The 109,077-nt window shown below is 72.0% G+C and carries 104 protein-coding genes, 2 tRNA genes and 4 riboswitches (1 of these 110 cut by a window edge); of the genes, 40 read left to right on the top strand and 66 right to left on the bottom strand.

Annotated features, from left to right (window positions below; translation table 11 throughout):
* Positions 1–342 carry the 5' end (the start) of a peptide chain release factor 2 gene (prfB, locus tag Q1K33_RS00380; RefSeq protein ID WP_300399693.1) on the bottom strand. It extends 777 nt beyond the left edge of the window, so 342 of the gene's 1,119 nt are visible here — the first part of the coding sequence; it begins with the start codon at positions 340–342; its stop codon lies beyond the left edge, outside the window.
* Positions 343–491: 149 nt separating this feature from the next.
* Between prfB and Q1K33_RS00385 the strand changes: the two genes are divergently transcribed.
* Complete coding sequence (locus tag Q1K33_RS00385) at positions 492–1,301, top strand: transporter substrate-binding domain-containing protein (protein ID WP_300399694.1); 810 nt, start codon at positions 492–494, stop codon at positions 1,299–1,301.
* Between the two features lie 5 nt (positions 1,302–1,306).
* On the opposite strand, the gene Q1K33_RS00390 is transcribed toward Q1K33_RS00385, so the two are convergent.
* From Q1K33_RS00390 to Q1K33_RS00405, 4 genes are all read right to left on the bottom strand, one after another.
* Complete coding sequence (locus tag Q1K33_RS00390; protein WP_300399695.1) at positions 1,307–1,783, bottom strand: hotdog fold domain-containing protein; 477 nt, start codon at positions 1,781–1,783, stop codon at positions 1,307–1,309.
* Positions 1,784–1,829: 46 nt separating this feature from the next.
* Positions 1,830–2,093 (bottom strand): metal-sensitive transcriptional regulator, encoded by a 264-nt coding sequence (locus Q1K33_RS00395; protein ID WP_300399696.1) that lies wholly within the window; start codon positions 2,091–2,093, stop codon positions 1,830–1,832.
* A 159-nt stretch (positions 2,094–2,252) separates the two neighbouring features.
* Entirely contained in the window at positions 2,253–2,501 is a 249-nt protein-coding gene (locus Q1K33_RS00400; protein WP_300399697.1) for a hypothetical protein, read from the bottom strand.
* Entirely contained in the window at positions 2,498–3,328 is an 831-nt protein-coding gene (locus tag Q1K33_RS00405; RefSeq protein WP_300399698.1) for a trans-aconitate 2-methyltransferase, read from the bottom strand. The genes Q1K33_RS00400 and Q1K33_RS00405 overlap by 4 nt, the downstream gene beginning before the upstream one ends.
* Before the next feature lie 93 nt (positions 3,329–3,421).
* Between Q1K33_RS00405 and Q1K33_RS00410 the strand changes: the two genes are divergently transcribed.
* Positions 3,422–3,925, top strand: coding sequence for a MarR family transcriptional regulator (locus tag Q1K33_RS00410; RefSeq protein WP_300399699.1), 504 nt, complete (start codon positions 3,422–3,424; stop codon positions 3,923–3,925).
* A gap of 53 nt (positions 3,926–3,978) precedes the next feature.
* On the opposite strand, the gene Q1K33_RS00415 is transcribed toward Q1K33_RS00410, so the two are convergent.
* The 7 genes from Q1K33_RS00415 to rsmI form a co-directional block, all read right to left on the bottom strand.
* Positions 3,979–5,832, bottom strand: coding sequence for an ABC-F family ATP-binding cassette domain-containing protein (locus tag Q1K33_RS00415; protein ID WP_300399700.1), 1,854 nt, complete (start codon positions 5,830–5,832; stop codon positions 3,979–3,981).
* Positions 5,832–6,821, bottom strand: coding sequence for a 4-(cytidine 5'-diphospho)-2-C-methyl-D-erythritol kinase (locus Q1K33_RS00420; protein WP_300399701.1), 990 nt, complete (start codon positions 6,819–6,821; stop codon positions 5,832–5,834). The genes Q1K33_RS00415 and Q1K33_RS00420 overlap by 1 nt, the downstream gene beginning before the upstream one ends.
* Positions 6,818–7,675, bottom strand: a complete 858-nt coding sequence (gene rsmA / locus Q1K33_RS00425) for a 16S rRNA (adenine(1518)-N(6)/adenine(1519)-N(6))-dimethyltransferase RsmA (protein WP_300399702.1) — start codon at positions 7,673–7,675, stop codon at positions 6,818–6,820. Before rsmA ends, Q1K33_RS00420 begins: the two co-directional genes overlap by 4 nt.
* Before the next feature lie 129 nt (positions 7,676–7,804).
* On the bottom strand, positions 7,805–9,028 hold the full coding sequence (locus Q1K33_RS00430; RefSeq protein ID WP_300399703.1) for a resuscitation-promoting factor: 1,224 nt from the start codon (positions 9,026–9,028) through the stop codon (positions 7,805–7,807).
* A gap of 253 nt (positions 9,029–9,281) precedes the next feature.
* Positions 9,282–10,133 (bottom strand): TatD family hydrolase, encoded by an 852-nt coding sequence (locus Q1K33_RS00435; RefSeq protein WP_300399704.1) that lies wholly within the window; start codon positions 10,131–10,133, stop codon positions 9,282–9,284.
* Positions 10,130–11,008 carry an alpha/beta fold hydrolase gene (locus Q1K33_RS00440; protein ID WP_300399705.1) on the bottom strand — a complete coding sequence of 293 codons (879 nt, stop codon included), beginning with the start codon at positions 11,006–11,008 and terminating at the stop codon, positions 10,130–10,132. Before Q1K33_RS00440 ends, Q1K33_RS00435 begins: the two co-directional genes overlap by 4 nt.
* Positions 11,005–11,886 carry a 16S rRNA (cytidine(1402)-2'-O)-methyltransferase gene (gene rsmI / locus Q1K33_RS00445; protein WP_300399706.1) on the bottom strand — a complete coding sequence of 294 codons (882 nt, stop codon included), beginning with the start codon at positions 11,884–11,886 and terminating at the stop codon, positions 11,005–11,007. Before rsmI ends, Q1K33_RS00440 begins: the two co-directional genes overlap by 4 nt.
* A gap of 30 nt (positions 11,887–11,916) precedes the next feature.
* Between rsmI and Q1K33_RS00450 the strand changes: the two genes are divergently transcribed.
* Together Q1K33_RS00450 and Q1K33_RS00455 are read left to right on the top strand one after the other, a co-directional pair.
* Positions 11,917–13,662, top strand: coding sequence for a phospholipid carrier-dependent glycosyltransferase (locus Q1K33_RS00450; protein WP_300399707.1), 1,746 nt, complete (start codon positions 11,917–11,919; stop codon positions 13,660–13,662).
* A gap of 134 nt (positions 13,663–13,796) precedes the next feature.
* Positions 13,797–14,234 carry a PPOX class F420-dependent oxidoreductase gene (locus tag Q1K33_RS00455; protein ID WP_300399708.1) on the top strand — a complete coding sequence of 146 codons (438 nt, stop codon included), beginning with the start codon at positions 13,797–13,799 and terminating at the stop codon, positions 14,232–14,234.
* 15 nt (positions 14,235–14,249) lie between these two features.
* Here the strand turns inward: Q1K33_RS00455 and Q1K33_RS00460 are convergent, their stop codons facing one another.
* Complete coding sequence (locus Q1K33_RS00460; protein ID WP_300399709.1) at positions 14,250–15,023, bottom strand: hypothetical protein; 774 nt, start codon at positions 15,021–15,023, stop codon at positions 14,250–14,252.
* A gap of 204 nt (positions 15,024–15,227) precedes the next feature.
* Between Q1K33_RS00460 and Q1K33_RS00465 the strand changes: the two genes are divergently transcribed.
* Positions 15,228–17,633, top strand: a complete 2,406-nt coding sequence (locus tag Q1K33_RS00465) for a PEP/pyruvate-binding domain-containing protein (RefSeq protein WP_300399710.1) — start codon at positions 15,228–15,230, stop codon at positions 17,631–17,633.
* 13 nt (positions 17,634–17,646) lie between these two features.
* On the opposite strand, the gene Q1K33_RS00470 is transcribed toward Q1K33_RS00465, so the two are convergent.
* A complete protein-coding gene (locus Q1K33_RS00470; RefSeq protein WP_300399711.1) occupies positions 17,647–19,386 on the bottom strand; it encodes a family 16 glycoside hydrolase in 1,740 nt (579 codons plus the stop codon).
* A gap of 235 nt (positions 19,387–19,621) precedes the next feature.
* Here Q1K33_RS00470 and Q1K33_RS00475 point away from each other — a divergent pair, with 235 nt between their 5' ends.
* The 4 genes from Q1K33_RS00475 (at position 19,622) to Q1K33_RS00490 (ending at position 23,393) form a co-directional block, all read left to right on the top strand.
* Positions 19,622–20,032: a low molecular weight phosphatase family protein gene (locus Q1K33_RS00475; protein WP_300399712.1), complete on the top strand. Its 411-nt coding sequence runs from the start codon at positions 19,622–19,624 to the stop codon at positions 20,030–20,032.
* Between the two features lie 45 nt (positions 20,033–20,077).
* A riboswitch (cobalamin riboswitch) is annotated at positions 20,078–20,276 on the top strand.
* Positions 20,277–20,404: 128 nt separating this feature from the next.
* A complete protein-coding gene (locus Q1K33_RS00480) occupies positions 20,405–21,199 on the top strand; it encodes a nitrite reductase (protein WP_300399713.1) in 795 nt (264 codons plus the stop codon).
* Positions 21,196–21,879, top strand: a complete 684-nt coding sequence (locus Q1K33_RS00485) for a precorrin-8X methylmutase (RefSeq protein WP_300399714.1) — start codon at positions 21,196–21,198, stop codon at positions 21,877–21,879. Before Q1K33_RS00480 ends, Q1K33_RS00485 begins: the two co-directional genes overlap by 4 nt.
* Positions 21,879–23,393, top strand: a complete 1,515-nt coding sequence (locus tag Q1K33_RS00490; protein ID WP_300399715.1) for a precorrin-2 C(20)-methyltransferase — start codon at positions 21,879–21,881, stop codon at positions 23,391–23,393. The genes Q1K33_RS00485 and Q1K33_RS00490 overlap by 1 nt, the downstream gene beginning before the upstream one ends.
* Here the strand turns inward: Q1K33_RS00490 and Q1K33_RS00495 are convergent.
* The 3 genes from Q1K33_RS00495 to cbiE are packed head-to-tail and all read right to left on the bottom strand — an operon-like array spanning position 23,386 to position 26,227.
* Positions 23,386–23,799, bottom strand: coding sequence for a tetratricopeptide repeat protein (locus tag Q1K33_RS00495; RefSeq protein ID WP_300399716.1), 414 nt, complete (start codon positions 23,797–23,799; stop codon positions 23,386–23,388). The two genes, Q1K33_RS00490 and Q1K33_RS00495, sit on opposite strands and share 8 nt — an antisense overlap.
* Positions 23,800–23,822: 23 nt before the next feature.
* A complete protein-coding gene (locus Q1K33_RS00500) occupies positions 23,823–24,608 on the bottom strand; it encodes an SAM-dependent methyltransferase (protein ID WP_300399717.1) in 786 nt (261 codons plus the stop codon).
* A complete protein-coding gene (gene cbiE, locus Q1K33_RS00505; RefSeq protein ID WP_363319608.1) occupies positions 24,605–26,227 on the bottom strand; it encodes a precorrin-6y C5,15-methyltransferase (decarboxylating) subunit CbiE in 1,623 nt (540 codons plus the stop codon). Before cbiE ends, Q1K33_RS00500 begins: the two co-directional genes overlap by 4 nt.
* Before the next feature lie 14 nt (positions 26,228–26,241).
* A riboswitch (cobalamin riboswitch) is annotated at positions 26,242–26,399 on the top strand.
* A 24-nt stretch (positions 26,400–26,423) separates the two neighbouring features.
* On the opposite strand from cbiE, the gene Q1K33_RS00515 reads away from it, so the two are divergent.
* The 9 genes from Q1K33_RS00515 to Q1K33_RS00555 all read left to right on the top strand — a co-directional run bounded on the left by Q1K33_RS00515 (position 26,424) and on the right by Q1K33_RS00555 (position 35,288).
* A complete protein-coding gene (locus tag Q1K33_RS00515; protein WP_300399718.1) occupies positions 26,424–28,469 on the top strand; it encodes a VWA domain-containing protein in 2,046 nt (681 codons plus the stop codon).
* Complete coding sequence (gene cobO / locus Q1K33_RS00520; protein ID WP_300399719.1) at positions 28,469–29,083, top strand: cob(I)yrinic acid a,c-diamide adenosyltransferase; 615 nt, start codon at positions 28,469–28,471, stop codon at positions 29,081–29,083. Before Q1K33_RS00515 ends, cobO begins: the two co-directional genes overlap by 1 nt.
* Positions 29,080–30,432: a cobyrinate a,c-diamide synthase gene (locus Q1K33_RS00525; RefSeq protein ID WP_300399720.1), complete on the top strand. Its 1,353-nt coding sequence runs from the start codon at positions 29,080–29,082 to the stop codon at positions 30,430–30,432. The genes cobO and Q1K33_RS00525 overlap by 4 nt, the downstream gene beginning before the upstream one ends.
* A gap of 19 nt (positions 30,433–30,451) precedes the next feature.
* On the top strand, positions 30,452–31,462 hold the full coding sequence (gene cobC / locus Q1K33_RS00530) for an Rv2231c family pyridoxal phosphate-dependent protein CobC (RefSeq protein WP_300399721.1): 1,011 nt from the start codon (positions 30,452–30,454) through the stop codon (positions 31,460–31,462).
* 59 nt (positions 31,463–31,521) lie between these two features.
* Positions 31,522–32,106 (top strand): (2Fe-2S)-binding protein, encoded by a 585-nt coding sequence (locus Q1K33_RS00535; RefSeq protein WP_300399722.1) that lies wholly within the window; start codon positions 31,522–31,524, stop codon positions 32,104–32,106.
* A gap of 69 nt (positions 32,107–32,175) precedes the next feature.
* A riboswitch (cobalamin riboswitch) is annotated at positions 32,176–32,241 on the top strand.
* Between the two features lie 60 nt (positions 32,242–32,301).
* Complete coding sequence (locus Q1K33_RS00540; RefSeq protein ID WP_300399723.1) at positions 32,302–32,517, top strand: CbtB domain-containing protein; 216 nt, start codon at positions 32,302–32,304, stop codon at positions 32,515–32,517.
* Positions 32,518–32,535: 18 nt separating this feature from the next.
* A complete protein-coding gene (locus tag Q1K33_RS00545) occupies positions 32,536–33,348 on the top strand; it encodes a CbtA family protein (RefSeq protein WP_300399724.1) in 813 nt (270 codons plus the stop codon).
* The gene (gene cobT / locus Q1K33_RS00550; RefSeq protein ID WP_300399725.1) at positions 33,345–34,355 is read left to right on the top strand and encodes a nicotinate-nucleotide--dimethylbenzimidazole phosphoribosyltransferase; all 1,011 of its coding nucleotides are present in this window, start codon (positions 33,345–33,347) and stop codon (positions 34,353–34,355) included. The genes Q1K33_RS00545 and cobT overlap by 4 nt, the downstream gene beginning before the upstream one ends.
* A 15-nt stretch (positions 34,356–34,370) precedes the next feature.
* Positions 34,371–35,288, top strand: coding sequence for a cobalamin biosynthesis protein (locus Q1K33_RS00555; protein WP_300399726.1), 918 nt, complete (start codon positions 34,371–34,373; stop codon positions 35,286–35,288).
* Here the strand turns inward: Q1K33_RS00555 and Q1K33_RS00560 are convergent.
* From Q1K33_RS00560 to cobN, 4 genes are read right to left on the bottom strand one after another with little or no spacing between them, the layout of a single operon-like run.
* On the bottom strand, positions 35,236–35,940 hold the full coding sequence (locus tag Q1K33_RS00560; protein WP_300399727.1) for a cobalt-precorrin-6A reductase: 705 nt from the start codon (positions 35,938–35,940) through the stop codon (positions 35,236–35,238). The two genes, Q1K33_RS00555 and Q1K33_RS00560, sit on opposite strands and share 53 nt — an antisense overlap.
* On the bottom strand, positions 35,937–37,343 hold the full coding sequence (locus tag Q1K33_RS00565) for a cobyric acid synthase (RefSeq protein WP_300399728.1): 1,407 nt from the start codon (positions 37,341–37,343) through the stop codon (positions 35,937–35,939). Before Q1K33_RS00565 ends, Q1K33_RS00560 begins: the two co-directional genes overlap by 4 nt.
* Complete coding sequence (gene cobF / locus Q1K33_RS00570; protein ID WP_300399729.1) at positions 37,340–38,161, bottom strand: precorrin-6A synthase (deacetylating); 822 nt, start codon at positions 38,159–38,161, stop codon at positions 37,340–37,342. The genes Q1K33_RS00565 and cobF overlap by 4 nt, the downstream gene beginning before the upstream one ends.
* Entirely contained in the window at positions 38,154–41,765 is a 3,612-nt protein-coding gene (gene cobN / locus Q1K33_RS00575; protein WP_300399730.1) for a cobaltochelatase subunit CobN, read from the bottom strand. The genes cobF and cobN overlap by 8 nt, the downstream gene beginning before the upstream one ends.
* Positions 41,766–41,793: 28 nt before the next feature.
* A riboswitch (cobalamin riboswitch) is annotated at positions 41,794–41,963 on the bottom strand.
* A 114-nt stretch (positions 41,964–42,077) separates the two neighbouring features.
* Here cobN and Q1K33_RS00580 point away from each other — a divergent pair.
* Genes Q1K33_RS00580 through Q1K33_RS00590 form a run of 3 tightly spaced genes read left to right on the top strand, consistent with a single transcriptional unit; the run spans position 42,078 to position 46,146 of the window.
* Positions 42,078–44,081 carry a fatty acid desaturase gene (locus Q1K33_RS00580; RefSeq protein ID WP_300399731.1) on the top strand — a complete coding sequence of 668 codons (2,004 nt, stop codon included), beginning with the start codon at positions 42,078–42,080 and terminating at the stop codon, positions 44,079–44,081.
* A gap of 35 nt (positions 44,082–44,116) precedes the next feature.
* Entirely contained in the window at positions 44,117–45,400 is a 1,284-nt protein-coding gene (locus tag Q1K33_RS00585; RefSeq protein WP_300399732.1) for a glutaminase, read from the top strand.
* Positions 45,401–45,444: 44 nt separating this feature from the next.
* Positions 45,445–46,146 carry a hypothetical protein gene (locus tag Q1K33_RS00590; protein ID WP_300399733.1) on the top strand — a complete coding sequence of 234 codons (702 nt, stop codon included), beginning with the start codon at positions 45,445–45,447 and terminating at the stop codon, positions 46,144–46,146.
* 42 nt (positions 46,147–46,188) lie between these two features.
* Here Q1K33_RS00590 and Q1K33_RS00595 read toward each other — a convergent pair whose 3' ends face one another.
* From Q1K33_RS00595 to Q1K33_RS00630, 8 genes are all read right to left on the bottom strand, one after another.
* Positions 46,189–46,449: a hypothetical protein gene (locus Q1K33_RS00595; protein ID WP_300399734.1), complete on the bottom strand. Its 261-nt coding sequence runs from the start codon at positions 46,447–46,449 to the stop codon at positions 46,189–46,191.
* A 219-nt stretch (positions 46,450–46,668) separates the two neighbouring features.
* Positions 46,669–46,744, bottom strand: a tRNA-Ala gene (locus Q1K33_RS00600).
* Between the two features lie 154 nt (positions 46,745–46,898).
* Positions 46,899–47,801, bottom strand: coding sequence for a hypothetical protein (locus tag Q1K33_RS00605; protein ID WP_300399735.1), 903 nt, complete (start codon positions 47,799–47,801; stop codon positions 46,899–46,901).
* Between the two features lie 103 nt (positions 47,802–47,904).
* Positions 47,905–48,609 (bottom strand): GNAT family protein, encoded by a 705-nt coding sequence (locus Q1K33_RS00610; RefSeq protein ID WP_300399736.1) that lies wholly within the window; start codon positions 48,607–48,609, stop codon positions 47,905–47,907.
* Positions 48,610–48,635: 26 nt separating this feature from the next.
* A complete protein-coding gene (locus tag Q1K33_RS00615) occupies positions 48,636–49,121 on the bottom strand; it encodes a MogA/MoaB family molybdenum cofactor biosynthesis protein (protein WP_300399737.1) in 486 nt (161 codons plus the stop codon).
* Positions 49,114–49,623: a cyclic pyranopterin monophosphate synthase MoaC gene (moaC, locus tag Q1K33_RS00620; RefSeq protein WP_300399738.1), complete on the bottom strand. Its 510-nt coding sequence runs from the start codon at positions 49,621–49,623 to the stop codon at positions 49,114–49,116. Before moaC ends, Q1K33_RS00615 begins: the two co-directional genes overlap by 8 nt.
* Positions 49,624–49,628: 5 nt before the next feature.
* On the bottom strand, positions 49,629–50,894 hold the full coding sequence (glp, locus tag Q1K33_RS00625; RefSeq protein WP_300399739.1) for a gephyrin-like molybdotransferase Glp: 1,266 nt from the start codon (positions 50,892–50,894) through the stop codon (positions 49,629–49,631).
* 7 nt (positions 50,895–50,901) lie between these two features.
* Positions 50,902–52,290 carry a UTP--glucose-1-phosphate uridylyltransferase gene (locus Q1K33_RS00630; RefSeq protein WP_300399740.1) on the bottom strand — a complete coding sequence of 463 codons (1,389 nt, stop codon included), beginning with the start codon at positions 52,288–52,290 and terminating at the stop codon, positions 50,902–50,904.
* Between the two features lie 23 nt (positions 52,291–52,313).
* Between Q1K33_RS00630 and Q1K33_RS00635 the strand changes: the two genes are divergently transcribed.
* Complete coding sequence (locus tag Q1K33_RS00635) at positions 52,314–52,943, top strand: 5-formyltetrahydrofolate cyclo-ligase (RefSeq protein ID WP_300399741.1); 630 nt, start codon at positions 52,314–52,316, stop codon at positions 52,941–52,943.
* 23 nt (positions 52,944–52,966) lie between these two features.
* On the opposite strand, the gene Q1K33_RS00640 is transcribed toward Q1K33_RS00635, so the two are convergent.
* Positions 52,967–55,726: a penicillin acylase family protein gene (locus tag Q1K33_RS00640; RefSeq protein WP_300399742.1), complete on the bottom strand. Its 2,760-nt coding sequence runs from the start codon at positions 55,724–55,726 to the stop codon at positions 52,967–52,969.
* A 99-nt stretch (positions 55,727–55,825) separates the two neighbouring features.
* Here Q1K33_RS00640 and Q1K33_RS00645 point away from each other — a divergent pair, with 99 nt between their 5' ends.
* From Q1K33_RS00645 to Q1K33_RS00655, 3 genes are all read left to right on the top strand, one after another.
* On the top strand, positions 55,826–56,221 hold the full coding sequence (locus Q1K33_RS00645; RefSeq protein ID WP_300399743.1) for an FmdB family zinc ribbon protein: 396 nt from the start codon (positions 55,826–55,828) through the stop codon (positions 56,219–56,221).
* Between the two features lie 66 nt (positions 56,222–56,287).
* Entirely contained in the window at positions 56,288–56,986 is a 699-nt protein-coding gene (cpaB, locus tag Q1K33_RS00650) for a Flp pilus assembly protein CpaB (RefSeq protein ID WP_300399744.1), read from the top strand.
* Between the two features lie 64 nt (positions 56,987–57,050).
* Positions 57,051–57,398 (top strand): MscL family protein, encoded by a 348-nt coding sequence (locus tag Q1K33_RS00655; RefSeq protein WP_300399745.1) that lies wholly within the window; start codon positions 57,051–57,053, stop codon positions 57,396–57,398.
* 305 nt (positions 57,399–57,703) lie between these two features.
* Here Q1K33_RS00655 and Q1K33_RS00660 read toward each other — a convergent pair whose 3' ends face one another.
* The gene (locus Q1K33_RS00660; protein WP_300399746.1) at positions 57,704–58,876 is read right to left on the bottom strand and encodes an LCP family protein; all 1,173 of its coding nucleotides are present in this window, start codon (positions 58,874–58,876) and stop codon (positions 57,704–57,706) included.
* 263 nt (positions 58,877–59,139) lie between these two features.
* On the opposite strand from Q1K33_RS00660, the gene Q1K33_RS00665 reads away from it, so the two are divergent.
* Positions 59,140–59,212 (top strand) — tRNA-Arg (locus tag Q1K33_RS00665).
* A gap of 37 nt (positions 59,213–59,249) precedes the next feature.
* Here the strand turns inward: Q1K33_RS00665 and Q1K33_RS00670 are convergent.
* The gene (locus Q1K33_RS00670; protein ID WP_300399747.1) at positions 59,250–60,443 is read right to left on the bottom strand and encodes a saccharopine dehydrogenase NADP-binding domain-containing protein; all 1,194 of its coding nucleotides are present in this window, start codon (positions 60,441–60,443) and stop codon (positions 59,250–59,252) included.
* A 141-nt stretch (positions 60,444–60,584) separates the two neighbouring features.
* Here Q1K33_RS00670 and Q1K33_RS00675 point away from each other — a divergent pair, with 141 nt between their 5' ends.
* From Q1K33_RS00675 to Q1K33_RS00690, 4 genes are all read left to right on the top strand, one after another.
* Positions 60,585–61,181, top strand: a complete 597-nt coding sequence (locus tag Q1K33_RS00675; protein ID WP_300399748.1) for a SigE family RNA polymerase sigma factor — start codon at positions 60,585–60,587, stop codon at positions 61,179–61,181.
* Positions 61,178–63,295, top strand: coding sequence for a beta-propeller domain-containing protein (locus Q1K33_RS00680; protein ID WP_300399749.1), 2,118 nt, complete (start codon positions 61,178–61,180; stop codon positions 63,293–63,295). The genes Q1K33_RS00675 and Q1K33_RS00680 overlap by 4 nt, the downstream gene beginning before the upstream one ends.
* 92 nt (positions 63,296–63,387) lie before the next feature.
* A complete protein-coding gene (locus tag Q1K33_RS00685; RefSeq protein ID WP_300399750.1) occupies positions 63,388–63,657 on the top strand; it encodes a DUF2277 domain-containing protein in 270 nt (89 codons plus the stop codon).
* Complete coding sequence (locus Q1K33_RS00690; RefSeq protein ID WP_300399751.1) at positions 63,654–64,529, top strand: Sir2 family NAD-dependent protein deacetylase; 876 nt, start codon at positions 63,654–63,656, stop codon at positions 64,527–64,529. The genes Q1K33_RS00685 and Q1K33_RS00690 overlap by 4 nt, the downstream gene beginning before the upstream one ends.
* Before the next feature lie 116 nt (positions 64,530–64,645).
* Here the strand turns inward: Q1K33_RS00690 and Q1K33_RS00695 are convergent, their stop codons facing one another.
* A complete protein-coding gene (locus Q1K33_RS00695) occupies positions 64,646–65,332 on the bottom strand; it encodes a metal-dependent transcriptional regulator (protein ID WP_300399752.1) in 687 nt (228 codons plus the stop codon).
* A 70-nt stretch (positions 65,333–65,402) separates the two neighbouring features.
* On the opposite strand from Q1K33_RS00695, the gene Q1K33_RS00700 reads away from it, so the two are divergent.
* The 3 genes from Q1K33_RS00700 to Q1K33_RS00710 all read left to right on the top strand — a co-directional run bounded on the left by Q1K33_RS00700 (position 65,403) and on the right by Q1K33_RS00710 (position 69,167).
* A complete protein-coding gene (locus Q1K33_RS00700) occupies positions 65,403–66,746 on the top strand; it encodes a deoxyribodipyrimidine photo-lyase (RefSeq protein ID WP_300399753.1) in 1,344 nt (447 codons plus the stop codon).
* A 64-nt stretch (positions 66,747–66,810) separates the two neighbouring features.
* A complete protein-coding gene (locus tag Q1K33_RS00705; protein ID WP_300399754.1) occupies positions 66,811–67,539 on the top strand; it encodes a hypothetical protein in 729 nt (242 codons plus the stop codon).
* On the top strand, positions 67,539–69,167 hold the full coding sequence (locus Q1K33_RS00710; RefSeq protein ID WP_300399755.1) for an alpha-amylase family glycosyl hydrolase: 1,629 nt from the start codon (positions 67,539–67,541) through the stop codon (positions 69,165–69,167). The genes Q1K33_RS00705 and Q1K33_RS00710 overlap by 1 nt, the downstream gene beginning before the upstream one ends.
* Positions 69,168–69,198: 31 nt before the next feature.
* On the opposite strand, the gene Q1K33_RS00715 is transcribed toward Q1K33_RS00710, so the two are convergent.
* Together Q1K33_RS00715 and Q1K33_RS00720 are read right to left on the bottom strand one after the other, a co-directional pair.
* Positions 69,199–69,636, bottom strand: a complete 438-nt coding sequence (locus Q1K33_RS00715) for a MarR family transcriptional regulator (protein WP_300399756.1) — start codon at positions 69,634–69,636, stop codon at positions 69,199–69,201.
* Between the two features lie 34 nt (positions 69,637–69,670).
* Positions 69,671–71,350: an MDR family MFS transporter gene (locus tag Q1K33_RS00720; protein ID WP_300399757.1), complete on the bottom strand. Its 1,680-nt coding sequence runs from the start codon at positions 71,348–71,350 to the stop codon at positions 69,671–69,673.
* A 382-nt stretch (positions 71,351–71,732) separates the two neighbouring features.
* Between Q1K33_RS00720 and Q1K33_RS00725 the strand changes: the two genes are divergently transcribed.
* The gene (locus Q1K33_RS00725) at positions 71,733–72,581 is read left to right on the top strand and encodes a crotonase/enoyl-CoA hydratase family protein (protein ID WP_300399758.1); all 849 of its coding nucleotides are present in this window, start codon (positions 71,733–71,735) and stop codon (positions 72,579–72,581) included.
* 45 nt (positions 72,582–72,626) lie between these two features.
* On the opposite strand, the gene Q1K33_RS00730 is transcribed toward Q1K33_RS00725, so the two are convergent.
* The 5 genes from Q1K33_RS00730 to Q1K33_RS00750 are packed head-to-tail and all read right to left on the bottom strand — an operon-like array spanning position 72,627 to position 79,158.
* Positions 72,627–74,600: an ABC transporter ATP-binding protein gene (locus Q1K33_RS00730; RefSeq protein WP_300399759.1), complete on the bottom strand. Its 1,974-nt coding sequence runs from the start codon at positions 74,598–74,600 to the stop codon at positions 72,627–72,629.
* The gene (locus tag Q1K33_RS00735) at positions 74,597–76,336 is read right to left on the bottom strand and encodes an ABC transporter ATP-binding protein (protein WP_300399760.1); all 1,740 of its coding nucleotides are present in this window, start codon (positions 76,334–76,336) and stop codon (positions 74,597–74,599) included. The genes Q1K33_RS00730 and Q1K33_RS00735 overlap by 4 nt, the downstream gene beginning before the upstream one ends.
* A 2-nt stretch (positions 76,337–76,338) precedes the next feature.
* Entirely contained in the window at positions 76,339–76,929 is a 591-nt protein-coding gene (locus Q1K33_RS00740; protein WP_300399761.1) for a TetR/AcrR family transcriptional regulator, read from the bottom strand.
* 55 nt (positions 76,930–76,984) lie between these two features.
* Complete coding sequence (gene eutC / locus Q1K33_RS00745) at positions 76,985–77,752, bottom strand: ethanolamine ammonia-lyase subunit EutC (protein ID WP_300399762.1); 768 nt, start codon at positions 77,750–77,752, stop codon at positions 76,985–76,987.
* Positions 77,749–79,158, bottom strand: a complete 1,410-nt coding sequence (locus tag Q1K33_RS00750) for an ethanolamine ammonia-lyase subunit EutB (RefSeq protein WP_300399763.1) — start codon at positions 79,156–79,158, stop codon at positions 77,749–77,751. Before Q1K33_RS00750 ends, eutC begins: the two co-directional genes overlap by 4 nt.
* 68 nt (positions 79,159–79,226) lie before the next feature.
* Between Q1K33_RS00750 and Q1K33_RS00755 the strand changes: the two genes are divergently transcribed.
* Together Q1K33_RS00755 and Q1K33_RS00760 are read left to right on the top strand one after the other, a co-directional pair.
* Positions 79,227–79,724: a thioesterase family protein gene (locus tag Q1K33_RS00755; RefSeq protein ID WP_300399764.1), complete on the top strand. Its 498-nt coding sequence runs from the start codon at positions 79,227–79,229 to the stop codon at positions 79,722–79,724.
* A gap of 63 nt (positions 79,725–79,787) precedes the next feature.
* Entirely contained in the window at positions 79,788–80,459 is a 672-nt protein-coding gene (locus Q1K33_RS00760) for a Type 1 glutamine amidotransferase-like domain-containing protein (RefSeq protein ID WP_300399765.1), read from the top strand.
* Between the two features lie 13 nt (positions 80,460–80,472).
* Here Q1K33_RS00760 and mraY read toward each other — a convergent pair whose 3' ends face one another.
* The 18 genes from mraY to Q1K33_RS00850 all read right to left on the bottom strand — a co-directional run bounded on the left by mraY (position 80,473) and on the right by Q1K33_RS00850 (position 97,526).
* Positions 80,473–81,558: a phospho-N-acetylmuramoyl-pentapeptide-transferase gene (gene mraY / locus Q1K33_RS00765; RefSeq protein ID WP_300399766.1), complete on the bottom strand. Its 1,086-nt coding sequence runs from the start codon at positions 81,556–81,558 to the stop codon at positions 80,473–80,475.
* A gap of 88 nt (positions 81,559–81,646) precedes the next feature.
* Positions 81,647–82,483, bottom strand: coding sequence for a hypothetical protein (locus Q1K33_RS00770; RefSeq protein ID WP_300399767.1), 837 nt, complete (start codon positions 82,481–82,483; stop codon positions 81,647–81,649).
* A gap of 82 nt (positions 82,484–82,565) precedes the next feature.
* Positions 82,566–83,234 carry an XRE family transcriptional regulator gene (locus Q1K33_RS00775; protein WP_300399768.1) on the bottom strand — a complete coding sequence of 223 codons (669 nt, stop codon included), beginning with the start codon at positions 83,232–83,234 and terminating at the stop codon, positions 82,566–82,568.
* A 30-nt stretch (positions 83,235–83,264) separates the two neighbouring features.
* A complete protein-coding gene (locus Q1K33_RS00780) occupies positions 83,265–84,467 on the bottom strand; it encodes an FAD-binding oxidoreductase (protein ID WP_300399769.1) in 1,203 nt (400 codons plus the stop codon).
* The gene (locus tag Q1K33_RS00785) at positions 84,457–85,821 is read right to left on the bottom strand and encodes an FMN-binding glutamate synthase family protein (protein WP_300399770.1); all 1,365 of its coding nucleotides are present in this window, start codon (positions 85,819–85,821) and stop codon (positions 84,457–84,459) included. The genes Q1K33_RS00780 and Q1K33_RS00785 overlap by 11 nt, the downstream gene beginning before the upstream one ends.
* 35 nt (positions 85,822–85,856) lie before the next feature.
* Complete coding sequence (locus tag Q1K33_RS00790) at positions 85,857–86,573, bottom strand: hypothetical protein (protein WP_300399771.1); 717 nt, start codon at positions 86,571–86,573, stop codon at positions 85,857–85,859.
* Entirely contained in the window at positions 86,561–87,487 is a 927-nt protein-coding gene (locus tag Q1K33_RS00795; protein ID WP_300399772.1) for a hypothetical protein, read from the bottom strand. Before Q1K33_RS00795 ends, Q1K33_RS00790 begins: the two co-directional genes overlap by 13 nt.
* A 28-nt stretch (positions 87,488–87,515) precedes the next feature.
* The gene (gene glnT, locus Q1K33_RS00800) at positions 87,516–88,883 is read right to left on the bottom strand and encodes a type III glutamate--ammonia ligase (RefSeq protein WP_300399773.1); all 1,368 of its coding nucleotides are present in this window, start codon (positions 88,881–88,883) and stop codon (positions 87,516–87,518) included.
* A gap of 164 nt (positions 88,884–89,047) precedes the next feature.
* Positions 89,048–89,266, bottom strand: coding sequence for a hypothetical protein (locus tag Q1K33_RS00805; protein WP_300399774.1), 219 nt, complete (start codon positions 89,264–89,266; stop codon positions 89,048–89,050).
* Positions 89,263–90,594: a hypothetical protein gene (locus tag Q1K33_RS00810; protein ID WP_300399775.1), complete on the bottom strand. Its 1,332-nt coding sequence runs from the start codon at positions 90,592–90,594 to the stop codon at positions 89,263–89,265. The genes Q1K33_RS00805 and Q1K33_RS00810 overlap by 4 nt, the downstream gene beginning before the upstream one ends.
* Positions 90,595–91,242: 648 nt before the next feature.
* A complete protein-coding gene (locus tag Q1K33_RS00815; RefSeq protein WP_300399776.1) occupies positions 91,243–92,280 on the bottom strand; it encodes a DUF3445 domain-containing protein in 1,038 nt (345 codons plus the stop codon).
* The gene (locus Q1K33_RS00820; RefSeq protein ID WP_300399777.1) at positions 92,277–93,257 is read right to left on the bottom strand and encodes a PDR/VanB family oxidoreductase; all 981 of its coding nucleotides are present in this window, start codon (positions 93,255–93,257) and stop codon (positions 92,277–92,279) included. The genes Q1K33_RS00815 and Q1K33_RS00820 overlap by 4 nt, the downstream gene beginning before the upstream one ends.
* Positions 93,257–93,808: a dimethylamine monooxygenase subunit DmmA family protein gene (locus Q1K33_RS00825; RefSeq protein WP_300399778.1), complete on the bottom strand. Its 552-nt coding sequence runs from the start codon at positions 93,806–93,808 to the stop codon at positions 93,257–93,259. The genes Q1K33_RS00820 and Q1K33_RS00825 overlap by 1 nt, the downstream gene beginning before the upstream one ends.
* Complete coding sequence (locus Q1K33_RS00830) at positions 93,805–94,818, bottom strand: DUF3445 domain-containing protein (protein ID WP_300399779.1); 1,014 nt, start codon at positions 94,816–94,818, stop codon at positions 93,805–93,807. The genes Q1K33_RS00825 and Q1K33_RS00830 overlap by 4 nt, the downstream gene beginning before the upstream one ends.
* Positions 94,815–95,843 (bottom strand): PDR/VanB family oxidoreductase, encoded by a 1,029-nt coding sequence (locus Q1K33_RS00835; RefSeq protein WP_300399780.1) that lies wholly within the window; start codon positions 95,841–95,843, stop codon positions 94,815–94,817. Before Q1K33_RS00835 ends, Q1K33_RS00830 begins: the two co-directional genes overlap by 4 nt.
* Positions 95,840–96,376, bottom strand: coding sequence for a dimethylamine monooxygenase subunit DmmA family protein (locus Q1K33_RS00840; RefSeq protein WP_300399781.1), 537 nt, complete (start codon positions 96,374–96,376; stop codon positions 95,840–95,842). Before Q1K33_RS00840 ends, Q1K33_RS00835 begins: the two co-directional genes overlap by 4 nt.
* 15 nt (positions 96,377–96,391) lie before the next feature.
* Positions 96,392–96,766: a hypothetical protein gene (locus Q1K33_RS00845; protein WP_300399782.1), complete on the bottom strand. Its 375-nt coding sequence runs from the start codon at positions 96,764–96,766 to the stop codon at positions 96,392–96,394.
* Positions 96,767–96,908: 142 nt separating this feature from the next.
* On the bottom strand, positions 96,909–97,526 hold the full coding sequence (locus Q1K33_RS00850) for a hypothetical protein (protein WP_300399783.1): 618 nt from the start codon (positions 97,524–97,526) through the stop codon (positions 96,909–96,911).
* A 162-nt stretch (positions 97,527–97,688) separates the two neighbouring features.
* Here Q1K33_RS00850 and Q1K33_RS00855 point away from each other — a divergent pair, with 162 nt between their 5' ends.
* Positions 97,689–98,147, top strand: coding sequence for a hypothetical protein (locus Q1K33_RS00855; protein WP_300399784.1), 459 nt, complete (start codon positions 97,689–97,691; stop codon positions 98,145–98,147).
* On the top strand, positions 98,147–99,424 hold the full coding sequence (locus tag Q1K33_RS00860) for a hypothetical protein (RefSeq protein WP_300399785.1): 1,278 nt from the start codon (positions 98,147–98,149) through the stop codon (positions 99,422–99,424). Before Q1K33_RS00855 ends, Q1K33_RS00860 begins: the two co-directional genes overlap by 1 nt.
* A 27-nt stretch (positions 99,425–99,451) precedes the next feature.
* On the opposite strand, the gene Q1K33_RS00865 is transcribed toward Q1K33_RS00860, so the two are convergent.
* The 3 genes from Q1K33_RS00865 to pdxH are packed head-to-tail and all read right to left on the bottom strand — an operon-like array spanning position 99,452 to position 101,665.
* Complete coding sequence (locus Q1K33_RS00865; protein WP_300399786.1) at positions 99,452–100,186, bottom strand: SDR family oxidoreductase; 735 nt, start codon at positions 100,184–100,186, stop codon at positions 99,452–99,454.
* A 1-nt stretch (position 100,187) separates the two neighbouring features.
* Positions 100,188–100,997 carry a 2OG-Fe(II) oxygenase gene (locus Q1K33_RS00870; protein WP_300399787.1) on the bottom strand — a complete coding sequence of 270 codons (810 nt, stop codon included), beginning with the start codon at positions 100,995–100,997 and terminating at the stop codon, positions 100,188–100,190.
* Positions 100,994–101,665 carry a pyridoxamine 5'-phosphate oxidase gene (pdxH, locus tag Q1K33_RS00875; protein WP_300399788.1) on the bottom strand — a complete coding sequence of 224 codons (672 nt, stop codon included), beginning with the start codon at positions 101,663–101,665 and terminating at the stop codon, positions 100,994–100,996. The genes Q1K33_RS00870 and pdxH overlap by 4 nt, the downstream gene beginning before the upstream one ends.
* A gap of 209 nt (positions 101,666–101,874) precedes the next feature.
* On the opposite strand from pdxH, the gene Q1K33_RS00880 reads away from it, so the two are divergent.
* The gene (locus Q1K33_RS00880; protein WP_300399789.1) at positions 101,875–102,975 is read left to right on the top strand and encodes a citrate synthase 2; all 1,101 of its coding nucleotides are present in this window, start codon (positions 101,875–101,877) and stop codon (positions 102,973–102,975) included.
* A gap of 78 nt (positions 102,976–103,053) precedes the next feature.
* Here Q1K33_RS00880 and Q1K33_RS00885 read toward each other — a convergent pair whose 3' ends face one another.
* Positions 103,054–103,470, bottom strand: coding sequence for a nuclear transport factor 2 family protein (locus Q1K33_RS00885; RefSeq protein WP_300399790.1), 417 nt, complete (start codon positions 103,468–103,470; stop codon positions 103,054–103,056).
* 17 nt (positions 103,471–103,487) lie between these two features.
* Positions 103,488–104,087 (bottom strand): GNAT family N-acetyltransferase, encoded by a 600-nt coding sequence (locus Q1K33_RS00890; RefSeq protein WP_300399791.1) that lies wholly within the window; start codon positions 104,085–104,087, stop codon positions 103,488–103,490.
* A gap of 159 nt (positions 104,088–104,246) precedes the next feature.
* Between Q1K33_RS00890 and serC the strand changes: the two genes are divergently transcribed.
* Positions 104,247–105,380: a phosphoserine transaminase gene (serC, locus tag Q1K33_RS00895; protein ID WP_300399792.1), complete on the top strand. Its 1,134-nt coding sequence runs from the start codon at positions 104,247–104,249 to the stop codon at positions 105,378–105,380.
* Positions 105,381–105,471: 91 nt separating this feature from the next.
* Here the strand turns inward: serC and Q1K33_RS00900 are convergent, their stop codons facing one another.
* Genes Q1K33_RS00900 through Q1K33_RS00910 form a run of 3 tightly spaced genes read right to left on the bottom strand, consistent with a single transcriptional unit; the run spans position 105,472 to position 108,806 of the window.
* Entirely contained in the window at positions 105,472–106,506 is a 1,035-nt protein-coding gene (locus Q1K33_RS00900) for a DNA topoisomerase IB (RefSeq protein WP_300399793.1), read from the bottom strand.
* A 36-nt stretch (positions 106,507–106,542) separates the two neighbouring features.
* Positions 106,543–107,583: a hypothetical protein gene (locus Q1K33_RS00905; RefSeq protein WP_300399794.1), complete on the bottom strand. Its 1,041-nt coding sequence runs from the start codon at positions 107,581–107,583 to the stop codon at positions 106,543–106,545.
* Positions 107,583–108,806, bottom strand: a complete 1,224-nt coding sequence (locus Q1K33_RS00910) for an SAM-dependent methyltransferase (protein WP_300399795.1) — start codon at positions 108,804–108,806, stop codon at positions 107,583–107,585. Before Q1K33_RS00910 ends, Q1K33_RS00905 begins: the two co-directional genes overlap by 1 nt.
* Positions 108,807–109,077: the final 271 nt, after the last annotated feature.

Raw genomic sequence — 109,077 nt, forward strand, 5'->3', positions numbered from 1 at the left:
GACCTCGAGACCCTCGACGGCCTTGGTCACCTTGCCGAGCTCGCGCTCGGCCTCGGCGATCGAGTCCTCGTCGCCCTCCTCCTGGCCGAGCTCGATGAGGACCCCGACGTCCTCGATCCGGCCCTCCAGCTCGAGGAAGCGGTCGAGGGTGCCCTGGAGGAAGGAGAGCTTGCCGGTCACGCGTGTGGCGTTGTCCTGGTCGTCCCAGAGGTCGGGAGCAGCGACCTGGTCGCCGAGGTCCTTGATCTCCTCGCGCATGCCGTCGAGGTCCAGGACCTGACCGATGGTGTGCATCGTCGCCTGGAGCTGCTTGATCTGGGTCTCGAAATCTGGGCCTGCCACACGCGCAGGCTACTCGGGGAGCCTGGCAGCACGACAAACGAGAGCTGCTACCGAGTGCCTGCGCGGGCCCGGCCACCGTCCTACACTCGACGGGCGGCGGGCCCCAGACGCAGCCTCGCCCGCCGGACCCGACTCCTGGAGCACCCCACATGCACCTGAACCGCCTGCTCGCAGGTGTGACCGCCCTGCTGAGCCTCGCGCTCGCGGGCTGCACGGACGACGCCGTGTCCGCAGGGCCTCAGCGCAGCCTCACGATCGGGATCGACGCGGACGCGCCGGGCTTAGCCGAGCTGGAGGGCGACCAGCTGGTGGGCTTCGACATCGACGTCGCCCGCTACGTCGCCACCGCGCTGGGGTGGACCGAGCAGGAGATCGAGTTCGTGCCGGTCGCGCCGGCGGATCGGGAGGAGAGCCTGCAGAACGGCGACGTGGACCTGGTGGTGGGCACCTACCGGATGACCCCCGAGCGCAGCCGGCTCGTGGACTTCGCCGGGCCCTACGTCACCGCGAAGCAGGACCTGCTGGTCACCTTCGACAACGCCGGGATCACGGGGCCGCACAGTCTCGACGGGCGTCGCCTGTGCTCGGTGCGGGGCTCCGAGGACAGCGCCGTGCTCACCTCGGACCGCTTCTCCCCCGGCGCCCGCGTCGTCACCCGCGCATCGTTGCGCGAGTGCGTCGACGCGGTGCGCGACGGCGACGCCGGGGCGGTCAGCGCCGAGGACGTCGTCCTGAGCGGTTTCGTCGCGGAGGAGCCCCAGGAGCTGAAGGTCGTCGAGTCGCCGTTCGCCGTGCATCGCTTCGGCATCGGCCTGCCCAAGGGCTCGCCCGACGTCGCGGTGGTCAACGACCTGCTCGCCGAGTGGATCTCGTCGGGCAACTGGCGAGCCAGCTACGTGACGCACCTCGGGGACGGCGGTCTGCCGCTTCCCCGGCCGCCGTCACCGGGAATCGGCTGACAGCGCTACTTCTTCGGGGTCACGTAGAGCTTGATGACACCCTCGATGACCACGGTGCCGTCGTCGCGCACGCCACGCACCCGCACCGGCAGCTGCGGGTCGTCGCCGGTCCACTGCTCGGCGTCGGTCTCGGCGATGCAGGTGATGTCACTGGTCGCCTTCGCCGTGTAGGTGACGTCCATCCCCTGCGGGATCCAGCGCTTGTCCTGCGGGATCGAGGCCTCGGCCAGGGCGCCCATGGCCGCCTCGAGGCCGTTGCACAACGCGATCGCGTGCACGGTGCCGATGTGGTTGTGCACCCCGCGCCGCTTCGGGATGACCAGCTCGGCGTAGTTGGCCCGCAGCTCCACGAAGCGTGGGCGGATGGTGGAGAAGTACGGCGCCTTCTGGCTGAAGGCGATCGAGAACGCCTTCTTGCCCCACGTCGTCCCGACCACGGGAAGGCTGCTGGCGGTGCGCCACAGCGAGAGGACCTGACTCATGCCACCGCATATTACCCGCTGGTAACCAGGTGGGTCCGGCCGGCCGTCATCCCAGGGACAGGAAGAGCTTCTCCAGGTGCTCGAGCTGCTCCTCGGTCACGGCCCCGCCGTCGTCGACACTGCCGCGCCACTCCGCGGCCACCATCGCGAAGCCGGCCCGGTCCAGGGCGCTGGTGACCGCCTTGAGCTGGTTGAGGACGGCGGAGAGCTCGCGCTCCTCCTCCATCATCCGCAGCACTCCGGCGAGCTGCCCCTGAGCGCGCTTGATGCGATTGAGCACCGCCGTACGGTCGCTACCAGATGGCGACATGGCCCCACACCCCTTTGTCTGTCCGGCAAATCTCGGCCCCACGCCGAGACGCCCCCCATTGCGGGAACCTCGATGGCTTCCCTTGCGGACGATCACTGGAACCGTCGGGCCCCGAGAGGCCCGGCGAGTCGCAGTTACAACGCCCCATTGAACCAGGGGTTACGCCGGGGTGGGTATCTCATGGACTGGCCCGCCGGCCTCAGCTCCGCCGTCGGCAGCGGCCAGCAGCTCCACCCGGTCGCCGTGGGTGTCGAAGGTGTGCGGCCGCTCGAAGCCGGCGAACGTGTGCCGTTGGCTCTCGTCGACCTCGCAACCCATCCTCCGCAGCCGTGCGGCCTCGGCGTCGAGGTCGCACGCCGGCGGCTCACCCCCCTGGGGGCAGGCGACCTGGACGTGGTGGAGTCTCATCGGGCACCTCGCGAGACCCGCGCCACGACGAAGACGCGCCGGAAAGGCAGGAGGACCCGGCCCCGGTCCGAGGGCGGGTACGCCGTACGCAGCCGCGCCTTGAGCTCCTCCTCGAACTCCCCTCGGAGTCCGGCGGACTCGGCTTCCAGCGCTTGCAGGGTCGGCCGCGCCCCGGTGCCACTCACCCAGGTGAAGACGGGGTCGGGGTCGGCGCGCGTCGACAGCACGTGCAGGTAGGTCGTCTCCCACGCGTCCACGGCGCAGCCGAGCGCGGCGAGCGCCTCCAGGTAGACCGTCGGGTCGTGGCTCGCCGGCGTGGCCAGGCCGCGGGTGTGGGCGACGTACGGCGCCTCGTCGGCGAGCACGCGTCGGATCTCGTGGCTCGGCTCGGCGAAGTTGCCGGGCACCTGGAACGCCAGCCAGCCTCCAGGCGCGACCGCTTCCACGAGGCGGGGCAGGAGGTCGAGATGACCGCCGACCCACTGCAGGGTCGCGTTGGAGACCAGGACGTCGACGGGGGCGTCCGGTCGCCACTCACGCAGGTCGGCGACCCCGAACGAGAGCGACCCGTCGCCATCGGGGCGTACGACGTCGCGGCGGGCGGCAGCGATCATCTCGGGGCTGGAGTCGAGGCCCGTCACCTGCGCCTGCGGCCAGCGCTCGGCGAGCAGACGGGTGAGGTTGCCGGGGCCGCACCCGAGGTCGACCACGGCGGCCGGTGCCGGTGCACCGATCCGGGAGATCAGGTCGACGAACGGTCGGCCTCGCTCATCGGCGAAGGTGAGGTAGCGCTCGGGGTCCCACGAGTGTGGCTGCGTCCCGGCCATCGGAGGCCTTTCTTCTTGACGTCAAGATACTTCAGGATGCGCCGGGTTTATCTCGATGTCAAGATTCTTGAAGGGGGGCGTAGAGTGCGCGGCATGCGTGACGAGGTGGACGACCTGATGGAGGCCTGGGCGCGCGAGCGCGCCGACCTCGACCTCGAGCCCGTCGCCGTGTTCAGTCGGATCTCGCGCCTGGCCCGCCACGTGGACCTGGCCCGCCGTACGGCGTTCAGCGACCACGGCATCGAGTCGTGGGAGTTCGACGTCCTCGCCGCCCTGCGCCGCGCTGGCGCGCCGTACGAGCTCTCGCCGGGACGCCTGCTGCGCGAGACGCTGGTCACCAGCGGCACGATGACCAACCGGGTCGACCGGCTGGCCGGGCGCGGCTTCGTCGAGCGCTCCCCCGACCCCGGCGACCGTCGCGGAGTGATCGTCCGACTGACCCCCGAGGGCAAGACTGCCGTCGACGGCGCCTTCGAAGCCCTCCTCGACGCCGAGCGCGCCCTGCTCGCCGACTTCCCGGTCGACGACCAGACCCGCCTGGCCGGCCTCCTGCGGTTGCTGTTGTCGCCGTTCGGGTCGCCGCCGGTTGCTGGGTAGTCCCGTCACGCGCGTCGGGCCGGTGCGCCATTCATGCGTCACCCCACCCGCCGCTACTCAACGACCTCCGAGGCCTCGAGCCACTCCATCTCGAGGTCGTCCTTCTCGGCCAGGAGCTGCTGCAGCTCGGCGCCGAGCGCGGCCAGGCGCTCGTAGTCGTCGGTGCTCTGCTCGAGCTCCTTGTTGAGCTCGATCTCGCGGAGCAGCACCCGCTTGAGCTGCTTCTCGATCCGGGAGATCGCCTTGCGGGCGGCGCGTTCCTCGGCGGAGCCGGGCTTCGCCTTCGTCGGTACGACGCTGTCCCCGGTGCTGCCGTTCGTCTCGCCGGGTTTCGTCTCGCTCGCACGACCTCGTGCCTCGGTCGTGTCGCTCGCTCTACCTTCGCTCCCGACAACCGCGGGCTCGTTCCTCGCCCCCGCTTGTCTCCGCTCCAGGTACTCGTCCACCCCGCGCGGCAGCATCGACAGCTGACCGTCACCCAGCAGCGCCCAGACCGAGTCGGTGACGCGCTCGAGGAAGTACCGGTCGTGGGAGACGACCACGAGGGTGCCCGGCCAGGCGTCGAGGAAGTCCTCGAGCACGTTGAGGGTCTCGATGTCGAGGTCGTTGGTGGGCTCGTCGAGCAGGAGCACGTTGGGCTCGGTGAGCAGCAGCTTGAGCAGCTGGAAGCGGCGTCGCTCGCCACCGGAGAGGTCGCCCAGCCGAGCCGTGAGCCGGTCGCCGGTGAAGCCGAAGCGCTCGAGCAAGGACGTGGCGGTGATCTCGCCGGTCGCCGTGGTCGTGACCCGCCGGATCCCCTCGACGGTGGGCAGCACCCGTCCGTCTGGGTCGACGTCGTCGAGCGCCTGGGTGAGGTGCTGCAGCGCGACCGTACGGCCGAGCTTCATCGTGCCCGCCCGCGGTGCGAGGGTGCCGGAGAGCAGCGAGAGCACCGACGTCTTGCCGGCGCCGTTGACTCCCACGATGCCAACGCGGTCACCGGCGCCGAGCCGCCACGTGGCGCCCGACAGCAGCTGACGATCGCCCCGGAAGAGGTCGACGTCCTCGACGTCGATGACGTCCTTGCCGAGCCGCTGGGTGGCGAACTTCTGCAGCTCGAGGCGGTCGCGCGGCGGCGGCTCGTCCTCGATCAGCTGGTTGGCGGCGTCGATGCGGAACTTCGGCTTCGACGTGCGGGCGGGAGCACCGCGGCGCAGCCAGGCGAGCTCCTTCTTCATCAGGTTCTGCCGGCGCGCCTCTGACGAAGAGGCCTGCCGCGCACGCTCGGCCTTGGCGAGCACGAACGCGGCGTACCCGCCCTCGTAGACGTCGACCTGGCCGTCGTGGACCTCCCAGGTCCACTGGCACACCTCGTCGAGGAACCACCGGTCGTGGGTGACCACCACCAGCGCAGACGTACGGCGGCGCAGGTGCCCGGCCAGCCAGGCCACCGCCTCCACGTCGAGGTGGTTGGTCGGCTCGTCGAGCACGATCAGCTCGTGGTCGCCCAGCAGCAGGGCCGCGAGCGCGCAGCGACGTCGCTCGCCACCGGAGAGCCCGAGCACCGCGCGGTCCAGCTCGACGCCGGCGAGGAGCTCGGTGACGATCTCGCGCAGCGTGGAGTCGGCCGCCCACTCGTGGTCGGAGCGACCGCCGAGCACGGCTTCGCGCACGGTGTGGCTGTCGACCAGCTCGTCGCCCTGGTGCAGGTAGCCGATGAGGAGTCCGCGCTGCTGGGAGACCCGGCCGCCGTCCGGCTCCTCGATCCCGCTCATCACCTCGAGCAGGGTGGTCTTGCCGTCCCCGTTGCGTCCGACGATGCCGATCCGGTCACCCGCGCCGACGCCGAGGGAGACCTCGGCCAGCAGGGGGCGGATGCCGTAGGACTTGACGACCTTCTCCAGGTTGAGGAGGTTCTGCTGGGCCATCAGGCATGGTCCTTGACGAGATGGGCGCCGGCGACGGCACCGTTGGCGACGAGCACGTTGTCGTGCCCCGAGCGGATGAGAGCGCCGGCGAGGTCGCGGGCGTGGTCGGCGGACTCGCACAGGAAGACGCACGTGGGTCCGGACCCGGACACCAGCCCGCGCAGGGCCCCCTCGCTCTCACCGCGACTGATCAGCCCACCGAGCTCGGGGCGCAGGTCGATGGCGGCCTCCTGGAGGTCGTTGTGCAGGGTGCGGGCCAGGCTGACGGCCTGACCGGTGCGCAGCGCCCCGAGGAGCAGGTCGGCCTCCGGCGGCTGCGCCGGCGCGTCCGGGAAGAGCTTGTCGAAGTGCCGGTAGACCTCCGGGGTCGAGAGTCCGGCCCGGTCGGGCACGAGCACCCACCACCAGGTCCCGACGTCGGCCACCGACTCGACGAGCTCGCCGCGGCCGGTGCCGAGCGCCGTACCGCCGATCAGGGCGAACGGCACGTCGCTGCCCAGCTCGGCAGCGATGCGGAGCAGGTCGTCGTCGCTGGTGTCGAGGTCGAAGGCCCGGTCCAGGGCCACCAGTGCGGCGGCGGCATCGGCCGAGCCGCCCGCCAACCCACCGGCCACCGGGATCGCCTTCTCGATGTCGAGGCGACCCTCGAGCTCGCGCCCGTGCAGGCGTCCCAGCGCGATCGCGGCGGCGTGGGCGAGGTTGCGCTCATCCGTGGGTACGGCGTCCAGGTCGATCCAGTCGCTGCCGCCCACGACGACCCGCAGACCCCCGCCGCTGTCGCTGCCGCTGTCGCTGTCGGCATCGCCATGGCGGGTGGCGGTGACGTCGTCGCACAGCCCGATCGCCTGGTAGACGGTCGTCAGGGGGTGGAAGCCGTCCTCGCGCGGGGCTCCCACGCCGAGGTGGAGGTTGATCTTCGCGGCGGCGCGCACGGTCACCGGGAGGGACCGGCCGATCCGCGACGTCGAGCCGGTGGGTGGCGGTGTCATCTCAGTCCTTCGGCGAGCACGGCGAACTGCTCGATCGTGAGCGCCTCCCCGCGGGTGAGCGGGTCCACGCCCGCGTGGTCCAGGGCGGCCTCGACTGCCTCGGCGGAGCCGAAGAGCTCGCGCAGCACCCCGCGCAGGGCCTTGCGGCGGTGGGCGAAGGCGGCGTCGACCACGGCGAAGACCTCGTCACGGGAAGCAGTGGTGGGCGGTGGCTCGCGGCGGGCCCAGGCGACCAGCCCCGAGTCGACGTTGGGCGCCGGCCAGAAGACGTTGCGCCCGATAGCGCCGGCGCGTCGTACGTCGGCGTACCAGGCCGCCTTGAGGGAGGGGACGCCGTACGCCTTGGTGCCGGGGCGGGCCGCAAGCCGGTCGGCGACCTCGGCCTGGACCATGACCAGGCCTCGTTCGAGTGACGGCAGCAGCGCGAGCAGGTGCAGCAGCACCGGCACCGACACGTTGTAGGGCAGGTTGGCGACCAGCGCGGTGGGCGCGGGCCCCGGCAGGTCGGTGATCCGCAACGCGTCGGCGTGGACGAGCGTGAAGGCATCGGCCTGCGCGGGTGCGTACTCCGCGATCGTCGTCTCCAGCAGGCCGGCGAGCTTGTCGTCGATCTCGACGGCCGTCACGTGCCGGGCCACGTCGAGCAGGGCGAGGGTCAGCGACCCGAGGCCGGGACCGACCTCGATGACCACGTCGGCGTCGGTGATGGCGGACTCGCGCACGATCCGGCGGCAGGTGTTGGCGTCGATCACGAAGTTCTGGCCACGCTGCTTGGTGGGACGCAGGTCCAGCTCCCCGGCGAGACGACGGACGTCCGCCGGCCCGAGATACCTCGGACCGGCGGACGACGTCATGGGTTGAAGGCTATGGCTCACGGCCGTGACTGTCCGCACCAGGTCTCGACACGCCCGGTCGCGGCTTCGTTCCTCAGCCGGCGCGGGCTGCTCGACCACCAACGATGTGATCCGCTGGCGCGTCTCACATCACCTCGGCAGGCCGAGCTTGGCCGCGCAGCCGGGCCACGCGCCGTACCCGCCCCGAGCGGCGCGCAGCCGCTCGGCCACGGCGATCTGGGTGGCACGCGAGTTGTTGCTCGGCAGTCCGGTGCCGCCGTAGGCCTGCCACGTGCCGAGGTTGAACTGCAGCCCGCCGTAGTAGCCGTTGCCGGTGTTGATCGCCCAGTTGCCGCCCGACTCGCACTGCGCGAGCCGGTCCCAGACGGTGCCGCCGCCGGCGAAGTTCGGTGCCGCAGCGGGGGGCGGGGTCGGCTTGGGCTTGGTCCCGACGCGCACGATCGCGTCGACCGGGTCGCGGGTGACCTTGGCCTTGAGGACCTTGCGCTTGCTGAGCTCGCCGTTGACGTAGACCAGGCGGTACTTCACGTTGCGCAGGCCGGGCGTGCCGGAGCGTTCGGTCGTGGTGGTGCCGACGGTCAGCGTGGAGTCGTCCTTCCTCTGCGTGCTGAAGTCGATCTCCTCGCCGGCGACGGACTTCTTCCTCCAGCGCACGTCGGTGAAGACGATCGTGTCGCCGTCGGTGACCTCGGCGCCCAGCGCGGGCTTGGTGCGGTCGCGCTTGCCGACCTCGACGCCCATCTGCTCCAGGGCTCCCTCGACGGTCATCGCCGGGACCTTGCGGACCTTCTTCTTGCCGGCGACCTTGAAGGTCAGCTTCTTGGGCGTCACGACCTCCAGCTCGAGGCCGCCACGGTCGATGCCGGCGCCGCGGCTGCTCGAGAGCCGCGAGTCGTCGTACGTCGCGCCGATCTCGCCGAGTGCCGAGTCCACGTCGGTGGAGGTCACCCAGTGCGTGGTGGTCTCGCCGTCCACGGTCAGCTCGACCGGACGCCCGAGGCGCACGTTGATCAGCGCACCGTCCTCGACAGGCTCGTCGAGCGCCGGGGCGACCAGGTCGTGCTCGCCGATCTCGATGCCCTCGTCGGCCAGCACGTCGGCCACGGTGGCGCCACGCGAGGTGATCTCACGCGCCTCGCCGTCGACCGAGACCGTGAGCTCCGTGCCGAGGGCTGCGTAGCCGTACGTCGTGCCCGCCACCGCGAGCAGCGCCGTCGCGATCAGCGAGGCCAGGACGGCCTTGCTGCGCACGAGCCCGCTCAAGCGGCCGCGCTCGGTGCCGCCGGCTGCGGCGGGCGCCGTGGCTGCGGTGGCCCCGGTTGTCTGAGGGTCGAGGTCGTCGTGGATCGGCACAGTGCTCCGAACGTCGTACTACCCGGGCCTCGGGAGGCCGGCGCCGAACCACGCGCTCGCGGTGCGGTGCCGAACGGAACGTCCCCGATCCCGGCCAACAGCGCCCCACGAGACCAGCGCCCGCAAGGGAAGTGCAAACTCAGCCGGCACCCTGCCACGGGGCAACGTGGCCAGGATCACGTAAGAGGCTTCTCTACTTCACACGATCCTCACGACCCGGTCTCCGGAGGACTCACGGCGTACCGCCGGCTTCTCACCAGGCGCCACCGAACGCCGTGAACGTGTTCGCCTCCACCGCCCGGCACAGCTCCTCGAGATCGTCGCCGCGGGTCTCGGCCATCGAGCGCATCGTGAGCGGGACCAGGTAGGAGGCGTTGGGTCGACCCCGGTAGGGCGTGGGTGTGAGGTAGGGGGCGTCGGTCTCGACGAGCACCCGGTCGCGTGGCGCCACGACGAGGGCGTCGCGCAGGGGCTGGGCGTTCTTGAAGGTGACGGTGCCGGAGAAGGAGAGAAAAGCGCCCCGGTCCAGGCAACGCCGAGCGACGTCGGCGTCACCGGAGAAGCAGTGCATCACCCAGCGCTCGGGCGCGCCCTCCTCGTCGATCACGGCGAGCACCTCCTCGTGGGCGTCGCGGTCGTGGATCACCAGGGTCTTGTCGAGCCGCTTGGCGAGGTCGATGTGGCGCCGGAACGACGCGACCTGCGCCGCGCGCCCCTCCTCGCCCGTACGGAAGTGGTCGAGCCCGGTCTCCCCCACCGCGCGAACGCGGTCGTGGGCCTGCGCCAACGCCTCGATCTCGACCAGCGCCGCCTCGAGGGTCCCCTCCGCGTCGAGTCGTGGCGCTTCGTTGGGGTGCAGCGCGACGCCGGCGACCAGGGCGTCGTACGACGTCGCAGCCGTCACGGCCCAGCGGGCGCCGGGCAGGTCGCACCCGATCTGGACGATCCTCGAGACGCCCACGGCCGCGGCCGCGGCGATCGCCTCCGCGACCGCGGTCTCACCGGGACTCTCGTGGGCGATGTCGAGGTGGCAGTGGTTGTCGACGACCGGGTGGGGCAGGGGCTCGGGGGCCGGAGGCGCCTCCCCCTCGCGGCGCGGACTCACGAGACGGAGGCGCGACGCTCGAGGATCGCCCTCGCGAGGGCCTCTGCCGCCTGGGTGGGGATCCAGTGTGAGACGCCGCTGAGCTCCACGAACTCGTAGGGACCGGTCACGTGGGGCGGGGTCAGCTCGGTGCCACGACGCCCCAGGGCGGCGTCCTCGTCGCTCCACACCAGGGTGGTGGGGACGGTGACGTCGGTGCCGCGCGCGGCCGAGCCCATCAGCGGGAGGGCGCGGTACCAGGCCAGCCCGCCCGGGAGGGCGCCGTACTCGAGGATCTCGTGGCGACAGCGCGCCACCTCGGCCGACGTCATCCCGATCTGCTTCAGCGACGACAGGAAGACCTGGGGCGCGAAGCGGCCCACGAGATCGACCAGCAACGGGATCTGGAAGAGCAGCATGTACCAGGACTTGAGGCCCTGGCTGCTCGTGGCGACGGCCTTGAGGAAGGCCATCGGGTGCGGCACCGAGACCGCGGTCCAGGACCGCACCAGGTCCGGGCGCCTGGCCGCGACGCTCCAGCCCACGATGGCGCCCCAGTCGTGACCGACCAGGTCGACCGGCTGCCCGATCTCCTCGATCAGCGCGATGGCGTCGTCACCCAGCGCCCCGATCCGGTAGTTCCAGCGCCCGAAGGGCCGCGCGCGCGGTGAGTAGCCGCGCTGGTCCGGGGCGTAGGTGCGCACGCCCTCGGCGTGCAGCAGCGGCGCGACGTCGCGCCAGCAGGTGGACCGCTCGGGGAAGCCGTGCAGCAGCACGGCCGGGGTGCCCTCGAGCGGCCCGTCGTCCAGGACGTCGAAGGTCAGGCCGTTGCGCTGGTAGGACGTGATCCGCGATGGACCGGTGCCGGGGACGGTGCCGGGGACGGGGGCGCTCATCGGACGTGCACCGCCTGGTAGACCTCACGCTTGGGCAGGCCCGCGAGGCGGGCTACGTCGAGGATGGCGTCCTTGCGAGTCATGCCCTGATCCTCTCGCGCCTGGACCTCGGCGCGCAGGGAGGCTTCGTCCGTCGAGATGGCCGCGGCCGGTGAGGCCCCGGCGACCACGATCGTGACCTCGCCGCGCACCCCCTCGGCAGCCCACGCCACCAGCTCGCCGAGCCGACCACGGCGTACCTCCTCGTGGGTCTTGGTGAGCTCGCGGCACACCGCCGCCGGGCGGTCCTCGCCCCAGGCCTCGGCCATCGCGGCGAGTGCGGCCTCGGTGCGGTGCGGCGCCTCGAAGAAGACCAGGGTGCGCTGCTCGGCGGCCAGGTCGGCCAGGCGTCGCGAGCGCTCCCCCGCCTTGCGGGGCAGGAACCCCTCGAAGCAGAACCGGTCGACGGGCAGGCCCGAGACCGCCAGCGCCGTCAGCACCGCGGAGGGGCCGGGCACGGCGGTGACCCGCACCCCGGCCTCGACCGCGGCGGCGACCAGGCGGTAGCCCGGGTCGGAGACGCTGGGCATGCCCGCGTCGGTGACGAGCAGGACCCGGTTGCCCGCCAGCAGGTCGTCGACGAGACCCGGCGTACGGCGTTGCTCGTTGCCCTCGAAGTAGGAGACGACGCGCCCGGTGATCGTCACACCCAGGTCGGTGGTCAGCCGCTTGAGCCGGCGGGTGTCCTCGGCCGCGACCACGTCGGCCGTCGAGAGCTCCTCGGCCAGTCGCGCCGGCGCGTCGCCCGGCTGCCCGATCGGGGTCCCGGCCAGGACGAGCACGCCCGCCTCGTCGGTCGCGCCGGCCACGTCCGCCCGTGTGTCCTCGTCCTCAGCCACCCCTCGATCATGTCAGTACAGTTTCGCTCCGTGACCGCGCTCGACGACCAGCCCGCCGAGGGTCTGTCGTCGACGGCCGACGGCCGCGCCGTGCCGACGGCGTGGGAGCGGGTCCGACGCCGTGCCGCAGCGCTGGAGGACCGGCGCGCCGGGTGGCTGGCGGCGGTCGCGGTGACGCTGTTGGCCTTCGGCATGCGGGTGTGGGACCTCGGCACGCCGCGTCGCTTCGCCTTCGACGAGACGTACTACGCCAAGGACGCCTGGTCGATGGCCAACCACGGCTTCGTGCGCAACTACCTCGACAAGGTCGGAGACCTCAAGATCGACCAGGCGATCCTGGACGGCAGCACCCAGGGGATCTGGGACGACGGCCCGTCGATGATCGTGCACCCCGAGGTCGGCAAGTGGCTCATCGCGCTGGGCGAGAAGGCCTTCGGGATGGATCCGTTCGGCTGGCGGATCGCCTCGGCGGTGATCGGGTCCCTGATGGTCCTGGTGCTCATCCGACTCACCCGGCGCCTGACCGGGTCGACGCTGCTCGGGCTGGTGGCCGGGCTGCTGCTGGCTTTCGACGCGCTGCACTTCGTGCTCTCCCGCCTGGCGCTGCTCGACATCTTCCTGGCCTTCTTCCTCCTGTGTGGCGTCTCCTGCCTCGTCAACGACCGCGACTGGCACCGCGCCCGGCTGGCCAGGTTGCTCGATCCTGCCGCCCCTCCGGGTCGGGGCCAGTGGGGACCGGTGCGAGGTGTGCTCTGGCGACCGTGGTTGCTGCTCGGCGGGATCAGCTTCGGGCTGGCGCTCGGCACCAAGTGGACGGCCGCCTACCCGTTGGCGGCGTTCGGGATCCTGGTGTGGGTCTGGAGCGCCGGGGCCCGGCGCTCCTTCGGGGTGCGCTGGTCACTGCTGCGCGGCGCGGTGGCCGACGGCCTGCCGGCGTTCCTCCAGCTGGTCGTGGTCGCCTTCCTCGTCTACGTGGCCACCTGGACCGGGTGGCTGATCCACGCCGACGAGTACGAGCAGGATCTCTCGAGCACGCAGTACACCGGCTTCCTCGAGGAGCGTCCGTGCACCGGCTCGGGCGAGGACCGCGAGACCGACAACCTGAGCGACGACGACGCCCGATGGTCCACGGCCACCGAGCCGGATGCCAGCGGCCTGGGCGAGGTCTGGCAGTCGCTGCGCTCCCTGGCGAGCTACCACCACGACGTCTACATCTTCCACACCCACTACCTCAACTGCAGCAACCATCCCTATCAGTCGGCGCCGTCCGGCTGGCTGCTCGACAACCGCCCCGTCGGCGTGGCCACCGAGCTCGACGTGCAACCCGGCGAGCAGGGCTGCACGGCCGCCGAGGGCTCGGTCTGCTACCGCCAGGTCCTGCTCATCGGGACGCCGATCCTGTGGTGGGGAGCCTGCCTGGCCCTGATCGCCGCAGCCGTCCTGTGGGTCGGCACCCGCGACTGGCGCTTCGGGGTCGCCGTCGTCGGGACCCTCTCGACCTGGCTGCCCTGGCTGCTGTACGACGAACGGCCGATCTTCCTCTTCTACGCGATCGCGTGCCTGCCCTTCATGGTCGTGGCGATCGCCCTGGTGATGGGCAAGCTGATCGGGCCCTCCCGGCTGCCCTCGACACGGCGCACGGTCGGCGTCGTCGTCGCCGGGTCGTTCTTCGTCCTGGTCCTGCTCAACTTCGCCTATTTCTACCCGATCCTGTCCTTCGACGTGATCCCGCGAGCCTCCTGGCTCAACCGGATGTGGTTCAACCGCTGGATCTGACGCCGACCCGTCACACATGGCCGACGGGTCGACCCGATCGACGCCGACCCGTCACACATGGCCGACGGGTCGACCTGATCGACGCCGACCCGTCACACATGGCTGACGGGTCGACGCGGCTATACGGTGAGGCGATGACCTCGTGGACCCCGGGCTGGGGCTCGTTCCCTGCGCCGCTGCTGGACTTCTGGACCGAGCGCCACCTCTGCACGCTCACCACGCTGCGCCCCGACGGGCGCCCGCACGTCGTACCGGTCGGGGTGGCGCTGGACCACGAGCAGGAGTGCGCCTGGGTGATCACCTCCGGGTCGTCCCGCAAGGTGCGCAACCTGCTGGCCGCCGGGTCCGACGGCTCCCCGGTGGCCGCGTGCGCGGTCGACGGTGCGCGCTGGTCGACCCTCGAGGGCGTCGCGACCGTCCTGCACGATCCGGCCTCGGTCGCTCGCGCGTGTGAGAGGTACGCCGCGCGCTACCGCGTGCCGCGGGACAACCCGGCCCGCGTGGCGATCCGGATCTCGGCGAGCCGCTTCACCGGGTCGGCCTCGCTCCTGGAGCCGGCCACCGGCGGCTGAGCGCCGAAGGAACGATCAGTCGGAGGCGCTGTCCCCGGCCGGCCCGGTCTCGCACGAGTTGGCGAAGGCCAGCAGGTCGGCGGAGTCGAAGTGCGAGGGATCCTCGTGGATACCGCTGGCGGGGAAGTAGGAGACGTCCACCCCGCGAGCGTCGAGCTGGGAGACCAGGGCGCCGCCGTTCTCGTCGATCGGCACCCACGGGTCGTCGGGCGAGGCGACCACGCGGTAGCGCACCTCCGCTGGCAGGTCGGCCACGTTGCGCACCGGGTTGCGGTCCTCCGGCACGACCGGGCCGTAGGCCAGCTGGATGAACTTGGTCGCCGTCGGCACCTCGTCCATCCGGTTCAGCGAGATCGCCGGCTTCACGCCGTACCAGCAGGTCGGCGGGGTGGCACCGTGGAGCATCGCGTTGAGCGAGGTCGCGCCGCCCATGGAGCCGGAGACCCAGAGCGAGACCGGCATCCCGACCCGCTCCTCGGCCCACTCCGTCAGTCGCACGGTGTCGTCGGTGGTTTCGTCGTTGCCCCAGGCCTGCAGGTGGAACTCCGAGGAGGCGATGGCGTAGCCCTCTCGGGTCAGGGTGCGCAGGAAAGGGCCGTCGATCTTGTCGTTGACGCCGCCGCCCTGACCGTGGAACCAGATCACCAGGCCCTTGGGCTGCCCCGAGCCCGTCGGCAGGGTCAGCCTGACGTCCTCGCCGTTCAGGTTGTCGCGCACCACCGAACCGGCCGTCTCGCCGCTGGCTCCGGCGGTCAGGATGGTGACCAGCACGGCAAGAGCTGCCACCACGGCCACCCGCATGTGCCGTCTCCCCCGGTCGTTGGGCGCCCTGGGCGCCGATGTACGCGACGCTGCGAAGTGTAGGCGGTGGCGTCCGCGACACGCGATTCGCACGGGTCGCAGGGGATGTCACCGTTGACACGGTGTGAGCAAATTCATACGGTCTCTTAGGTGTCGCGGTCGGCGACCTCGAGCGGCATGAGTGGAGTAGACGTGACCCAGCAGAATGTCGCCGAGGCCGGCGGCGTGATCCTCTCGCTCGACCAGGTCCGCGACGCCTCCGTCGGCGGCAAGGCCTACGGCCTGGCGAGACTGGTCGGCATGGGACTCGCCGTCCCCCCGGCGTTCGTGATCCGTGACGCTCGGAGGGGCGCCTACCCCGAGGACCTGGACGAGCACCACCGTGCCCTGGGCAACACCACGGTCGCGGTGCGGTCCTCCGCCCAGGGGGAGGACGGCGCGGAGGCCTCCTTCGCCGGGCAGTACGAGACCGTGCTCGGCGTCGCCGACGGCCACGAGCTGCGCGACGCCATCGACCTCTGCGTGGCCTCCGCGGCGACGGAGCGGGCGAGGAGCTACCAGGCAGACACGCTGGAGGGCGGGTCGGTGAACATGAACGTCGTCGTGCAGCGCATGGTCGACGCGGCGGCCGCCGGAGTCGTCTTCACCGCCGACCCGGTCAGCGCCCGACGCGACCTGCTCGTCATCGACGCCGTCGCCGGCCTCGGTGAGGCGCTGGTCAGCGGCGAGGCCACCCCCGACCACTACGGAGTCACCCTGGACGGTCGGATCGTCGGACGCGAGCTGGTCGGTGACGCGGCGCTCCTGAGCGACGAGCAGATCATGGAGATCGCCCAGCAGGCCCGCGCCGCGGCCGCGCACGAGGACCGCCCGCTGGACCTGGAGTGGGCCATCGACCAGTCAGGGGCGTTGTTCTGGCTGCAGGCCAGGCCGATCACGACACTTCCGGCCGACCTCAACGAGTTCGACTCGGTCCTTCCCCGCCCCGACGACGTGCTCACCATCAGCAACGTGAGCGAGATGATGCCGGGGGCGGTGTGTCCCCTGACGATGTCCTTCACCGGATGGGGCATCGACTACGGCCTCCAGCACATGCAGGTCAGTGTCGGAGCGCGTCACGAGATCGACCCGACCTGGCAGGTGACCGCCTCGGCGTACGGACACCTCTTCCTCAACCTCAGCGGCAACGTGGTCATGTCCGCCGCCATCCTCGGCTCCAACGCCGACCAGACCGCGCAGACGATCTGTGGTCGGCTCGTCCCCGAGCTGACCGACCCACCACCGCTCCCCCTCGCTCGACGGGTGCTCAACACGGCGAAGCTGCTGCGCTACTGCCTCAGCGCCCCTCGTGTCGTGGAGGCGTTCGGCCGCGACCTCGCGGAGTTCTCGATCCGCCCCGGCCGAGACGCTGCGGAGTCGTGGAGCGAGATCTCGGGCAAGCAGCACTTCTTCGACCGCTGCATGGCCGTGCACATCCAGTCCTCGGCGCTGTCGGGCTTCTTGTGCTCGATCGTCGAGAACATGGTCTCGGGCTCCTCCAACGCCAGCACGGTCGCCGAGCAGGCCGAGGCCGTGCGCCTGCTCGCCGGCGCGAGCGGTGTCGAGAGCGCGGTGATGCTCGACGAGCTCGACGAACTGCTCGACTCCGTGGCCGCCCATCCCCAGGCACTGGTCGAGTTCGTCGACCCGAGCGTCGAGTCAGCACTCGCCTGGCTGCGCGCCGACCCCGCCCTGGCCCGCGACCTGGAGCTGTTCCTGGAGCGCCACGGTCATCGCGGCTACCGCGAGCTGTGCGTGCGCGACCCCGCGTGGCGCGAGGACCTCTCACCCCTGGTGCAGAGCATGCAGGCCGGCGTCCACGCCAGGTTGCTCACCGGTGGCCGGCGCGAGATCAGCACGGAGGTCGTGGACCCCGCGACGCTGAGCCGAGGCCTGCGCCGGATCCTGCCCAAGGCCCACAACGCGATCCGCCGGCGCGAGCACACCAAGTCCCAGCTGGTCGAGGTCGCCCACCGCTTCCAGCTGGCCTTCCGCCACCTCGGGGAGCAGCTCGCTGCCGAAGCGACCCTCCCGGACGCGGACCTCGTCCACTTCTTCACCACCGACGAGCTGACGCCGTTCATCGCGAGCCCGACGCACGCCGCCGTGCAGCAGGCGCAGGCGCGTCGCGCCGCGCTGGAGCACCAGCAACGCTTCGAGTTCCCCGAGATCTCGGTCGGGCTGCCGCACCCGCTGGAGCCCCAGCTGCTCGACGTCAGCGACGGGGTGCTCCAGGGGCGTCCCGCCTCCCGCGGAGTGGTCGAAGGGGTCGTCCGGGTGGCGCACACGCTCAACGAGGCTGCCCGGCTGTCCCCGGGCGAGATCCTGGTGACCCCCATCACCGACATCGGGTGGACGCCGTACTTCTCCCTCATCGGTGGTCTCGTGACCGACCTGGGCAGCTCGGTCTCGCACGGGGCGGTCATCGCCCGCGAGTACGGGCTCCCGTGCGTCGTCAACGCGCGACAGGCGACCCGGTTCCTGCACACCGGCGACCGGGTGCGCCTCGACGGAGACGTGGGAAGCGTGACGCTGCTCGAGGCCGCCGGCCAGCCGTGATCCCGGAGGCGGGCTACCTCCGCCTCTTCTTCGCCTTCTTCACCGCGATCCTCTCGGCCACCGTGACGGACTCGCTGAGGGCGTCGCCGAGGTAGGTGACCGTGGCGCGGGCGGCCCCGGCCTTCCTGAACCGCTGGAGCTTGATGATCGCTCTGCCGTTCTCCAGGGTGGCGACGTAGCGCTTCTTGCCGATGTTCTTGGCGATCCGCACCCGCACCTTGCCGGTCGGGGAGACGATCCCGTCCTTGACGGCGATCATCAGCCTGGCCTTGGTCTTCTTGGCCACGACCTTGCGCGGTCGGACCTTGACCCTCAGAGCGGGCGTCGCCTTGACCACCTGGATGCTCGACGCCGGGCTCGTGCTGGGCCTGGTCGTGTCGTCCCCGAGGTAGCGGGCCTCGAGCGAGACAGCTCCGACGACGTCGAAGGGTCCGACGAGCGCCGTGGCGACACCGTCGACCAGCGGCACGGTGGTGGCCGGGGCATCACCGAGAGCCAGCTCGACGTCACCGGTCGGCGTCTCGCCCGCCGACGTGACCTCCACCGAGACCGACACGGAGTCGTGCTTGACCGTCGCGGTGGCCGGCGCCGCGACCACGGACGTCGTCGAGTCCAGCAGGTCGGGCTCCACGCCCGCCTTCACCTGGATGTCCCGGAAGTCCACCTCGTCGATGAAGCTGCGGTTCTGCAGTCCGACGAAGCCGCTGTCGACGTCGCCCGCCTGTGTCTCCAGCGCGTTGATCGACGTCCCGTTGAGGAACACCTCCACGGACGAGTCCGTCAGCTCGACGGTGAAGGTGTTCCACTCCCCGAGCGGTCGTACGGCGGCCGCGACCGCGCTCGCGTCAGCGGGCTGAGCGCTGCTCCCCGTCGGCTCGATCGCCCCGGTGTCGGCACCGATCGCGATGCCGAGGCCGCCCACGGGGTTGGCGCCGCTGCGACTGCTGGAGGCCAGGAAGACCTTCGAGTCGTCGTTCGCCCCGTCACGGCGCCAGTCCAGCTCCAACGTGTAGGGCCCTGTCTGCGCCTCGGTGAGCCACTGGGCCCCGGGGCCTCGGAAGCTGCGGATGGAGCAGTCGGTCTGGCGTCCGAAGCCGCCGGTGCCGGCCTTGCGCCAGGAGTCGAACGACGCGAACGTGCCGTCGAACAGGCCCACGTAGCCGGGCTTCACAGGCGTGGCCACGCACGGGTCCGGGGCGGTCCCACCCACTTGGATCGCGTCGAAGTTGAGCCGGCAGAAGTCGACGCCGCGGTCGCACTGGATCGCGAGCGTGTTGGCACCCTGGTCGAGCTGGACGTCGTACTGCACGAAGCGCCAGGCCTCCCAGTTCTCGAAGCTGGTCATCGGGAAGCTCATCTGCTGGCGGGCACCGCCGTTGGTCAGCAACCCCATCGACCGCGTGACGTTCTCGTCGGGGCCCAGCGGGCCGGCGGCGTAGCGCACGTAGACGGGGTAGGTGCCCGCGGCCGGGACGTCCACGCTCATCGTGGACGTCATCCCGGTCTCGCGGAACGTGTAGGACCCGGTGCCGGAGAAGTTGCTGTGGTCCCCCGAGTTGAAGGCCGGCGGGCCTGCCGCGCCTCCACTGATCTCACCGTCCTCGACCTCCACCCAGGCGACGACCTCGTCGCCCACGGCCGCCGGGGAGGCGGTCGCGCTCCCCTGCCCGAGGAGCGGCAGGGTGAGTCCCCAGGCGAGCGACAGGACCAGCACACCACCCAGCGCCGCCGATCTGGGTCGGGCAGTCGGCATCGATGACCGTCCCGCGGCGCCTCGTCGGACGGACCTGTGCAGTACGGACATGGGACTCCTTGGCTCGGTGACGGTCCGTCGGGACCTCGCGAGTCCGTCCGGCCGGTCGAACGTATGACGCCGATCACACATAGTCAAGAATCTCGTCCATCATCTTGATCATTTGGAGCGGCTAGTTCACATAGGCGAACCCTTGCGACATCGGCTGTTCACCCGGGGCGCCTACCGTGAGCTCATGCCCGACAAGCCCAAGGTCCTGTTCGTGTGCGTCAAGAACGGTGGGAAGTCGCAGATGGCTGCCGGCCTGATGCGCCACCTCGTCGGGGACCTCGTCGAGGTCGAGTCCGCCGGGACCCGACCCGGCCCCGGGCTCAACCAGCAGTCGGTGGAGGCGCTGCTGGAGGTGGGCGTCGACATCAGCGCCGAGACCACCCAGCCCGCCACCGCCTCGCTGCTCATGGCGGCCGACGTGGTCGTGACCCTGGGTCGCGAGGCGCGCGTCGACGTGCCGACCGGCACCCATGTCGAGAACTGGGACACCGACGAACCCTCCGACCGCGGCATCGAGGGCGCGGAGCGCATGCGGTTGGTCCGCGACGACATCGCGGCGCGAGTGCGGGTGCTGGCGACCGAGCTGACGCCCTAGCGGCGGCGGCCGGCGCGGCACCCCCGGCAGCCCGGCCCCATGGGTTGGTAGCCTCGCCGTGCCAGTCATGAGGGAACCCGGTGCGAGTCCGGGACTGACGCGCAGCGGTGTGGGTGACGGGCGGAGCAGAGCGGGCACATCGGCACCACCGTGTCCGGCAGTCACTGGGTCGAGTCGGCCCGGGAAGGCGCTCCGTGCCGGAAGATCTCGAGTCCGAAGACCTGCTGGCCCTTGCGGAGGACCCCGCGAGGCGAACGAGGGCGACGCGTACCAGCCCGAGCCGCCGAGGACGTCGTGCTTCCCGATCCAGTCACCTCCCCCAGGTCCCACCCCACTCGCCCCAGGTCGCGCCGTGACCTCTGCCCCGGAGTCGTGCGCCCCTGGCTCGCCGATGACGGTGCCCTCGTCCGGGTCCGGCTGATCGGCGGTCGGCTCGCGGCCGACTCGCTCGCCGCGCTCTCCAGCGTCGCGCAGCAGCACGGCGACGGCGACGTGCACCTCACCGGCCGCGCCAACCTGCAGCTGCGCGGGCTCCCCCACGAGGCAGGGCGGCTCCCGGAGCACGTGGTGGCCGCGATCGAGTCGACCGGCCTCCTCCCGAGCCGCAGCCACGAGCTGGCCCGCAACGTGATGGTCTCGCCCTCGACCGGGCTCGTCGGAGGTAGGACCGACCTGCGACCGGTCGCCGCAGAGCTCGACCGGCTGATCTGCGCGACGCCCCGTCTGGCGGCTCTTCCTGGCCGGTTCCTCTTCGTGCTCGACGACGGTCGCGGCGACCTCATTGACCGAGCACCCGATCTCGGGCTGGTCGTCGTGGACGCCGGCAGCGCCCAGGTCCGCCTCGGCGGCAGCGGTTGGGGCGAGGTCGTGCCGCTGCGTGCCGCGGCGGACGTCCTCGTCGTCCTCGCCTCGAGATTCCTCGACCTCCGGGGGGAGAGCGCGTCTGCCGCCTGGCACGTCGACGAGGTCGGCATCCCCCTCGCAGCGCCGCAAGCCCGCGACCCGCGCGCCGAGGTCCACCAGGCACCTCTGCCGTACGGACCCGACCACGTCGCGGCACCCGACGGCGTCCTCGCTCCGGACCTCGTCGCCCGCCTGACGGCCCCTGGCCACGACCTCGTCGTCACACCGTGGCGTGGCGTCCTGATCACCGGAGGAGCCCGATGACCGACCCGACCCCTCCCTCCGTCCTCGCACCGCCCCGGCGTCGCTTCGACTACGTCGCCGACGGCCCGGCGATCTACGCCGACTCGTTCGCGACCATCCGCCGCGAGAGCGACCTGCGCGGCGTCCCCGCCGACGCCGAGAAGATCGCCGTACGGATGATCCACGGCAGTGGTCAGGTCGACCTCGTCGAGGACCTCGTGATCCACCCCCGACTCGCGTCCGTCGGCCGCGCGGCTCTGGCTGCCGGAGCGCCCATCCTCACCGACGCCCGGATGGTCGCGATGGGCATCACCGCCGGGCGCCTCCCCGCCGACAACGAGGTGCGCTGCCTCCTGACCGACGAGCGGGTCCCGGCGCTCGCCCAGGCCTGGGGCACGACGCGCACCGCGGCTGCCGTCTCCTTGTGGGAGCCGCACCTCGAGGGCGCGGTCGTGACGATCGGCAACGCCCCGACGGCGTTGTTCCACCTGATGGAGATGCTCGCGGACGGCGCTCCGCGACCGGCGGCCATCGTGGGCTGCCCGGTCGGCTTCATCGGTGCGGCAGAGTCGAAGCAGGCACTCGCGTCCTTGGCGGGCACGCACGGCATCGACGTCCCGTTCGTCACCGTGCGTGGCAGGCGCGGCGGGTCGGCGATGGCCTCGTCCGCGGTCAACGCCCTGGCCTCGGAGGTGGAGTGATGACCGGCCGCTTCACGTGCGTGGGCCTGGGTCCCGGCGACCCCGAGCTGATCACGATCAAGGCCGCCCGGATCATCGGCGAGGCCGACGTCGTCGCCTACCACGCAGGCGTCCGCAAGCAGTCGCACGCGCGCCGCATCGCCGCCGACCTGCTGCCCGACGGGGTCCTCGAGGAGGAGCTGCGCTACCCGGTGACCACCGGATCCACCGACCACCCGGGCGGGTACGCCGGCGCGATCACCGCCTTCTACGAGGCGTCCGCGGCGCGACTGGCCGTACACCTGGAGGCGGGCCGGCACGTCGTCCTGCTGGCCGAGGGCGACCCGCTCTTCTACGGGTCCTCGATGTACATGCACGACCGGCTGGCCGACCGGTTCCCCACCGAGGTCGTGCCAGGGGTGCCGTCGTTCTCGGCAGCGACCGCGTCGGCGGCGCTGCCGCTCGTGCGCCAGACCGACGTCCTCACCGTGCTTCCCGGCACCCTGCCCGAGCCCGAGCTCGCACGACGCCTGGCCGACACCGACGGGGCGATCATCATGAAGCTTGGCCGCACCTTCCCTGCCGTGCGCGGCGCGTTGGCCGCGGCCGGCCGCCTGGACGACGCGGTCTACGTCGAACGTGCCTCGCATCCCGACGAGCGCCGGCTGCCCGTCGCCGAGGTCGACCCGGCGTCGGTGCCGTACTTCTCGCTGATCGTGGTCTCGGGAGACTCCCGGCGCCCCTCGTCGCGACCCGCACCCCTGCCGGCGACCCTGCTGGCGACCCTGCCGGCGACCGAGCCCGAGCCGGCCGGCGAGGTCCTGGTCGTCGGGCTCGGCCCGGGGCCGGACCGCTGGCTCACGACCGAGGTCACCGACGCGTTGGCGGAGGTCGACCACGTGGTCGGCTACGCGCCGTACGTCGATCGCGTGCCGCAGCGCGCCGGCCTGACCCGGCACTCCTCGGGCAACACCGTCGAGCTCGACCGCGCCCGCCACGCGCTCGAGCTCGCCGCTCGGGGCGAGCGCGTGGCCGTGGTCTCGGGAGGCGACGCCGGGGTGTTCGGCATGGCCACCGCCGTCCTCGAGGTCGCCGACGAGTTCCCGCAGGTCCGGGTCCGGGTGCTGCCCGGCATCAGCGCCGTGCAGGCCGTGGCCGCCCGCGCCGGTGCACCGATCGGCGGCGACTTCGCCGTCGTGAGCCTCTCGGATCGCCTCAAGCCCTGGGCCGTGATCGAGCAGCGGCTCCGCGCGATCGCCTCCGCCGACCTCGTCCTGGCGATCTACAACCCGGCCTCACGGTCGCGACGCGAGCAGGTGGTCGCGGCCCAGAAGCTGCTGCTCGAGGAGCTGCCCGCCGATCGACTGGTCGTGGTGGGCCGCGACGTCGGCCGCGCCGAGGAGTCGCTGACCGTCACGACCCTCGGCGCGCTCGACGCCGACAGCATCGACATGAAGTGCCTGGTCCTGGTCGGCTCGTCGGCGACGTCGCGCACCGCGGCGGGCCAGGTGTGGACGGCCCGATCCGTCAGGTGAGCGGCTCCATCAGGAGCCGCTCGACCCGCAGCACCGCCACCTCGTGCTCGACGTCGCCGCTCATCGCGGCGGCCAGCCGGTAGTGCGGCAGCGCGTCGGCAAGCCGCGACTGCCGCTCCAGGGCACGCCCCAGGGCGTAGCGAGCCCAGGTGTCACCCGGGTCGTCCTCGACGAGCCCACGCAGCTCGGCCTCCGCCTTCTGCAGCTGCACGCGGATCAGGTAGGCCCAGGCGCGCAGGCTGCGCAGCCCGCGGTCGCTCGGGTCCGCGGCGATGGCGGGGTCCAGCAGCTCGAGCGCCTCGCGCGGAGCGCGCGAGGCGAGCAGTCCGTGGGCCGTGCGGTACGTCGACGTCTCGGCGCCGAAGCCCGGGCTGAAGGTGACCGACGGGGCGGTGAAGTCGCTCATGCGGTCTCAACAACGCGTCTGCCTCAGGGCTTCCCACCTGGGTCCTGCACCGTCCGTGGAGCTCGTCGGTCCCGGTCGGTCGAGTAGAGGAACGACTCCCCCGCCGCTGCGTCGTCGCGGTGCAGGGCGCGGCCGACGAGGATGACCGCCGCCTGGCGCAGCCCGGCGTCCTCGACCTGCTCGGCGATGTCACCGACGGTGCCGCGGAGCACGAGCTCCCCGGGCTGGCTGGCGCGGTAGACCACGACGACGGGACAGCCGTCGCCGTACTCGGGAGCCAGCTCCGCCATCACCTCCCGCACCCGCGCGATCGCCAGGTGCAGCGCGAGGGTGGCGCGGGTCGCGGCGAAGGCCGCGAGCGACTCGGTCTCGGGCATCCTGGTCGAGCGGGCCTGCGCACGGGTGAGCACCACCGACTGCGCGACCAGCGGCACCGTGAGCTCGCTGCCGACCAGGGCCGCGGCCGCGGCGTAGGCGGCGACGCCCGGTGTGACGTCCCAGGGCACGGCGGCGGAGTCCAGGCGGCGGGTCTGCTCGGCGAGCGCGGAGTAGACCGACGGGTCACCCGAGGTGAGGCGTACGACGTCCTGGCCGCCGCGGTGGGCCTCGACCATCACCGCGACCATCGCGTCGAGGTCGAGGTCCTGGGTGTCGACCAGTCGGGCGCCGGCGCGCGCGTGGTCGAGCACCTCTGCGTCGAGGTAGGTGCCGGGGTAGAGCACGACGTCGGCGGCACCGAGCAGGGCTGCTGCGCGCAAGGTGAGCAGGTCTGCGGCACCGGGGCCGGCCCCGACGAAGTGGACGGTCATGGCCGGCTCCTGGCACAGGTCCAGCTCCACTGCACGACCGGCCGAGCCGGCTTCCATCCTCGGAAGCTGCCGATCGCATCCGCATGGTCGACGGACAGTCGCGTCAGCTCGCCGCCGAGATCCCCGTGCAGCTGCGCGAGCAGGACCTCGGTCTCCAGGGTCACGCCGTGCACGACGAGTCGACCTCCGGGACGGAGCCGGTCGCGGCACAGGACGAGCAGTCCCGGGGTGGTGGCTCCTCCGCCGACGAAGATCGCATCGGGGTCGGGCAGGTCGTCGAGCCCGTCGGGCGCTCGAGCAGTGAGCACCCGGAGGTCGGGCACGCCCAGGGCCGCGGCGTTGCGGGCGATCCGACTCGCGCGATCGTCGTCCGACTCCACCGCGATCGTGCGACACGTCGGGTGGGCCCGCATCCACTCGATCCCCACGGAGCCGGCCCCGGCGCCGACGTCCCAGAGCAGCTGTCCGGGTTGCGGCGCGAGCCGGGCCAGCGCCGAGGCTCGCACGTCGCGCTTGGTGAGCTGGCCGTCGTGCTCGTAGGCCTCGTCCGGCAGGCCGGCGCTCCAGGGTCCGACCACGGAACCGCGGCAGTCGAGGGCGACGACGCTCAGCGCGGGCGACGTCGCCTGCCAGGTCTCGGCGGTCGCCTCGGCGCGCGACTCGTCAGCGGATCCGAGATCGCCCAGCACGGTCATCGTCGACTCCCCGAAGCCGGCTCCGCTCAGCAGCCCCGCGATCACCGCAGGGCTGGTGGAGTCGCTGGACAGCACGAGCACCCGGCGCCCCGGCGCGAGCTCGCGGAGCACCGTCTCGTGACGGCGTCCGACCACGGTCACGACGGCGGTCTCCTCGGCGCTCCACCCCATCCTGGCCCTGGCGAGCGCGACCGACGACACCGCCGGGACCACGTCCACCCGGGCGGCGCCGAAGCGACGCACCAACGTGGTCGCGACGCCGGAGACGAGGGGATCCCCGCTCGCCAGCACCAGCACCGGCCGCCCGGGGAAGTCATCGACGACCTCGACGCCGAACGGCGAGGGCCACGCGCGCCGTACCTGGTGATCGACGGGCGGGAGCAGGTCGAGGGTGCGCTCGGCCCCGACGACGACCGGGGCCTCGGCGACGCGACGCCGTACGACGCCCGGCAGGCCCGCCCAGCCGTCGGCGCCGATCCCGACGACGGTGATCGGTGAGAGCGCGGGCAGGACGTGGTCGCGCAGCAACGGCGCGATCGGCGCCCCGAACCCGTCGAGGTCGGCGGGGTCGAGCCAGCGCAGCTCCTCGATCTCGCCGGACACGTGGGGCTCCCCGGCCAGCGGCGCGGTGAACACGGTCGAGTCGACGAGGTGGCCGGGCTCGTTGGCGGCGTCGGCGACGAAGTGGCCGAGCGGGCGGACCTCGTCGAGGTCGAGGCCGACCTCCTCCGCCGTCTCGCGCAGGGCTGCTTGCGCGGGTGTCTCCCCGGGCTCGATCTTGCCGCCGACCAGCATGAACGACTCCGTCCCGCGCTTGCGCACGGTCAGCACCCGCCCGCTGGAGTCGCGCAGGCAGACCGCGGCGACGACGAAGGTCGGAGGCGTCGCGTCACGCGATGGCTGCGGGGCCGGCGGGGAGGGCACGAGCCGTGACGCTATCGTCGTCGACGCCACGAGGTGCCCCGAGGGTCGACAGCCCGACGGGAGAATCTGGGAAGCCGGTGAGAGTCCGGCACAGGCCCGCTGCGGTGACCCGGACGTCGTCACGACGTCGATCCGGGAAGTCCGAAGACCGGCCTCGTGGCTCATCCATCCGATGGCGGACGAGCGGGAGCCTCACATGCCAGCGTCACCGAACCACCCGACCACTTTTCCCAGCGCGACCCTGCCCTTCTCGGCGGTCGTCGAGGCCGGGGACATGTCCTTGGCCCTGGTGCTGACGACGATCTCGCCCGCCATCGGCGGCGTCCTGGTGCGCGGCGAGAAGGGCACCGCCAAGTCGACGATCGTGCGCGCGCTGGCGGGCGTCCTGCCACCGATCGAGGTAGCCGCCGGTGACGCGTTCAATCGCCAACCCAGCGAGGTCGACGGCGCGGCGGGCGAGGAGCGTGCCGTGCGACTCGTCGAGCTGCCGGTCGGGGCCACGGAGGACCGGGTGCTCGGATCGCTGCACCTCGAGCGGGCCCTGTCGGCCGGCGAGACGCACTACGAGCCGGGCCTGCTCGCGAAGGCGCACCGCGGGATCCTGTACGTCGACGAGGTCAACCTGCTGCACGACCACCTCGTCGACCTGCTGCTCGACGCGGCGGCGATGGGCCGCTCCACGGTCGAGCGCGACGGGGTCTCGGTCTCCCACGCGGCGCGCTTCGTCCTCGTCGGGACGATGAACCCCGAGGAGGGCGAGCTGCGACCGCAGCTGCTCGACCGGTTCGGGTTGACCGTCGAGGTCGCCGCGCCACGCGACCCCACGCTGCGGGTCGAGGTCGTCCGACGCCGGATGGCCTTCGACGCCGACCCGGTCGCCTTCAGTGCCGCCTACGCTTCGCAGGAGGCCGAGCTCACCGAGCGGATCCAGGCCGCGCAGTCGCGGGTCGGTCAGGTCGTGCTCGGTGACGAGATGCTGATGCGGATCGCCCAGCTGTGCGCCGCCTTCGACGTCGACGGAATGCGCGCCGACATCGTCACCGCCCGCACCGCCGTGGCCCACGCCGCATGGCACGACCGCACGGAGGTCACCCTCGACGACGTCCGCGCCGCGGCTCGGCTGGCCCTGCCCCACCGGCGTCGGCGCAACCCCTTCGACGCTCCCGGGCTCGACGAGGACCTCCTGGACGAGGTGCTGGGCGACGACGACCCGGACCCCGATCCCGACGGCGGCCCGGACGGGCACGGCGACCCGGTCGAGGACCCGTCGGACGCGTCGGGCACCGGGGAGTCCGGCAGCGCCGACGCGAGCCCCGCTCCCCCGCCGCCCGGCGGGGGGTCGGATGGAGCGCAGCCCGAGCGCGGGACCAGCGGCAACGACGACGACGACCGCACCGTCGCCGCCGCAGGCACGCCGTACCGTGCCCGGCTGTTCACCGTCGCCGGCACCGGCGCCGGGGAGGCGGGTCGGCGCAGCCGCGCGCTGACGGAGTCCGGGCGCCGGATCGGTGCCGCCCCGGGCAGCGGGGGTGCGATCCACCTGCTGGAGACGCTCCGCGCCGCCGCGCCGTACCAGCGGTCGCGCGGTCGCACCGAGGGACCGCTGCGGTTCCGCGGCGGCGACCTGCGCGTCGCGACGCGCGAGGGACAGGAGTCCAACCTGGTGCTGTTCTGCGTGGACGCCTCCGGCTCGATGGCGGCGCGCCGGCGGATGGAACAGGTCAAGACCGCGATCCTGAGCCTGCTCCTCGACGCCTACCAGCGCCGCGACAAGGTCGGTCTGGTCACCTTCCGCGGCTCCGCTGCCGACCTCGTGCTGCCGCCCACACACTCCGTCGACATCGCCGCGCGACGGCTCGACGACCTGCCTGCGGGTGGGCGGACCCCCCTGGCCGAGGGACTGCTGGAGGCGGGGCGGGTGCTCGGCCTCGAGCGGATCCGCGACCCGCGCAGGCGCCCGCTGCTGGTGGTGGTCACCGACGGCCGCGCCACCAGCGGCCCCGACGCCGTACGGCGTTCGCAGCAGGCGGCCGGTCTGCTCGCGGCCGCGCACGTGTCCTCGCTCGTCGTCGACTGCGAGGCCGGAGCGATGCGGCTCGGTCTCGCCGCCATGCTCGCCCAGCACCTCGGCGCGGAGCACGTGCCGGTCGGTCAGGTCAGCGCCGGCGACCTGACCAGCGCGGTCGCCTCGGCCACCGCCGCCACCAGCTCGAGGGCGTCGACGGACGGGCGGGTGGCCTGATGCCGCAGGGCAAGCCGGACGCGGTGCCGGACGACGGCCTGACGACCGCGCAGCGCCGCAGCCTGCCGCTGCTGATGGTCAACACCGGCGACGGCAAGGGGAAGTCGACGGCCGCCTTCGGGCTGGCGATCCGCGCGTGGAACCAGGGCTGGGACGTCGGGGTCTTCCAGTTCGTGAAGTCGGCCAAGTGGCGGATCGGCGAGCAGACGGTGCTCGAGCGGCTCGGCGAGCTGCACCGGAAGTCCGGTGAGGGCGGGCCCGTCGAGTGGCACAAGATGGGCGCGGGCTGGTCGTGGTCGCGCAAGGCCGGCGAGGAGGCCGACCACGCCCGCGACGCGGCCGAGGGCTGGGCCGAGGTCAAGCGCCGGATCGCCGAGGAGCGCCACGACCTCTACGTGCTCGACGAGTTCACCTACCCGATGGAGTGGGGCTGGGTCGACGTCGACGACGTCGTCGCGACCCTGCGGGACCGGCCCGGACGCCAGTACGTCGTCGTCACCGGTCGTCGCGCGCACCCCGCCCTGGTCGAGGCCGCCGACCTGGTGACCGAGATGACCAAGGTCAAGCACCAGATGGACCGCGGCCAGAAGGGCCAGCGAGGCATCGAGTGGTGAGCGCCCTTGCCCGGCTGGTGATCGCGGCTCCGGCGACCGGCCAGGGCAAGACCACGGTGGCCACGGGGCTGATGGCAGCGCTCACCCGTCGCGGACTCGAGGTCAGCGGCCACAAGGTCGGTCCCGACTACATCGATCCCGGCTACCACGCACTGGCGTGCGGCCGACCCGGACGCAACCTCGACCCGCACCTCGTCGGTGAGGAGCGCGTCGTACCCCTGCTCCTGCACGGCGCGGCCGGGGCGCACGTCGCGATCGTCGAGGGCGTGATGGGCCTGTACGACGGCAGGGTCGGCGGCGCGGGCTTCTCCTCGACCGCCCACGTGGCCGCCCTGACCCGCACGCCCGTGGTCCTCGTGGTCGACATCGCCCGCTCCTCGCGCTCCATCGGAGCGGTCGTGCACGGCATGGCGACCTGGGACCCGACGGTCGAGGTGGTGGGCGTGATCCTCAACCAGGCCGGGTCAGTGAGACATGCCGACGAGGTGCGCTCCTCCATCTCCCTGCCCGTGCTCGGTGCGATCCCCCGTGACGAGCAGATCTCAGCGCCGTCGCGCCACCTCGGGCTGGTGCCGGCCGCCGAGCGGGGTCTCTCGGCCGCTGCCCTCGACCGGCTCGCCGACCAGGTGAGCACCCACGTCGACCTGGACGCCGTCCTCGCCCTGGCGGCGACGGCGCCCGACCTCGACGAGCAGGCCTGGGACCCGGCGGCCGAGGTCGCCCCCGTCTCGGGGCGGCCGGTGGTCGCGATGGCCGGCGGGCGCGCGTTCACGTTCCGCTACACCGAGACCGAGGAGCTGCTGCGTGCGGCCGGGTGCGAGGTCGTGGCCTTCGATCCGCTCAACGACGGGGCTCTGCCCGCCGGCGCCACCGGGCTCTACCTCGGCGGCGGGTTCCCCGAGGTGCACGCGGCCGCGCTCACCGACAACGAGCCGCTGCGCCGCGAGCTCGCCAGAGCGGTCGGCGACGGCCTACCGACCGTGGCGGAGTGCGCCGGCCTGCTCTACCTGTGCGACACCCTCGACGACGCTCCGATGCTCGGCGCGCTGCCGGTCACCGCAGCGGCCGCGATGAGCGAGGGGCTGACCCTGCGCTACCCCGAGGCCGAGGCGCTCGTCGACTCGGTGATCACCCGCGCCGGCGAACGGGTCACCGGACACGAGTTCCACCGCACCCGCGTGGCCCCGGAGGCGGGGCCGTCACCCGCCTGGCTCATCGACGGCACCGAGATCGGCTTCGCCTCACCCACCCTGCACGCCTCCTACCTGCACACCCACTGGGCCGGCCATCCGCAGCTGGCGCAGCGGTTCGCCGATGCGTGCGCTGATCGCGGTGCGGCCCGTGGTTGAGGTGAGTCCGGTGGAGCGCGTGGCCGATCCCCTCCTGCACCACGGCGACGTCGAGGTCGGCGACGGCCTGCTCGACCTCGCCGTCAACGTGTACGCCGGTCCACGGCCGCCGTGGCTGGAGACCGCCCTGCTGGCCGGGCTCGACGCGTCCGGCGCCTACCCGTCGGCAACCCCCGCCGAGGTGGCGATCGCCCGCCACCACCGCCGCGAGCCGGACCAGGTGCTCGCCACCGCAGGAGCGGCCGAGGCGTTCTCGTTGATCGCTCGTTCGCAGCCCTGGCGACGGCCGGTCGTGGTGCACCCGCAGTTCACCGAGCCGCACGCCGCGCTGCGCCAGGCGGGGCACGCGGTGCACGAGCTCGTGCTGGAGCACCCGTTCCGCCTCGACCCCGCGCTGGTCCCGGAGGGCAGCGACCTGGTGATGGTCGGCAACCCGACCAACCCGACCGGCGTCCTGCACCCGGCTGCGGCGATCCGCTCGCTGCTCCGACCAGGACGCACGGTGGTCGTCGACGAGGCCTTCATGGACGCCGTACCCGAGGAGACCGAGACTCTGGCCGGCGAGGACCTGCCCGGTCTCGTCGTGATCCGCAGTCTCACCAAGCACTGGTCGATCCCCGGCATCCGGGCGGGCTACGTGCTGGGCGAACCCCCCATCCTGCGGGGCTTGCGCGCGCTCCAGGTCCCGTGGTCGGTCTCGTCGCCGGCGGTGGCCGCGATGCTCGCCTGCTCCACCGAGGAAGCTCGCGCGGAGTCGCGTCGGCGCGCACTGCAGCTCGCGTCCTGGCGGGCCGAGCTGGAGAGAGGCCTGCGCGGCCTGGGCATCGAGGTCGTGCCCTCGACCACGTCGTTCGTGCTGGCCCGCGTGGGTGTCGGCGTCCACCGGGCCCTGCGCGAGGCCGGGATCGCCGTACGGCGGGCCGACACGTTCCCCGGCCTCGGGCCGCGGTGGGTGCGCATCGCCGTGCGACCTCCCGAGGTCACTGCCCGGCTGGTGTCGGCCCTGGGCGACGTCCTGGCAGGCGCCTGATGGAGCGCGCCGCGCCCGGTCAGGTGGTCGATGCTCTGACGCGAAGCGCCGTGTGGCCCGTGGACCTCGCGCCCGGTGCCGGGTTCGTGCCCCTGGCCGACCTGGTGGCGGGCGGTCTGGCCGAGCGCATCTGCACCCGTCTCGGTGAGCCACCCCGACGTGTCGGCGAGTCCGCGGTGGTGATGGGCGTCGCCTCCCGACTGTGGTCAGTGACGGTCGTCAGCGCCGCCCGCGACGGTGTGCTCGTCGATGTCGAGGCCCTGGTCGGTGACGACGACGAAGGGGCCCTGGTGCTCGGACTGGCTCAGCCACGGGGGTTCCTGGACCCGACAGTCGAAGAGGTCGACGCTGCGATCCAACGGGTGCTGCAGCCCCTGGTCGAGAGCTTCGACCTCTCCCCGCACCTCCTGTGGGGCAACGTCGCGGCCAGCCTGCACGCCGTACCGCGCGTGCACGACCTGCCCGCGGCCGAGCCGCTCGTCGCCGACCTGCTCACCCGTGCGCCGTACGCCGGGCAGCTCGACGCGTCCCTGGCAGGGCCGGTGGCGGGGCGCGCGCGGCGTCGTACCTGCTGCTTGTTCTACCTCGTGCCGGGCGCCGGCGTGTGTGGCGACTGCGTCTTCGACGTGGCTCCTCGTCGGTGACGGCCCGAGAGGCTGAGACCCCCGTCGCGGCAGACGATCCATGCCCTAGGCTGCCATCTGCGGGCACGAGGAAGCCGGTGTGATTCCGGCACAGTCGCGCTACTGTGACATCGCCTCCAGGCGGTGAAGTCAGACCCGAAGGTCCGTCATCCACCCCATTCACAACAGGGACGCATTCATCCCTGAGGAGGACACATGTCTCAGTCGACCGCTGCACCCGTCTCCGAGGTCGCGATCCCGACCATCCCGCTGCGCGAGCTCGCCCCGTGGGCGCTCTTCTTCGGCCTGCTCGGCCTGGTTGTGATCTTCTTCGTCACCACCGACCAGGGCGCGGTCTCGCTCCCGGCGGGCACCGCCGTCCACGAGTGGGTCCACGACGGACGCCACCTCCTCGGCTTCCCCTGCCACTGAGTCGCGGGGACACGCGAGATGAACGCACGCGCGTTCCTGGTCCGCGGGCTGCTCGTCGGACTCCTGGCCGGCATCGCCGCCTTCGCCGTCGCCTACGCGGTCGGTGAGCCTCACGTCGAGCGGGCCATCGCCCTCGAGGAGGCCGGCGGCGTGGCCGCGACATCCGACGAGGAGACGGCCGACCACCCCCACGAGGCCGGCACCCCGGCCCACAGCCACGGCGGTGGTGGTGACGGGGGCGCGTCGGTCTCCCGGCCCACCCAGCGGACCTGGGGTCTGGCGACCGGCACCCTCGCCATCGGCGTCGCGCTCGGCGGCCTGGTCGCCCTGGTCGCCGCCGGGACCCTCGGGCGTCTCGGCCGGCTCACCCCGCGCCAGTCGACGGCCGCCGTCGCCCTGGTCGGCTTCACGGCGTTCGCACTGGTGCCGTTCCTGAAGTACCCCGCCACCCCTCCGGCCGTCGGCAGCGGCGACACGATCGGCGAGCGCACCGGCTACTACTTCCTCTTCCTGCTGATCTCGCTCGCCGTGGGGATCGGGGCCGTCGTCGTGGCGACCCGGCTGTGGCAGCGGCGCGGCGCCTTCGAGGCCGTGGCGATCGCGGCCACCGGCTACGTGGCGGTGATGATCGTCGCCGGCGAGCTGATGCCGACCGTCAACGAGGTCGGTGACTTCCCGGCCGACGAGCTGTGGTTCTTCCGCCGCGCGTCGCTCTACACCCTGGCGATGATGTGGGCCGTGATCGGCGTCGGCCTCACGGCACTCGTCGGGCGGCTCCACGAGCAGGCGGCGAGCGTGGCGGCGCGCCGCGAGCTGGCCGCGAGCCTGTGAGGGCGCCCGACGCGGTGACCCGCCGATCGGCGGAGGAACGGCTCGCCGGCCTTGCCGTGCCGCCAGGGTCCCTGGGGCGGCTGGGCGAGCTGGGAGTGTGGCTCGCCTCGTGCCAGGGCGTCGTCCCACCGACTGCCCCGGCCAACGTCCGACTGGCGATCTTCGCCGGGGACCACGGTGTGGCGGCGTACGGCGTCAGCGCGTTCCCGCCCGCGATCACCGGTGCGATGGTCGGCACCTTCCGCGCCGGCCGGGCCGGGGTCAGCGCCCTGGCCCGCGCCCACGACGTGGCCGTGCGGGTGATCGACGTGGCGGTCGACGACGAGACCGTCGGAGACCTGAAGGTACGACGGGGCTCGGGGCCTATCCACCTCGAGGACGCGCTGAGCGCCGCCGAGACCCAGCACGCCCTCGCGGTCGGCGAGCGGGTCGCGCACGAGGAGATCGCTGCCGGCGCCGACCTGCTCATCAGCGGCGACATGGGCATCGGCAACACCACGGTCGCAGCGGCGTTGATCGCCGCCGGGCTCGGGCTTCCCGCCGGCGTGGTCGTCGGGCGCGGCACCGGCATCGACGAGTCCGCGCTGGCCGGCAAGACCGCGGTCGTCGACCAGGCCCTGCGCCGGGCCGGCGACCGGGTCGCCCACCCGGTCGAGACCCTGACCGCGCTCGGCAGCGCCGACCTCGCCGCCGCGACGTCCTACCTGCTGACGGCCGCACGGGCCGGCGTACCGGTGCTGCTCGACGGTCTGATGGCCGTGGCGTGCGCCCTGACGGCCGAGCGGATCGAGCCCGGCGCGGCCGCCTGGTTCGCAGCAGGGCATCGCTCCACCGAGCCGGCCCAGACGCTGGCGCTGGCCAGGCTCGGCCTCGAGCCGCTGCTCGACCTCGGGCTGCGACTGGGCGAGGGCTCCGGCGCGGTGGCGGCGGTGCCGCTCGTCCGGGCGTCGGCGGCGTTGCTGAGCGACGTCGCGCTCCTGGCGGAGCTGTTGCCGCCCGATGCCTGACGTCCGGGCGCCTGGGTGAGCAGGTCCCTCGGCCTGGCGCTGGGCTTCGCCGCGGACCGACTCGTGGGCGACCCCGCCCGCCTCCACCCGGTGGCCGGCTTCGGGCGCACCGCCGCCTGGCTCGAGCAGCGGACGTACGCCGACACGCGTCTCGCGGGTGCCGCCCACGTGGCGACGCTGGTCGGCGCGACGGTCCTGCTCGGTCGGGGCGGGCGCGGCACCGCGGCGACCGCGCTGGCGACCTGGGCGGTGCTCGGGGGCACCTCCCTGGACCGGGAGGCGGCCGCCGTGGAGACGCTGCTCGGGCGCGGCGACCTCCCCGGCGCGCGGCGCAGGCTGACCCACCTGGTGGGGCGGGTGACCGACGACCTGGACGAGACCGGCGTCGCCCGAGCCACGATCGAGTCGGTCGCGGAGAACACCTCCGACGCGGTGGTCGCCCCGCTCGTGTGGGGCGCGCTGGCCGGCGTACCGGGACTGGTCGGCTACCGCGCTGCGAACACCCTCGACGCGATGATCGGGCACCACACCGAGCGCTACGAGCGGTTCGGTTGGGCGGCCGCTCGCCTCGACGACTTGCTCAACCTCCCGGGGTCGCGGCTCGCGGCCCTGCTCGTGGTGACGCTCGGTGCGGACCGGCGATCCGCTGTGCGGGCATGGCGACGGGACGCGCGCGCCCACCCCAGCCCCAACGCCGGACCGGTCGAGGCGTCGTTCGCCGGAGCCCTCGGGCTGCGTCTCGGTGGTGAGACCGTCTACGCCCACCGGGTGGAGCGGCGCCCGGTGCTGGGCGACGGCGACAGTCCCGTCGCGGCGGACATCCGTCGGGCTCGCGCGCTCGCCGGGCGTGTCCAGGTCGGGGCGGTCGTGGTCGCCGTGGTCAGTGCGCTCGGACCCACGCTCGGGCGGCGTCGACGGTCTCGACCACGGTGAGTCCCTCGGGCAGCCGCGGGCGTCGTACGACGACGACCGGCACGCCCAGCCGGGCGGCCGCGTCGAGCTTGGGCGCCGTGTGCTCACCCCCGGAGTCCTTGGTGACCAGCACGTCGACCCGGTGCTCGCGCATCAGCGTCAGCTCGCCGTCGAGCCGGTAGGGCCCGCGGCTGAGCAGCAGGGTCCACGCGGGCGGCACCTCGATCGGCTCGACCGTCCGGACCAGGGCGGGGCGGTCCCCGAGCAGGGGCTCGAACCGCGCCAGCTCCTGACGCCCCACGGTCAGGAAGGGACGCCGACCCAGCGCACCCGCCTGCTCCGCGGCGTCCTCGTGGGAGTCGACCCACACGTGGTCGCCGCTCCACCCGGGTCGTTGCAGGCGCACCAGGGGCCGCTCGGTGCAGGCCTGGACCGCGTTGCCGGTGATCCGCGCGGCGAACGGGTGCGTGGCGTCGACGACGACGTCGTAGGCCGACACGTGGTCGCGCAGCCCCGCCACTCCCCCGAACCCACCGACGCGCACGGCACCGACCGGGAGTCGCGGGTCGGTGACCCGGCCGGCCAGGCTGGTGGTCACCTCGTCGCCGTCGGCGACGAGGACGCCGGCGAGCGCTCGGGCCTCGGTCGTCCCACCCAGCACCAGCACCTTCACGGCGTCCCCGGTGTGCTCGCGAGGGCCAGGTCGAGCAGCGCGTCGACGTCGAGGTGCTCCTCGACGAGGGCACCGAGGAGGTCGAGGCGGCGCTCGCGGGCCGCCGGGAAGGACGCCGCCGACGTCACGCCCAACGTCTCCCGGAGGTACGACGCGCGCGCGCCGTCGTCCTCGAACGAGCCGTGCACCATCGTCCCGGTGACCGCCCCGCTGCTCCGCGCGCCGTGCACCTGTCCGTGGTGGATCTCGTAGCCGGCGGGCCCGACGACGCGAAGGACCTTCGCGCCACCGAACTGCGTGCTCAGGTCCAGCAGGCCGAGCCCGCGGACCGTCGCGGGCGCACCCTCGACGCCCGCAGGGTCCGCGATCTCGCCCCCCAGCATCTGACACCCGCCGCAGATGCCCAGGACCGGCCGGCCGGCCGTGGCGTGATCGAGGATCGCCCGGTCCAGGCCGCGCTCGCGCAGCCAGGCGAGGTCGCTGATGGTCGCGCGCGTGCCGGGCAGGACGACCAGGTCGGCGTCGGCCACCGCGCGTGGGCTGGAGGCGAAGTACACGTCGAGGTCGGGCTCGAGACCGAGCGCGTCGACGTCGGTGAAGTTGGAGATCCGCGGCAGCCGCACCACGGCGACTCGCGCGCGGCCCGCCCCGGAGCGACGGCCCTCTCCCTCGGCCAGGTCGAGGGCGTCCTCGCTGTCGAGCCACAGGTCGGGGTGCCAGGGCAGCACGCCGTACACGCGTCGACCGGTGCGCTCCTCGAGCATGTCGAGCCCGGGCCGGAGCAGGCCGAGGTCGCCGCGAAACTTGTTGACCACGAAGCCTGCGACGAGGCGCGCATCCGCCTCGTCCAGCAGGGCGACGGTGCCGACGAAGGCCGCGAAGACGCCGCCGCGGTCGATGTCGCCGACCACGACGGTCGGCAGGTCGGCGTGCCGGGCCAGGCCCATGTTGACGTAGTCGCTGCGGCGCAGGTTGATCTCGGCCGGGCTGCCCGCACCCTCGGCGACCACGACGTCGTACCGCGCCGCGAGGTCGTCGTAGGCCGCGTGCGCCACGGCGGCCAGGTGACGACGACCCTCGACGAAGTCGGTCGCGGCGACCTCACCGCAGGGTCGTCCCATCAGCACGACGTGGCTGCGCTGGTCGCTGCCCGGCTTGAGCAGGACCGGGTTCATCGCCACCTCGGGCTGCGCCCGGGCCGCGATCGCCTGCACCCACTGGGCTCTGCCGATCTCGGCACCCTCACCGTCGGCTCCCGCCACGACCATCGAGTTGTTGCTCATGTTCTGTGCCTTGTACGGCGCCACGCGCACCCCCCGGTCGGCCAGCGCGCGACAGAGCCCCGTGGTGACGATCGACTTGCCGGCGTCCGAGGTGGTGCCGGCGACGAGCAGACCGCTCACGCCTCGACCGCGGCCGGTGCGTCGGGCGCGCGGAGCAGGTAGATGTCCATCACCCATCCGGCCGCAACGCGAGCACGCGCGCGGGCCGCCTCGATCTCCGGCATGACGTCGGCCACCCGACCGGCGACGAGCTCCTCGGAGGGGTTCCCGAGATTGCCACCCCACCAGATCTGCCAGTCGTCGAGGCCGGGCAGGTCGATGACGCGGTTGAGCATCACCACGATGTTGTCCTGGCCCTGCGCCACGGCCTCCCGCAGGCGGCGGCCGGTCGTCACGTGCAGCGGCTGGCCGACCTCGTGCAGGACGATCCGGTGCCGAGCCGCGAGCAGCTGCACGCTCGAGATCCCCGCGATGACGTCGATCTTCAGCTCGAGCGACCCGCGCCGTGCGACCCGTTCGAGAATCCGGATGGTGGAGTCGTAGAAGGCGGGATCGCCCCACACCAGGAAGCCCGCGTCGCCCTCGTAGGCGAGCAAAGCCTCCTCGTAGGCCATCGAGCGCGCCTCGTGCCACGCCTCGACGGCCGCCTCGTACTCCGCCTGCGTGCCGGTGCGCTCGGGACGTCGCTCGCGGGCGGGGTCCTCGATCCGGGCCACCGCCGGCTCGTGGCCCAGGTGCACGTCGAGCAGCCGGCCGCGGGCAGCGACCAGAGGGTCGGGCATCCCGCCGCGGGGGGACTTGTCGGAGACCACGAAGAACTCGACGCTGCGCATCGCCTCGAGGGCCTCGACCGTCACCATCGACGGATCTCCGGGACCGACGCCGATGACCCGCACCCGCTTGGTTCTCGAGGCTCGCTCCGCTCGCACCTCAACCACCGAGACGGTCCTCGAGGTCGCCTTCGAGGTCCAGGTAGACCTGCTGCATCGCGGCCACGACCTCAGGGTCGGGCTCGGCCCACAGGCCCCGGTCGGCGGCCTCGTGGAGCTTCTCGACGATCCCGCGCAACGCCCAGGGGTTCGACTTCTTCATGAACTCCTGGTTGGTCTCGTCGAGGACGTACTCCTTGGCCAACGACTCGTACATCCAGTCGTGGACCACTCCCGCCGTGGCGTCGAAGCCGAAGAGGTAGTCGACGGTGGCGGCGAGCTCGAAGGCGCCCTTGTAGCCGTGTCGCTGCATCGCGGTGATCCACCGCGGGTTGACGACGCGGGAGCGGAAGACGCGGTTGGTCTCCTCCTGCAGCGTGCGGGTGCGCACGGCGTCCGGGGTGGTCGAGTCGCCGACGTAGGCCTGCGGGTCCGCGCCGGTGAGCGCACGTACGGTCGCGATCATCCCGCCGTGGTACTGGAAGTAGTCGTCGCTGTCGGCGATGTCGTGCTCGCGGGTGTCGACGTTCTTGGCCGCGACCTTGATCCGTCGGTAGTTGGCCCGCATGTCCTCCGCGGCCGGAGCACCGTCCAGCCCCCGTCCGTAGGCGAAGCCGCCCCAGGCGGTGTAGACCTCGGCGAGGTCCGCATCGTCGCGCCACGACCCGGACTCGACCACCTGCAGGATCCCCGCGCCGTACGAGCCGGGCTTGGAGCCGAAGATGCGCGTGGTCGCCCGCCGCCGGTCCCCGTGCTCGGCCAGGTCGCGCAGCGCGTGGGCGCGCACGTAGTTGGCCTCCGGCGGCTCGTCGAGGTCCGCGACGAGCCGTACGGCGTCGTCCAGCATCGCCACCACGTGCGGGAAGGCATCGCGGAAGAAGCCGGAGATCCGCACGGTGACGTCGATCCGTGGCCGGCCCAGCTCGTCGAGGGGTACGACGTGCAGGTCGCTGACCCGGCGCGATGCCTCGTCCCACTCGGGTCGTACGCCGAGCAGCGCCAGCACCTCCGCGATGTCGTCGCCGCTGGTGCGCATCGCCGAGGTCCCCCAGACCGACAGCCCGACGGACTCGGGGTAGGTGCCGGTGTCGTCGAGATAGCGCTGGAGCAGGGAGTCGGCCATCGCGACACCGGTCTGCCAGGCGAGGCGCGAGGGGATCGCGCGCGGGTCGACGGTGTAGAAGTTGCGTCCCGTCGGGAGCACGTTGACCAGGCCGCGCAGCGGCGAGCCGGACGGGCCGGCGGGGATGAACCCACCGTCGAGCGCGTGGAGCACGGCGTCGAGCTCGTCGGTGGTGTGCGCCAGCCGGGGCACGACCTGGGTGGCGGCGAACTCCAGGACCCGCACCACCTCCGGGTCGTCGTGCATCCGCGCCGCAGCGGAGACGTCCCAGTGCGCGTCGTCCATCCGCTGCACGAGGTCGCGGGCGACCCGCTCGATCTCGTCGACGGCACCGGCCGACTCGTGGTTCTCCTTCAGCCCCAGTGCCGCCCGCAGACCGGGCACCGCCGCCTGCTGACCGCCGAAGACCTGGGCCGCGCGCAGGATCGCCAGCACCAGGTTGACCCGCGCCTCCCCGTCGGGGGCTGCCCCGAGGACGTGCAGGCCGTCGCGGATCTGGGCGTCCTTGATCTCGCAGAGCCATCCGTCGACGTGCAGGATGAAGTCGTCGAAGGCCTCGTCGTCCGGCTGCTCGTCCAGGCCTCGATCTCCCAGGCCCAGGTCGCGGTGCATCTCGGCGGCATGCATCAGCTGCCAGATGTCACCACGGATCGCCGGCAGCTTGGCCGGGTCCATCGCCGCGATGTTGGCGTACTCGTCGAGCAGCTTCTCGAGGCGCGCGATGTCGCCGTACGACTCGGCCCGAGCCATGGGAGGGATCAGATGGTCGACGATCGTGGCGTGCGCGCGGCGCTTGGCCTGCGCACCCTCGCCGGGGTCGTTGACGAGGAACGGGTAGATCAGCGGCAGGTTGCCGATGGCGGCGTCGGTCGCGCAGGAGGCCGACAACGCGGCGTTCTTGCCGGGCAGCCACTCCATCGACCCGTGCTTGCCCAGGTGCACGACGGCGTGGGCGCCGAAGCCGTGCTCCACCCAGCGATAGGCCGCGAGGTAGTGGTGGGACGGCGCCAGGTCCGGGTCGTGGTAGATCGCGATCGGGTTCTCCCCGAAGCCGCGGGGCGGCTGGATCAGCAGGACCACGTTGCCCGCCTGGATCGTGGCGAGCACGATCTCGCCCGCCTCGTTGACGAACAGCCCCCCAGGAGACTCGCCCCAGGCCTCCACCAGGTCGCCGCGCAGGTCCTCGGGAAGGTCGGCGGTCCACCCGTCGTACTCGTCCTTCGAGATCCGCACGTGGGCGTCGGTGAGCTGGGCGCTGGTCAGCCACTCCTCGTCCTGCCCGCCCGCGTCGATCAGCGCGTGGATCAGCGCATCGCCCGCCTCGGTGTCGTCCTCGAGCTCGAGTCCGGGGATCGCCCCCGGGGCGCCGAGGTCGTAGCCCGCCCCCCGCATCCGACGCAGCAGCCGGACCGTGGAGACCGGGGTGTCGAGGCCGACGGCGTTGCCCACCCGGGAGTGCTTGGTGGGGTACGCCGAGAGCATCAGCGCGACCTTGCGCTCTGCGGGGGGTACGACGCGCAGACGCGCGTGGTTGACGGCGATCCTCGCTACTCGGGAGCACCGCTCGGGGTCGGCGACGTAGCGGGGCAGCCCGTCCTCGTCGATCTCCTTGAACGAGAACGGGGCCGTGATGATCCGCCCGTCGAACTCCGGGATCGCGATCTGGCTCGCGGAGTCGAGCGGGGTGACACCGTCGTCGGAGGCCTCCCACTCGGCGCGGCTGCTGGTGAGGCAGAGCCCCTGCAGGACGGGGATGTCGAGGTCCGCCATCCGTTCGACGTCCCAGGCCTCGTCCTCTCCCCCGGCGCTCGAGGCGGCCGGGGTGCTCCCGCCGGCGGCGAGCACCGTGACGATCAGGGCGTCGAGGGTGCCCAGGGCTGCGAAGAGGTCGTCGGGGGCCGAGCGCAACGAGCCGGCGAAGATCGGCACCCCGATCGCCTGGTCCGTCTCGTCGATGGCGTCGACCAGGGCGTGGACGAAGGCAGTGTTGCCGCTGGCCTCGTGGGCCCGGTAGTAGAGGACACCGACTCTCGGGGTGCCGTCGATGAAGGGGCGCTCGGCCATCCCCCACGCCGGGATCTCGATCGGGGCGTCGAAGCCCTCCCCCGTGAGCAGGACGGTGTCGGACAGGAAGGCGTGCAGCTGGGCGAGGTTCTCCGGGCCGCCCTCGGCGAGGTAGCGGTGCGCCTCGGCCGCGACCCCCATCGGGACCGACGACAGCTCCATCAGCTCGGCGCTGGGCTGCTGCTCACCGCCGAGGACCACGACGGGCATCCCGGTCTCGCGGATCCGCTCGAAGCCGGAGCACAGGTCCTGGGGCGAGCCGAGGATCCGGCCGACCACGAGGTCACACCCCTCGATGGTCTCGGCCATGGACTGGTGTCCGGGACGGGACGGGTTGGCATGGACGTAGTCGACGCCCGCCTGCTGCTGCGCGGCGCGGGCCGAGAGCAGGTCGGTGTCGGAGGTCGAGAGCAGCGCGATCTTCACGGGTTTCTCCTCGGGGTTCTCGCCCCTGGGTGGTCGGAGGTCCCGTGGCCAGTGTCTGGCTGACCATCACGCGCGGTGACGGCTCACAGTGGCGGAACCGCCCCGGACTTCGACATCACTGTCGGCACCGGGTTCCTGCTCCACGAGACGTGTCGCCTCAGCCTACGCAGCCCGGGCACCGCGGCAGCATCAGGTCTCCACCGGCACGGCGATGGATTCGCCGAGGGAGCTGACCCATGGCCCGGCCCTTGACATATCGCCTTGATATGTAAAGCATGGCGGAGAGCCGCGCCACCGACGACAGGAACACCGATGTCCCCGACCAGTCCCCTTCCTGCGAGCGCGCAGGAGTCACCGCAGCAGGTCCTCGGCCTGCCGGACCCCGGGGAGCGGGTCCCGCCGGTCGCGTGGCCGACGATGGGGCTCTACGTCGGCACCCTGGCCCTGTTCGCCCTGGAGATGTACGGCGTCCTGGCTGCCGACTGGTCTCCGCTGGCCACCGTGCCGATGGGCGCAGCGGTGACGTTCCTGATGTTCAGCGTGCTGCACGAGGCCGTGCACCATGCCGTGAGCACCGACAGCCGCCTCAACGACCTGATGGGTCATCTCTCGGTGCCGTTCGTCGCGCCGTACGCCGGCTACGCGATGTTCCGCTTCATCCACATCGAGCACCACCGCAACACCAACGAGCCGAAGTCGGTCGACCCCGATGCCTGGACCAGCGAGGGTCCCTGGTGGCAGCTGCCGCTGCGATGGATGAGCATCGACCTCTGGTACACCGTCTTCTACGTGCGTCGGATCCGCGAGCGCCCGCGCGGCGAGGTCGCCGGGACCGTCGCGTTCGCCACGGTGACGCTCGGCGCCTTCGCGGCTCTGGTCGTGGCCGGGCACGGCCTCACCCTGGCAGTGGCGTTCCTCATCCCCCAGCGCCTCGGCCTGGGGGTCCTCGCCTGGTGGTTCGACTACCTCCCGCACCACGGGCTGCCCTTCACCGGGCGCCAGGACAAGTACCGCGCCACGCGGATCCGGGTGGGCGGCGAGGGGTGGATGACGCCGCTGTTCGTCTACCAGAACTACCACCTGGTGCACCACCTGCACCCGAGCGTGCCGTTCTACCGCTACCTGCGCGCGTGGCGGCGCAACGAGCAGACCTACCTCGACCGCAACGCCGCGATCTCGACGGTCTTCGGGCGCTCCCTGACGCCCTCGGAGTACCGCACCTGGCGTCGCCTGACCGACGACCTCGAGAGCGCCGCGCCGCAGCGAGGCCCGGCGGCAGGCAGCCGTCCGGCCTTCCACCCGCTGCGCGTCGCCGCCGTGGAGCCGCTGACGGCCGAGAGCGTGACGGTGACCCTCACGGTGCCGGCCGACCTGGCCCGCGACTACGAGCACCGTCCCGGCCAGCACGTCACCTTGCGCGCCATGGTCGACGGGCACGACGTGCGACGCTCGTACTCGCTGCTCCCGCCGCTGAGCGACGGCACCCTGCGCGTCGCGGTCAAGCGGATCGACGGTGGCGTGTTCTCGACCTACGTCCACGAGTCGCTCGCCACCGACGACATCCTCGACGTGATGACGCCCGCGGGCCGCTTCGGGCACCACCTCGACGCTGCTCGGGGCTCGGGGGCATCGGGCTCGTACGCCGCGGTCGCCGCCGGCTCCGGGATCACCCCGGTGCTCTCCATCGTCGCCGCCGTCCTCGAGCACGAGCCCGCGAGCACGATCACTCTCGTCTACGGCAACCGCACGACCGACTCGACCATGCTCCGCGACGACCTGGCTGCCCTGACCGAGCGCTTCGGCGAGCGGCTGTCGGTGCACCACGTGCTGTCGCGTGAGAGCGGCGCAGCTCTGGCCGGCCGGGTGACCCCGGGCCTCCTCGAGCGCCTCGTGCCCGGCCGCACGGACGCCTGGTTCCTCTGCGGGCCCGAGCAGCTGGTCGACGATCTCCGCTCGACCCTGGAACCCCGCGGCGAGCGCGTGCTCTCGGAGGTCTTCCACACCGAGGACACCGCCTCCGCGGTCGCCCTGGACGTCGAGAGCCAGGTGACGGTCAGCCTCGGTGGTCGCGAGACCACCTTCGCGCTGCGCTCGACCGGCGACACCGTGCTCGACGCCGCGCTGAGGCAGGGCGTCGACGCGCCGTACTCCTGCGCTGGTGGCGCCTGCGGCACGTGTCGCGCCAAGGTCCTGCTGGGTTCGGCGGTGATGGACCAGGACCACGCCCTCGACGACGACGAGCGAGCCGCGGGCTACGTCCTCACCTGCCAGGCACACCCGCTCAGCGAGGAGCTGCGCGTCGACTACGACGCCTGAGGGGTCCGGGCCACGCCTCCCTCTAGGCTCACCGCATGCGCTCGCCGATCCCCGACTACCTGCTCGAGGTCCTCGATGCCTGCGGCGCAGACGCAGGCGCCGTGGCCGACTACATCCCCGAGCTGGCTGCCGCGAACCCGGACCGGTTCGGCATCTGTGTGGCGACGGTGGACGGAGCCGTCTACGCGGCCGGGGACGCCGACGTGGGGTTCACCATCCAGTCCATGTCGAAGCCCTTCACCTACGCACTGGCCCTCGCCGATCGTGGCATCCCCGACATGGACGAGCGGGTGGGGGTCGAGCCGTCCGGCGAGGCCTTCAACGAGATCTCTCTGGACCGGGAGTCGGGCCGGCCGAGGAACGCGATGATCAACGCCGGGGCCATCCTCACCCACTCCCTGGTCGACGGCCAGGACGGAGCCGCCCGCTCCGAACGGGTCCGGCAGGGGTTCAGCCGCTTCGCGGGACGCGACCTGGTGGTCGACGAGAGCGCCTCCTCCTCGGAGTTCGCCTCGGCCCACCGCAACCTCGGCATGGCCCACCTCCTCAAGGCGTCCGGCGTCCTCGAGTGCGACCCCGTCGACGTGGTCGAGGGCTACACGCGCCAGTGCTCGATCACGGTGTCGTGCCGAGACCTGGCGATGATGGCCGCCACCCTGGCCAACGCGGGGACGCACCCACTGACGCAGGAACGGCTGTTGAGCCGTCCGGTGGTGCGGCAGGTGATGAGCGTGATGATGACCTGCGGCATGTACGACGCCGCCGGGGACTGGATGACCGACGTCGGGATCCCCGCCAAGAGCGGCGTGTCCGGCGGGGTGATCGGTGCACTGCCGGGCCAGGTCGGCGTGGCCGTCTTCTCGCCCCGTCTCGACACCCACGGGAGCAGCGTGCGCGGCATCCGCGTCTTCGAGCGTCTCTCCAGCGACATGGGCATGCACCTGATGGACGTGGCCCAGGAGGGGCGCTCGGCGTTGCGCGGGTCCTACGTGTCCGAGGGCGAGGACGCGGTCACCGTCTACGAGATGCAGGGCGACCTGCGCTTCGCCGGTGCGGAGACCGTCGTACGAGCGATCGCCGCAGCCGACCACACGACCAAGCGGGTGGCCCTCGACCTCACCCGCGTCTACCGCCTGCACGACGTCGGCCGCCGGATGCTGCTCGAGTGCGTCCGGCGACTCGAGCTCGACGGACGCGACGTGCTCGTCATCGACCCCGAGCGCACCCTGTCCGGCACCGCACGGACCGGGAAGGACCCCCTCGAGGTCGTCGACTCCCTCGACGCGGTCCTCAGCAGGCCGACCCACCGGCTCGAGTGACCCACGAGACGACGGAACCATCGGCAGCGTGGGACCGTCCAAGCGTGATGCATCCGACCGAGCCGCCTCGCTCCACCCCTGGAGACCCGCGTCGATCGGGTCATGGGCCCGCCCGACTGGCGGCCCTCTCGCTGGGCACGGTCCCGGTTGCCCTGGCGCTCCTGGGACTGCCCGCTTGCGGAGTGGTGGGCTCGGGCCCCTCGACTGCCGAGGAGCCACGGATACACTCCGGCGAGCTCGAGGCTGCCTCGGGTCGGCCGTGCCCCGACGAACTGCCCATCGGCGAGGATCCCTCCGGCCACGGCTTCGGCATCGACGAGGCCGCGGACGAGCTGCCCAGCCTGCTCGACCCCCGGCGCGCGTGGGTGTGCCGCTACGACAGCGTCGACATCGCCTCGACCACGAGCGGAGGCACCGAGTACGGCTGGCGTCTCGAGGGACGCCCGGCCCCGGTCGACGACGGCCTTCTGGACGGCCTGCAGGACGCGCTCGCCGACCTGTCGGTGCCAGACGACCGCGACCGAGCCTGCCCCACCGACCTGGGGCCCCGGTGGATGGTCGTCCACGACCACGACGGTGACCTCACCGCGGCCATCGTGGACGACTACGGCTGCCGCAGCGTACGCCTGACCGACGACCCCCACAGCACGCCGCCCGCAGCCGACGACCAGGAAGGGACCGTCGCCGGCGTCCTCGACGGAGGGCAGGCGATCCTCGACGCTCTCGGCGTCGGCCGTGCGAGCTGATCCGACCCGCTCGACCGGACCGGCGGGGTGCCCGTGCCTGGCCTAGGCCCCGCCCTCGTCCTCCGGTGCACCCTCCACCGCGGGCCGGCCGACCTCGACCGCACCGGGCGCCCACCGCTCGAGAATGCGTTCAGCAGCGTCCCGCTGGGACGCCAGCATCCCCACCACGAACCGGCGGTCGTCCTCGTCGTGGAGCTCGGCCTCGATGCCTGAGCTCGTGAGCATCACGACGGCCAGGCGTGCGTCGAAGGGATCGGCGACGTCGTAGACGCGCCTCTCCCCGTAGTCGTTCGGGGGCAGCACAGGACAGCTCGATCCGGTGAGGGGGGTGATGCATCGGGCAGATGTCGAGGGCCGCATACCGACGCTGCCCTCGACATCTCAACGAGCCGTCACGCCCGGAGTTGGGCACCCCGTCGGGGATGACCACTCGTGCCACCGACGTCCGCCGGGACAAGCCCGGGACCGGCAGCCCACCCTGACCCACCAGACGGTGAGCCGGCGGGTCGGCCTGGTTGGTGTTGGTGGAGCTGAGGGGATTCGAACCCCTGACCTTCTCATTGCGAACGAGACGCGCTACCAACTGCGCCACAGCCCCAGTGCGCCGTCCGAGTGTCCGGGTGGCGCGGGCGAAACGTTAGCACCAGCCCGGCAGCCCGTCCGAATCGGACGGTCGTGTGTCCGAGCACGGTGCGGGGACCGTCGTCAGGCACACGACCCGGTCGCGCCGGGTGGACCGAGGTGCGAGGCGGTCAGGAGCCCGACGCACGCCGACGCTCGGCCTCAGCGGCCCGCGTCTTGGCGCTGCGCTCGGCCTCGTCGGCCTCGCGGGCGAGCTCGGAGTCGGAGGCGAGGGGGCCGGAGGTCCATACACCGGTGGAGTCCAGGTCGATGGTGCGCACGGTGCGCTTGGCGGCCGGCTCCTTGGCGACGTACGTCGGGAGGGTGACGGGCACCGGGTCCCAGTCGCCGGGGCGCTTGCTCGGCGCCTCGCTGGAGGACGGCTCCGGTTCGGCGGCGACAGCACCTGCTCCCGTCGGCACCACGAGGTCGGCCTCGACGTGGACGACGGCGATCTCCTCGGTGAGAGGGTCTTCGTCGTCGGCCTCCGCCGCGTCCCCGGAGAGCGGCGCGGCAGGTCGACGCACGAGGTCGTCCGAGGCACGCTCGGAGCGCACCATCAGGCGGCAAGCGACCAGCCAGGCGACCAGTAGCCCGACCGGGATGAAGGTGAACGCAGGGCGCACGTAGCCCAGGGCTGCGAGGGCGCCGACCACGGCGATTCCCAGCAGGATCGTGCAGACCACGCGCAGACGCCGCTGCGCGGCCCTTGCCGCCGCCGCTCGGCGGGCGCGGACCTGGCCGGGCGTCCACCTCGCAGCGGGCTCGGCCGGAGCCACCGACGTCTTCTCGACCGAGACCGAGACCGACACGGCGCTGTCGTCGGCAGACTCCGCGGTCTTGGCGCCGTTGACGACGAGCCGCGCGGTCGTGGAGTCGACAGGCTCGCGCCGGGCGAGCACCCGCAGCCGGTCCGAGAAGCCGTCGATCGAACGGCTGGCGGCGCTGTCCTCGTGCTGCTTGAGCGCCTTCGGGATCAGGTAGACGGCCCAGGCCACTGCCAGGGCGACGAAGATCAGAGCACTCAGGTCCACGGATGTGAGCGTAGGAGGGGTAGCGCAGGGTGAGTCGGATGTCTACCCGTGTGTCGCAAATTGCTGGTGTGATTGATGGGGTTCGCGGTGTGCGACGCGGGGGTCAGGTCGCGGGGTCTCGAGGCTCATCGCTGGCGCTCCTCGCACCTCGACCACCGTCCGGGCTTCGTCGACGGCCTCGTTCCTCGGCCTGCTCAGCCTCCGGTCGACCGCCGGCCGGACTGACGAGGGACTCCTCGTATCGCTTGAGCAGCCCGAACGGCACGTCCTCCTTGGTGATCGCATAGAGGCGGTGGTCGCGCCAGTCGCCGTCGATGTGCAGGAAGCGCGGCGCGTAGCCGACCTCGGGGATCTCGAGCTTCTCCACGACGCGCAGCGAGTTGGAGTTCTCGGGACGGATGGCGATCTCGATGCGGTGCAGCCCGACGGCGAGGAAGCAGTGGTCGATGGCGAGGGCCACCGCGCGCGGCATCACGCCGTGGCCGGCGTACTCCCGGTCGAGCCAGTAGCCCACCGAGGCGAACTGGGCCGAGCCGCGCACGATGTTGTTCACGGTCAGCTGGCCGGCGAACGCGCCGTTGACCTCGACTGCGAACGGCAGTGTCGTGCCGGCCTTGGCGCTCCTGCTCAGACGACGGATCAGGGTCCGGAAGGTCACCGGCTTGGCGTCGGCGCCGGGAGGTGCGGTGGCGTCCCAGCGCGAGAGCCAGCCGGCGTTGCGGCGTCGTGCGTCACGCCAGGCGTCGACGTCGGAGGCTTTGAGGGGCCGCAGGGTCACCTTCGGCGCGGTGCCCGACGAGAGCACCACCGGCCATCCCCTGGCCCGGCCCGCACTCAGTGGTCACTCCCCACGATCTGCTCCACGGCGTGCACGAGGAGCGGTCGCAGGACCGACAGACCGTCCTTCACCCCGCCCCGCGAGCCGGGGAGGTTGACGACCAGGCACGAGCCGGCGACGCCGGCCAGCCCGCGCGAGAGGGCAGCGGTCGGGATCCCGGCCACGACGCCGGCGGCCCGGATGGCCTCGGCGATCCCGGGCACCTCGCGCTCGAGCAGCGGTCGGGTCTGCTCGGGGGTCTGGTCGGTGGGCGTGAGGCCCGTGCCGCCCGTCGTCAGCACCACGCGCGCACCGCCCTCGACAGCGGCGGCGATGGCCGCGCCCACCGGAGGGCCGTCGGGCACGACGGACGGAGCGCCCACCGTGAAGCCGAGGTCGCGCAGCGCCTCGACGATCAGCGGACCGGTCTCGTCGGCGTACACGCCCGCCGCAGCCCGGTTGGAGGCGACGACGACCTCGGCGCGACCGTGCGACTCAGTCATCCGCCACTCCGGCGCCCGGTCGCACGAAGTCCCCGGACTTGCCACCCGTCTTGGTCTCCACGCGGATGTCGGTGATCACCGCGGCCTTGTCGACCGCCTTGACCATGTCGACGACCGTGAGCGCTGCGATCGAGACGGCGGTCAAGGCCTCCATCTCGACGCCCGTGCGGTCGGTGGTGCGGACCTGGGCGGTGATCGCGACCGACGAGTCCTCGACGACGAGGTCCACCGAGACCGCGGACAGGGAGAGCGGGTGGCACAGCGGGATCAGCGAAGGCGTCTGCTTGGCGCCCATGATCCCGGCCAGGCGCGCGACGGCGAGGGTGTCGCCCTTCGGCACGCCGGCACCGCGCAAGAGGTCGACGACGGCCGCGGAGACGTGCACCCGCCCCGAGGCAGTCGCGGTGCGCGCGGTCACGGACTTGGCCGAGACGTCGACCATGTGTGCCGCGCCCCGCTCGTCGACGTGGGTCAGCCTCGATTGCTCGACAGGTTCGCTCATGGGTCTCAGTCCTGGTCCAGGCGGATCACGGTGACCCGCTCGCCGGCGGCGATCTCGGTCACGTCCTCCGGTACGACGATCAACGCGTCGGAGGCAGCCAGGTCACCCACGAGGTGCGAGCCCGACCCTCCGACCGGCTCGACCTCGGCAACGCTGGCCCCGTCGGAGTCCAGGGTGAGCACCCCACGCAGGAACTGGCGCCGGCCACGAGGCGACCCCACGCGATGGGTGAGTCGCGCGGTCACCGGTTGCCGGGACTCGGGCGTGATGCCCATCATCCGACGCAGCGCAGGACGCACGAAGGTCTCGAAGGAGAGGTAGGCCGAGACCGGGTTGCCCGGCAGCGCGAAGAACGGCACCGCCTGGTCGGCACGGCCCCCCGAGCGGGGGCTCAGGGTGCCGAAGCCCTGCGGCTTGCCGGGCTGCATCGCGACCGGGCCGAACCACACCGATCCCAGCGGGGTCAGCGCTTCCTTGACGACGTCGAAGTCGCCCATCGAGATCCCGCCCGAGGTGACCACGGCGTCGGCGCGGCCGAGCTGGTCGTCGAGTGCGTCCAGCAAGGCTGCGGGCTCGTCGGGGATCAGTCCCACGCGGTAGGGCACCGCACCCGCGCGGCGAGCGGCCGCGGCGAGCAGGAAGGAGTTGCCGTCGTAGATCGAGTCGTCGCCCAGCTCTGCGCCGGGCTCGCGCAGCTCCGAGCCGGTCGAGACGATCACGACGCGAGGGCGCGGGCGCACCCGGACGCTCGCCCGCCCCAACGAGGCCAGCAGCCCCAGGTGGCGCGGACCGAGCGTCGTACCGGCCTCGACGAGCAGGTCGCCGACGGCGACGTCCTCGCCGGCGTAGCGCAGGTGTTGCCCGGGGCTCGGTGCCTGGGCGATCCAGACGTCCTTGGCCCCGCGGTCGGTCCACTCGTAGGGCACGACGCTGTCGGCCCCGGGCGGCACCGGGGCGCCGGTCATGATCTTGGCCGCGGTGCCCGCGGGCAACGAGGTCACCGGACGGGCGGACTGACCCGCGCCGATCTCACCGATGACCGGCAGCTTGACCGGCGACTCGTCGGTCGCCGTGGCCACGTCGGCCTGCCGTACGGCGTACCCGTCCATCGCGGAGTTGTCGAAGCGCGGCAGCTGGATCGGCGCCACGACGTCCTCGGCGGCAGCCAGGTCGAGGGCGTCCAGGAGCGGCAGCTGCAGGGCGGGCAGCGGCGTCATGGCCGTCAGGATCGCCGCGAGGTGCTCGTCGACCGAGCGCAGTCCCCCGCTCATGAGCGGCTCACGCGTCGGCGTCGCCGTGCAGCACCGCGCCCTGGTCGACCCGCTCGGCGTCGGCCGAGTCGAGCGCGACGTCGCCGACGACCTGGACGTCGCGGCCGAACGTGTAGTCCCCCACGACCCGCAGCGAGCTGGCCTTGGCCAGCGACGGGGCTCCCTCGGGGAAGCGCTTGTCGAACTCGCCCACGAGCTTGTAGTAGTCGCTGTCGAGGTCGATGAAGGGCACGTCGGTGGCGACCTGGTCGAGCACGAAGTCGCTGCCGACCTGGTAGACGTCCGAGCGCAGCACCAGCAGGTCGTTGGTGGTCTTGACCGGCACGAAGCGGTCGCGGCCGACCTCGATCAGCGCCGAGCCGTCGAAGACCTCGATCGCCGCACCCATCGCGGTCTCGACCTGGATCACCTCGGGGGTCGAGGGGTCGCCCGGGTCGACGTGCTTGGTGTTCTTGATCAGCGGCAGCCCGAGGATCCCCTGGCGTACGTCGAGGGCCTGCTTCATCGCATCGAGGTCGAACCACAGGTTGTTGGTCGAGCAGTACCGGTGCCGGTCGAGGTCCGCCAGCGCCTCGGCGTCCTCCTTCGGGGTCTGGGCCGACTCGCGCAGCACGATCCGCCCGTCGCTCTTGCGGCGTGCGAAGTGGCCGCCCTTGCGGTCCGAGGGAGTACGGCGCACCGCCTCGATCGCGAACGGCGCTCCGCTCGCGGCGAACCACCCGGCGACCTGGGGGTCGGGCACCGCACCCAGGTTGTCGGAGTTGGAGATGAACACGTGCCGGAAGCCGCGCTCGATCAGCAGGTCGAGCAGGCCGGTGCCGCGCAGGGCGGTGTAGACGTCGCCGTGGCCCGGCGGACACCACTCGAGGTCAGGATCCTTGGGATAGCTCACCGGCATCAGGTCGGCGGCCAGCAGCTTGGGCTCCTTGTTCTGCAGGAACTCCAGCGGCAGCCCGTCGACCGGGAGGTCCTCGTAGCGCGCCAGGGCGGCCATCGTGTCGGCCGAGGTGCGGAAGGAGTTCATGAACATCAGCGGGAGCGTCGCGTCGTGCTCCTTGCGCAGGTGCAGGACCTGGCGGGCGATGATGTCGAGGAAGGACAGTCCGCGCCGCACGCACAGCAGGGACTTGGCCCGCTCCATGCCCATCGAGGTCCCGAGCCCGCCGTTGAGCTTGATGACGGCGGTGTGGCGGATCGCCTCGGCGGCGACGTCGGGATCGACCTCGACGTCGGCCAGGCTGGGCATGTCGACCGGGTCGATCGTGGACTCCGGCACCATGCCGGTCTCCCCGTGCTCGAGGAGCCGGTAGTAGTGCGCGAAGGTGTCGATCGCGACCTCGTCGACGCCGGCGTCGGCCATCTTGTCGCGGGCCTTGTGCAGTCCAGGGCTACCCATGCTCACGATCGTAGGCTTCTCGCGTGGCCACGTCACAACCACCCGCCAACCCGTCCGAACCGCCCCCCGATCCGACGCCCGGCGCCGGGCCGGCCAAGCTCGCCCTGCGCGACCAGCTGACCACCGCTCGGAAGCGACTGTCGGTGGCCGAGCTCGGCGTCTACTCCCGCGGCCTCGCCGGCCACCTCCTCGCCGCGCCGGAGCTGACGGGCGCCGCCACGGTGGCGGCGTACGTCTCGATCGGCAGCGAGCCTGGCACCTCCTGGCTGCTCGACGGCCTGGCCCGGCGCGGGACGCGGGTGCTGCTCCCCGTGCTGCTGCCCGACGGCGACCTCGACTGGGCGCCGTACGGCGGCGACGACGCCTTGGCGAGCGGGCGGCTCGGGCTCCTCGAGCCCGCCGGGGAGCGTCTGGGGGTCGAGGCGATCGCCGGTGCCGACGCGGTGCTGGTGCCGGGACTGGCGGTCTCGCCCACGGGGACGCGGATCGGCCGGGGCGGCGGCTCCTACGACCGTGCGCTGGCCCGGGTGCCGGTCGGGACGTTCACCTGCGTCCTGCTGTACGACGACGAGGTCGGCCGCGACGTACCGACCGAGCCGCACGACCGCGCCGTGGGCGCCGTCGCGACGCCGTCCGGGATCCGTCGCTTCTGAGTCGTCGCAGGGAAGACGCTTCCTCAGCCCCCGGAGGCCGGGGTGAGCACCAACGTGTCCTCGGTGGCGTCGCGCACGGCATCCTCGGAGAAGGGCCAGGGCAGCGTTCGGCCGTCGAGCCAGCGCTCCGTCTGGTCGGTGTAGTGGGCGTCGAAGGCGTGCCCCGAGACGCCGGTGAGACTGACCCAGCGGGAGCGGTCGAGCCCGTCGGTCCCGTCGAGGGAGACGACCATCCGCATCGAGGGCGCGGTGCTCACGTCGTAGCCGGACGCGGCGTCCCAGGCCGTGGCGTTGACCGACGTACCGCCGCCACCGACGTCGAGGCCGCCCCGGTTGAACAGCGCACGCTCGGCCCCGTTGCCCCACTCCCCCAGCGGCTGCGATCGCAGGTCCAGCTCGTGCAGCCCGCCCCACGTCCACTCGACGGCACGCACCGCCTGACGGCTGGTGAGCTCGTCGCGCGCGTCCCGCATCGCGCGCTCGATGACCACGTCACGGGTCTCTCGCTCGTCGGTGGTCACGTCGTCCCAGTAGGCGTCGACCGGGTCCTCCAGCAGCTCGGTCATCACCGCCACCCAGCGCTGGCCGCCGTCCGGCCACAGGGCCTCGGGCAGCTCGTCGTGGAACGTGAGCTCGAGCAGGTTGCGCCAGACCGCGTTGAAGTAGGCCGCCGCGGCACTGCCCGCCGGCTGGCCGAAGTCCCAGTCGCGCAACAGGCGTTGACCCGCGGAGAAGTAGCCCGAGGGCAGCTCCACGTCGAGGAGGTACGGCGTGAGGACCGGGCCGAGGGGGGTGCGGTCGTCGAGCTGCATCGCCGAGAGCTCCTCGAGCGAGACCGTGCCGCTGCTGTCGCCCTCCGAGGGGACCAGGGCAGCGTCCAGCAGGCTGCTGATCCGCTCGGAGCGGTAGCCGCGGTCCCAGTCGTCGGTGAGGAAGTAGGGGTAGTCGGGTCCGGCAACGGCCTGGTTGGCCGTGACGATGACCCCGCCGTCGGGATCGAGCACGTTGGGCAGGCCGTCGAACGGCACGAACTCGCCGGTCCAGTCGTTCTCCGAGCGCCACCCCGCCGAGGGCAGGCGGCCGTCGTTGCCGGACTTGCGGATCGGCGCCAGCCCGGTCGCCTGGTAGCCGATGTGACCCTCGCGGTCGGCGTAGACGACGTTCTGCGCCGGGATCGCGAAGGAGGAGAGCGCCTGCCGGAAGGCGTCCCAGCCGCCTGCTCGGTTGAGCCCGAGGATCGCGTCGGCGGTCGGCGAGGGGGTGAAGCCCGTCCACGACAGGGACACGGCGTACTCCTCGCCCCCGGCGGAGCCGAACCTGTCGCGCCCCTTGAGCGGGGCGGTGTCGCCGACGACGGACAGCGTCTCGTCCACGTCGGAGACGATCGGCCCGTGGTCGGTGGAGCGCACGGTGATCGTGACGTCGTCGCCGCCCTCCACCTCCACGGTCTCCGTGCGCTCGCGCACCGCGACCTCCTGCCGACCGCGTCGCGCCGTGCCGTCGGTGATCCGCTCGACGTACAGGTCACTGACGTCGGAGCCGAGGTTGCTGAACCCCCAGGCGATCGAGGCGTTGTGACCCACGATCACGCCCGGGACCCCGGAGAACGAGTAGCCGGCGACGTCGTAGGGGCAGGCGGCGCTGATGCTGCGGCAGTGCAGCCCGACCTGCAGCCAGGGCCCCGGGACCGAGACCCCCAGGTGCGGGTCGGCTGCGAGCAGGGGCGCACCCGAGTCGGTGTGGTCGCCGGAGACGACCCAGGCGTTGGACCCCAGCCCGTCGCCCTCACCCAGCCAGGCCGGCATCCGGCCGGAGCCCTGCCCCAGGGAGTCCCACGAGGTGACGGCGTCCAGGCTCGCGCCGACGTGCCGCCGGCCCCGGTCGAGGGCCGGTCCCGTGGGCGCCCGCTTCGGGTTGCGGGTCCCGTCGGCGCTCGCGTCCTGCTCGAAGACGCCGTCGACCACGGCGCCCTGCGTCACGATCGGGTCGCTCGCGCGGTGGTCGTAGGCCGGGTACAGCTCATCGGCACGCTCGCGCCCCACCGCGTCGATCGCGAGCACCCGGTCGATCTCGTCCTGCATGTTGCCCCGCAGGTCCCACGCCATCGCCTTGAGCCACGCGAGCGAGTCGACCGACGTCCAGGGCTCGGGGCTGTAGTCGAGGCCGCCGGCGCCCAGCACGACGTACTCGAGCGAGATCCGGCCGGCCGAGCGCCCGTCGAGGTACTCGTTGACGCCCTTGGCGTAGGCGTCCAGCGCGACCCTGGTCTCCGGGGCGAGCAGCGGCAGCTCCGCCTCGGCCACCCGACGCCAGCCGAGGGTGCGCACGGAGAGGTCGGAGGCGAGCGCGTCCTCCCCGAAGAGCTCGGCCAGCCGACCCGCGGTGGCGTGGCGGCGTACGTCCATCTCGTAGAAGCGCTCCTGGGCCGACACGTAGCCCTGGGCGAACATCAGGTCCTCGGTGCTGTCGGCGTAGACCTGTGGGATGCCGGCGGAGTCGCGCAGCACCTCGACGGGCCCGTCGATCCCAGCCACCTCGACCGTCCCGGAGGTCTGGGGGAAGGACCGCCGCACCAGGACCACTGCCGTCAACGTCAGGGCGACCAGCGTCAGCACCAGCACGACGGCGACGTACGTCGTGATCCGCAGGCCCGCGGGCAGCGCGACGAACCGGACCCAGGGACTGCGACGCCTCGCCGGCTCCACCTCGGGCTCGCCCCCACCCGGGCTGCCGGGGGCGCCCGGGGTGCCCGCGCTGCCGGAGCGTTCGGTGTCGGCGGTCATGGTGGCGTTCATTGTGCCGTGGCGTAGCATTGGCAGTCGCCCGGGCAGAGTGCCAATCTTTCCTCACCCGGCTGAGAATCTGCGACGAAGGAGCCTTCCGTGCCCACCTACCAGTACGCCTGCACCGAGTGCGGCCACGCCTTCGAGCAGGTGCAGGCCTTCTCGGACGCCTCGCTGACCGTCTGCCCCCAGTGCGAGGGCCGTCTGCGCAAGGTGTTCAACGCCGTGGGCGTGGTCTTCAAGGGCTCGGGCTTCTACCGCAACGACAGTCGCTCGACCTCCAGCTCGTCCGAGGCCGGCTCCAGCAAGGACGGCGGCTCCAAGGACTCCGGCTCCAAGGACTCCGGCAGCAAGGAGTCCGGCAGCAAGGACTCCGGCTCCTCCGGTGGCTCCAAGGACTCGTCGGGCGGGTCGTCGAAGGAGTCCTCGAGCTCCTCGTCCGGTTCGTCCTCCGGCTCCACGAGCTCATCGTCGGCGGCCAGCGCCTCGTCCTGATCCCCAGGCCCCCGGGCCTGTGGAGAGCGATCGACGTCGATCGCCCGTGACGCCTACCGTCGAGTCGTGATCTCGGACGACGCCGACCTGCTCGACTCCTCCGGCGCCCGCCGGTCCACGCCGCGCGCCCGCCTCGACCGTGCCCGCTGGGGCGTACGGCGAGCAGTGCTGCGCCGCCGCCGGCTGCTGGCGGCGCTGCTGAGCGCGGTCGCTGTGTGGGCCGGGCTGTCGGCAGTCTCGCCGAGCCCCGAAGGCACGGTGCCGGTCCTGGTCGCCGCCCGCGACCTGCCCGCGGGCCTCACGATCAGCGCCGACGACCTCACGACGGTCGACTTCCGACCCGGCTCGGAGCCGAGCGGCGCGGTCGGCTCGGAGGCCGACGTCGCGGGTCGACTGCTCGCCGCACCCCTCGGCGCCGGCGAGCCGGTCACGGCGGTCCGCCTCGTCGGAGCCGACCTTGCCCAGGCGCACCCGGGCCGACGCTCCGTCCCGGTCCGGCTGCCCGATCCCGGCATGGTCGCGCTGCTGGAGGTCGGCGACCTGGTCGACCTGGTCGCCACGGACCCGGAGCAGGGTGACGTGACCACCGTTGCGCACGCCGTACCGGTCCTGGCGCTGCCGCAGGAGGGCGAGGCCGGCTCGGGCGTCACCGCCTCGGGGCTGCCGGGGCGGCTGGTGATCGTGGCGCTCTCCCCCGCGGAGGTGGCACCCGTCACGGCTGCGGCACTGAGTGCGTTCGTGACCTACACGTGGTCGGAGCGATAGCGTGTTCTCCGGTCACCCCGCCCGGGGGCCCCACACCTGGCCCGAATCTTAGGAGTACCTACTCGTGGACGGATTCAAGAACTTCCTCTTCCGCGGCAACCTGGTCGACCTGGCTGTCGCGGTCATCATCGGTACGGCGTTCGGCGCCGTGGTCACCGCGTTCACCGAGTGGCTGACCAGCCTGCTCCCGTCGGCAGCCGACGACGTCTTCAGCACCGAGACGTACGGCGGCCGCTTCATGAACGCGATCATCGCCTTCGTCATCCTGGCCGCCGTCGTCTACTTCCTGGTCGTGGTGCCCTACGTGAAGGCCAAGGAGAAGTTCTTCCCCAGCCCGCCCGCCGGCACCCCCGAGGACATCGTCCTGCTCAAGGAGATCCGCGACCTGCTCTCGGCCCAGGCGCCGCGCTGAGCGAACAGTCGACCGCGAGGCACGAGCGATCGACGTCGTGAGCGAAGGTTGAGCGAGCCCGCGACCGAGGCACGAGGTCGCGCCAGGCGAGTCGAAACCGGCCCGTCGACAAGGTGCCGTCTCACCCACCGTGGTGAGGCGGCACCTGTGCCTTGAGCCACGTGTCGGACGAGGACTCCCCGCTCGACGAGACCGCGTCGTCCCGCTCGTCACTCGTCGTGTCGGGCAGTGTCTCTCCGAAGATCGCCGCGAGGCGCCGACGTCGCTTCCACTCCGGCTCCGGCTCCCTCGTCGGCTCCGCAGCCTCAGGCACAGAGACCCGCCGCCTGCCGTTGGCTGGCGGCGGCCTGGGCGCGCTCGGTCGTCGGCTCCTTGTCGGCACCGTCGACCTTGTCGCTGGCCTTGATCACGCCGTCGCGCAGGTTCTTCGTGAGCGTCTGGTCCTCGATCACGCGCTTCCAGAGCTGGTCGGCCTCGGGCAGCCACTCGACCCGGTTGGGGTCCTCCGGGGAGTACTGCCACGGGACCGTGACGAACTTGATGTTGTCCAGGCCGATGCCCTTGAAGCCCGCCCCGACGCGCCCGATCTCGGTGACCGAGGTGAAGTCGGTGGTCAGCGAGCGGGTCGCGGCGTTGAGGAAGCCGAGGACGCGGTCGACCCGGGTCAGGGTGCCGGCCGAGACGACCTTGCTCGCCATGGCGGCGATGAACGCCTGCTGCCGCTTGATCCGGCCGAGGTCGGAGCCGTCGCCCAGCGTGTAGCGGGCGCGCACGTAGTTGAGGGCCTGGCGCCCCACGACCTCCTGCGTGCCGGCGGGGATGTTGATCCCGTGGGCCGGGTCCTCGATCGGCTCGGGCAGGCAGACCTCGACGCCGTCGATGGCGTTGACCATGTCCTCGAACCCGTTGAAGTCCAGGACCACGTAGTTGTCGATCCGCACGTCGGTGAGCTGCTCGAACTGCTGGATCGTGCACGCCGGGCCACCCACCGAGAAGGCCTCGTTCCACATGACGTCGGTGGCGCCGGGGATCGTCTCGCCGTTCTCGTCCTTGCAGTCGGGACGGTCGACCAGGCTGTCGCGCGGGATGCTGACGCCGTAGGCGAAGGAGCGATCCGCCGAGAGGTGGAACATGATCGTGGTGTCCGAGCGCTCCCCGTCGCCGGTGAGTCCGTCGATGTTGTTGCCCTCGCCGTCGCGGGCGTCCGAGCCCATCACCAGCAGGTTGATCGGCTCCTGCGGCCCGGTGTCGACCGCGACCTTGTCGGGCCGGTCGGTGAGCTGCGCCTCGATGTCGACGACGTCGAGGTTGTCGTTGAGGTGGCGATAGAAGTAGACCCCGCCCAGTCCGAGGATCAGGCTGAGCGCGGCGAGCCCCGCCACGGCGACCGTGGCCGCCGTACGGCGTGGGTCCTTGCGGCCGCGCCGCTTGGGGCCGCTCGGCGCCAGGGGCGCCGGCGTCATCAGGTCCTGGGTCATGTCACCTTGACGTGCTCGTCGGGCAGTGGTGGGTCGGGTGGTGCAGCAAGAAGCAGCCGCGGTGCGCGTCGATGGGCACTCGCGGCCGTGTCGTACGACGGCCCCATTGTGCGGACCGATCCTGAGAGTCACCAAAATTGCCCGCCCCCGGAGCCGTCCCGGACGGGTCGTGTGCCTCACACCGGTCTCACGACCGTCCTCGGGCCCACGACCCGACCGGTCTCGGACATGGCAGACTGCGGGGCGGCGTCCCGCACGCCCTCGCCCCAGTAGCTCAGTGGATAGAGCAGCCGCCTCCTAAGCGAAAGGTCGCAAGTTCGACTCTTGCCTGGGGCACCCCCGTCGACCTGTCGACCCCCTCGAACCCGACCCGTCAGCCGACGACCTCGAACACGATCCCCGCGGCCCGCAGTCGCCCGAGCAGGTTGTCGCCCATCGCCTGCGCGGTCGTGACCGACCCGGCGGTCGTCGGGTTGTCGTCGAAGGCCAGGCTCAGCGCCGCCTCGCTGAGCATCTTGGCGGTCTCCCCGTAGCCGGGGTCGCCGCCGGAGACGCGGGTGTGCAGGGTGCGGCCGTCGCCCTCGGCGACGAAGTCGACGCTGAACGACGACTTCGCCCGCTTGGCCTCGTCCGGGCCCTCGCCCTGCTTGACCTTGCCGAGCAGGAAGTTGCGGGCCGGCTTGACCTGGGCGGCCAGACCGATCAGGGTGACGCCGACCGCGCCGCCCACGGCGTACCGCAGCGTCTTGGTGCCGGCGAAGTGGGAGTAGCGGAACTCCGGTCCGTACGACGTCAGCGCGGCGCCGCTGCGCGCGACCACCTGCGGGTCGATCGTCGGCAGCGGGAGCAGGTAGTAGCCCAGGACGGGGTCCTTGCCGGGCTTGCCGGAGACCGCGCGGGAGGAACGGCCCTCGGGCCGAGCCTCGGCCTGGCGGCGCTTCTTGGCCGTCGCGGCCATCTCCTTGGCGCGGGAGAAGGCGCCCATCGCCGAGTGGAACGTGCCTCCGGAGAAGGTGCCGTCGCCGCGCACCACGCCGCGCATCGTGACCGGGCCGGCCGCCTTGAGCTGCAGCACCGTGTAGTAGGCGCCGAGGTCGTGCGGGATCGAGTCGAACCCGCAGGCATGCACGATCCGGGCGCCGCTGGCCACGGCGGTCTCGTGGTGCTCGAGCCACGAGCGGTCGACGAATTCCGGCTCGCCGGTCAGGTCGACGTAGTCGGTGCCGGCTGCCGCGCACGCACCGACCAGCGGTCCGCCGAGCTGCAGGTAGGGCCCGACCGTCGTGGCGACGACCTTGGTGCGGGCGACGGCGGTCGCCAGTGCGGCCTCGTCTGCCGCGTCGACGACGATCAGCTCGAGATCCATGCTGCCCGGCTTGATCGTGTCCAGGTGGGCGCGGACCTTCTCGAGCTTGTCGAGGCTGCGGCCGGCCAGGGCCCAGCGCAGGCCGGCCGGGCCGTGCTCGGCGAGGTACTCGGCGGTGAGGCCGCCGGTGAAGCCGGTCGCACCGAAGAGGATCAGGTCGAGGTCCCGGTCAGGGCTGGCGGTGTCGCTGTTCTCAGGCATGGGCCCATCCTGACAGCACCGAGAAAGCGCCCGCCGGATGGAACCGACCGGGCGCCGAGCCTCGTCATACCCACGACAGCCCCTCCCGCACGGCGCACCACCCGGCACCACACGGCACCACCCGGCAGACCCAGGAGCCCCATGACGCACGAGACGGTCGACGAGAGCGACTTCGCCGACTACGCCCGCGAGGCATGGGGCACGCTCGTGCGCTCCGCGGTCTTCCTCGGCTGCAGCCTCCACGAGGCCGAGGACCTCGCCCAGACCACGCTGGTGCGCTGCTACACCGCCTGGCCGAGCGTGGTGGCCGCCGACAACCGGGCCGCCTACGTCTACCGGATGCTGCTCAACTGCCTGCGCGACTCCAAGCGGCGTCGATGGTGGGGCGAGAAGCCGACCGAGCGGCTGCCCGAGCCAGGGCGTGGCGGCGGCCGCGGTGCGGACGCAATCGCGGGAGTGGACACCGCCGACGCCGTCCACCGTGCGCTCGCCGGCCTGAGCAAGCCCAACCGCGACGTCGTGGTGCTGCGCTACTTCGCCGGGCTCACCGAGGCCGAGACCGCCGAGGCGCTCAAGGTCCCGAACGGCACGGTCAAGAGCCGGCTCTCCCGCTCCCTGGCCCAGCTCTCGGCCAACGACCACCTGGCCGACTTCAAGACCGACGCCACGTCGGGCTTCACAGCCAACTCCGCGACCGACTCCGCGACCGACCTCCCGACCGAGGAGACCACCTCATGACCGACCTCGAACGCGACTGGGACGACCTGCCCACCGGCCCCGCCCCCGTCGACGCCATCCTGCGCGAGGCCCGCCGAGAGGCCGCCCGGACCCGCCGCACGCCGGAGCAGCGGCTGCGCCGCTCGCTCGGCGGTGCCGCCGTGGTCGGGGGCATCGCTGCCGCCTTCATCGCCGGCAGCCTGGTCTCCTCCCCCGGCTCGAGCCAACCGGACGGTCCTGGTGCCGCGCTGCCGCCCGGGTCGGGCACGGTCGGCGACGACGTGGCGACCCCGGTCGCGTTCTTCGGCGAGCTCGAGGCGCCCGAGTCGTGCGAGGACCTGCTGGCGCACTACGTGGACCAGGGCGTCGACCTCGTGGGGGCCTACGGGTGGCAACAGCCGTACCTGTCTCGGATGACCTTGGCCTTCGATGCCGGCAACCGGGTCATGGCGGGCGCCCTGCCGCAACCGAGCATGCCGACGAACGCACGAGCCCCACGGGAGCTGTCGGCCAAGACCGGTCGCGTCACCTCCTCGGAGACCGGCACCAACGTCCAGGAGGTCGGGGTCGACGAGCCCGACACCGTCAAGACCGACGGGGAGCTGCTCGTGCGGCTGCGCGGCGCGATGCTGACGACGTACGACGTCTCCGGCGAGGCGGTGGAGCCGCTCGGCGACCTCGACCTGGGCGACTTCTCCGACGGCGAGATCCTGCTCGCCGACGACACCGTCGTCGCGGTCGGCAACGACGGCACCCGGCGCAACGGCGGCTACGGGTACGGCTACGACACCACCTCGCCCCAGACCCGGGTGCTCTCGATCGACGTGACCGACCCCAGCGAGCCCAGCCTGCTGCGGACCGTCGACTACGACGCGTCCACGGTCACCGCCCGCCAGCACGGGGACGTCGTACGTCTCGTGGTCTCGGCCGGCCTGCCCGAGCTCGACTTCGTCCGTCCCGGTCGCAGCGGCCGCAAGGGCGGTGGCCAGGAGACGGCGCTGCGCGCCAACCGCGCGATCGTCGAGGAGACGGCGGTCGGCGACTGGCTGCCGAGCGTCAGCATCGACGGAGGGGACCCGCAGCAGCTGCTGGACTGCGACCAGGTCGCGATCCCCCGCGCCGACGTCGGTCTCGGCACGATGGCCGTCGTCGGGTTCGCCGCCGACGCCGACATCAGCGACGTCGAGGACCTGGACGCGTTCGGCCTCGCCGGTGACGCCTCGCTGGCCTACGAGTCCAACGACCACCTCTACCTCGCAGGCGGCGACGGCGGAGGCTCCAACGGGTGCGGTTTCACCGACTTCTGCGTCCTCCCCCGCGTCGCCGGCGGCGGTGGGGGCACGACGTACGTCTACGACTTCGCCCTCGATGGGACCCGTGCGACCTACGTCGGCGCCGGCGAGGTCGAGGGCACGATCCGCGACCGCTGGGCGATGGACGAGTACGACGGAGTCCTCCGGCTCGCCGTCGGACCATCGAGCGAGACCGGCAACTTCAACTCCGTCGTCACGATGCGCGCCGAGGACGACGCCCTGGTCGAGATCGGCCGCGTCGACCGGCTCGGGGTCGGCGAGGACATCAAGTCGGTGCGGTGGTTCGACGGGCTGGCGATCCTGGTCACCTTCCGCCAGGTCGACCCGCTCTACACGATCGATCTCACCGAGCAGGACGACCCCGAGCTGATCGGCAAGCTCAAGATCCCCGGCTTCTCCTCCTACCTGCACCCGCTCGGCTCGATGCGGATGGTCGGCCTCGGCGAAGGCCCCCAGGCCGGCGGCCGACGCTGGGGCGCCCAGGCCGGACTCTTCGACGTCAGCGACCTCACCGACCCGCGCCAGCTCGACGTGCTCTCCTACGGCGGCGGGTCCAGCGCGCTGGCCGGCGACGATCCCCGCCAGCTCACCTGGCTCCCGGCCGAGCGGACCGTGCTGACCGTGGTCCGCAAGGGCCGCGCCGGCTTCGTCTCGACGATCGAGGTCGGCGGCGGGGAGCTGGCCAACACGATGACGAAGGTCGAGTTCGGCAGCGACGTCGACGAGGTGCGCACGGTGCCGATCTACGGAGCAGGCCCCGGCGGCCGCGACAAGGTGGTCCTCGTGACCGGCGAGGACGTGGAGTTCTTCGACGTGCCGTGACGGCACAATTGTGGCGTTGTGGCACGGTCGGAGCGTAGAAGCATGTCCAAACGGCACAATTGTGCGATCTGGACCGACGTAGGCTGGACGCCATGTGCCGCAACATACGCCCGCTCAACAACTTCGAGCCGCCGGCGTCCGGCGACGAGGTGCACGCCGCCGCGCTGCAGTACGTCCGCAAGGTGGCCGGGGCGACCAAGCCGTCGGCGGCCAACCAGGCGGCGTTCGACCGGGCGGTCGCCGAGATCGCGCACGCCACCGGCCACCTCCTCGAGGACCTGGTGACCACGGCTCCACCCAAGAACCGCGAGGTCGAGGCGGAGAAGGCGCGGGCCCGGGCGCGCGTGCGCTACGGCACGTGACGACCCACGCCGCCGGCCTCGACCCCACGTCGTTCGAGCAGGACGAGACGCTCGAGCGCGCGCTCGACCTGCTGACCGACCGGCCCCTCGTCGTGCTCGGTGGTGCGGGCATGTCGACCGACTCCGGCATCCCGGACTACCGCGGCCCGGGTCGTCCGGAGCGGGCGCCGATGACCTACCAGGAGTTCGTCGCGACGCCCCAGGCCCAGCAGCGCTACTGGGCGCGCTCCCACCTCGGGTGGGGCCGGATGCGCCACGCCGAGGCCAACGCGGGTCATCGCGCCCTGGCCGCGCTCGACCCCGAGCTGCTCATCACCCAGAACGTCGACGGACTGCACGAGGCCGCCGGCTCCCGGCGGATGATCGCCCTGCACGGACGGATCGCCGACGTGGTGTGCCTGGGCTGCCGCGAGGTGACCTCGCGTGCGGGCCTGCACGACCGGCTCGAGACCGCCAACCCCGGCTTCGCCGACACCCACGCCGCCGCCGCTGTCCGTCCCGACGGTGACGTGGAGCTGGACGACACGACCGCCTTCGTCGTACCCGGCTGCGAGACCTGCGGCGGAGCCCTCAAGCCCGACGTCGTCTTCTTCGGCGAGAACGTCCCCAAGGACCGCGTAGAGCGGTGCTACGCCGCGGTCGACGCGCTCGGCGACGGAGGCGGTGCGCTACTGGTCGTCGGCTCGAGCCTGACGGTGATGAGCGGCTTCCGGTTCGTACGGCGCGCGGCCAAGGCGGGCACGCCGGTGGTGATCGTCAACCGCGGGACGACCCGGGGCGACGAGCTGGCGACGTACAAGCTGGACGTCGGGGTCGCGGGGTTCCTCGGCGCGCTGGCCGGAGTCGGGGCGGACTTCTCAGGGTTCTCCTGACGTTCTCAGGCGGAGCTTCCCCTGGGAACGTCAGGAATCCCCGGGTGCCCGGGGATTCCTGCAGCCGCAAACCGCCCAGTCGCAAACCCCCCAGCCGCAAACCCCGCCGCAGGCCCTCAGAGACGCTTGACGAAGATGTGGTCGGCCGCCTCGGGGTCGATCTCGGCGGACTCGCCACCCGAGCCCACCAGCACGCCGGCCTCGGTCGCCACGATCGTGACCGTCTTGTCCGGCAGCGCGCCGACGCGACGCATCGCGCTCATCAGCGACTCGTCCTTCTGCATCTCCTCGCTGATCCGACGCACGAGCACGCGGCCCTCCTCGGAGCCGGCCACCTTCGAGAGGGGCTCGACGTCCTCCATGAAGGGCTCCAGCGGCGAGCTCTCGCCGAGCTCGGCCAGGCCCGGGATCGGGTTGCCGTACGGCGACTCGGTGGGGTGGTCGAGCAGCTCGAGCAGGCGACGCTCCACCGTCTCGGACATCACGTGCTCCCAGCGGCAGGCCTCCTCGTGCACGAGCTCCCAGTCGAGCCCGATCACGTCGGTCAGGAGCCGCTCGGCGAGCCGGTGCTTGCGCATGACGCGGGTGGCGAGGCGCTCGCCGTCCTCGGTCAGCTCGAGGTGGCGGTCGCCCTCCACGGTCAGCAGACCGTCGCGCTCCATCCGAGCCACGGTCTGCGAGACGGTGGGGCCGCTCTGGTGCAGACGCTCGGCGATCCGGGCCCGCAGCGGGACGATTCCCTCCTCGACGAGCTCGTAGATGGTCCGTAGATACATCTCGGTGGTGTCGATGAGGTCGCTCACGGGGCCATTCTTACCCATCCGCCCTTGGGGTGGTCCACTCGCAGTCCCCCTGCTGGCAGAGTCCCGGGGCGTGACCTCCGTGATGTGGTTCCGGCGCGACCTGCGCGCCGGCGACAACCCGGCCCTGCTGCGCGCGCTCGAGGACGGCCCCACGCTCCCGCTCTTCGTGCTCGACCCGGCGCTGTGGGGTCCGGCCGGGCGCCCGCGCCGGGCCTACCTCGCCCACAGCCTGCGGTCCCTGCGGCACGACGTACCGCTGAGCATCGTGCACGGCGATCCCGTACGCCGGGTGGTCGAGGCCGCCCGCGAGGTCGGGGCCGAGAGCGTCCACCTCGCCGCCGACCACGGCCCCTACGGCGCCCAGCGCGACCAGGCGGTCGAGGAGGCGCTCGACGACGCGGGGGTCTCCCTGGTGCGCACGGGCTCGCCGTACGCTGTCGAGCCGGGGCGGATCACCAACGGCAGCGGGTCGCCGTACAAGGTCTACACGCCGTTCTCCAAGGCCTGGGCCGAGCACGGCTGGCGCGATCCCGTCGGGCCCCCGAAGGACCCCGACTGGCGCCACCTCAAGGACACCGTCGACCTCCCCGACCCCGAGATCCCCGACGGCCTGGCCCTCCCGGACGCCGGAGAGGCGGCCGCGCACGAGCGCTGGCAGGAGTTCCTCGACCGGATCGAGCACTACGACGACGACCGCGACAAGATGGGCGTCGACGGCACCTCGCGGATGTCTGTGCACCTCAAGTGGGGCGAGATCCACCCCCGCACGATGCTCGCCGACCTCGCGCCGCTGCGCTCCGAAGGAGCACGGACCTACCGCAAGGAGCTGGCCTGGCGGGAGTTCTACGCCGACGTGCTGCACGCGCGTCCCGAGAGCGCCCGGGAGTACCTGCGCGCCGAGTACGCCCGGATGCCGTACGCCGACCCCGACTCCCCCGACAGCCACCTCGAGGCCTGGCAGCGCGGGCGCACCGGCTTCCCGATCGTCGACGCCGGGATGCGTCAGCTGCGCGCCACGGGCTGGATGCACAACCGGGTGCGGATGATCGTGGCGAGCTTCCTCGTCAAGGACCTCCACCTCGAGTGGCAGCACGGCGCCCGTCACTTCATGCGCTGGCTGGTCGACGGCGACCTGGCCTCCAACCAGCACGGCTGGCAGTGGACGGCGGGCAGCGGCACCGACGCGGCCCCGTACTTCCGGGTCTTCAACCCGACCAGCCAGGGCCGCAAGTTCGACTCGCCGGGCGGGTACATCCGCCAGTGGGTGGACGAGCTCGCCGACCCCGCCCAGGTGCCGGACCCGCACGAGCCCGGGGACGACGAGCGCGACCTCGTCGGCTACCCCGCCGCGGTCGTCGACCACAAGGCCGAGCGCCAGGAGGCGCTGGACCGATGGCAGTCCATCCGCGACTGACTCGTCCCGTCCCCACCCCGGCGGAGTGTGGACCGGCGGGTCCCCGGCGTGACAGCGTTGGCCCGTGCCCGACGTGACGCCGCCCCTGACCATCCCGCGCCGCTTCTGCGGCCCGGCCAGCTCGGGCAACGGCGGCTGGACCGCCGGCGCCCTGGCCGCCTACCTCGCTCCGGGGCCCGTGCGCGTGACGCTGCGCAAGCCTCCTCCCCTCGACACCGACCTCGCTGTCGCCCTCGACGGCGACAGCGCCACGGCGACCAACGGCGACGTCGTGGTGGCCGCGGCGTCGCCGGCCGACGAGTCCGTCACGGCGGTCGAGGCGATCACCGCCGACCAGGCGCGGGCCGCGGAGTCGACCTTCGCCGGCCTGGACTTCCACCCGTTCCCGACCTGCTTCTCCTGCGGCACGGGCCGCGAGGCGCACGACGGCCTGCGCATCTTCCCCGGCCGCGTGGACGACGACACCGAGGGTCGCGTCCGCGTCGCGGCCACCTGGACCCCGGACCCCAGTCTCGGCGGCAGCACCGCGACGCTGGAGGTCACCTGGGCGGCGCTCGACTGCGTCGGGGGCTGGGCCGGCGACCTGACCCAGCGGCTGATGGTGCTCGGCTCGATGACCGCCGAGATCCGTGACCTGCCGAAGGTCGGTGCTGAGCACGTGCTCGTCGGTGGCGCCCGCGGCTCCGAGGGCCGCCGTACCTGGACGGCCTCGACGCTGTACGACGCCGCGGGCCGCGTGCTGGGCTCGGCCGAGCACGTGTGGTTCGCCGTGGACCCCGCGGACTTCTCGTGATGGCCGCGCACGAGCCGCGATCCGGCGAGACGCCCTGGTGGCGCGACGCGGTGATCTACCAGATCTACGTCCGCAGCTTCGCCGACTCCGGCACCCGTGGCGTCGACGGCGTCGGCGACCTGCCCGGGATCACCTCGCGCCTGCCCTACCTGCGTGACCTCGGCGTGGACGCGGTCTGGATCACGCCGTTCTACACCTCACCGCAGCACGACCACGGGTACGACGTCGCCGACTACCGCGACATCGACCCGCTCTTCGGCACCCTCGCCGACGCCGACACCCTCGTGGCCACCGCGCACGACCTGGGTCTCAAGGTGATCGTCGACCTGGTGCCCAACCACACCTCCGACGAGCACGCGTGGTTCCAGGCCGCCCTCGCCGCCGCGCCCGGCAGCCCGGAGCGGGCCCGCTACCTCTTCCGCGACGGCCGCGGAACCGACGACGCCCCGGGGTCGGAGCCGCCGAACAACTGGCAGTCGGTCTTCGGCGGACCGGCGTGGACCCGCGTCGCGGACGGCCAGTGGTACCTCCACCTCTTCGACACCACCCAGCCCGACCTCGACTGGCGCAACCCCGAGGTCGGCGACATGTTCGCCGACGTCCTGCGCTTCTGGCTGGACCGCGACGTCGACGGCTTCCGGGTCGACGTCGCGCACGGCCTCTACAAGGAGGCGAGCCTGCGCGACCAGGAGCTGGACCAGGACACGGCGGGCGCCACGAGCGAGCCGAAGGAGTCGATGGTCGCGCGCACGTTGCGTGACGAGCCGATGTGGGACCAGCCCGAGGTCCACGACGTCTACCGGCGCTGGCACGAGGTGCTGGCGTCCTACCCGGGCGATCGGATGAACGTCGCCGAGGCCTGGACCCAGACGCCGGCCTCGATGGCCAAGTTCGTGCGGCCCGACGAGATGAGCCAGGCCTTCAACTTCTCCTGGCTGCTCGCCGACTGGTCCGCCCAGGCCTTCGCCGACGTCGTCACCGGGACCTTCGCGGCGCTGGCCGACGTCGAGGCCAGCCCCACGTGGGTGCTGAGCAACCACGACGTCATCCGTCACACCACGCGGTACGGCGGCGGCACCGCCGGCCTCGCGCGAGCCCGCGCCGCGACGCTCACGATGCTGGCGCTGCCGGGCTCGTCGTACCTCTACCAGGGCGAGGAGCTCGGTCTCGAGCAGGTCGACGTCGCTCCCGACGACCGACAGGACCCCGCGTGGCTGCGTCACCAGGGGGCAACCGGCGAGGTCGGCCGCGACGGCTGTCGCGTCCCGATCCCGTGGTCGGGGACGAGCGCGCCGTACGGTTTCGGGCCCGGGGACGGCCAGCCGTGGATACCGCAGCCCGCCGACTGGGCGTCGCTCACGGCGCAGGCCCAGACCGGCGACGATGACTCGACGCTGGAGTTCTACCGCCGTGCGCTCGCGGCCCGGCGGGAGCTGCCCGTGACGGAGGCCGGCGACGTGCAGGTCGACGTGGACGGTGACCTGCTCACGATCACCCGGGCCGGGGTGCGGGTGCTGCTCAACTGCGGGGAGAGCGCCCTGCCGCTGCCGGCCGGGGACGTCCTGGTCGCCAGTGGCCCGGTCACGGGCGAGCTGCCTGCCTCGACCGCGGTGTGGCTGGCCGGCTAGCGACCCGCGCGCGAGGTCCGCGTGCGGGGCGCTAGACCTGGAGGTCGTTGGCGGCGTTGAGCGCCTCGTTGTAGCGGCCCAGCTCCTCGACGAACGCTGCGAGCTTGGCGTCGTCCCACTCCCCCAGGCCCTCGTCGAGCAGCCGCTGCCGGTGCTCGACCACGTCGGCCAACCGCTGACGGGCCTCCGGCGTGATCGAGATCAACCAGGCGCGCGCGTCACCGGGGTCCGGCTCCTTGTCGAGCAGGCCGAGCTCCAGGAGGTGGCCGACCTGGCGGCTGATCGCACCCTTGTCGGTGTCGAAGAGCTCGACCAGCACCGACGCTCGGACCGGTCCGCTCTCGGCGACGGAGGAGAGGATGAGGTAGGAGGCGGGCTGCAGGTCTGGGTGCACCATCTGGGCGCGGACGCCGATCACGCGGCGCACCCGTCGCATCAGCACCCCCACCTCGTGCTCGAGCGTGCGCAAGGACTCAGCCCTGGTCACTCGGGGCCCACCCGGCTCACGCGTTCCTCATCGGCGACTGCCGGGCCGCCGGCACCGGCACCGTGGCGCCACCGGCGTGGGCCTCGATCGGTCCGGCTGCGGAGGCCTCGGGGCTCTTCGGTCCCAGCGGCTCTGCCGCGTCGGACAACGTCGTACGCAACGGGACCTCCTTGATGAAGAGCACACAGACAAGTGCAAGGATCGCAAAGGGTACGGCCACGAGGAAGATGTGTCCCACAGCGGTGCCGAAAGCGTGCTCGTAGAGGTCGCGGATCGGCGCCGGGAGCGCGGCCAGGTCCGGGATCGAGGAGCTCTCGTGGCCCGTGTCCGCCACGCCCATGTCGGCCAGGCCCGTGCGGACGGTGCCGGCGACCTGGGTCGAGAGCACCGCGCCGAGCACGGAGACGCCGACCGAGCCGCCGAGCGAGCGGAAGAAGGCGACGACGGAGCTGGCGGCGCCCATGTCCTTGGCGCTGGTGTTGTTCTGGACTGCCAGGACGAGGTTCTGCATCGTCGAGCCGAGACCGACGCCGACCAGGGCCATGAAGACGCCCACGAGGACCAGTGGGGTGTCGGCGTCGATCGTGCTGAGCAGGGAGAGCCCGACGACCACGAGGACGAGACCGCCCACCAGCCACCGCTTCCAGATGCCGGTGTTGCTGATGACCCGGCCGCTGACGATGCTGGAGACGAGGAGTCCGCCGACCATCGCGATGGACATCAGGCCGGCCTCGGTCGGGCTCATGCCCCGGGCGAGCTGGAAGTACTGGCTGAGGTAGACCGTCGCGCCGAACATCGCGACGCCGACCATCACCGACGCCAGCGTGGCCAGGGCGGTGGTGCGGTCCTTGAAGAGACGCAGCGGGATCACCGGGTCGACCGCGACGCGGCTCTCGACGTACAGGGCAGCGGCGATGAGTGCCAGGCCGAGGGCGACGAGCGCGGCGGTGGTGGCCGAGGCCCAGGCGAAGGACGAGCCCGCGAGGGAGACCCAGATCAGCAGGCTGCTGATGCCGCCGACGATCAAGGTCGCACCCAGGTAGTCGATCGAGACCTCACGGCGTACGACGGGCAGGTGCAGGCGGCGCTGCAGGACGTAGAAGGCGAGGGCCGCGAAGGGCAGGCCGACGAAGAAGCAGCCGCGCCAGCCGAGCGGGCTGTCGACGACCAGACCACCGATCAGCGGTCCGCTCACGGTGGCGGTCGCGAAGACTGCGCCGATGTAGCCGGAGTAGCGACCGCGCTCACGCGGGGAGACCATCGACGCGATCACCACCTGGACCAGGGCGGTGAGACCACCGACGCCCAGGCCCTGGACGACGCGGCCACCGATGAGCACACCCATGCTGGGTGCGAACGCGGCGATCAGCGACCCGATCGTGTAGATCACCAGGGCCGACTGCACGAGCATCTTCTTGCTGAACAGGTCGGCCAGCTTGCCCCAGATCGGGGTGGTCGCGGTCATCGCCAGCAGGGTGGAGACGACTACCCAGGTGTAGCCCGACTGCGATCCGTTGAGATCGGTGACGATGCGCGGGAGCGCATTGGTGACGACGGTGCTGGACAGCATCGCGACGAACATCGCGAGCAGGAGGCCGCTGAGGGCCTCGAGGATCTCGCGGTGGGTCATCGGGGCCGGGTCGGCGCCGGCCGGTGTGGAACTGCCTACTTCGGATGCTGCTGCCTGGGTGCTCACGGGTGCTTCTCTCATGCCACTAGAAGGTTGATATAAGCAACCATATTCCCGACTGGTTGATTTGGGCAACCATCAGCCCTGTGAGTCACGCCTCAGCCCTGGTCCCGGCCGCACGAAAAAGGGACAACCCGCAGGCGTGGCTCCAGATCCAGAGGATCCGGAGCCGCTCCCGGGGACGTGATTCCGGGGCGCCTGCGGGTCGGGTGACTGCGTGGGATTGACCAGCAGCCTCGGAGGGGATCCCCCCTCCGCGATGCTGGGCTGCTAGTGCGCAGCCACCTCACTCGTCCTAGAAGAATGCATTGTTAGGACCACCTCCTTTCCGTGTCCCACCAGCGTAGATCCGACGTCCGCCTGCGACAAGGGATTTACGGTGAGGGCCATGAGCACCTCGTCACCGCACCCCTCCCCACCACCGGTCGCCACGGCGTACGACGGTCCCGATCGCGCCGTCGCGGTGGTCACCATCGACCGGCCCGACCGACGCAACGCCGTCGACTCCGCGACCGCCGCGCTCCTGGCCGAGGCGATCGAGACCGCCGACGCCGACGAGGCCGTCTCGGTCATCGTGCTGACCGGCGCCGGTGGGGTGTTCTGCGCCGGCGCCGACCTCAAGGCCCTGGCCGAGGGCGACCGGCTCGACTCTCCGGAGGAGTTCACCGACACCGGCCGCGGCCCCATGGGACCGACGCGACTGCGCACGTCCAAGCCGGTCATCGCCGCGATCGAGGGACCCGCGGTTGCCGGTGGGCTCGAGCTGGCGCTCTGGGCGGACCTGCGGGTCGTCGCCTCCGACGCCACTCTCGGCGTCTACTGCCGACGCTTCGGCGTGCCCCTGATCGACCTCGGCACGGTCCGCCTCCCCCGCCTGATCGGGCACAGTCGGGCGATGGACCTGATCCTCACCGGTCGCGGCATCGACGGCGTCGAGGCCGAACGGATCGGGCTGGCCAACCGGGTGACGTCGCCGGGCGACGCGCTGGCCGCCGCCGTGGCTCTGGCCCACGAGCTCGCAGCACTGCCGCAGCGGTGCCTGCGCAACGACCGCCTCTCGGCCCTGGAGCAGTGGGACCTGAAGGAGGACGACGCGATGCGCAACGAGTTCGCCCGCGGGCTCGAGACGATCGGCTCGGGCGAGACGCTCGGTGGGGCGGGGCGGTTCGTCGGCGGTGCGGGGCGGCACGGGGCTGCGGCCGGGGAAGGTCACAACGCCACAATTGTGGAGTTGTGACACGTCTTCGCCGCCAGAACCTGCACTAGCTCCACAATTGTGCGATCACGACACCACGGCCGACGCCGCATACTGCGACTGGTACAGCCGCGAGTACGCCCCACCGGCCACCACCAGCTCGTCGTGCGTGCCCTGCTCCACGATCGAGCCGTCCTCCATCACCAGGATCAGGTCGGCGTCGCGGATGGTGGAGAGCCGGTGGGCGATGACGAACGACGTCCGGTCGGTGCGCAGGGCGGCCATGGCGTGCTGCAGGAGCAGCTCGGTGCGGGTGTCGACCGAGCTCGTGGCCTCGTCGAGGATCAGCAGCGCCGGGTTGGTGAGGAAGGCACGCGCGATCGTGATCAGCTGTCGTTCGCCCGCCGACAGGTTGGAGCCCTCCTCGTCGACGAGGGTGTCGTAGCCGTCGGGCAGCGAGTGCACGAAGCGGTCGACGAACGTCGCCTGCGCCGCCTCGAGGACCTCCTCGTCGGTCGCTCCGGGTCGTCCGTAGGCGATGTTGTCGCGGATCGTGCCGGCGAAGAGCCAGGTGTCCTGCAGGACCATCCCGATCTGGCCGCGCAGCGCCGAGCGGGGCATCGCTCCGACGTCGACACCGTCGAGGGTGATCCGGCCGCCGTCGAGGTCGTAGAAGCGCATCACCAGGTTGACCAGGGTGGTCTTGCCGGCGCCGGTCGGGCCGACGATGGCGACCGTCTGACCCGGCCGAGCCACGAGCGACAGGTCGCTGATCAACGGCCGGTCCTCGTCGTAGGAGAAGGCGACGTGCTCGAAGGCGACCTCGCCGCGCGTCACCTCTGCCGCGGCGACGTCGCCCTCGATCGGCTCCTCGTCGGCGTCGAGCAGCTCGAAGACCCGCTCGGCCGAGGCGACGCCCGACTGCAGCAGGTTGGCCATCGACGCCACCGTGGTCAGCGGCTGGGTGAACTGGCGGGTGTACTGCACGAAGGCCTGCACCTCACCGATCGTCAGCGCGCCACTGGTCACCCGCAGGGCGCCGACGACCGCGACCACGACGTAGTTGAGGTTCCCGATGAACATCATCGTCGGCATGATCAGCCCGCTGACGAACTGCGCTTTGAAGCTCACCTCGTAGAGCTCGTCGTTCTGCTCGGCGAAGACGCGCTCCACCTCGCCCTGGCGACCGAACACCTTGACCAGCGAGTGGCCGGAGAAGGACTCCTCGATGTGCGCGTTGAGCTGGCCGGTACGGCGCCACTGCTGGACGAACTGGCCCTGCGAGCGCTTCATGATCGCCCGCGTCGCGGCCAACGAGATCGGCACGCTGACCAGGGCGACCAGCGCCAGCAGCGGGGAGATCCACAGCATCATCGCGAGCACCGCGACCACCGTCATCAACGACGTCAGCAGCTGGCTCATCGTCTGCTGCAGCGTCGTGGAGATGTTGTCGATGTCGTTGGTGACCCGGCTCAGCAGCTCACCGCGCGGCGAGCGGTCGAAGTAGCCCAGCGGTAGGCGGTTGATCTTGACCTCGACGTCCTGGCGCATCCGGTAGACGGTGCGCTGCACGACGCTGTTGAGGATGTAGCCGGCACCCCAGCTCAGCAGGGAGGCGGCCACGTAGATCGCCAGCACCAGGAGCAGGACCTCTCCGACGGCACCGAAGTCGACGCCCTGCCCCGGGATGACGTCCTGGCCCTGCACGGCGTCCGGCAGGTCGCTGTCGGGGGTCCCGGCCGGGAACTGGCGACCGATGAAGCCCGAGAAGACCAGGTCGGTGGCGTGCCCGAGGATCCGTGGCCCGATCGACATCAGGAGCACGGACCCGACGGTGAGGGCGACGACGAACAACGCGGCGACCTGGTCGGGGCGCATCCGCGCCACCATCCGCTTGGCCGACGGGCCGAAGTCCATCGCCTTCTGCCCGACCATGCCCCCGCCCATCGGGCCGCGCCCCGGTCCGGCGACGGGAGCCTCGATGCGCTCGGTGGCCTCCAGGGCCTTGCCCTTCGGCGTCGGCGTCGGCGTCTGATCGTCCCGGTCGCTCTGGTCGCTCATGGAGAGACCTCCTCGGCGCTGTGCTGCGACTCGACGATCTCGGCGTACGTCGTGCACCCGGCCAGCAGCTCGTCGTGCGTGCCGCGACCGACCACCCGCCCGTCCTCGAGCACCACGATCTGGTCGGCGTCGCGGATCGTGGAGACCCGCTGCGCGACCACCACCACCGTGGCGTCGCGGGTCACCGGCACGAGGGCCGCACGCAGCCGAGCGTCGGTGGCGAGGTCGAGGGCCGAGAAGGAGTCGTCGAAGAGGTAGATCGCCGGCTCGCGGACCACGGCTCGCGCGATGGCCAGGCGTTGGCGCTGTCCGCCGGAGAAGTTGGTGCCGCCCTGCGCGACGGGCGCGTCGAGGCCCTCGGGCAGCGCCTCCACGAAGTCCCGCGCCTGCGCGACCTGGAGCGCTGCCCACATCTCGTCCTCGGTGGCATCGCCCTTGCCGTGCTCGAGGTTGGAGCGGACCGTGCCGGAGAAGAGGTAGGCCTTCTGGGGCACCAGCCCGATCTGGTCCCACAGCACCGACGGCTCGAGCTCGCGCACGGAGACCCCGGAGACGCGCACCACGCCGGACGAGGTGTCGAAGAGCCGCGGGACGAGGTTGAGCAAGGTGGTCTTGCCCGAGCCGGTGGAGCCGATGACGGCGACGGTCCTGCCCGGCCTCGCGGAGAGCTCGACGTCGCAGAGCACGGGCGCATCAGCACCGGGGTAGGTCACCGTGACCTGCTCGAGGTCGAGATGACCGCGCAGCGCCGGGTCGGGGGCGACCGGGTCGGTGGCCGGCACCACCGAGGAGTCGGTGTCGAGCACCTCGGCGATCCGGTCGGCACACACCGCGGAGCGCGGCACCTGCATGAGCATGAAGGTCGCCATCATCACCGACATCAGGATCTGCATCAGGTAGGACAGGAACGCCGTCAGCGCCCCGACCTCCATCCGCCCGTCGTCGACGCGCTGCCCTCCGAACCAGATCACCCCGACGCTGGCGACGTTGACCACGATCATCACCAGGGGGAACATCAGTGCCATCCACCGTCCGGCGCGCACGGCGACGTCGGTGAGGTCGCCGTTGGCCTGGGCGAAGCGCTCCGCCTCGTGGGGCTCACGGACGAACGCGCGCACCACCCGGATCCCGGTGATCTGCTCGCGCAGGACCCGGTTGACCTCGTCGATGCGGCCCTGCATCAGTCGGAAGTTGGGGACCATCTTGGAGACCACGAAGCCGACCGAGACGAACAGCGCGGGCACGACGACGGCCAGGATCCACCCGAGCCCGAAGTCCTCGCGCAGCGCCATGATCACGCCGCCGATCATCATGATCGGCGAGGAGGCCGCGATCAGGCACGCCATCAGCACCAGCATCTGGACCTGCGTGACGTCGTTGGTGCCCCGGGTGATCAGCGACGGCGCCCCGAACTCCTGCAGCTCGCGAGCCGAGAAGGTCCCGACACGCTGGAAGATGTCGCGGCGCAGGTCGCGACCGAACGACATCGCCGCACGCGCGCCGTACCAGGCCGCGGCGACGGAGGCGACGATCTGGGCGATCGAGACGACCAGCATGATCGCGCCGAGGCGCAGGATGACGTCGGTGTCACCCTGCGCGATGCCGTCGTCGATGATCCGGGCGTTGAGGCTGGGGAGGTAGAGCATCGCCAGGACACTGACGAACTGCAGGCCGAGGACGGCGGCCAGGAAGTGGCGGTACGGCTGGAGCCGCTCGCGCAGGAGGCGCAGGAGCATGGTCAGTCCCTTTCCGTCGGGAGCAGGTGACCGGTGAGCACCGTGTCGACGATCTGGTCGGGGGTCAGCAGGTGACCGTCGGCGATGTGCTGGTGGCTGCCGGCGAAGCAGAGCAGGCGGAAGACGTGGACGAAGTGGCCCACCGAGCAGCCGAGCCGCTCGGCGTCGGCCGCCACGACCCCGGTGACCAGCTGCTCCAGCCGAGCGCGCCACGCGACGGCCGCCTCGCTGTCGTGCAGGTGGTCGGGCGGTCGGACCAGCCCGACCCGCTGCATCAGCGAGAAGGTCGCCTGGAAGCGCTGCTGGAAGATCGAGGCAAGCATGATGAGACGGTCGCGCAGCGGCAGGGTCGGGTCGATCTCCTCGATCCGCGCGACGAGGTCGCCGGGCTCGAAGGCGCGAGCGATCGCGGCGTCCACCAGCTCATCCTTGGAGTCGACGACCCGGAAGATGGTGCCTTCCGCGACGCCGGCGGCCTCGGCGATCTGGCGGGTGGTGACGTCGCGGCCGTGGCGACGCAGCAGCTGCAGGGTCACGGTGACCAACGCGTCGCGACGGTCGCTCGGCGACATGGCCGGGGCGCGGGGACTCACCGGGACAACCTACGTGAGTGAGTGCTCACTCACAAATAGTTCCGGGGTACGCCCCTCAGCCCAGCTCGGGTGGTGGCGCGGTGGACCGGTCCTTGAGCCGGACGCCGCTCTCCCCGAGCTCGCGCGCTCCTCGGACCAGACCGAGCAGGATCGCGGCGGCCCGGTCGTAGCCCAGGCCGTGCGGAGCGCGGATGTTGGAGACGCAGTTGCGCTCGGAGTCTCGTCGGCCGGGCCTCGGCAGGTGGGTGACGTAGGCGCCGAGGCTGTCGGCCACCGAGAGCCCGGGCCGCTCCCCCACCAGGACGACGACCGTGGTCGCACCCAGGTGAGCCCCCACCGGGTCGCCGAGACCGACCCGGGCCTGCTCGGCCAGCACCACCGGCGCCAGGGAGAGGTCCGCCTCGCGGGTCCGCCGTACGACGGCCTCGACGAGGGGTACGGCGTGGTGGTCGTGGGCGGCTGCCGAGAGTCCGTCCGCCAGGACGATCGCGACGTCGTAGGTGCCCGCGGCCGCTCCCGGGATGTCGTCGAGGGACGCGGGCTCGCGGCCGAGGTCGGGGCGGCGCAGGTATGTAGCCCGGTCGCCGGCCCGGCTGCGGACGTGGGCCACGGTGAGGTCGAGGGCGGCGACCCCCCGCTCCAGCGCGTCGACGTCCCACGGCAGGTGCACGGCGTCGCGGGCCACGGCGTGGGCTGAACGCAGCGCGAGCTTGTCGCGCGTGGGCAGCGCGTCTCCCGCTCGGCCGAGCCCGATCCGGGCCTGGGTGCTCGAGCGCAACGGCTCCCAGAAGTCGAGCGCCGAGTCGGCCGGACTGTCACTCATGGCGCCACCAGGGCAGCGAGTCGGGTCTCGCCCGCGGCGACGGCGGCGATCCGGCCGGCGTCGTCGAGGAGGCCGACCCGGTCGAGCCACAGCTCGAACTCCGGCGCCGCCCGCAGACCCAGGGTGTGGCGCAGGGAGAGGACGTCGTGGAAGGCCAGGCTCTGGTAGCCGAGCATGACGTCGTCGCTCCCGGGCACGGTGATCACGAACCCGAGGCCGGCGGCGCCCAGGACGGTGAGCAGGGTGTCCATGTCGTCGGCGTCGGCATCGGCGTGGTTGGTGTAGCAGACGTCGACGCCCATCGGCAGGCCGAGCAGCTTGCCGCAGGCGTGATCCTCGAGGCCGGCGCGGACGATCTGCTTGCCGTCGGCGAGGTACTCCGGGCCGATGAAGCCGACGACCGTGTTGACCAGCAACGGGTCGAAGGCGCGCGCCACGGCGTACCCACGGGTCTCGAGGGTCTGCTGGTCGACGGGGCGACCACCGATGCCGCGGTGCGCGTCGGCCGAGAGCGCCGAGCCCTGGCCGGTCTCGAAGTACATGACGTTGTCGCCGACGGTCCCGCGGCCCAGGGACAGCGCCGCCTCCCGGGCCTCCCCCAGGACCGCGAGGTCGATGCCGAAGCCGCGGTTGGCGGCCTCGGTGCCGGCCACGGACTGGAAGACCAGGTCGACCGGGGCCCCCTCCTCGATCAGCTCGATGGAGGACGTGACGTGGTTGAGCACGCAGGACTGGGTCGGGATGTCGTAGCGGGTACGTACGTCGTCGAGCAGCCGCAGCAGCTCGCCGGCCGCCCGGGTCGAGTCGGTGGCGGGGTTGATGCCGATGACCGCGTCGCCGCAGCCGAGCAGGAGTCCGTCGAGCACGGCCGCGGCCACACCGCGGGCGTCGTCGGTGGGGTGGTTGGGCTGGAGCCGGGTGGCGAGGCGGCCGCGTTGCCCGATGGTCGAGCGGAACGCCGTGACGACCTCGGTCGCCCGGGCGACAGCGATCAGGTCGCCGTTGCCCATCAGCTTGCTGACCGCGGCCACCATCTCCGGGGTCAGCCCGGGCGCGAGCGCGGTCAGGGTGGCAGCGGAGTCCGGCGTGGAGGCGACCTCGAGGAGGTGGTCGCGCAGCCCGCCGACGCTCAGGTGGCTGATCGGGGCGAACGCGTCGGCGTCGTGGCTGTCGACGATGAGACGAGTCACCTCGTCGTCCTCGTAGGCGACCACCGGGGTCTCGAGGATCTCGGTCAGCTCGACGTCGGCCAGCACCCACTGCGCCGCCGCACGCTCGGCATCGGTCTGCGCGGCACACCCGGCGAGCTCGTCGCCGCTGCGTCTCGGGGAGGCCTTGGCCAGGACCTCGATCAGGTGCTCGAAGGCATAGGTGTGGCCCGCCACCGTCTGGGAGTACGCCGTCACGCGTCTCACGGTAGTGAACGAAGGTCACCTGGAGGTTTCGAGCAGCCCCCGCGCTAGGGTCGCGCCCTGTGAGCACTCCACATCCCACCTACGACCAGCTCGTCGACCTGCCGGCGTACGCCGTCCAGCCGGTCCCGGCACCGTTCGAGGACATCAACGGCCACCTGAACGTCCGCCACTACACCGGCATCGCCAGTGAGGGCCTCGACGAGTCGCTGGTCCCGCTCGGGATCCCGCGCAACTGGCCGGCGCAGGGTCACAGCTGCTTCTCGGCCGAGCACCACCTCGTCTACCTCTCCGAGCTGCGCACCGGCGACATGATGTCGACCCGCGTGCGGTTGATCGGCCGGGCCGAGCGGGCGGCGCACGCGCTGGTCTACCTGCTCGACGACACCCATCAGCGCGTCAGCTTCGTGATGGAGGAGATCTTTCTCCACATCGACATGGAGTCCCGCCTGACCGCCCCGTGGCCGTCGGACGTGGCAGGGCTGCTGGACGAGCAGATCGCGGCCGACGCCGGACTGCCGTGGAAGCCCGACCTCTCGGGCTCGCTGCAGCTGCGCTGATCCTGTCGCAGGCCCGCAGTCACCACGCCGTACCCCTTCATCACATCCGTGCCAGGAGACACCGTGAAGCTGCTCCTCACCTCCGGCGGCGTCACCAACGCGAGCATCCGCGACGCGCTGGTCGACCTGTTGGGCCGGCCGATCGCCGACTCGACGGCCCTGTGCATCCCCACGGCTGCCTACGGGCACCCGTGGGTCGGTCCCGGCGTCAAGGCCTGGGAGTTCATCAGCGGGCGCTCCACCAACCCGATGGTCGACCTGGGCTGGAAGTCCGTCGGGGTGCTGGAGCTGACCGCGCTGCCGAGCCTCGACGAGGAGCGCTGGGTCCCCCTCGTGCAGGAGACGGACGTGTTGCTGGCGGCGGGCGGCGACGTCCTCTACCTGTGCCACTGGATGCGGGAGTCCGGGCTGGCCGACCTGATCCCGTCGTTGAGCCAGACGGTCTGGGTGGGTCTGAGCGCCGGGAGCATGGTGATGACCCCCGAGGTCGGCGACGACTTCATCCAGTGGCGGCCACCGAGCGGTGACGACAGCACGCTGGGCCTCGTCGACTTCTCGATCTGCCCCCACCTCGCCGCGGACGGCGTCCCGGGCAACTCCATGGCCGAGGCGGAGCAGTGGGCAGCGGGGATCTCCGGTCCCGCCTACGCCATGGACGACCAGACCGCGATCACGGTCGCCGACGGGGTCGTCGAGGTCGTCTCCGAGGGCCAGTGGAGGCAGCTCTCGCCGTAGCGGCGCGAGTCGGTCAGCCGAGCCAGTCGGCGTAGAAGATCCCGAGGCCGGCCGCGACACAGCCGCCGGCGATGATCCAGAAGCGGATGACGACCGTGATCTCGTCCCACCCCGCGTGCTCGAAGTGGTGGTGGACGGGTGCGATCCGGAAGATGCGTCGTCCGGTGCCGGTGATCCTTCGGGAGAGCTTGAAGTAGCTCATCTGGAGGATCACCGACATCGTCTCCAGGACGAACAGCCCCGCGATGACGACCAGGAGCAGCTCGGTCCTGGTCATGATCGCGAGGCCGGCCACCGCTCCCCCGATCGCGAGCGAGCCGACGTCGCCCATGATGATCCGGGCGGGCTTGGCGTTCCACCACAGGAAGCCGACGCAGGCGGCCGAGATGGCGACGGCGAAGACCGCCAGGTCGAGGGGGTCGCGGACCTCGTAGCACTGCGACTCCACCACGTTGGGGCTCGAGGATCCGCAGAGCTGCTTGTTCTGCCAGATGTTCACGATCGAGTAGGCCCCGAAGACCATCACGGCGGTCCCGGCGAGCAGTCCGTCGGCCCCGTCGGTGAGGTTGGCCCCGTTGGACGTAGCCGTGACGATGAACCAGATCACCAGGAGCACCACCACCAGGGGCAGCTTGATCCCCCAGTCGTGCGTGGTCGAGAGGTAGTGCGACGCGGGACGAACGCCGCGCTCGTCGGTGAAGAGCTGCGTCGCGAGCAGCCCGAAGCCCAGCGCGATCACCGTCTGCCCGGCCATCTTGGCGCGACTGCTGAGGCCTTGGTTGTTCTGGGTGTAGACCTTGATGAAGTCGTCGAGGAAGCCGACGGCCCCACACCCGAGGAACAGCAGCATCAGCAGCAGCGCGCTGGCGCTGGGCCGCCCGCCGGTCACCACCGTGGCCGCGAGGTAGGCCAGGGTCGCGGCCACGATGATCACCAGGCCGCCCATCGTCGGCGTGCCCCGCTTGACGTGGTGCGTGGTCGGACCGTCGTCCCGGATCGGCTGGCCGAAGCCGTGGCGCGAGAACCAGCCGATGGCGACGCGGGTCCCGAGGAGAGAGCAGGTCACGGCCAACCCGCCGCTCAGCAGGATTGCCAGCATGCAGGTGAACCTCTCATGGACTCCTCGGAGTCCGTTGCCAGACCCGCCGAGCGGGCCCGGCCCACGCCGAGGCCGACCCGTCGCCCTCTCAGCAGCAGCCCGGCTCCGGCCCCTCACCGGCCGAGAGTCGGGTGACGACGGAGTCGTCCGGGGTGCGCTCGGGATGCTCGTAGTCCACGTGGCCGGACATCCGCCACCCGTCGACCCCGTCGAAGATCGTCGGCCAGGGCGCGCCGCCGACACCGACCGCTGCGCCCTCGGCCCAGTGCGTCTCGGTCTCGGGGTACGCCGCGTGCAGCGTCTCCCAGCTGTCGCCGAGCGTGACCCCGGTGTCGGCGAGCGCGACGCCCGGCTCGGGCACGCCGGCGTCCTTCCTCGTCTCGTGCCAGCGGTTGTACGTCGCGAGCTCCCACCCGAGCAGCTCGAGGTCGTCGGCATCCTCTCCCCCGAAGAGGACGCAGAAGCCGTCCCAGCAGGTGGTGGCGAAGACCCGGTGGTCCCACGCCGGGGAGAGGTTGTCGCCACCCGACTGGTACCACGGGCCGCTGCCGCCCACCTGCTCGAAGCGCTGCGGGCCCACCGTGGCGTCGGGCTCCCCCAGCCGGTCGGTCAACGTCGCAACGGTGGCGGCCCGGGGGTCGCCGAACCGGCTGTCACCCACGGTGGTGCCGGACACGACGACCGCGACGGCGCTCTCGGGCGCGGGCGTCGCTGTCGCAGTGGGCGACGCAGCCACCACGGGGTCGGTCGTGGGACTCGCCGAGGGCGACGCCGGCGCGGGATCGCGCGCCGCGACCTCACCGGTCTCCTCCGCCGAGCCGCACGCGGCCAGCATCCCCAGGGCTGCGGCCAGGACGGCACCTCCGGCGAGTCGCGACCCGATGCGGGTCGCGCGGGCAGTCGACGTAGTGGTCCGTGTGTTCATGGGTGCTCCTCACCAGCGATGATGCGTTCACCCCTGAGATGCACCCGCCGGCCCGATGGTTGCCGATCTGAGACATCCGGCCCTACAACGCCACCTCGGGGAACGCGATCACCGACAGGAACCGGATGGGCAGGTCGACCAGCGCGACCGGTCCGTGCCGTCCCTCGCCGTCCAGCTGGAGGCTGTCGCCGGGACCGAGCCGGTAGACGCTGCGGCTGTGGCTGTAGTCCATCGACCCCTCGAGCACGTAGATGAACTCGGTGCCGGGGTGCTGGAAGAGTGGATAGGTCTCGCTCTTCTCGCTCAGCGTCACCAGCAGGCACTCGAGCCGCTTGTGCTCACCGCGCAGGGAACCGAGCAGCTCGTACTCGTGGCCCTCCTTGGTGCCGGCGCGCACGATCCTCGCGCCGGTGCCCTGGGCGACGTACGACGCCGGACGCTCGGAGTCCGCGCCCCGGAAGAGCGAGGTGACCGGTACGTCGAGCCCGGTCGCCAGGCGCGCCAGGGTCGAGAGGCTGCACGAGGTCTGGGCGTTCTCGATCTTGCTCAGCATCGCCTTGGAGATGCCGACCTTCTCGGCCATCTCACCCACCGACAGCCCCTGCTGCTGGCGCTGCATCCGGACGTTGCGGGCGATCGCCTCCTCGAGGTCGAGCTCCTCGAGCGGCTCCGCCGGGTCACGCTCGCGCGCCGTACCCGCCCGGTTGCGCAGCAGCTCCGGGTCCGCCGCCTGATCACCTTGGGTGGACATGGTCCAACCCTAGGAGACACCGGCGCACGATCACCGCATCTGTCCGGCAGTGGCGTACGGGCGCGGGCTGCGCAGGGGCTCGCCCTCGGCGAAGCGGGAGAGCCGGAAGTCGCGCTCGGGCACCAGCGGGCTGCTGCTGACCCCGTCGACCACGAGGTCGGCGACGAGGCGCCCGACGGCCGGGGAGATCTTGAAGCCGTGCCCGCTGAACCCTGCGGCCACCACCAGTCCCGGCACCGGGTCGGCCAGCGAGATGATCGGGTTGTAGTCGGGCGTGACGTCGTAGCAGCCGGCATAGCTGCTCGCCAGCACCGCGTCGTCCAGGCCCGGGAAGCGGTGGCTCACCTTGTCGACCACGACCTCGACGAACGCGTCGTCGGCCCGGTTGAGGTAGGCGTCGGGGTCGGCCGGCTTGAGGGTGTCGAGGTCGGAGTTGCCGAAGAGGATCTCGCCGCCGACGTCGGGGCGCACGTACTGCAGCGAGACCAGGTCGGAGAAGACGGGCAGCCCCTCGGTGGGGATGCCCGGCTTGAGGAGCACGATCTCCTCGCGGTGCACCCGGATCGGCAGGTCGACGCCCAGTGGCGCCGCGAGCGCGACCGACCACGGTCCCGCGGCCAGCACCACCCGTCGCGTCGTGACGATCGAGCCGTCCGCCGCGCGCACCCCGCACACGCCTTCGGAGTCCCGCAGGATCTCGGCGACCGCCACTCCCTGCTTGATCCGTACGCCGTGCGTCCGCGCGGTCGCGGCGAAGGCCTGCGCCGTGAGGTAGGCGTCGCCGTACCCGCCGCGCGCCTCCCAGCCGAACGCCGCGACGTCGTCCAGCCGCACGCCCGGCCACAGCCGCGCCACCTCGTCGGCGTCGATCTCCTCGGTCTCGACACCCACCTCCCGCTGTGCGGCGAGGTTGGCCCGCAGCGCGTCGACGTCCGCCTCCCCCACCCCCACGACGTACCCCGTCTGGTGGAAGCCGATGTCGCTCACGAGCACATCGGCCGCGGTCTCGAAGGTCTCCAGACCGACGCGCGCCATCGCCGCCAACGACGCGACGCCGTAGTGGCAGCGCACGATGCCGCTCGACTTGCCGGTGCCACCGGAGCCGACGGTCGCCCGCTCCAGGACCAGGACGTCGGTCACCCCGCGCGATGCCAGTGCCCAGGCGGCGGCGCACCCCTCGATGCCGCCCCCGACGACCACGACGTCGGCGGTGGCCGGCAGCTCAGCCGCCATACCCGGCCCCCGGAGACCCGGCGGAGCCCGGCACCCAGCTCGTGCCCGCCAGCGGCACGCGAGCCATCGCTGCGGACTCCACCGTCAGGGCGACGAGGTCCTCGGGCTCGAGGTGCTGCACGTGCGCCTTGCCGCAGGCCCGCGCGATCGTCTGGGCCTCCATCGTCAGCACCCTCAGGTAGTTGGCGAGCCGGCGCCCGCCCGCTACCGGGTCGAGGCGCGCAGCGAGCTCGTCGTCCTGGGTGCTGATGCCGGCCGGGTCGCGCCCGTCCTGGTAGTCGTCGTAGTAGCCGGCCGCCGACCCGACCGCCTCGTACTCGGCCGACCAGCGCGGGTCGTTGTCGCCCAGCGCGATGAGTGCGGCGGTGCCGATCGACACCGCGTCGGCGCCCAGCGCCATCGCCTTCGCCACGTCGGCGCCCGTGCGGATGCCGCCCGACACGATCAGTTGCACGGCGTCGGCGCCCGAGCGGTGCACGCCGAGCTCACGCAGGGCCTGCACCGCCTGCGGGACGGCCGCCAGCGTCGGGATGCCGACGTTCTCGATGAAGACGTCCTGCGTGGCCGCCGTACCGCCCTGCATGCCGTCCACGACGACGACGTCCGCGCCGGCGTGGACGGCGAGCTTCACGTCGTAGGAGGGCCGCGAGGCTCCCACCTTCACGAAGATCGGCTTCTCGTGGTCGGTGATCTCGCGCAGCTCGGCGATCTTGATCGTCAGGTCGTCCGGCCCGGTCCAGTCCGGGTGGCGGCACGCGCTGCGCTGGTCGATGCCCTGCGGCAACGTGCGCATCCCCGCGACCCGCTCGGAGATCTTCTGCCCCAGCAGCATCCCGCCACCGCCCGGCTTGGCTCCCTGGCCGAGCACGATCTCGATCGCGTCGGCCTGGCGCAGGTCGTCGGGGTTCATCCCGTACCGGCTCGGCAGGTACTGGTAGACGAGGTGCTTGGACTGTCCCCGCTCCTCCGGCGTCATCCCGCCGTCACCGGTGGTGGTCGACGTGCCGGCCTCCGAGGCACCACGACCCAGGGCCTCCTTGGCCCGCCCCGACAGGGCTCCGAAGCTCATCCCCGCGATCGTGACGGGGATGTCGAGCAGCAGCGGGTAGCGCGCGTGCCTCGCGCCCAGGACGACGTCGGTGCCGCACCGCTCGCGGTAGCCCTCCAGCGGGTAGCGACTCATCGAGGCCCCGAGGAAGAGCAGGTCGTCGAAGTGCGGCACCGCACGCTTCGCGCCGCCGCCGCGGATGTCGTAGACCCCCGTCGCCGCGGCCCGCTGGATGTCGTGGATGGTGGCCGCGTCGTACGTCGCCGAGGGGCGCAGGCCGCGCTGGGCCAGGTCGTGGGCATCCATGGTCGTCCTCTCTCGTCCCTTCTGGTGGGCCGCGGTCAGTACGCGTTGTCGACGTCGAAGTGGTAGAGCTCGCGAGCCGAGCCGTAGCGGGTGTAAGCCGCGGTGTCGTCGTCCTCGTAGCCCGCGGCCTTCAACAGCGCGGCAAGCTCCTCGTGGTGCTCGGGCCGCATCTGCTTGGCCACGCAGTCCGCACCCAGCGAGGCCACCTCCCCGCGCACGTAGAGCCGCGCCTCGTAGATCGAGTCGCCCAGCGCGTCGCCGGCATCACCGCGGACCACGAGCCGACCCGCCTGCGCCATGAACGCGCTCATGTGGCCGATCGAGCCGCCCACCACGATGTCGACACCCTTCATCGAGATGCCGCAGCGTGCCGCGGCGTCCCCGTGCACGACGAGCAGCCCGCCGTGCGCGGTGGCACCGGCGGCCTGCGAGGCGTTGCCGAGCACGGTCACCGAGCCGCTCATCATGTTCTCCGCGACGCCGACACCCGCGTTGCCGTCGATGACGACGTCGGCGCGCTGGTTCATCCCGGCGGCGTAGTAGCCGACGTGACCCTCGATCCGCACCTGACGCGGGCTGTCGAGGCCGACCGCGACGGCGTGCGCTCCCTGCGGGTGGGTCAGCACCACGTCCTCCCCCGGCGCCAGCGCCGGGAGGTCGTCCACCTCGCGGCCGTGGAGCAGCGCGTTGACCGAGCGCAGGGGGACCTCGGCGAGGTCGAGGTGACGGACCGACTCGCTCACCGGGTCCATGCGTAGATCCTCTCCGGCTCGGGCTCGTAGAGCCGGGCCGACTCGACGCCGGGCAGTGCGACCAGAGCGCGGTACTCCGACGCCATCGCCACCCAGTCGTCGGTCTCGGCGATCACCGCCGGCTTGCAGGCGATGGCGTCCCGCACGACGGCGAAGGAGCGGGAGTCGCTGACCAGCAGCGTGTAGAAGCCGTCGAAGGTGCCGCACAGGTCCTTGAGAGCGGTCTCCACGTCGTAGCCGGCCGCGAGGCGGTCGGCCACGAAGCGCGCGCCGACCTCGGTGTCGTTCTCGGAGTCGAAGACCGCACCCCGGGCTCGGAGGTCGCGGCGGATGGTGGCGTGGTTGGAGAAGGAGCCGTTGTGCACCAGGCACTGGTCGGGCCCCACGGCGTACGGATGGCAGCCTCCGGCGTTGACCGCCGACTCGGTGGCCATCCGGGTGTGCCCGACGCCCTGCCAGCCCTGCGCGCCCGCGAGGCCGTACGCCGCTGCCAGGTCGCGCGGGTGGCCGACCCCCTTCAGCACCGCGACGTCGGAGCCGAACCCGGCGACCAGCGCGTCCGGGAAGGCAGCGAGCACCGCCGCCCGCAGGGCTTCGACCCCCGCCGACTCGACCACGTGGGCCACCAGCGTCGGGCCGGCGTCGACGACCGCGACCGGGGAGGCCAGGTCGCGGGACAGCTCGGCTGCGAGCGCGTCGACCTCGACCCCGGTCGACAGGGAGAGCGACGAGGGGTCGGGCACGAACGAGACGGCGACGTGCCCCCGCGGCGACCAGCGCGGGTCGCCGTACACGGCCACGCCGGCGGAGTCCGCGCCGCGGTCCTGCATCTCGCAGAGCATCCCGGTCAGCAGCTCGCCGAGGTGGGCGTGGAGGTCGGGACTGCGCAGGTGCAGTCCCACGATGCCGCACATGGTCGGCTCCTCTCGTTCGAGTCGGGGGTCAGAAGGCCGTGAGGTAGCGGTCGATCTCCCAGCCGCCCACCTGGGCGTGCCAGTCGAAGAACTCCTCGCGCTTGCGCTCGGCGAAGTACGCCGCGACACGGTGCCCGTCGGCGCTGCCGGCCAGGTCGAGGCTGCCGGTCACGACCGGGTCCGCCTCCAGCGCCTCGACCGCGTGCAGCAACGTGCGCGGAAGCGGTGCGCGCGACGCGCCGTTGTCGCCGCCGACGGTGCCGGGGTCGAGCTCGCGCTCGATCCCGTCGAGCCCGGCGCCGATGGCGGCCGCGATCGCGAGGTAGGGGTTGGCCGACCCGTCGCCGCCGCGCAGCTCGATGCGGTGGTGGTCGGAGATCCGGAGGAAGTGCGTGCGGTCGTTGCCGCCGTACGTCGGCAGCCGCGGCGCCCACGACGCCCCCGAGGTCGTGCTGACAGCACCCGTGCGCTTGTAGGAGTTGACGCTCGGCCCGAGCACAGCCTGCAGGGCCGAGGCGTGCTCGAGGATCCCGGCGGCAAACGAGTACGCCGTGGGGCTCAGTCCCAGCCCGCGCGGATCGGTGGCACCGTCCCCGACCGGGAACGTCGACTCGCCGTCGCGCCACAGCGAGAGGTGGAAGTGCAGCCCCGAGCCGGTGCGGTCGGCGAACGGCTTGGGCATGAAGGTGGCGACCATGTCCCGCTCGTGGGCGAGCATCGAGATCAGGTAGCGCAGGCTGATCACCCGGTCGGCGGTGGTCAGCGCGTCGGCGTAGTCGAAGTTCTGCTCGAACTGACCGTTGCCGTCCTCGTGGTCGTTGGCGTAGTTGCCCCAGCCCAGCTCGTTCATCGCCCGCGAGACCGCGGCGAGGTGCTCGTACATCCGGGTCACGCCGCGGGCGTCGTAGCAGGGCCGGGCGGAGCGGTCGCCGGGGTCGGCGGTGACGAGGCTGCCGTCGGCCTCCCGGCGCAGCAGGAAGTACTCGACCTCCGCGCCGACGTAGGCCTCCAGCCCTTGGGTCTCAGCCAGCCGCGAGAGCATCGTGCGCAGGATGACGCGCGGTGCGAACGGCCACGGCTTCCCCTCGACGTGGGGGTCGCAGTGGACGATCGCCAGACCCTCCTTGACGAACGGCACCGGTGTGAACGACGCCGGGTCGGGCATCGCCATCAGGTCCGGGTCGCGCGGCTCCTGCCCGATCGAGCCCACGGCGTACCCGGCGAAGCCGACGCCGTTGGTCGCCAGCTCGTCGACGGCCTCGACCGGGACCAGCTTGGCGCAGGGCTTGCCGTCGAGGTCGACGAAGAGCGCCAGGATGAACGTCGTGCCGGCCTTCTCGGCCAGGGTCGCGAGATCCGCCGCTTCGGTGCTGGCTACGGGACTGGTCGCGGTCATGGGAGACCCTTCCGTGATCGTCTACTGCTGTGAATCACCGTCTACGAGTAGTAGACAGGTCGGACGTGACGGTCGTGTTTCGCCGCCGTCACGATCGACGACGCCGCCCCCACCGGTGGCGGGGGCGGCGTCGTCGTGCGCGTGGAACCGGACGTGCGGGACGGTCAGAAGACCGGCGGCTCACCCTCGACCGCCGGGCCGGTCTCGACCGGCTCGTGGTTGATCATCTGGGCGTAGGCGTGGTTCTCGTGCTGGATCATCTTGACCAGGAAGGCCGCGAACAGGCCCACCGCCACCAGCACGAAGAGCACCGTCCAGAAGCTGTCCGGGCCGCCGGTGAAGACGAAGGTCGTGTTCTCGTCGTAGACATCGATGGGACTCATGAGGTGCCCTCCTCTGCCAGGACGGCGTCCGACTCACGCAGCGTGGTGATCGGGATGCCTTCGGGGTACGGCGTGGCCGGAACCTCGCTGAGGTCCAGTCCGGCGAGCTCGACCTCGGCCGGGATCCGCAGCAGGTTGGCCCGCTTGAGCCCCAACGAGATGAGGTAGCCGGGCAAGAACCCGAGCAGCGCCAGCACGATCCCGCCGCCGATCTGACCGAGCGGGTTGATGTCCGGCGGAGTGCCGAACCCGTCGATGGGGGTGTTCGGGTAGCCCCAGAGGACGAAGCCGGACACCGCGAGGCCGTAGAGCGCACAGCCACCGTGGACCGAGACCGCGCCGACGACGTCGTCGATCTCGAACTTCTCCAGCAGGCGCCCGAACTGCGGGATCAGCATGCCGCCGACGACGGCGATGATGAAGGCCAGGGCCGGGTGGTAGAGGTCCATGCCGGGGGCCACCGAGATGACGCCGGCCAGGCCGCCGGAGATCGTCCAGAAGGGCTCGCCCTTCGAGGTCATGTAGGCGCCGATGATGCCGCCCGCCAGCCCCATCAGGGTCGAGAAGGCGATCGCGGACAGCGTGGTCGGGTTGCCGAAGATCGAGAAGTAGCCCGTGTTGGTGTAGACCACGCAGCCCATCAGGAAGCCGAAGAACCCGACGAAGATGAGCATCAGGCCGAGCATCGTCAGCGGCAGGTTGTGCGGCGGGATGGTGATCGCCTTGCCCTTGACGAAGCGACCGATCCGCGGGCCGAGGTTGATCAGGACCCCGAGGGTGAAGGCGCCCGCGATCAGGTGCACGCAGCCGGCCGCGCCGAAGTCGTGCCAGCCCCACTCGGTGAGCAGCCAGCCGGTCGGGTGCCAGGCCCATGCAGCACCGATGATCCACACGACCGAGCCGAGGACGGTCGTCAGGACGAGGAACCCGCTGGTGCGGATCCGCTCCAGGACCGCACCGGACATGATCGAGCCGGTCGTGGCGGCGAAGAGGGCGAAGGCGCCCCAGAAGATGCCGGTGACCGAGGCGAGGTTCGGCCCCATGTCCTCGCTCCACGGCAGCGCAGCCGTCGCTCCGTCGATGGCACCCACCGGGAACTGGTAGAAGGCGTTGTAGAACCACCAGCCGAAGAAGAAGAACGTCGCGATCACCACCGCGAAGGTGAGCAGATTCTTCATCGCCGCGGCCAGCACGTTCTTCGAGCGCGAGGCGCCCACCTCGTAGGCGAGGAAGCCGGCATGGATGCAGATCATCAGGGCGATCGAGATCCAGTAGAAGAGATCGGTGATCACCCCTTCCATCGAAGCAAGTGTGTCCTCGGGTGTCACGGGCGCCTCCTGGTTGGAATGTAAGTAGACGCAGTCTGCTGTGAAGAAACGGTTGGTGGGTTGCCGTCGGTGACCGGCGGTGTAAATCCCCGGTTGCGGGCGGGCTCGCCACGTGACGGCGGTGTCGCCTGGCCGGCGTGTAGACGTCGGGCCGCTCGCGACGCTCGGCACGACTGGGCGGAGGTCGACTGCAGCATCGCCCTCCGCAACGGACAGATCGAGCCTCGTCGTCGGCGAATCCGCCCGACCCCTCGGTCCGCGCGGATCGCGGCAGAACCGCGCGTCGACCGCCTACGGCAGGGTCGTGTGCCTGAGACCGGTCCATGCACCGGGCTGGGGCACACGACTCGCCCCGATCCGGCTCGGGCGCCACCCCGGCTGCGCCAGCCCGCCAGGGTCGTGTGCCTGAGACCGGTCCATGCACCGTGGTGAGGCACACGACCCGATGCCGTGAGGAGGAGGAGGAGGAGGAGGAGGAGGAGGAGGAGCGTCTCGCGAAGCGCCCCAGCTCGGCCACGTCCGCAACTCGGCAGGTCCGGACGCATCGCCACGTCCTGGGCACCACGGAGCACGGGCCTGCGGACAACGTCGCCACCAACCGGAGCTGTGCAGAGCTCGTGGGCAGTGGCACCCGCCACGAGCGCCCAGTCAGGACCCCTCAGCCGGTCCCCGGGCGCGCAACCAGGCCGCCGTACGGTGCCGGTACTTCGCCACGCCCTTGTAGTCGGCCAGGTCCTGCGGCAGCTCCTCGAGGACGTCGGCGGTGCGCACCCGCCAGTGCTCGACCTGGACGAGGTCGACCAGCGGCAGCAGGTAGGTGCGGATCAGGAACATCACCGCGCCCGACTCGGGCAGCCTGATGAGGTGCTGGACCTCGACGCGCAGGTGGACGTCGCGGCCGAAGGCCTCGTCGTCGAGCAGCAGCACGGCGTCGCGGTCCGGGCCCCACTCCGGGTAGAGCTCGGTGGAGACGTCGAGGCGGCGCCCGATCGTGAGCGTCCAGTTGGTACGGCGATAGGTCTCGCCGGGCTGGAGCCGCTTGAGGAACTCGTGGGCCCGGGTGATGATCCCCTCGCCGTGCAGGCGCGGCACCGGACCGTGGATCTCGAGGAAGCTCATCCCGACGTCGAAGCCGAAGGACCAGTCCGCGGCGAAGGTGACGACGCCGGCGTCGCCGTACAGCACGCCGTCGCGCTGGTCGAGCAGCACGATGTCCTCCTGCACCTGGGCGGCGATCCAGGCCAGGGGCTCGTCGGGCAGCGTCGACGGGTCGCCCAGCACGAAGGTGTGGTCGATGCCGAGCAGGTCGTTGCGCCAGTGGTAGCGGGGCCGGACGCCCGACTCGAGGACCGTCAGCGCCATCGAGTCGGGGCGAGTCAGGCTGAGCTCGCGCATCAGGCAGAGCATCGCGTCCCAGCAGGCGACGTCCATGTGGGGGAGCCAGGCGTGGCGCGACGGGTCGCGATCGAGGATGGCGGCGCGCTCGGCGAGCTCCTGGGCGTACTCGGAGTCGACGTCGACCACCGCCTCGCCCCACTGGCCGGCGGGGGTCGTCACGGCGCCGGGGGCGGGCTCCACGTTGGTGGAGTAGCGGTAGGTCTCCTGCGGGAACGGGAAGGGGAAGCCGGTGACCAGGTCGAGGGCCGACACGGTCGTGCACACCTCGGCGGAGTAGGTGGCGCTCACAGCAGGACCTCCAGGTGGGCGCGGCCGTCGGCCGCGGGCAGGGCTCGGGAGACGCAGGCCATCGCGCAGTCACCGGCGGCCTTGTCGTCGTCGGACAGGTACAGGTCGCGGTGCCACACCCCGGTCGTCGCGGGGCCGAGCTCGAGGCGGCACTCGCCGCACACGCCCTGGCGGCAGAGGTTCGGCACGGCGTACCCCTGCTTCTCCATGGCCTCGAGGAGGCTGACGCCGGAGGCGATCTCGAAGCACTGCTCCCCGACGGTGACGTCGAAGGGCTCCCCGGGGTCGAGGTCGTCGAGCCCGAAGTGCTCGAGGTGGACCCGGCTCGACGGCCACCCGGCAGCCTGCGCCTCGGCGACGACGAGGTCCATGAACCCGGTGGGCCCACAGGTGTAGAGGTGCGTGCCGATCGGCTGGTCGAGCAGCCGCTCCCGCAGCCGCGCGAGCAGACTCACGCGATCGTGGAAGCACGACGCGGAACCGTCCGTGAGGTCGTCGATCTCCGTGATGAAGGCGCCGCGGCCCTCGCGGTGCAGGTAGAGCAGCTCGGCCTCGCGGCCCCACCGCGCGTGGAAGCGCAGGTGCGAGACCAGGGGGGTGATGCCGATGCCGGCGGCGACGAGCAGGTGCCGCGTGGCGGGCTGCACGGGAGCGAAGCTGCTGCGCGGCGTCGTCGCCGTGACGGGGTCGCCGGTCCGCAGAGCGTGGACCCAGGCCGAGCCCCCGGCGGCACCGCCGCGCGGGTCGCAGCGCAGGACCGCGATCTCGTAGCTGCTCGGGTGCAGGCTCTCGCCCACCAGCGAGTAGGCGTTGGCCAGCGCTCGCTCGCGACCGGGCCCGGACGGCACGTCCAGGACCAGGTGGCTCCCCGGCGTGTACGACGGCAGCTCGCCGCCGTCGGCCGGCGCGAGCACGAGACGCCGTACGTCGGGCACGGTGTCGTCGATGCCCGCGACGACAAGGCTCAAGCGGCTCATCACGCCTCCTCGGCATCGACCATGAAGCCCAGGTGCCGGCCGGTGCGGCGCGACACGTGGGGGTAGACCAGCAGGCCGCGCTCGCAGCCCGAGCAGGCGACGACGTCGTCGAGGGCGAGCTTGGCCACCGTCGCGGCCGAGCAGTGCACGCACCACACGGTGCGGGTCTCGACCGAGACGACCCCGAAGGCCATCTCGTCGTCGGCGAGGCCCCCGCGGACACCAGCCGCACGCACGGCGAGACAGGCGTCGGCGGAGCCGGCGACCAGCACGCGGTGGCCGACCTTCGCCGTCACCAGGTCGGCCTCGAGCGCGGCGACGGCGGCTGCCGTGTCGGGGCACGCACGATGCCGGACGTCGCGACCGTCGAGGCCGGCGACCCACCCCGCGACCACGGGCGCGGTGGCGGCAGGGTCCTCCCCCACGACCTCGATCACCGTGTGGACGCGCCCGAGCGGGTCGGCGGGCTGGACGACCGGCTCCCGAGTCCAGTCGGGCACGCTGGTGTAGTGCGGCGGGTGGGGCGCGCTCGCGGTGACCGGGCTCGTCACGCGGTCACCTCGCCGGTCAGCCAGGCCATCGCCGGCTCGCGGTAGTCGGCGAAGCCCTTGTAGGTCGCCAGGTCCTCGGGCAGCTCGAGCACGACGCGGGCCAGCTGGTCGCGCCAGGGCGGCACCCGTCGGATCTCGTCGAGCGAGGTCATGTGGGTGCGGATGTTGAAGGTGACGGCGCCGGTCATCGGGAGGCGGACGAAGTGCTCGACCTCGATCCGCAGCTGCAGCCGCCCCCACTCCTCGTCCCGGACCAGGGCGGGGATGTCGGTGCCCCACGCGGGCAGCTCCTCGAGGCTGACGTCGAGCTTGCGCGAGCCCGAAGCCGACAGCGTCCAGTTGACCCGCCGGTAGACCTGGTCGGCCGGCAGCCTCCGCAGGAACTGCTCGGCGCGCGAGGTGATGCCCTCCTTCGTCAGCCGAGGCACGGGGTTGTGAATCTCGTCCATCGTCATGCCGACGTCGAAGGAGACCGACCACGCCGCCGCGAAGGTCACCAGCCCCGCGTCGAAGCAGAGCCGACCGTCGCGCTCCTTGACCAGGAGGAGGTCGTCGGGGATCTCGCGGCCGAGGAAGGTCATCGGGTCGTACGGCAGGGAGGCGGCGTCGCCCAGCACGAACGACTGGTCGGTGCCGAGCGCGTGGTTGCGCCAGTGGAGGTGGTCCCCGTCCTCGCTGAGCTCCATGATGTGCGGGAAGGAGATCGCCAGGTCGCGCAGGTAGTAGAGCAGCAGGTCCCAGCAGGCCGGGAGCATGCCGGGCAGGATCCGCACCCGGTGGGGGTCGGCGTCCAGGATGCGCCGGCGCTCGGCCATCATCGCGCCGTACTCCTCGCCCCCGAGATCGACGATGTGGGCCCCCCACTCCCCCGCGGCCGTGGGCCGCGGCACCCGGGCGGGCTCGACGTTGACCGAGTAGCGAAACGAGTCGAGGTCGTCGGGGAACGGCCACGGGAGCCGGGTCGTGTGCCCGGCCAGGGGCCGTCCCTCGACGGCAGCAGCACTGCTCACAGGTCCACCTCGATCAGCTCGTCGGGCCCGGCCCCGCGGGACACGCAGGACAGCATCCGGTCGCCGGCGCGTCGCTCGACGTCGGACAGGACGAGGTCGCGGTGCTCCAGCCGCCCGGAGCGCACCGGCACGACGCACTCGCCGCAGACCCCCTGACGGCACAGGCTCGGCACCGCGACCCCCGCCTCGTGCAGGGCGACGAGCAGGCTGGTGCCGGGCGCGACGTCGACGCGACGCCCGGACGAGACGATCAGCGCCGAGAACGGCGAGCCGGGGTCCAGGGCGGGAGCGGAGAAGCGCTCGAGGTGGAGTCGCTCGTCGGTCCACCCCGCGGCGCGGCCGGCCTCGAGGTAGGCCGCGAGCAGCGCCGGCGGGCCACAGGCGTAGGCATGGGTGCCGAGGGGCTGGTCGGCAAGGCGATCGCGGAGCAGAGCCAGCGTCTCGTCGACGGTGACGGCCATGCGCAGGCTGACGCCGGGCGCCTCGGCGAGGGCGTGCAGGTCGTCGAGGTGGGCGGCGTGACCGGGGCGGTAGGAGTAGAGGACCTCGACGCTGCCACCCCACCGCACCGCGGCCCGGGCGTGCGAGAGGACCGGGGTGACCCCGATCCCGCCGGCGAGCAGGAGGCAGTGGCGCTGGTCGTGGCGAGGAGCGAAGCTGGAGCGCGGGCCCTCGACCTCGATCACGTCCCCGACCTCGAGGCCGTGCATCCACACCGAGCCACCACTCTCGTCGCCGAAGCCTGTCGGAGCGTCCTTGCGCAGCACCGAGATCGCGTACTGCCGCGGCAGCACCCCGTCACCGGTCAGCGAGTAGGCGTTGCGCTTGGTGACCCCGCTGTCGGGGCCGCTCGGCGTGGTGGTCACGACGAGGTGGGCGCCGGGCTCGTGGGGCGTCAGCGCCGTGCCGTGCGGGTCGACGAGCACGACGTGGCGCACCTCGGGCGTGAGGTCGCGGACCTCGACCACCATCAGCGGGCGCGGGGACACGTCGTACGACGGGTGCAGGTGTCCTGGGCTCGTCATGCCAGCTCCCGGGCGCGGGCGTCGGAGGCGAGGAAGCTGCCGCGCAGCGCCGAGTGGTGCGGGTGGATCTCGAGGTGGCGAGCGCAGCCGGGGCAGGTGACCTCGCCGCCGGGATCGCCGAGCACCCGATGCGTCCAACGGCAGTGCGCGCAGTAGACGGGCAGCGCCGTGGGGTGGCCGGGCGCTGCGTCGACCACGAAGCACTGCAGCTCGGCCGCCGCGGCGCCGTACTCGCGGGCCAGTGCCAGGGTCAGCAGGACGTCGTACTGCTCTCCTGCGACGAGGATGCGTACGCCGGTGCGCGCGGCGTGGAGTGCGACGTCGACCCTGGGCCGGTCGCGATCGATGCCGGCGATCGACAGGAGGCGCGTGGGAGCGATCCGCTCCGCCTCGGCTGCCCACTCGGCAGCCACGTCGACGGCTCGCGGATCCAGGCCGAGGCAGAGCACCAGGTAGCTGGCCCCGGTCGGGTCGACCGGCTCGGGCTCGACCGGCCACCGCGGCACACCCAGCACCGGTTCGGACGGGCTCACGGCTCGCCGGCCCGGTCAGAGCAGCGTGGCGTCGCGGTCGCCGGCGTAGAACGCCAGCGCGTACGACGGCGTGGAGAACGCGATCCGCGACCCCTTGGGGAAGAAGATCGCGTCCTTGGCGCGGGCCACCGTCTGCTGGCCGGTGTCGACGTTCTCGAGGAGGAACTCCCCTTCGAGCACGACCTTCATCTCGTCGTACTCGTAGTCGTAGACCAACGCAGCGTCGGTGTGGCGCAGCTCGAAGAAGCCACTGCACATCCGACTGCCGGCGGGATTCTCGTAGACGTCTCGGATGTACCCCTCGCTGTCGGGGTGCTCCTCCATCCGCGGCAGCCCCTGCCACGCCCCGGGGGTGACCTGGAAGGGTGCCTGCGTGCCGGTGCTCGTCATCGTCCGTTCCGATCCTGTTAGGAAACAACGTCTGCTGACAGGAAACCCGACTCGTGTTTCGATCGGCCTGACCGGGACGTAACAGTCAGGTGTCCGGCGTCAAGCGGCGAGCCGGAACCGCCACTGCTGCGTCACTGCTGGGTCACTGCCACGCGGCGCTCGCCAGCACCGACTCGATCTCGGCGCGAGCCTCTGGGGTGTCCTCGGGGAACTCGAAGGTCACGGTCAACGAGGTGTCGCCCAGCACGGATCCGTACTTGTAGGAGAGACCGTCACTCGTGCTGGCCTCGAGCACGTAGCCGTCGATCCCGTCCACGGATCGGTTGTCCTGACGCACCACCTTCGTGCCGGTGATGGCGGCGAAGTCCCTCTTGTCGGCACGTGCCAGGAAGTCCAACGAGACGCCGTCGGCACCCGTCGCCGCCGCCGCGCCGATGGAGGTGGCACCCTCGGGCGAGTCGCGCAGCGCGGTCCGACCGGAGGCGCCGATGCTCCAGTCCCCCTCGGGCAGCCGGAACCCGAAGACGTCGCGCTCGACGGTGGCGATGGTCAGCCGCTCGCCCGAGGCCGGCACGACCTCTGGCTCGCTCGGGGTCGCTGACTCCGGGTCGGTCGGGTCGGCCCCCGACGAGCCCGACGAGCCCGAGGACGAGGTCGAGGCGCCCTCGACGGGCGGCTCCCCGGACGTGCCGTCCGCCGCACAACCGGTCGTCAGAGCTGCCGTCAGCAGCACGCTCCACGCGAGGACCCGAGACTTCACCTGCAGCCGCCCTTCACCATGCTTCGCTCGTCGATGTCGGGGAGGCTACCAATCCCTGCCTACCGAGTGGATCGACGTTTGAGTCGCCGGATCCGCGGGTAGCCGGACCGCAGCGCACTTCCCCAAGCGACCACACTCCAGGCACGAAGGGCTGGTAGCACCATGAGCTTCAGGCTCAACCTCGACCCGTTCCTCCAGACGGTTCAGGGCGGCCCGCAGGGCCTCGACCTCGCGGAGGAGACCATCGACGGGGTGATCAAACAGATCGACACCGAGCTCGCCGAGTTCAACCCGGAGGCGTTCGCCTTCGCTGCCAGCATCCAGGACTCGTCGTACGGCGGCGCCGACTCGGCTGCCAACCTGGCGCTGCACTACAACCGGGCGCACGAGGTGATCTGGAAGACGCTGCGCGGCATCAGGGAGGACCTGGAGTCCTTCCAGCAGGCCTGCCGCGACGCCAAGAACGAGATCATCTCCGCCGACGAGGACTCCTACGACCGGATCCGGATCACCCGCGACGCCGTCGATGCTCTCGCGTCCGGCTCGACGAGCCGCGAGGGCCAGCGTCAGTACGACGACGCCAGGCAGGGCCAGGACGTCACCGGCGGGCGGGACGCCTGATGAGCGGACAGAACATCGCTCGCCTGGCCACCTCGGTCGCCGGCATGAGCGACGACGACCTGCGGACGTCGAGGATGGCGTGGGACGAGGGAGCCACTTCGCTGGAGGCCGTGCGACAGGCGCTGGTGTCCGCAGGCCCCGAGATCGAGCGGGGCTTCGGCGTGGACGCCGACTCCGGCGCGGCGGCGAGGGCCGTGCTCGACGCGATCCGCACCGAGGTGGTCGTCCCGCGGGCCAAGGACATGGCCCAGGCGCGTGCGGCGCTGGACGACATCCGCACCGCGATGTCGAACGCTCGGCGGGTCAACGGCGAGATGCCGGACTCCGCCCCCGGACCGGCGCCCACCTACCAGGGCACCACCGGCGAGACGCACGAGGACATCACCGCGCTGAAGATCTTCGCGAGCCGGACCACGGCGCACAACAAGCAGGTCGCCGCGTACGGCGACTCCGACGAGCAGGCCCGACAGCAGGTCGAGGCCCTGAACAGGTCCTACGACGAGGCCGCGGCCGTGATGGCCAAGATCCACGGCGAGCCGGACCCCGGTCCGACGCCCGGCCCCGGGCCTGCCCCCGGACCCGGCCCGACGCCTGGACCCACGCCTGGACCCACGCCTGGACCCACGCCGGGCCCGGTCCCCGGCCCTGTGCCAGGCCCCGTGCCAGGACCCGTCCCCGGCCCCGTGCCAGGACCCGTGCCAGGACCCGTCCCGGGTCCCGTACCTGGACCCGTCCCCGGCCCGGTGCCGGGACCAGTTCCCGGGCCGGTTCCCGGACCTGACCCGATCCCGGTTCCCGACCCCGACACCGGTTCCGGCGGCTCCAGCGGGGGTGTCAACATCAACTCCTTGGCCGGCGGCGCCGGAGCCGGACTGATCGGCGGACTCGGCGCCAAGGGCCTCATCGGCCGCCTCAGCGGAGCGGCGACGTCGGCCGGCGGCGTACCCACCCGCCCGGTGGGCGCCGGCGGTCGTGCTGCCAGCAGCGGGGTCCTCGGCAGCCGCGGCGGACTCACCGGCGGCCAGCCGGTCTCTCGCAGTGCCAGTGGCGCCAGTGGCGCCAGTGGCGCTCGCGGCGTCGGTACCGGCGGCACGGGCACCCGCGGAGCCGGCGGCGGCGCCGGCGGACGACGCGGTGCTGGCGGGGTTGGCGGAGCCGGCGGGGCCGGAGGTCGCGGCGGGCGCACGAAGGACGACAAGGAGTCGACGCGCGAGAGCGAGTACGACGTCGAGGACGACTGGCTGGACGACGAGGGTCACTCGGCCGTCCTGGACTGACGGCCCCGAGCTGCAGCGGCGGACCGGTCAGCCAGCCGGCCGCTCGACCGCGACCGCCTCACCCGTGGCCTCGCCGCGGTCCAGCCGCACCACCGCGTCTGCGACCGCTGACGTCGCGACCCGCGAGGGAAAGCTGTCGGGCACGACGACGTTGACCCGCACGCCGAAGCGGCCGAACTCGTGCGCCTGGTGCCCGGTGAGTGCGTCGAGGGCAGCCTTGGACGCGCCGTACCCGGCCTGGCCCCGGAACGGGTAGGTGTGCACGCCCGACAGGCTCGACACGTTGACCACGTTGCGACCGCGGGCGCGGTTGTCGGCTGCCCGGTGCTGCCATGACTCCTGGGCCAGCCGGACGGCGAGCCGGAAGGGCGCCACCACGTTGGTCAGCAGGTGCGCCTCGAGGTCGTGCAGCGCGGCATCGCCGTCGAGCATGGTGTGCGGGTAGCCACCGAGGTGCGCCGCGTTGTTGACCAGGAGGTCGACGCCACCGAAGCGCGCCAGTGCCACCTCGATCACGCGCTCGACGTCGCGGGGGTCGGTCAGGTCGGCGTAGACGGCGTGCACCGCGTCCCGGTTCTCCGGGAGGTCGTCGTCCGGCGCCAGCGGGTCGACGTACTCCTCGTGCTGGGTGGGCACCGCCGGCGCGCGCGTGCGGCAGACGGCCAGGATGTCGTACTCCCCCGCGTAGCGACGGCAGAACTCAGAGCCGAGCAGCCCACCTGCGCCGGTCAGCAGGCAGACCCGCTTCGACGTCACGTGCACCTCACCAGTGGACAACTGACGACTCCCCCCAGCGCTCGACGACGTCCTGCCGGGGCCGGTGCAACCACATCACCAGCGAGTTGCGCTGGTGGCGCGAGGCTCGCGCGTAGGCGTGCCAGGAGTACGGCGTGCACTCGAAGAGCACCAAGGAGTTGTTGACCGGGGGCACCAGGACGCCCTCGGTGCGGGCTCCCGCCGCGACGCTGTCGTAGAGCCCGGTCTCGCCCCCGTCGCCCTCGGCCCACGGTGGGTTGGCCAGGTAGAAGAGCGCCGAGACGGCACGGACGGTCTCTCGCGCGGGAGAGCCGTCGGCAGGTCCGTGGTGGTAGTCGACGAGACCGTCCACACCGACCTCGCCGGGACCTGGGGCGTCCTCGGGGAACCAACCGGGGTTGAGGTCGTTGTGGGGCCAGCCGGGTGCTCCGCCGGGCTCGTGGTGATGCAGCCCCACGCTGACGTCGCCCGTGGTGGTGCCGACGCGGGCGACGCCGGCCAGCAGGTCGTGCCACCCACGAGAGAGGAAGAGGGACAAGGGGCCGTCGGCGTGCTCGGCCAGGCGCGCCCAGGTCGCCTCGTAGCCCGAGCCCGACGGCTGGGAGATGGCACCGCCGTCGAGGAGCCGCACGAAGTCGGCCTCGAGCGCTGCATAGACCTCGTCGGTGAAGACGTCGGTGGCCACGACGTGGGGGAACGGGAGCGTGCGGCGCACCCAGCGGCGGTGCGCCAGCAGGTCGGCGAGCTCGTCAGGCTCGCCCAGGGCGCTCAGGGGGCCCAGGGGGCTCAGGGCGCCCAGCGCGCTCAGGCCGCTCACGGCGCCAGCCGGTGGGTCGCCCAGCCGTCGCCGGCTCGCTCGTAGACGAGGCGGTCGTGCAGCCGGCTGGGGCGCCCCTGCCAGAACTCCACCGCCTCGGGGCGCACCAGGTAGCCACCCCACTCGTCGGGCACCGGGACGTCCTCGCCCTCGAAGCGCGACTCCGCGTCGTCGTACGCCGTCCGGAGCGCGTCGCGCCCCTCGACGACCTCCGACTGGTGGCTCGCCCACGCGCCGAGCTGCGAGCCCCGGGGGCGGGTGGCGAAGTACTCCGCGACGTCCTCGCGGGACAGGGGCGTCGCCTGGCCCTCGACCCGGACCTGCCGCTCCAGGGCGTGCCACGGGAAGAGCAACGAGCAGGCGCGATTGGCCGCCAGGTCGCGGCCCTTGCGGGACGCCTGGTTGGTGAAGAAGCGGAAGCCGTCGGGGCCGACGCCCTTCAGCAGCACCGTGCGCACCGAGGGGCGTCCGTCGGCAGAAGCTGTGGCCACGACCATGGCGTTGGGTTCGATGAGCCCGCCGTCGCGTGCCTCGTCGAACCATCGCCGGAACATCGAGATCGGGTCGGCCGCCAGGTCGGCCTCGGCGAGTCCGGCGGCTGCGTACTCGTGCCGCAGCGCCGCGATGTCGACCGGCGCCTCGGGTCTCGGGGCAGAGCTGTTCGCCATACCGGGCAATCTACGCAACCAGCCATCCGACGTCGCTCACGACGGACCCGGCCCGCACGGCCCGGACGGTGGACGTGGACCCCTCCGGGGGCCCCGCTACCCCACCGGTAACGTGCACCGCGATGCCGTGCGGCGTGTCTCGATCAGGCCCCCCGCCCGGAGCGACACCGATGGCCGACAGGCCCAGACTGGCGAAGGAGCACGCTGCGATGACCGAGGTACACCATGGCCTGGAGGGCGTCATCGCCTTCGAGTCCGAGATCGCCGAGCCCGACAAGGAAGGCTCCGCGCTGCGCTACCGCGGCGTCGACATCGAGGACATCGTCGGCCGGGTCCCCTTCGAGAACGTCTGGGGTCTGCTGATCGACGGCGCCTACACCCCCGGTCTCGAGCCGGCCGAGCCGTACAACCTCCCGGTCCACACCGGCGACGTCCGCGTCGACGTCCAGGCCGCCGTGGCGATGCTGGCCCCGGCCTTCGGCTTCGGCCAGACCTACGACATCACCGACGAGCAGGCCCGCGAGGACATCGGGCGCCTGGCCGTCATGGTGCTCTCGTACGCCGCCCAGTCCGCCCGCGGCCTCAACCAGGCCGTCGTGCCCCAGAAGCTCGTCGACGAGGGCAAGACCCTCGCCGAGAAGTTCCTGATCCGCTGGAAGGGCGAGGCCGACCCCAAGCACGTCAAGGCCATCGACGCCTACTGGAGCAGCGCCGCCGAGCACGGCATGAACGCCTCCACCTTCACCGCCCGGGTGATCACCTCGACCGGTGCCGACGTGGCCGCGGCCTTCTCCGGTGCCATCGGCGCGATGAGCGGCCCGCTGCACGGCGGCGCCCCCGCTCGGGTGCTGACGATGATCGAGGGCGTCGAGGAGATGGGTGACGCCACCAAGTACGTCAAGGACCTCCTCGACTCCGGCGAGCGCCTCATGGGCTTCGGCCACCGCGTCTACCGTGCCGAGGACCCGCGCGCCCGCGTGCTGCGTCGGACCGCCAAGGAGCTCGACGCCCCGCGCTACGCCGTCGCCGAGGCGCTCGAGCAGGCCGCACTGGCCGAGCTGCGTGAGCGCCGTCCCGACCGCGTCCTGGAGACGAACGTCGAGTTCTGGGCCGCGATCGTGCTGGACTTCGCCGAGGTCCCGTCCCACATGTTCACCTCGATGTTCACGTGTGCGCGCACCGGTGGCTGGTCGGCGCACATCCTCGAGCAGAAGCGCACGGGGCGCCTGATCCGCCCGTCCGCGATCTACACCGGCCCTGCCTCGCGCCCGGCCGACGCGGTCGACGGCTGGAACACCGACTGGGCCTGACCCTTCCGACGCACGCTCCACCAGCACCCACGACGTGGCCCCTGTCCTGCGGGACAGGGGCCACGTCGTCGTTCGCCGTCAGCCCACCAGGTGGAGCCCGGCGCTGAGGATCGGGTTCAGTCCGTTGAAGAGCTCGAAGCGGTAGTACCCGCCCCCGCCGCGCAGGGAGCCCGACATCTTGAAGCGACGCCGTCGCGTCCGGCGGCCGAGGACGTCGACGGCCACGGTCGCGTCGGCGACGAACCAGATGCTCCCCTCCTGGAGCCGCACGTAGCTGTCGTCCAGGTCCCACTGGGGGCTCAGCCCACGGTCGACGACCAGGGCGAAGGCGCGGACCAGCTCGGCCCGCCCGTGCGCGTCCTCGCCCACACCGGAGCCGAAGAGGGCCCCGTCGGGCACGAAGCACTCGACGGCGGCGTCGACGTCCTTGCCGACGAGCGCTCGCTGCAGTCGGCCCAGGGTGTCGACCACGATGGAGTGCGGGTCGGTGAGCACCGACCCAGCATGCCGCCTCAGTCGGCCTGCGGCGTCAGATCTCCGCTCTCGGCGTGTCCGGATCCCTCCGGGATCCCCTCCTCGGCCGGCTCAGTCCGCTCCCCGTCGATCCGACGGGCGAAGCACCGGCTCAGCGGCGAGTCGCGGTAGTGCCCGAAGCCTGGGACCCGGACGTAGCCCGAGGTCTCGTAGAGCGCGATGGCCTCGGGCTGGCGCAGCCCCGTCTCCAGGACGAGGGCCTCGTAGCCGGCGGCGGCGGCGCTGGTCTCCAGGTGCCGCAGCACCAGGCGTGCCACACCACGTCCGCGGGCGCTCGGGGCGACGTACATCCGCTTGATCTCGGCGGTCAGCACGCTCCCGAGAGCCGGTACGTCGCTGCGCCGCCACGCCCCGGTCGCCACCGGGACGTCGTCGAGGTGACCGACGAAGAAGCTCCCGCTCGGGGGGTCGAACATCAACGGGTCGAGCGGCGAGTCGTCCGGCGAGCCGTAGCGCTCGACGTACTCGGCCTGGACGTCGGCGACCAGCCGCAGGGCGTCCGGGTCGCCGTACCCGACCCGGACGAAGCGCAGCCCGGCAGCGCCGGTCTGCAGGCGCGCGTCAGGGAGGAAGTCCACACCGGCAAGCGTCGCAGAACCGGAGTCGTCTGGACTCCTCGGGTCGGTCGGTGACGGGCGCTGACACAATGGGCCCGAGGGGTCCAGGATCGTGCAAGCCGGCCCGTCCCCATGCGGACCACGTCATGAGGACCACGTCCATCGTCGAGAAGGTTGCCCGTGCCCGAGAGCGTCGACATCATCATCCCCGCGGACCTGCTGCCGGCCGACGGTCGCTTCGGCGCGGGACCGTCCAAGGTCGCTCCGGCCGCGCTCGACGCATTGGCCGCCACCGGGCGCTCGCTGATGGGCACCTCGCACCGCCAGGCGCCCGTGCGAGCCACCGTCGGGCGGGTCCGCGAGGGCTTGAGCTCGTTCTTCGACCTTCCGGACGGCTACGAGATCGTCCTGGGCAACGGGGGGGCCACCGCGTTCTGGGACATCGCCACCTTCGGCCTGATCGAGCAGCGCAGCCAGCACCTGGCCTTCGGTGAGTTCTCCTCGAAGTTCGCCTCGGCCGCCGAGGCCGCTCCGTGGCTGGGCGACCCCACGGTCATCGCAGCCGACCCCGGCTCGCGCCCCGTCGCGGTGGCCGAGGACGGCGTGGACGTCTACGCCTGGGCCCACAACGAGACCTCGACCGCCGTGATGGCGCCCGTCGTCCGGCCGGCGGGCACGTCGGCCGACGAGGCACTCGTGCTGATCGACGCCACCTCGGGGGCGGGCGGGCTCCCCGTCGACCTGACCCAGAGCGACGCCTACTACTTCGCCCCCCAGAAGTCGTTCGCCTCGGACGGGGGCCTGTGGATCGCCGCCATGTCTCCCGCGGCACTCGAGCGCGCAGCGAGGATTGCGGCCACCGAGCGCCACATCCCCGCGTTCTTCGACCTGCCCACGGCGATCGACAACTCGCTGAAGAACCAGACCTACAACACACCCGCCGTCGCGACGCTCTTCCTGATGGCCGAGCAGCTGGACTGGATGAACGGCCTCGGCGGACTCCCGGCCATGGTCGAGCGCACCACCGCGTCCTCGAGCACCCTCTACGACTGGGCCGAGCGCACGGCGTGCACCACGCCGTACGTCGTCGAGCCCCAGCACCGCTCGCTGGTGATCGCGACCATCAACTTCACCGATGACGTCGACGCGGCCGTGGTCGCGAAGGTGCTGCGCAGCAACGGCATCGTCGACACCGAGCCCTACCGCAAGCTCGGCCAGAACCAGCTCCGCATCGGGACCTACCCGGCCGTCGACCCGGCCGACGTCGAGGCGCTCACGAAGTGCATCGACTTCGTCATCGAGCGACTGTCCTAGGCCAGACGATGTTGACTCTTGTCCCACCGGATTTCGTCTCGCCCATCGCGACCTCCTCCGTCGGTCGCGAGGCTCGCTCAATCTGCGCGACTCACGACGCCGCGCTCGTCCCTCGCGCGCCGTCTACTCGCTTGATCAGCCGCAGCGTCGCCCGCTCCAGCGCCGCCTGCCGCTCGTCGGGCGTCTCGTGGGTGCGCCGAGTCGTGCCGCGGATCGTCAGCCCCCGCTCATAGGCCTCGACCACCCGCGGGTCGACGTACGACGAGCGCGCCAGCGCCGGGGTGTTGCCGAGGAACTCCGAGACCTCGCGCATCGCGGCCGCGACCGCACGCTTGCGTGACGCCTTCGAGGCTCCCGGCTCGTCGCTCTGCGCAAGTGCGGCCGCGGCGAGGACCGTCGCGTGCCAGGTGCGGAAGTCCTTGGCCGTCGCCTCCAGCCCGGTCGTGCTGCGGACGTAGTCGTTGACCAGGTCGGGGATGATGGAGCGCCACGACCGGCCGTCCTGGTAGGCCAGCAGGCCGGGATCCTCCTTCGACCGGCGCCGCCGCATGATCTCGACCGCCTCGATCACGGTGGCGTCGTCGATCTCCACGGTGTGCTCGACACCGGACTTGCCGACGAAGGCGAAGACCAGCTTGTCCTGGCGGCGGCGCACGTGCCGGCGCTCCAGCGTGGTGAGGCCGAACGAGCCGTGGGTGTCGGCGTAGATGTCGTTGCCGATCCGGAAGTACCCCAGGTCCAGCAGCCGTACGGCGGCCGCGCACGCCCGCTCCAGCGGCATCCCCTCGCGGGCCAGGTCGGTGAGCACCAGCTCGCGCGCCTTGACCAGCCCCTTTCCGAAGACGAGCATCCGATCGAACTTCTCCGCGTCGCGGCGCTCGCGCCAGGCCGGGTGGTAGAGGTACTGGCGACGCCCGGCGTCGTCGGTCCCGACGGCCTGCAGGTGCCCGTTGGGGTACGGCGTGATCCACACGTCCTGCCAGGCCGGCGGGATCACCAGGTCCTTGACCCGTTGGACGTCCTCGGCCGGGAGCCGGGCGCCGGACCGGTCTCGGTAGGTGAAGCCGGCGCCGACACGGACGCGAGTCCAGCCGGGCTGGTCAGGGGAGGTCCTCCGCAGTCGCACGCGGGTCAGCGTAGGAGCCGCGTCGGGGGTTCGCCATCACCCCGGCGGACGGAGCAGGCGACGCGACAGCCGAGCTGCGAGCACCACCGTCGCGACCCCCGCCACCATGAGGTACTGCCACCACGACAGGAGCGGGCCGTCGTCGTCCGCCGGCGGTGGAGCCGATGGTGAGGCCCCCAGCGGAGTCGACGGGGAGGCCGATGCGGCGGGCGGGTCGGGCGTGGCCGGGTCCGTGGGCCGCGGAGGCGCGAGCGCGCGCCGTACAGCCTTCGGCAGCGGGACGCTCAGGACCTCCGAGCCCGCGCCCTCGCTGCTGACGAAGACCGTGCCCGAGGCATCGACCGCGATGCCCTCACCCTGCTCCTGGTCCGGCAGCGAGAAGGAGCCCACCTCGTCCAGCGACGGGTAGGCGTAGACGACGGCGATGCCGTAGGAACGCACGATCAGGTGCCGACCGTCGGGGAAGAACGCACCGTCGGTAGCGATCGGCACCGCCACCCCGATCCGGGTCATGGCGTTGGGACGATCCGCGTCCAGCGGCTGCTCGGTGCGCAGGACCTCTCCGCCCAGCAGTCCTTTGGTGACGATCACCAGTCGACCGTCCGGGTCGACCATCAGGGTCTCGGCGTCGCGGGCGCCGCCGGGATAGGTCAGGTCGTACGACGTCGCCGTGGACGCGTCGAGGTCGCCGGTCCCGACCGGCACCCGCCGCACGCTGACCAGGTCGCGCTCGGCGTCGTTGTCGCCGATGTCGGCCACCCAGACCTCGCCGGGGCCGGCGGGGGCCAGCGCCTCGACGTCGCGCGGCTGCTGGTCCCACCGCGTCACCCCCACCGTGCTCCCGGTCGCCGGGTCGACGGTGAAGACCCGACCGCTGTCTCCGGAGTCGTTGACCGTCACGAACAGCCCGGAGCCGGCGTCGACCACCAGCCCGCTGGACTCCTCGATGGCCGGGTCGGCGAGAGTGAAGGCCACGGAAGGGTCCGGCGCGCCCGTCGCGTCCACCGCGACGAGACCGACGGCCCCCGGAGCCCCCACGATCCCGACGAGCCCGAGAAGCCCGAGAGGTCGCAGCATCAGCGCCCCAGCAGCTCGCCGAGGCGCGGGCGCAGCCCCCAGGCGGCGACCAGCTCGTCGTACTCCTCACGCACGTCGGCGTTGCCGTCGCCGCGCCCCGAGCCACCGCTCCGGACAGCGCGCAGCAGAGTGTTGCGCGGGGTGTGCTGGCTCTCGACGAACTGCATCACGTCGACGCGGTACCCCTCGAGCCGCATCAGCGACGAGCGCAGACCGTCGGTGAGGGTGTCGGCGAAGCGCTCCCGGAGGATCCCGTGCCGCGTCAGCGAGGAGTACGGCGCGGGCGTCGGTGCCTTGCGCAGCTGGGCTGCCACGTCGTGGTGGCAGCAGGGCGCCGCGAGCACGAGAGAGGCCTCCCAGCCGACGGCTCGCGCCAGGGCCTCGTCGGTGGCGGTGTCGCAGGCGTGCAGGGCCAGCACCACTTCCGGCGCCGGGTCGAGGGCCACGGTGGCGATGTCTCCGGCGACGAACTCCATCGACCCTGCGGCGAGCCCGAGGCCGGCTGCCACCGCGCTGTTGTGGTCGCGCGACTGCTCGCGCACGTCGACCCCGGTCATCGCGACGGGCAGCCCACGCTCGGACGTCAGGTAGCGGTGCGCGGTGAAGGTCAGGTAGGCGTTGCCGCAGCCCAGGTCCACCACGCGCAGGGGCGCCTCGGCGGTCGGGCGACGCAACCGTCCGCTGCCCAGCGCCTCACTCACCGAGGAGTCGAGGATCTGCAGGAAGTCCTCCACCTGGCGGTACTTCGCCTGACGGCTCGGCTTCATCCTCCCCGAGCCGTCGGTGAGGCCCAGCGCCCGGAACACCGGGTCGTCCTCCGGGAGCAGCCGCTGCTTCTCACGGTCGTGCCCCCGCTCCACGCCGACCGGCTGCGCGCGGTCGCTGGTGCTCAGCACCGCGTCGAGGCGCTTGGTCACCCGGACCTGGTGCGTCTGCGTGGTCGTCTCGACGTGCCAGTTGCCGAACGTCTCGGCCAGCAGCCCGTCGACCGCCTGCGCCGCGTCCGCGCCGACGGCATGGTTGGAGGTGTGCGCCTGCGTGGCGTCGTACGCCGTGACCTGCAGGTGGCGTCCGGCCTTGAGGTCGACGTAGCGCAGCTCCACCCGCCGCCACCGTGGCTGGGACGCCTTCTGGCGTCCCGACGCCACCGCCCGCACCAGGGACTCCTCGGCAACGAGGTGGCCGCGCACTTCGCCGAGGACCTCCGCCAGCGGGCGGGTCACCGCGTCACCGCAGCGATCACCACGACCAGGAGCAGGGCCACCAGTGCCAGCGGGATGATCAGGCGACGGTGGCGGGGGTTCACCCGGCGATCCTACGTTCCGCGGGGTCGACCCGTTCTACGGGATTGGTGGGGCTCCCGCGCCCCTCTTCTCGACCTGTTCTTCGGGGTTGGTGCGGCGCCGCGCTCCTCGTCTCGACCTGTTCTTCGGGTCGGTGTGGCGCCCGCGCGCGTAGTCGACCGGGTCTCGCCGTCAAGGATCGCCTGCGGCG

The organism is Nocardioides sp., assembly GCF_029937575.1.
Lineage (GTDB): Bacteria > Actinomycetota > Actinomycetes > Propionibacteriales > Nocardioidaceae > Nocardioides.

Coding starts and splice junctions, on each gene's coding strand:
- Q1K33_RS00500 (WP_300399717.1), bottom strand. CDS start 24,608: ATGACCGTCCACTTCGTCGGGGCCGGCCCCGGTGCCGCAGACCTGCTC.
- pdxH (WP_300399788.1), bottom strand. CDS start 101,665: ATGGCGAACAGCTCTGCCCCGAGACCCGAGGCGCCGGTCGACATCGCG.
- Q1K33_RS00725 (WP_300399758.1), top strand. CDS start 71,733: ATGAGCACCTCGTCACCGCACCCCTCCCCACCACCGGTCGCCACGGCG.
- rsmA (WP_300399702.1), bottom strand. CDS start 7,675: ATGACGTCGTCCGCCGGTCCGAGGTATCTCGGGCCGGCGGACGTCCGT.
- Q1K33_RS00770 (WP_300399767.1), bottom strand. CDS start 82,483: ATGAACACACGGACCACTACGTCGACTGCCCGCGCGACCCGCATCGGG.
- Q1K33_RS00415 (WP_300399700.1), bottom strand. CDS start 5,832: ATGGCCCAGCAGAACCTCCTCAACCTGGAGAAGGTCGTCAAGTCCTAC.
- Q1K33_RS00630 (WP_300399740.1), bottom strand. CDS start 52,290: ATGGGTAGCCCTGGACTGCACAAGGCCCGCGACAAGATGGCCGACGCC.
- Q1K33_RS00795 (WP_300399772.1), bottom strand. CDS start 87,487: ATGTGCGGCATCGTGGGACTGCACCTGCGCAGTCCCGACCTCCACGCC.
- glp (WP_300399739.1), bottom strand. CDS start 50,894: ATGAGCGGGGGACTGCGCTCGGTCGACGAGCACCTCGCGGCGATCCTG.
- Q1K33_RS00905 (WP_300399794.1), bottom strand. CDS start 107,583: ATGCTGCGACCTCTCGGGCTTCTCGGGCTCGTCGGGATCGTGGGGGCT.
- Q1K33_RS00490 (WP_300399715.1), top strand. CDS start 21,879: ATGACCGGCCGCTTCACGTGCGTGGGCCTGGGTCCCGGCGACCCCGAG.
- Q1K33_RS00455 (WP_300399708.1), top strand. CDS start 13,797: ATGACCTCGTGGACCCCGGGCTGGGGCTCGTTCCCTGCGCCGCTGCTG.
- Q1K33_RS00670 (WP_300399747.1), bottom strand. CDS start 60,443: ATGCCTGAGAACAGCGACACCGCCAGCCCTGACCGGGACCTCGACCTG.
- Q1K33_RS00410 (WP_300399699.1), top strand. CDS start 3,422: ATGCGTGACGAGGTGGACGACCTGATGGAGGCCTGGGCGCGCGAGCGC.
- Q1K33_RS00685 (WP_300399750.1), top strand. CDS start 63,388: ATGTGCCGCAACATACGCCCGCTCAACAACTTCGAGCCGCCGGCGTCC.
- Q1K33_RS00730 (WP_300399759.1), bottom strand. CDS start 74,600: ATGAGCGACCAGAGCGACCGGGACGATCAGACGCCGACGCCGACGCCG.
- Q1K33_RS00515 (WP_300399718.1), top strand. CDS start 26,424: ATGCCAGCGTCACCGAACCACCCGACCACTTTTCCCAGCGCGACCCTG.
- Q1K33_RS00660 (WP_300399746.1), bottom strand. CDS start 58,876: ATGACCCAGGACCTGATGACGCCGGCGCCCCTGGCGCCGAGCGGCCCC.
- Q1K33_RS00540 (WP_300399723.1), top strand. CDS start 32,302: ATGTCTCAGTCGACCGCTGCACCCGTCTCCGAGGTCGCGATCCCGACC.
- Q1K33_RS00805 (WP_300399774.1), bottom strand. CDS start 89,266: ATGAGTCCCATCGATGTCTACGACGAGAACACGACCTTCGTCTTCACC.
- Q1K33_RS00880 (WP_300399789.1), top strand. CDS start 101,875: ATGACCGAGGTACACCATGGCCTGGAGGGCGTCATCGCCTTCGAGTCC.
- Q1K33_RS00775 (WP_300399768.1), bottom strand. CDS start 83,234: ATGTCCACCCAAGGTGATCAGGCGGCGGACCCGGAGCTGCTGCGCAAC.
- Q1K33_RS00845 (WP_300399782.1), bottom strand. CDS start 96,766: ATGACGAGCACCGGCACGCAGGCACCCTTCCAGGTCACCCCCGGGGCG.
- Q1K33_RS00790 (WP_300399771.1), bottom strand. CDS start 86,573: ATGGACCCGGTGAGCGAGTCGGTCCGTCACCTCGACCTCGCCGAGGTC.
- Q1K33_RS00680 (WP_300399749.1), top strand. CDS start 61,178: ATGACCGACCTCGAACGCGACTGGGACGACCTGCCCACCGGCCCCGCC.
- Q1K33_RS00735 (WP_300399760.1), bottom strand. CDS start 76,336: ATGCTCCTGCGCCTCCTGCGCGAGCGGCTCCAGCCGTACCGCCACTTC.
- Q1K33_RS00835 (WP_300399780.1), bottom strand. CDS start 95,843: ATGACGAGCCCAGGACACCTGCACCCGTCGTACGACGTGTCCCCGCGC.
- glnT (WP_300399773.1), bottom strand. CDS start 88,883: ATGACCGCGACCAGTCCCGTAGCCAGCACCGAAGCGGCGGATCTCGCG.
- Q1K33_RS00780 (WP_300399769.1), bottom strand. CDS start 84,467: ATGGCGGCTGAGCTGCCGGCCACCGCCGACGTCGTGGTCGTCGGGGGC.
- Q1K33_RS00545 (WP_300399724.1), top strand. CDS start 32,536: ATGAACGCACGCGCGTTCCTGGTCCGCGGGCTGCTCGTCGGACTCCTG.
- mraY (WP_300399766.1), bottom strand. CDS start 81,558: ATGCTGGCAATCCTGCTGAGCGGCGGGTTGGCCGTGACCTGCTCTCTC.
- Q1K33_RS00820 (WP_300399777.1), bottom strand. CDS start 93,257: ATGAGCCGCTTGAGCCTTGTCGTCGCGGGCATCGACGACACCGTGCCC.
- Q1K33_RS00485 (WP_300399714.1), top strand. CDS start 21,196: ATGACCGACCCGACCCCTCCCTCCGTCCTCGCACCGCCCCGGCGTCGC.
- Q1K33_RS00390 (WP_300399695.1), bottom strand. CDS start 1,783: ATGAGTCAGGTCCTCTCGCTGTGGCGCACCGCCAGCAGCCTTCCCGTG.
- eutC (WP_300399762.1), bottom strand. CDS start 77,752: ATGAGTGACAGTCCGGCCGACTCGGCGCTCGACTTCTGGGAGCCGTTG.
- Q1K33_RS00860 (WP_300399785.1), top strand. CDS start 98,147: ATGAGCGGACAGAACATCGCTCGCCTGGCCACCTCGGTCGCCGGCATG.
- Q1K33_RS00400 (WP_300399697.1), bottom strand. CDS start 2,501: ATGAGACTCCACCACGTCCAGGTCGCCTGCCCCCAGGGGGGTGAGCCG.
- Q1K33_RS00580 (WP_300399731.1), top strand. CDS start 42,078: ATGTCCCCGACCAGTCCCCTTCCTGCGAGCGCGCAGGAGTCACCGCAG.
- Q1K33_RS00385 (WP_300399694.1), top strand. CDS start 492: ATGCACCTGAACCGCCTGCTCGCAGGTGTGACCGCCCTGCTGAGCCTC.
- Q1K33_RS00710 (WP_300399755.1), top strand. CDS start 67,539: ATGGCCGCGCACGAGCCGCGATCCGGCGAGACGCCCTGGTGGCGCGAC.
- moaC (WP_300399738.1), bottom strand. CDS start 49,623: ATGAGCGAACCTGTCGAGCAATCGAGGCTGACCCACGTCGACGAGCGG.
- Q1K33_RS00470 (WP_300399711.1), bottom strand. CDS start 19,386: ATGCCGACTGCCCGACCCAGATCGGCGGCGCTGGGTGGTGTGCTGGTC.
- Q1K33_RS00440 (WP_300399705.1), bottom strand. CDS start 11,008: ATGAGCGCCCCCGTCCCCGGCACCGTCCCCGGCACCGGTCCATCGCGG.
- Q1K33_RS00405 (WP_300399698.1), bottom strand. CDS start 3,328: ATGGCCGGGACGCAGCCACACTCGTGGGACCCCGAGCGCTACCTCACC.
- cobO (WP_300399719.1), top strand. CDS start 28,469: ATGCCGCAGGGCAAGCCGGACGCGGTGCCGGACGACGGCCTGACGACC.
- Q1K33_RS00475 (WP_300399712.1), top strand. CDS start 19,622: ATGCCCGACAAGCCCAAGGTCCTGTTCGTGTGCGTCAAGAACGGTGGG.
- Q1K33_RS00615 (WP_300399737.1), bottom strand. CDS start 49,121: ATGACTGAGTCGCACGGTCGCGCCGAGGTCGTCGTCGCCTCCAACCGG.
- Q1K33_RS00675 (WP_300399748.1), top strand. CDS start 60,585: ATGACGCACGAGACGGTCGACGAGAGCGACTTCGCCGACTACGCCCGC.
- Q1K33_RS00640 (WP_300399742.1), bottom strand. CDS start 55,726: ATGACCGCCGACACCGAACGCTCCGGCAGCGCGGGCACCCCGGGCGCC.
- Q1K33_RS00785 (WP_300399770.1), bottom strand. CDS start 85,821: ATGGATGCCCACGACCTGGCCCAGCGCGGCCTGCGCCCCTCGGCGACG.
- Q1K33_RS00420 (WP_300399701.1), bottom strand. CDS start 6,821: ATGACACCGCCACCCACCGGCTCGACGTCGCGGATCGGCCGGTCCCTC.
- Q1K33_RS00395 (WP_300399696.1), bottom strand. CDS start 2,093: ATGTCGCCATCTGGTAGCGACCGTACGGCGGTGCTCAATCGCATCAAG.
- Q1K33_RS00585 (WP_300399732.1), top strand. CDS start 44,117: ATGCGCTCGCCGATCCCCGACTACCTGCTCGAGGTCCTCGATGCCTGC.
- Q1K33_RS00855 (WP_300399784.1), top strand. CDS start 97,689: ATGAGCTTCAGGCTCAACCTCGACCCGTTCCTCCAGACGGTTCAGGGC.
- Q1K33_RS00495 (WP_300399716.1), bottom strand. CDS start 23,799: ATGAGCGACTTCACCGCCCCGTCGGTCACCTTCAGCCCGGGCTTCGGC.